Source organism: Pseudomonas sp. LBUM1660 (assembly GCF_059695935.1).
This window is the reverse complement of sequence record NZ_CP166795.1, coordinates 5421056-5534717: the sequence shown is the minus strand read 5'-3', so window position 1 is coordinate 5534717 and position 113662 is coordinate 5421056. Positions and strand designations below refer to the sequence as shown.

107 protein-coding genes and 1 pseudogene (2 of these 108 cut by a window edge) are annotated in these 113662 nt (G+C 59.5%); 65 read left to right on the top strand and 43 right to left on the bottom strand.

What is annotated here, in order from left to right; all coding sequences use genetic code 11:
* Both amn and ACA068_RS25685 read left to right on the top strand, forming a co-directional pair.
* A protein-coding gene (gene amn / locus ACA068_RS25690; RefSeq protein ID WP_169858286.1) for an AMP nucleosidase crosses the window boundary here: on the top strand, positions 1–1446 show its 3' portion. 54 nt of this gene lie to the left of the window's left edge; only the last 1446 of its 1500 coding nucleotides appear in the window; its start codon lies beyond the left edge, outside the window; it ends in the stop codon at positions 1444–1446.
* A gap of 70 nt (positions 1447–1516) precedes the next feature.
* The gene (locus ACA068_RS25685) at positions 1517–2158 is read left to right on the top strand and encodes a pseudouridine synthase (RefSeq protein ID WP_497305680.1); all 642 of its coding nucleotides are present in this window, start codon (positions 1517–1519) and stop codon (positions 2156–2158) included.
* On the opposite strand, the gene ACA068_RS25680 is transcribed toward ACA068_RS25685, so the two are convergent.
* Both ACA068_RS25680 and ACA068_RS25675 read right to left on the bottom strand, forming a co-directional pair.
* Entirely contained in the window at positions 2153–2362 is a 210-nt protein-coding gene (locus ACA068_RS25680) for a DUF2788 domain-containing protein (protein WP_109635094.1), read from the bottom strand. The two genes, ACA068_RS25685 and ACA068_RS25680, sit on opposite strands and share 6 nt — an antisense overlap.
* A 225-nt stretch (positions 2363–2587) precedes the next feature.
* The gene (locus ACA068_RS25675) at positions 2588–3067 is read right to left on the bottom strand and encodes an Lrp/AsnC family transcriptional regulator (RefSeq protein WP_007894448.1); all 480 of its coding nucleotides are present in this window, start codon (positions 3065–3067) and stop codon (positions 2588–2590) included.
* Positions 3068–3502: 435 nt separating this feature from the next.
* Here ACA068_RS25675 and ACA068_RS25670 point away from each other — a divergent pair, with 435 nt between their 5' ends.
* Complete coding sequence (locus tag ACA068_RS25670; protein ID WP_497305678.1) at positions 3503–4519, top strand: DUF6515 family protein; 1017 nt, start codon at positions 3503–3505, stop codon at positions 4517–4519.
* On the opposite strand, the gene ACA068_RS25665 is transcribed toward ACA068_RS25670, so the two are convergent.
* Both ACA068_RS25665 and pmcY read right to left on the bottom strand, forming a co-directional pair.
* Positions 4513–5409 carry a cation diffusion facilitator family transporter gene (locus ACA068_RS25665; RefSeq protein WP_497305677.1) on the bottom strand — a complete coding sequence of 299 codons (897 nt, stop codon included), beginning with the start codon at positions 5407–5409 and terminating at the stop codon, positions 4513–4515. The genes ACA068_RS25670 and ACA068_RS25665 overlap by 7 nt on opposite strands.
* A gap of 29 nt (positions 5410–5438) precedes the next feature.
* Positions 5439–5858, bottom strand: a complete 420-nt coding sequence (gene pmcY / locus ACA068_RS25660; RefSeq protein WP_259156072.1) for a periplasmic Zn2+ metallochaperone PmcY — start codon at positions 5856–5858, stop codon at positions 5439–5441.
* 363 nt (positions 5859–6221) lie between these two features.
* Between pmcY and hrpB the strand changes: the two genes are divergently transcribed.
* Entirely contained in the window at positions 6222–8738 is a 2517-nt protein-coding gene (gene hrpB / locus ACA068_RS25655; protein WP_497305675.1) for an ATP-dependent helicase HrpB, read from the top strand.
* A 168-nt stretch (positions 8739–8906) separates the two neighbouring features.
* Here the strand turns inward: hrpB and ACA068_RS25650 are convergent, their stop codons facing one another.
* Positions 8907–9827: a LysR substrate-binding domain-containing protein gene (locus ACA068_RS25650; RefSeq protein ID WP_497305673.1), complete on the bottom strand. Its 921-nt coding sequence runs from the start codon at positions 9825–9827 to the stop codon at positions 8907–8909.
* 224 nt (positions 9828–10051) lie between these two features.
* Here ACA068_RS25650 and ACA068_RS25645 point away from each other — a divergent pair, with 224 nt between their 5' ends.
* Together ACA068_RS25645 and ACA068_RS25640 are read left to right on the top strand one after the other, a co-directional pair.
* Positions 10052–11545, top strand: coding sequence for an aldehyde dehydrogenase (locus ACA068_RS25645; RefSeq protein WP_497305671.1), 1494 nt, complete (start codon positions 10052–10054; stop codon positions 11543–11545).
* Positions 11546–11576: 31 nt separating this feature from the next.
* Positions 11577–12947: an aspartate aminotransferase family protein gene (locus ACA068_RS25640; RefSeq protein ID WP_497305669.1), complete on the top strand. Its 1371-nt coding sequence runs from the start codon at positions 11577–11579 to the stop codon at positions 12945–12947.
* A gap of 136 nt (positions 12948–13083) precedes the next feature.
* On the opposite strand, the gene ACA068_RS25635 is transcribed toward ACA068_RS25640, so the two are convergent.
* The gene (locus ACA068_RS25635; RefSeq protein WP_497303007.1) at positions 13084–14079 is read right to left on the bottom strand and encodes an IS110 family RNA-guided transposase; all 996 of its coding nucleotides are present in this window, start codon (positions 14077–14079) and stop codon (positions 13084–13086) included.
* A 567-nt stretch (positions 14080–14646) separates the two neighbouring features.
* On the opposite strand from ACA068_RS25635, the gene ACA068_RS25630 reads away from it, so the two are divergent.
* From ACA068_RS25630 to ACA068_RS25620, 3 genes are read left to right on the top strand one after another with little or no spacing between them, the layout of a single operon-like run.
* The gene (locus ACA068_RS25630) at positions 14647–15633 is read left to right on the top strand and encodes an ABC transporter substrate-binding protein (protein WP_497305667.1); all 987 of its coding nucleotides are present in this window, start codon (positions 14647–14649) and stop codon (positions 15631–15633) included.
* Between the two features lie 9 nt (positions 15634–15642).
* Positions 15643–16446 (top strand): ABC transporter permease, encoded by an 804-nt coding sequence (locus ACA068_RS25625; protein ID WP_497305665.1) that lies wholly within the window; start codon positions 15643–15645, stop codon positions 16444–16446.
* Positions 16434–17270: an ABC transporter ATP-binding protein gene (locus ACA068_RS25620; protein ID WP_497305663.1), complete on the top strand. Its 837-nt coding sequence runs from the start codon at positions 16434–16436 to the stop codon at positions 17268–17270. The genes ACA068_RS25625 and ACA068_RS25620 overlap by 13 nt, the downstream gene beginning before the upstream one ends.
* Positions 17271–17390: 120 nt before the next feature.
* On the opposite strand, the gene ACA068_RS25615 is transcribed toward ACA068_RS25620, so the two are convergent.
* Positions 17391–18467 (bottom strand): endonuclease/exonuclease/phosphatase family protein, encoded by a 1077-nt coding sequence (locus ACA068_RS25615; RefSeq protein WP_497305662.1) that lies wholly within the window; start codon positions 18465–18467, stop codon positions 17391–17393.
* 67 nt (positions 18468–18534) lie between these two features.
* Positions 18535–19209, bottom strand: coding sequence for a YciC family protein (locus ACA068_RS25610; protein ID WP_497310667.1), 675 nt, complete (start codon positions 19207–19209; stop codon positions 18535–18537).
* Between the two features lie 177 nt (positions 19210–19386).
* Between ACA068_RS25610 and ACA068_RS25605 the strand changes: the two genes are divergently transcribed.
* The 5 genes and pseudogenes from ACA068_RS25605 to ACA068_RS25585 form a co-directional block, all read left to right on the top strand.
* Positions 19387–20148, top strand: coding sequence for a DUF2076 domain-containing protein (locus tag ACA068_RS25605; RefSeq protein ID WP_497305660.1), 762 nt, complete (start codon positions 19387–19389; stop codon positions 20146–20148).
* 257 nt (positions 20149–20405) lie between these two features.
* A complete protein-coding gene (locus tag ACA068_RS25600; RefSeq protein WP_010467410.1) occupies positions 20406–20885 on the top strand; it encodes a LabA-like NYN domain-containing protein in 480 nt (159 codons plus the stop codon).
* 22 nt (positions 20886–20907) lie between these two features.
* Positions 20908–21519 (top strand): 3'-5' exonuclease, encoded by a 612-nt coding sequence (locus ACA068_RS25595; RefSeq protein WP_497305658.1) that lies wholly within the window; start codon positions 20908–20910, stop codon positions 21517–21519.
* A 370-nt stretch (positions 21520–21889) separates the two neighbouring features.
* Positions 21890–22375, top strand: coding sequence for a BRO-N domain-containing protein (locus tag ACA068_RS25590; protein ID WP_497305656.1), 486 nt, complete (start codon positions 21890–21892; stop codon positions 22373–22375).
* 80 nt (positions 22376–22455) lie between these two features.
* Positions 22456–22635 (top strand): annotated as a pseudogene (locus ACA068_RS25585) (3'-5' exonuclease); the annotation flags it as partial.
* 125 nt (positions 22636–22760) lie between these two features.
* Here the strand turns inward: ACA068_RS25585 and ACA068_RS25580 are convergent.
* Positions 22761–23213 carry an Lrp/AsnC family transcriptional regulator gene (locus tag ACA068_RS25580; RefSeq protein ID WP_497305654.1) on the bottom strand — a complete coding sequence of 151 codons (453 nt, stop codon included), beginning with the start codon at positions 23211–23213 and terminating at the stop codon, positions 22761–22763.
* 163 nt (positions 23214–23376) lie between these two features.
* Between ACA068_RS25580 and yedA the strand changes: the two genes are divergently transcribed.
* Both yedA and rhlE1 read left to right on the top strand, forming a co-directional pair.
* Entirely contained in the window at positions 23377–24303 is a 927-nt protein-coding gene (gene yedA, locus ACA068_RS25575; protein WP_497305652.1) for a drug/metabolite exporter YedA, read from the top strand.
* A 78-nt stretch (positions 24304–24381) separates the two neighbouring features.
* Positions 24382–25716: an RNA helicase RhlE1 gene (gene rhlE1 / locus ACA068_RS25570; protein ID WP_497305651.1), complete on the top strand. Its 1335-nt coding sequence runs from the start codon at positions 24382–24384 to the stop codon at positions 25714–25716.
* Between the two features lie 122 nt (positions 25717–25838).
* Here rhlE1 and ACA068_RS25565 read toward each other — a convergent pair whose 3' ends face one another.
* Both ACA068_RS25565 and ACA068_RS25560 read right to left on the bottom strand, forming a co-directional pair.
* Positions 25839–27080, bottom strand: a complete 1242-nt coding sequence (locus tag ACA068_RS25565; protein WP_497310666.1) for a TIGR03862 family flavoprotein — start codon at positions 27078–27080, stop codon at positions 25839–25841.
* A gap of 285 nt (positions 27081–27365) precedes the next feature.
* Positions 27366–28286 carry a histone deacetylase family protein gene (locus ACA068_RS25560; RefSeq protein WP_497305649.1) on the bottom strand — a complete coding sequence of 307 codons (921 nt, stop codon included), beginning with the start codon at positions 28284–28286 and terminating at the stop codon, positions 27366–27368.
* A 75-nt stretch (positions 28287–28361) separates the two neighbouring features.
* On the opposite strand from ACA068_RS25560, the gene ACA068_RS25555 reads away from it, so the two are divergent.
* The 3 genes from ACA068_RS25555 (at position 28362) to ACA068_RS25545 (ending at position 30496) form a co-directional block, all read left to right on the top strand.
* The gene (locus ACA068_RS25555) at positions 28362–28931 is read left to right on the top strand and encodes a GNAT family N-acetyltransferase (protein WP_497305647.1); all 570 of its coding nucleotides are present in this window, start codon (positions 28362–28364) and stop codon (positions 28929–28931) included.
* Between the two features lie 105 nt (positions 28932–29036).
* Positions 29037–29906: an acyl-CoA thioesterase II gene (gene tesB / locus ACA068_RS25550; protein ID WP_219096059.1), complete on the top strand. Its 870-nt coding sequence runs from the start codon at positions 29037–29039 to the stop codon at positions 29904–29906.
* Positions 29903–30496, top strand: coding sequence for an HAD family hydrolase (locus tag ACA068_RS25545; RefSeq protein WP_497305645.1), 594 nt, complete (start codon positions 29903–29905; stop codon positions 30494–30496). The genes tesB and ACA068_RS25545 overlap by 4 nt, the downstream gene beginning before the upstream one ends.
* 142 nt (positions 30497–30638) lie before the next feature.
* Here ACA068_RS25545 and ACA068_RS25540 read toward each other — a convergent pair whose 3' ends face one another.
* Positions 30639–31598 carry an alpha/beta fold hydrolase gene (locus ACA068_RS25540; protein WP_497305643.1) on the bottom strand — a complete coding sequence of 320 codons (960 nt, stop codon included), beginning with the start codon at positions 31596–31598 and terminating at the stop codon, positions 30639–30641.
* Complete coding sequence (gene ypfJ, locus ACA068_RS25535) at positions 31599–32492, bottom strand: KPN_02809 family neutral zinc metallopeptidase (protein WP_497305642.1); 894 nt, start codon at positions 32490–32492, stop codon at positions 31599–31601.
* Between the two features lie 256 nt (positions 32493–32748).
* Between ypfJ and ACA068_RS25530 the strand changes: the two genes are divergently transcribed.
* Together ACA068_RS25530 and ACA068_RS25525 are read left to right on the top strand one after the other, a co-directional pair.
* Entirely contained in the window at positions 32749–33525 is a 777-nt protein-coding gene (locus ACA068_RS25530; protein WP_497305640.1) for an IclR family transcriptional regulator, read from the top strand.
* Between the two features lie 244 nt (positions 33526–33769).
* Positions 33770–34648: a DMT family transporter gene (locus tag ACA068_RS25525; RefSeq protein ID WP_497305638.1), complete on the top strand. Its 879-nt coding sequence runs from the start codon at positions 33770–33772 to the stop codon at positions 34646–34648.
* A 49-nt stretch (positions 34649–34697) separates the two neighbouring features.
* On the opposite strand, the gene ACA068_RS25520 is transcribed toward ACA068_RS25525, so the two are convergent.
* Positions 34698–35999: an MFS transporter gene (locus ACA068_RS25520; protein WP_497305636.1), complete on the bottom strand. Its 1302-nt coding sequence runs from the start codon at positions 35997–35999 to the stop codon at positions 34698–34700.
* A 387-nt stretch (positions 36000–36386) separates the two neighbouring features.
* Here ACA068_RS25520 and quiC point away from each other — a divergent pair, with 387 nt between their 5' ends.
* The gene (quiC, locus tag ACA068_RS25515) at positions 36387–38288 is read left to right on the top strand and encodes a 3-dehydroshikimate dehydratase QuiC (RefSeq protein ID WP_497305634.1); all 1902 of its coding nucleotides are present in this window, start codon (positions 36387–36389) and stop codon (positions 38286–38288) included.
* Positions 38289–38390: 102 nt separating this feature from the next.
* Positions 38391–39068, top strand: coding sequence for a TetR/AcrR family transcriptional regulator (locus tag ACA068_RS25510; protein WP_497305632.1), 678 nt, complete (start codon positions 38391–38393; stop codon positions 39066–39068).
* A 71-nt stretch (positions 39069–39139) separates the two neighbouring features.
* On the opposite strand, the gene ACA068_RS25505 is transcribed toward ACA068_RS25510, so the two are convergent.
* From ACA068_RS25505 to ACA068_RS25495, 3 genes are all read right to left on the bottom strand, one after another.
* On the bottom strand, positions 39140–39994 hold the full coding sequence (locus ACA068_RS25505) for a shikimate dehydrogenase (protein ID WP_497305630.1): 855 nt from the start codon (positions 39992–39994) through the stop codon (positions 39140–39142).
* Positions 39995–39999: 5 nt separating this feature from the next.
* Positions 40000–40440, bottom strand: a complete 441-nt coding sequence (aroQ, locus tag ACA068_RS25500; protein WP_497305629.1) for a type II 3-dehydroquinate dehydratase — start codon at positions 40438–40440, stop codon at positions 40000–40002.
* Positions 40441–40581: 141 nt separating this feature from the next.
* Positions 40582–41493: a LysR family transcriptional regulator gene (locus tag ACA068_RS25495; protein WP_497305627.1), complete on the bottom strand. Its 912-nt coding sequence runs from the start codon at positions 41491–41493 to the stop codon at positions 40582–40584.
* Between the two features lie 111 nt (positions 41494–41604).
* Here ACA068_RS25495 and ACA068_RS25490 point away from each other — a divergent pair, with 111 nt between their 5' ends.
* The 3 genes from ACA068_RS25490 to ACA068_RS25480 all read left to right on the top strand — a co-directional run bounded on the left by ACA068_RS25490 (position 41605) and on the right by ACA068_RS25480 (position 42893).
* Positions 41605–41811, top strand: a complete 207-nt coding sequence (locus ACA068_RS25490; RefSeq protein ID WP_094470523.1) for a tautomerase family protein — start codon at positions 41605–41607, stop codon at positions 41809–41811.
* A gap of 210 nt (positions 41812–42021) precedes the next feature.
* Positions 42022–42450 (top strand): DUF4160 domain-containing protein, encoded by a 429-nt coding sequence (locus ACA068_RS25485; RefSeq protein WP_497305625.1) that lies wholly within the window; start codon positions 42022–42024, stop codon positions 42448–42450.
* A complete protein-coding gene (locus ACA068_RS25480) occupies positions 42447–42893 on the top strand; it encodes a DUF2442 domain-containing protein (RefSeq protein WP_497305623.1) in 447 nt (148 codons plus the stop codon). The genes ACA068_RS25485 and ACA068_RS25480 overlap by 4 nt, the downstream gene beginning before the upstream one ends.
* Positions 42894–42947: 54 nt before the next feature.
* Here the strand turns inward: ACA068_RS25480 and trmA are convergent, their stop codons facing one another.
* Positions 42948–44027, bottom strand: coding sequence for a tRNA (uridine(54)-C5)-methyltransferase TrmA (gene trmA / locus ACA068_RS25475; RefSeq protein ID WP_497305621.1), 1080 nt, complete (start codon positions 44025–44027; stop codon positions 42948–42950).
* Positions 44024–45319, bottom strand: coding sequence for an NCS2 family permease (locus ACA068_RS25470; RefSeq protein WP_403102479.1), 1296 nt, complete (start codon positions 45317–45319; stop codon positions 44024–44026). The genes trmA and ACA068_RS25470 overlap by 4 nt, the downstream gene beginning before the upstream one ends.
* A gap of 214 nt (positions 45320–45533) precedes the next feature.
* Between ACA068_RS25470 and ACA068_RS25465 the strand changes: the two genes are divergently transcribed.
* From ACA068_RS25465 to ACA068_RS25445, 5 genes are all read left to right on the top strand, one after another.
* The gene (locus ACA068_RS25465) at positions 45534–45989 is read left to right on the top strand and encodes a DUF4879 domain-containing protein (protein ID WP_497305619.1); all 456 of its coding nucleotides are present in this window, start codon (positions 45534–45536) and stop codon (positions 45987–45989) included.
* Between the two features lie 67 nt (positions 45990–46056).
* Positions 46057–46608, top strand: coding sequence for a DJ-1 family glyoxalase III (locus ACA068_RS25460; RefSeq protein ID WP_497305617.1), 552 nt, complete (start codon positions 46057–46059; stop codon positions 46606–46608).
* 281 nt (positions 46609–46889) lie between these two features.
* Complete coding sequence (locus tag ACA068_RS25455) at positions 46890–47420, top strand: (2Fe-2S)-binding protein (protein WP_497305615.1); 531 nt, start codon at positions 46890–46892, stop codon at positions 47418–47420.
* On the top strand, positions 47417–48403 hold the full coding sequence (locus tag ACA068_RS25450) for an FAD binding domain-containing protein (protein ID WP_497305613.1): 987 nt from the start codon (positions 47417–47419) through the stop codon (positions 48401–48403). The genes ACA068_RS25455 and ACA068_RS25450 overlap by 4 nt, the downstream gene beginning before the upstream one ends.
* Positions 48403–50604: a xanthine dehydrogenase family protein molybdopterin-binding subunit gene (locus ACA068_RS25445; protein ID WP_497305611.1), complete on the top strand. Its 2202-nt coding sequence runs from the start codon at positions 48403–48405 to the stop codon at positions 50602–50604. The genes ACA068_RS25450 and ACA068_RS25445 overlap by 1 nt, the downstream gene beginning before the upstream one ends.
* Here the strand turns inward: ACA068_RS25445 and ACA068_RS25440 are convergent.
* Positions 50601–51839, bottom strand: a complete 1239-nt coding sequence (locus ACA068_RS25440; protein ID WP_497305609.1) for an MFS transporter — start codon at positions 51837–51839, stop codon at positions 50601–50603. The genes ACA068_RS25445 and ACA068_RS25440 overlap by 4 nt on opposite strands.
* Before the next feature lie 486 nt (positions 51840–52325).
* Between ACA068_RS25440 and ACA068_RS25435 the strand changes: the two genes are divergently transcribed.
* From ACA068_RS25435 to ACA068_RS25425, 3 genes are read left to right on the top strand one after another with little or no spacing between them, the layout of a single operon-like run.
* The gene (locus ACA068_RS25435; protein ID WP_497305607.1) at positions 52326–53768 is read left to right on the top strand and encodes a cytochrome ubiquinol oxidase subunit I; all 1443 of its coding nucleotides are present in this window, start codon (positions 52326–52328) and stop codon (positions 53766–53768) included.
* 3 nt (positions 53769–53771) lie between these two features.
* The gene (gene cydB / locus ACA068_RS25430; RefSeq protein WP_219096073.1) at positions 53772–54779 is read left to right on the top strand and encodes a cytochrome d ubiquinol oxidase subunit II; all 1008 of its coding nucleotides are present in this window, start codon (positions 53772–53774) and stop codon (positions 54777–54779) included.
* A 57-nt stretch (positions 54780–54836) separates the two neighbouring features.
* Positions 54837–55004 (top strand): DUF2474 domain-containing protein, encoded by a 168-nt coding sequence (locus tag ACA068_RS25425; protein ID WP_010467474.1) that lies wholly within the window; start codon positions 54837–54839, stop codon positions 55002–55004.
* A gap of 81 nt (positions 55005–55085) precedes the next feature.
* On the opposite strand, the gene ACA068_RS25420 is transcribed toward ACA068_RS25425, so the two are convergent.
* On the bottom strand, positions 55086–56210 hold the full coding sequence (locus ACA068_RS25420) for a methyltransferase (RefSeq protein ID WP_497305605.1): 1125 nt from the start codon (positions 56208–56210) through the stop codon (positions 55086–55088).
* Positions 56211–56398: 188 nt separating this feature from the next.
* The gene (locus ACA068_RS25415; protein ID WP_497305603.1) at positions 56399–57109 is read right to left on the bottom strand and encodes an autoinducer binding domain-containing protein; all 711 of its coding nucleotides are present in this window, start codon (positions 57107–57109) and stop codon (positions 56399–56401) included.
* A 344-nt stretch (positions 57110–57453) separates the two neighbouring features.
* Between ACA068_RS25415 and ACA068_RS25410 the strand changes: the two genes are divergently transcribed.
* A complete protein-coding gene (locus ACA068_RS25410; RefSeq protein WP_497305602.1) occupies positions 57454–58230 on the top strand; it encodes a ferredoxin--NADP reductase in 777 nt (258 codons plus the stop codon).
* Positions 58231–58271: 41 nt separating this feature from the next.
* Here ACA068_RS25410 and mscL read toward each other — a convergent pair whose 3' ends face one another.
* Positions 58272–58691 (bottom strand): large-conductance mechanosensitive channel protein MscL, encoded by a 420-nt coding sequence (gene mscL, locus ACA068_RS25405; RefSeq protein WP_497305600.1) that lies wholly within the window; start codon positions 58689–58691, stop codon positions 58272–58274.
* Between the two features lie 286 nt (positions 58692–58977).
* On the opposite strand from mscL, the gene katB reads away from it, so the two are divergent.
* Genes katB through radA form a run of 3 tightly spaced genes read left to right on the top strand, consistent with a single transcriptional unit; the run spans position 58978 to position 62534 of the window.
* Positions 58978–60519, top strand: a complete 1542-nt coding sequence (gene katB / locus ACA068_RS25400) for a catalase KatB (RefSeq protein WP_497305598.1) — start codon at positions 58978–58980, stop codon at positions 60517–60519.
* Between the two features lie 59 nt (positions 60520–60578).
* Positions 60579–61121, top strand: a complete 543-nt coding sequence (locus tag ACA068_RS25395) for an ankyrin repeat domain-containing protein (RefSeq protein WP_497305596.1) — start codon at positions 60579–60581, stop codon at positions 61119–61121.
* 45 nt (positions 61122–61166) lie between these two features.
* Positions 61167–62534, top strand: coding sequence for a DNA repair protein RadA (radA, locus tag ACA068_RS25390; protein WP_010467488.1), 1368 nt, complete (start codon positions 61167–61169; stop codon positions 62532–62534).
* A 70-nt stretch (positions 62535–62604) separates the two neighbouring features.
* Here the strand turns inward: radA and ACA068_RS25385 are convergent, their stop codons facing one another.
* Positions 62605–62973 carry a PilZ domain-containing protein gene (locus ACA068_RS25385; protein WP_497305594.1) on the bottom strand — a complete coding sequence of 123 codons (369 nt, stop codon included), beginning with the start codon at positions 62971–62973 and terminating at the stop codon, positions 62605–62607.
* Between the two features lie 159 nt (positions 62974–63132).
* On the opposite strand from ACA068_RS25385, the gene ACA068_RS25380 reads away from it, so the two are divergent.
* The 3 genes from ACA068_RS25380 to yjiA all read left to right on the top strand — a co-directional run bounded on the left by ACA068_RS25380 (position 63133) and on the right by yjiA (position 66543).
* Positions 63133–65199, top strand: coding sequence for a carbon starvation CstA family protein (locus tag ACA068_RS25380; protein WP_497305592.1), 2067 nt, complete (start codon positions 63133–63135; stop codon positions 65197–65199).
* A gap of 14 nt (positions 65200–65213) precedes the next feature.
* Complete coding sequence (locus ACA068_RS25375) at positions 65214–65411, top strand: YbdD/YjiX family protein (protein WP_007895266.1); 198 nt, start codon at positions 65214–65216, stop codon at positions 65409–65411.
* A gap of 163 nt (positions 65412–65574) precedes the next feature.
* Positions 65575–66543 (top strand): GTPase, encoded by a 969-nt coding sequence (yjiA, locus tag ACA068_RS25370; RefSeq protein ID WP_497305590.1) that lies wholly within the window; start codon positions 65575–65577, stop codon positions 66541–66543.
* Between the two features lie 112 nt (positions 66544–66655).
* Here the strand turns inward: yjiA and ACA068_RS25365 are convergent, their stop codons facing one another.
* The 5 genes from ACA068_RS25365 to ACA068_RS25345 form a co-directional block, all read right to left on the bottom strand.
* Positions 66656–67339 carry a GntR family transcriptional regulator gene (locus ACA068_RS25365; protein ID WP_497305588.1) on the bottom strand — a complete coding sequence of 228 codons (684 nt, stop codon included), beginning with the start codon at positions 67337–67339 and terminating at the stop codon, positions 66656–66658.
* Between the two features lie 25 nt (positions 67340–67364).
* Complete coding sequence (locus tag ACA068_RS25360; RefSeq protein WP_109634999.1) at positions 67365–68069, bottom strand: FadR/GntR family transcriptional regulator; 705 nt, start codon at positions 68067–68069, stop codon at positions 67365–67367.
* Between the two features lie 67 nt (positions 68070–68136).
* On the bottom strand, positions 68137–69450 hold the full coding sequence (locus ACA068_RS25355; protein WP_010467502.1) for a C4-dicarboxylate transporter DctA: 1314 nt from the start codon (positions 69448–69450) through the stop codon (positions 68137–68139).
* A gap of 327 nt (positions 69451–69777) precedes the next feature.
* Positions 69778–71031 (bottom strand): serine hydroxymethyltransferase, encoded by a 1254-nt coding sequence (gene glyA / locus ACA068_RS25350; RefSeq protein WP_054051411.1) that lies wholly within the window; start codon positions 71029–71031, stop codon positions 69778–69780.
* Between the two features lie 246 nt (positions 71032–71277).
* A complete protein-coding gene (locus ACA068_RS25345; protein ID WP_497305586.1) occupies positions 71278–75126 on the bottom strand; it encodes a sensor domain-containing protein in 3849 nt (1282 codons plus the stop codon).
* Between the two features lie 286 nt (positions 75127–75412).
* Between ACA068_RS25345 and ettA the strand changes: the two genes are divergently transcribed.
* Positions 75413–77077 (top strand): energy-dependent translational throttle protein EttA, encoded by a 1665-nt coding sequence (gene ettA, locus ACA068_RS25340; protein WP_010467508.1) that lies wholly within the window; start codon positions 75413–75415, stop codon positions 77075–77077.
* A 166-nt stretch (positions 77078–77243) separates the two neighbouring features.
* Here ettA and ACA068_RS25335 read toward each other — a convergent pair whose 3' ends face one another.
* The 4 genes from ACA068_RS25335 to ACA068_RS25320 form a co-directional block, all read right to left on the bottom strand.
* Positions 77244–77738 carry a GreA/GreB family elongation factor gene (locus tag ACA068_RS25335; RefSeq protein WP_497305584.1) on the bottom strand — a complete coding sequence of 165 codons (495 nt, stop codon included), beginning with the start codon at positions 77736–77738 and terminating at the stop codon, positions 77244–77246.
* A 70-nt stretch (positions 77739–77808) separates the two neighbouring features.
* Positions 77809–78165 (bottom strand): hypothetical protein, encoded by a 357-nt coding sequence (locus ACA068_RS25330; protein ID WP_497305583.1) that lies wholly within the window; start codon positions 78163–78165, stop codon positions 77809–77811.
* Positions 78166–78381: 216 nt separating this feature from the next.
* Positions 78382–80235: an Lnb N-terminal periplasmic domain-containing protein gene (locus ACA068_RS25325; protein WP_497305581.1), complete on the bottom strand. Its 1854-nt coding sequence runs from the start codon at positions 80233–80235 to the stop codon at positions 78382–78384.
* A gap of 92 nt (positions 80236–80327) precedes the next feature.
* On the bottom strand, positions 80328–80816 hold the full coding sequence (locus ACA068_RS25320) for a DUF3015 domain-containing protein (RefSeq protein WP_497305579.1): 489 nt from the start codon (positions 80814–80816) through the stop codon (positions 80328–80330).
* A gap of 276 nt (positions 80817–81092) precedes the next feature.
* On the opposite strand from ACA068_RS25320, the gene ACA068_RS25315 reads away from it, so the two are divergent.
* Both ACA068_RS25315 and ACA068_RS25310 read left to right on the top strand, forming a co-directional pair.
* The gene (locus ACA068_RS25315; protein ID WP_497305578.1) at positions 81093–83531 is read left to right on the top strand and encodes a Lon protease family protein; all 2439 of its coding nucleotides are present in this window, start codon (positions 81093–81095) and stop codon (positions 83529–83531) included.
* 317 nt (positions 83532–83848) lie between these two features.
* On the top strand, positions 83849–84169 hold the full coding sequence (locus ACA068_RS25310; RefSeq protein ID WP_010467520.1) for a PA4575 family protein: 321 nt from the start codon (positions 83849–83851) through the stop codon (positions 84167–84169).
* A 22-nt stretch (positions 84170–84191) separates the two neighbouring features.
* Here the strand turns inward: ACA068_RS25310 and ACA068_RS25305 are convergent, their stop codons facing one another.
* Positions 84192–86021, bottom strand: coding sequence for a hypothetical protein (locus ACA068_RS25305; RefSeq protein WP_497305576.1), 1830 nt, complete (start codon positions 86019–86021; stop codon positions 84192–84194).
* A 159-nt stretch (positions 86022–86180) separates the two neighbouring features.
* On the opposite strand from ACA068_RS25305, the gene ACA068_RS25300 reads away from it, so the two are divergent.
* From ACA068_RS25300 to bamJ, 3 genes are all read left to right on the top strand, one after another.
* Positions 86181–86669 carry a TIGR00645 family protein gene (locus ACA068_RS25300; protein WP_403102403.1) on the top strand — a complete coding sequence of 163 codons (489 nt, stop codon included), beginning with the start codon at positions 86181–86183 and terminating at the stop codon, positions 86667–86669.
* A gap of 209 nt (positions 86670–86878) precedes the next feature.
* A complete protein-coding gene (locus tag ACA068_RS25295; protein ID WP_497305575.1) occupies positions 86879–87190 on the top strand; it encodes a DUF6482 family protein in 312 nt (103 codons plus the stop codon).
* A 121-nt stretch (positions 87191–87311) separates the two neighbouring features.
* Positions 87312–87929: a BamJ family beta-barrel-assembly machinery protein gene (gene bamJ, locus ACA068_RS25290; protein WP_046048787.1), complete on the top strand. Its 618-nt coding sequence runs from the start codon at positions 87312–87314 to the stop codon at positions 87927–87929.
* 131 nt (positions 87930–88060) lie between these two features.
* Here bamJ and ACA068_RS25285 read toward each other — a convergent pair whose 3' ends face one another.
* From ACA068_RS25285 to ACA068_RS25275, 3 genes are all read right to left on the bottom strand, one after another.
* Positions 88061–88318 carry a PA4570 family protein gene (locus tag ACA068_RS25285; RefSeq protein WP_497305573.1) on the bottom strand — a complete coding sequence of 86 codons (258 nt, stop codon included), beginning with the start codon at positions 88316–88318 and terminating at the stop codon, positions 88061–88063.
* Between the two features lie 206 nt (positions 88319–88524).
* Positions 88525–88866: a zinc ribbon domain-containing protein YjdM gene (locus ACA068_RS25280; RefSeq protein WP_010467527.1), complete on the bottom strand. Its 342-nt coding sequence runs from the start codon at positions 88864–88866 to the stop codon at positions 88525–88527.
* 184 nt (positions 88867–89050) lie between these two features.
* Positions 89051–90019, bottom strand: a complete 969-nt coding sequence (locus ACA068_RS25275) for a polyprenyl synthetase family protein (protein ID WP_033054288.1) — start codon at positions 90017–90019, stop codon at positions 89051–89053.
* 240 nt (positions 90020–90259) lie between these two features.
* Between ACA068_RS25275 and rplU the strand changes: the two genes are divergently transcribed.
* The 5 genes from rplU to ACA068_RS25250 all read left to right on the top strand — a co-directional run bounded on the left by rplU (position 90260) and on the right by ACA068_RS25250 (position 94085).
* Complete coding sequence (gene rplU / locus ACA068_RS25270; RefSeq protein ID WP_003176051.1) at positions 90260–90574, top strand: 50S ribosomal protein L21; 315 nt, start codon at positions 90260–90262, stop codon at positions 90572–90574.
* 34 nt (positions 90575–90608) lie between these two features.
* Positions 90609–90884 carry a 50S ribosomal protein L27 gene (gene rpmA / locus ACA068_RS25265; RefSeq protein ID WP_003215862.1) on the top strand — a complete coding sequence of 92 codons (276 nt, stop codon included), beginning with the start codon at positions 90609–90611 and terminating at the stop codon, positions 90882–90884.
* Positions 90885–91077: 193 nt separating this feature from the next.
* Positions 91078–92301 (top strand): Obg family GTPase CgtA, encoded by a 1224-nt coding sequence (gene cgtA / locus ACA068_RS25260; RefSeq protein WP_497305572.1) that lies wholly within the window; start codon positions 91078–91080, stop codon positions 92299–92301.
* A 188-nt stretch (positions 92302–92489) separates the two neighbouring features.
* The gene (gene proB / locus ACA068_RS25255; RefSeq protein WP_497310665.1) at positions 92490–93608 is read left to right on the top strand and encodes a glutamate 5-kinase; all 1119 of its coding nucleotides are present in this window, start codon (positions 92490–92492) and stop codon (positions 93606–93608) included.
* A 12-nt stretch (positions 93609–93620) separates the two neighbouring features.
* Positions 93621–94085, top strand: a complete 465-nt coding sequence (locus ACA068_RS25250; RefSeq protein ID WP_403107892.1) for a CreA family protein — start codon at positions 93621–93623, stop codon at positions 94083–94085.
* Positions 94086–94208: 123 nt separating this feature from the next.
* Here ACA068_RS25250 and rpsT read toward each other — a convergent pair whose 3' ends face one another.
* Complete coding sequence (gene rpsT, locus ACA068_RS25245; protein ID WP_008154937.1) at positions 94209–94487, bottom strand: 30S ribosomal protein S20; 279 nt, start codon at positions 94485–94487, stop codon at positions 94209–94211.
* Positions 94488–94739: 252 nt separating this feature from the next.
* On the opposite strand from rpsT, the gene murJ reads away from it, so the two are divergent.
* The 6 genes from murJ to ispH all read left to right on the top strand — a co-directional run bounded on the left by murJ (position 94740) and on the right by ispH (position 102245).
* Complete coding sequence (gene murJ / locus ACA068_RS25240; protein WP_497305570.1) at positions 94740–96278, top strand: murein biosynthesis integral membrane protein MurJ; 1539 nt, start codon at positions 94740–94742, stop codon at positions 96276–96278.
* Positions 96279–96407: 129 nt separating this feature from the next.
* Positions 96408–97358, top strand: a complete 951-nt coding sequence (ribF, locus tag ACA068_RS25235; RefSeq protein WP_497305568.1) for a bifunctional riboflavin kinase/FAD synthetase — start codon at positions 96408–96410, stop codon at positions 97356–97358.
* Positions 97359–100190 (top strand): isoleucine--tRNA ligase, encoded by a 2832-nt coding sequence (ileS, locus tag ACA068_RS25230; protein WP_497305567.1) that lies wholly within the window; start codon positions 97359–97361, stop codon positions 100188–100190.
* On the top strand, positions 100183–100695 hold the full coding sequence (gene lspA / locus ACA068_RS25225; RefSeq protein ID WP_497305565.1) for a signal peptidase II: 513 nt from the start codon (positions 100183–100185) through the stop codon (positions 100693–100695). Before ileS ends, lspA begins: the two co-directional genes overlap by 8 nt.
* Positions 100696–100702: 7 nt before the next feature.
* The gene (gene fkpB / locus ACA068_RS25220; RefSeq protein WP_497310664.1) at positions 100703–101140 is read left to right on the top strand and encodes an FKBP-type peptidyl-prolyl cis-trans isomerase; all 438 of its coding nucleotides are present in this window, start codon (positions 100703–100705) and stop codon (positions 101138–101140) included.
* A 157-nt stretch (positions 101141–101297) separates the two neighbouring features.
* Complete coding sequence (gene ispH, locus ACA068_RS25215; protein WP_497305563.1) at positions 101298–102245, top strand: 4-hydroxy-3-methylbut-2-enyl diphosphate reductase; 948 nt, start codon at positions 101298–101300, stop codon at positions 102243–102245.
* On the opposite strand, the gene ACA068_RS25210 is transcribed toward ispH, so the two are convergent.
* Positions 102214–102771, bottom strand: a complete 558-nt coding sequence (locus tag ACA068_RS25210; RefSeq protein ID WP_497310663.1) for a GspH/FimT family pseudopilin — start codon at positions 102769–102771, stop codon at positions 102214–102216. The two genes, ispH and ACA068_RS25210, sit on opposite strands and share 32 nt — an antisense overlap.
* A gap of 131 nt (positions 102772–102902) precedes the next feature.
* On the opposite strand from ACA068_RS25210, the gene ACA068_RS25205 reads away from it, so the two are divergent.
* The 7 genes from ACA068_RS25205 to thiO are packed head-to-tail and all read left to right on the top strand — an operon-like array spanning position 102903 to position 109667.
* Entirely contained in the window at positions 102903–103376 is a 474-nt protein-coding gene (locus tag ACA068_RS25205; RefSeq protein ID WP_497305561.1) for a GspH/FimT family pseudopilin, read from the top strand.
* Positions 103373–103822 carry a type IV pilus modification protein PilV gene (gene pilV / locus ACA068_RS25200; protein WP_497305559.1) on the top strand — a complete coding sequence of 150 codons (450 nt, stop codon included), beginning with the start codon at positions 103373–103375 and terminating at the stop codon, positions 103820–103822. The genes ACA068_RS25205 and pilV overlap by 4 nt, the downstream gene beginning before the upstream one ends.
* A complete protein-coding gene (locus tag ACA068_RS25195) occupies positions 103819–104532 on the top strand; it encodes a PilW family protein (RefSeq protein WP_497305557.1) in 714 nt (237 codons plus the stop codon). Before pilV ends, ACA068_RS25195 begins: the two co-directional genes overlap by 4 nt.
* Entirely contained in the window at positions 104529–104999 is a 471-nt protein-coding gene (locus ACA068_RS25190; protein WP_497305555.1) for a pilus assembly PilX family protein, read from the top strand. The genes ACA068_RS25195 and ACA068_RS25190 overlap by 4 nt, the downstream gene beginning before the upstream one ends.
* Entirely contained in the window at positions 104986–108093 is a 3108-nt protein-coding gene (locus ACA068_RS25185; protein ID WP_497305553.1) for a pilus assembly protein, read from the top strand. Before ACA068_RS25190 ends, ACA068_RS25185 begins: the two co-directional genes overlap by 14 nt.
* 14 nt (positions 108094–108107) lie before the next feature.
* The gene (locus ACA068_RS25180; protein WP_497305551.1) at positions 108108–108509 is read left to right on the top strand and encodes a type IV pilin protein; all 402 of its coding nucleotides are present in this window, start codon (positions 108108–108110) and stop codon (positions 108507–108509) included.
* Positions 108510–108566: 57 nt separating this feature from the next.
* Complete coding sequence (thiO, locus tag ACA068_RS25175) at positions 108567–109667, top strand: glycine oxidase ThiO (RefSeq protein ID WP_497305550.1); 1101 nt, start codon at positions 108567–108569, stop codon at positions 109665–109667.
* 130 nt (positions 109668–109797) lie between these two features.
* Here the strand turns inward: thiO and ACA068_RS25170 are convergent, their stop codons facing one another.
* The 4 genes from ACA068_RS25170 to ACA068_RS25155 form a co-directional block, all read right to left on the bottom strand.
* Positions 109798–111138, bottom strand: a complete 1341-nt coding sequence (locus ACA068_RS25170; RefSeq protein WP_497305548.1) for a sigma-54-dependent transcriptional regulator — start codon at positions 111136–111138, stop codon at positions 109798–109800.
* A 2-nt stretch (positions 111139–111140) separates the two neighbouring features.
* A complete protein-coding gene (locus ACA068_RS25165) occupies positions 111141–112727 on the bottom strand; it encodes a sensor histidine kinase (protein ID WP_497310662.1) in 1587 nt (528 codons plus the stop codon).
* Positions 112717–112950, bottom strand: coding sequence for a PP0621 family protein (locus ACA068_RS25160; RefSeq protein WP_497305546.1), 234 nt, complete (start codon positions 112948–112950; stop codon positions 112717–112719). Before ACA068_RS25160 ends, ACA068_RS25165 begins: the two co-directional genes overlap by 11 nt.
* A 113-nt stretch (positions 112951–113063) precedes the next feature.
* Positions 113064–113662: the 3' portion of an outer membrane protein assembly factor BamD gene (locus tag ACA068_RS25155; protein ID WP_497305544.1), read on the bottom strand. Its footprint extends 424 nt past the window's final position; the window shows 599 of its 1023 coding nt (coding positions 425–1023); its start codon lies beyond the right edge, outside the window; its stop codon occupies positions 113064–113066.

Genomic DNA, 113662 nt, shown 5'->3' with positions numbered 1-113662 from the left:
GTCGTTCAAACCGCCGAGCAAGCCGTGGACCGGCTTGCGCTCTTGCACAATCGTGCAACCACCGCGCTGAACCAGGCGCTCAAGCGTTATCTCAAGGACCGAGTCGAGCCGGACGCTGAACAGCGTGCGATGTTTCGTTATCCCGAGCTGCGTCTGACCTACCACTGCCAGGGCGAAGTCCCACAGACCACGCGCGCTTATGCCAAGGTTCAGTTACCCGGAACCTACAGCGTCACCGTCACCCACCCGGCGGCCTTCCGTAAATACCTGCTGGAACAACTCGTGCCGTTGATGCACGACTTCACCGTGACCGTGGAAGTCGGCATCAGCCAGCAAAACATTCCTTATCCCTACGTGGTCGAGCAGGGCGATGAACTGGCCGGCTCCGGCGTCACCGCGGCCGTGCTGGCGCGGGTGTTCCCGAGTACCGACCTGTCGGCCGCGACCGACGGCATTGCCGATGGTCTGTACGACTGGGAAAACACCGATCCGCTGCCACTGGCCCTGTTCGATGCCGCGCGGGTCGATTTCTCGTTGCGCCGACTGGTGCATTACACCGGCAGCGACTGGCGTCATGTGCAACCGTGGATTCTGCTGACCAACTACCACCGTTACGTCGATCAGTTCATCGTCCATGGCCTGGAGCAGTTGCGCAGCGATCCGCGTTTCGTGCGCATGGTATTGCCGGGCAACGTGATCATCGAAAAGAGCATGGACCACGGCGAAGCCTCGGCGATTGCTGCGGGCGTGGTTTGGCACCGCTATCAGATGCCGGCTTATCACCTGATCGCCAGCGATGGCCATGGCGTGACCTTGGTGAACATTGGCGTCGGCCCGTCCAACGCCAAGAACATCACCGACCATTTGGCGGTGCTGCGTCCACATTGCTGGTTGATGATCGGTCACTGCGGCGGCTTGCGTCAGTCGCAGACCATTGGCGACTACGTGCTGGCTCACGCTTATATGCGTCGTGACGGGATTCTCGACCGGGTGGTGCCGCCGAACATTCCGATTCCGGCCCTGGCCGAAGTGCAGATGGCCTTGCAGCAGGCGGCCGCCAATATCACCGGCGAGAAGGGCGACGAGCTGAAGAAACGCCTGCGCACCGGCACCGTACTGACTTACGACGACCGTAACTGGGAATTGCGCTGGGCGCAGGAACGTCCGTTGATCAACCTGTCCCGCGCCGTGGCGGTGGACATGGAAAGCGGCACCATCGCGGCCCAAGGCTATCGCCTGCGGGTGCCCTATGGCACGTTGCTCTGCGTGTCGGACAAACCGCTGCACAGCGAAATCAAGCTGCCGGGTTCGGCCAACGCCTTCTATGAGCGCGCGGTCAGCCAGCACTTGAAGATCGGCATCGAAGCGGTGGATCTGTTGCGCACCGAACTCAACTCGTTGCATTCGCGCAAACTGCGCAGCTTCGACGAGCCGCCGTTCCGCTGATTCGTGATGGTCATTTGACGGTCAGGGCACTAGCATTGGCAGCCCTGACCGTTAGATGTTCCTCTTTCCCATGCCCCGTCCTCAACGTCCCGTTTCTCGCCGCCCTGGCGCGAAGCCTGCGCCATCCTCCTCAGCCCCGCGCCGTGTCGCCAAAGCGCCACCGGCCGAGCCGAAGTTGATCCTGTTCAACAAACCCTTCGATGTGCTGACCCAGTTCAGCGACGAAGGAGGGAGGGCGACACTCAAGGATTACATCGAGATTCCGGGGATTTACCCGGCAGGCCGACTGGACCGCGACAGCGAGGGATTATTGCTGCTGACCAACGATGGCCAGCTGCAAGCGCGAATCGCCGACCCGAAACACAAATTGGCGAAGACTTATTGGGTGCAAGTGGAGGGCGAGCCGAGCGCTGAGCAGTTGCAGCGTTTGCGTGACGGCGTCGAACTCAACGACGGCATGACCTTGCCGGCCGAGGCGCGGCAACTGGATGAGCCCGAGCTGTGGCCACGCAACCCGCCGGTGCGCTTTCGCAAAAGCGTGCCGACCAGTTGGCTGGAGTTGGTGATTCGCGAGGGGCGCAATCGTCAGGTACGGCGCATGACGGCGGCGGTCGGCTTGCCGACGTTGCGCCTGGTGCGGGTCAGGATTGGCGACTGGACGATCGAAGGGCTCGATCAGGGCCAGTGGAAAGAAGTACCGGCGCGTTTATAACGCGCCGGATTCGATCAGGCCGATCACCACGCTTTTGATCACGAACGCGGCCACGCCCAGACCCAGTACGGAGAACAGGATAACCGAGCCAAAGCGTCCGGCCTTGGATTTCTTCGCCAGATCCCAGACGATGAAACCCATGAAAATGATCAGGATGCTGACCAGTCCAGTCATCATCCACTCTTCGAAAACTGCAGGATCCATTAAATATCTCCAGCGCGGGCGGGGCTAAAAGGCGCTGGAGTATACGGCATGGAGGAGTGGTGGAGGATTGACCTGCGGCAGTGTGTCGCACTGTGGCGAGGGAGCTTGCTCCCGCTGGGTCGCGAAGCGGCCCTCCAAAAACGCGATTGAGTTCAGCAAGGCACACCGCGTCCACCGGTTTGCGCCTGCTTCGCAGCCGAGCGGGAGCAAGCTCCCTCGCCACAATCAGCTACGCAGATGAGTCAACGGCAGCTCGGTGCTGTTCAACACCTGATTCAGCACAAAACTCGACCGCACACTCGTCACCCCTTCAATCCGGGTCAAATGCCCCAGCAGCAGTTTCTGATAGTGATCCATGTCCGGCACGACGACTTTAAGCTGATAGTCCGCATCCATCCCCGTGACCAGACTGCATTCCAGCACCTGCGGCAAGGTGCGAATCGCGGCTTCAAAGTTCTCGAAACGCTCCGGCGTATGTCGGTCCATGCCGATCAGCACATAAGCCGTGAGGCTCAAGCCGAGCATCTTGCGGTCCAGCAGCGCCACCTGGCGGGTGATGTAGCCATCGTCTTCCAGTTGCTTGACCCGGCGCGAGCAAGGCGAAGGCGACAGGCCGATGCGTTCGGCCAGCTCCTGGTTGGAGATGCGCGCGTCGCGCTGCAATTCCGCCAAAATGCTCAAGTCGTATCGGTCGAGTTTGCTCATCAATCAGGCCTTTGTCATAACTATTGCGGCAGATTATCTATCCAGGGTTAAAAATTGCGCAAGTGATGTTTAATTGAGCAATCTTCGCAATCCTCTGCCGGCGCCTGCGGCCTATTCTTATCACCAGAATCACTGCTCGGACAAACAGTCCATAGCCGCTCGCCGAATCAGGCCAGCGGCGGCCGCCACCCCCACCGGGGATGTGCCGGCCCCCGAGCTACACACTGTCCAGAAGACGGCGTGAGGTGAGCCGACGTCATAAGCGTCGAGCACGGACGAAGTTCTCAAAGGGAGGCCGACGGGTCTCCCTTTTCTTTTGCCTGCAATTTACCCGCTGCCCTCAATAAATAAGTTGCGCGACTGATAACCTGTTGCAGAACCGCCCTGTACTTTCCCAGTCCTACGTACAGGCCCTAACCCGCAGTGAGGAAAAGCATGAAGTCGCGCATCTGGCGTTTGGCCGGTGTTGGTTTGCTGTGTGTCAGTGTCACTGCGCAATCGCTGGCCGATGATCAGCAAAACCGTGGCCCCGATGGCGGGCAAGGTGGATCGGACGGCCATCAGGGCAACAATCAGGGGCATGGCGGCAATAATCAGCCGCGCCCGCAGAACAACGACATCATTCGTGGCGACAACAGCCGCCAGTTTGAGCACAACGGCCAGAATCAGAACAACGGCCAGTGGCAGAACCGTCAGCCGCCCAACTACAACAATCCTGTTCGATCACCGCCACCGCCACCTCAGCTGCCGGCCAATGACCTGCCGATTCAGGGGCGGCCGGACACTGTGCGCCAGACCCAGCAGCCTCAGCGTGGTTACTATCAGGACAATCCACAGCGCAACAATTACAACCAGCATTGGCAGAACAACGGTCCGCGTCCCGATGATCGCCGTTGGGCGGGTCGTCCGGATGGGCACGGTAATGGCTGGGGCCCCGGCCCGCAATATCGCCCGGGTCATGTGATCGACCGCTTCCCGGACCGTGACTACCGCGTGCCTTATGGTGGTCGGGATTATTTCTATTCCGGCGGCTATTGGTATCGCCCACAAGGCCCGCGGTATGTGGTGGTCCAACCACCACGCGGGATTCGAGTCAGCTACTTGCCCGATTACGCGCGTGAGGTGTGGATAGGTGGGGCGCTGCTGTTCCTGGCGGCCGGTTCGTACTACGCCTATCAGGAAAACACCCAGGACTACTTGGTGGTCGAGCCGCCGGTGCAAGCGCAGCCGCAGCCGGTCAGTAATAGCTACGACGTGGAGGCGTATCCGGCCAACGGTCAGTCGCCGGAACAGGTCAACCAGGACGGTTACGAGTGTTATCAATACGCGGTGCAGCAAAGTGGCTTCAATCCGCGGACAGCCACCTACCAACCAGACCCGTCGGTGGTACAAGCCTATCGCCAGGCCCAGGGCAATTGCCTGGGCAGTCGGGGTTATCAGGTGTCTTACTGAGCCTTGGCGGCCAGCACCACTTCCTGCGGGTCGGCGTGCACCAGCACTTCGGCTCGCGGGTAAGCGGCGTGAATCGCATCGGCGGCCTGATCGCTGATGCCGTGGGCGACTGACAGGGTCAGGTCCCCCGGCAATTCCAGGTGTAACTGCACGAACCACTGGTTGCCGGAAATCCGCGTGCGCAGGTCATGCGCGCCCAAAACCCCCGGAACGCCGCAGGCGAGCTCAAGCATGTGCTGGCTCACATCCGGCGGCAGTTCTTCATCCATCAGCACCGTAAAACTTTCTCGGGCGATCTGAATGGCGCTCCAGAAAATGTACGCCGCAATCCCCAGGCCGAACCAGGCATCGAGCTGATGCCAGCCAAACCCGGCGAGCACCAGCGCCAGCAGAATGCTGCCATTGAGCAGCATGTCCGAGCGGTAGTGCAGGGAGTCGGCGCGCACCGCATTGGAGCCGGTGGCCTTGACCACCCGATGTTGCAACATCAGCAACGCCAGGGTCAGCGCCAGGGAAAATATAATCACCCCGATGCTGATCCACGGCGCGCCCACCGGTTCCGGATGTTTCAGCCGCTCGAACGCCTGCAAGGCAATCAGTACCGCACTGCCACCAATGAACAGCGCTTGAGCCATGCCTGCCAGCGACTCGGCTTTGCCATGCCCGTAACGGTGATCGTCATCGGCGGGGCGCAAGGCGTAATGCACCGCCAGCAGGTTGAGCAAGGAGGTGACGCCGTCGAGCGCCGAGTCGGTCAACCCGGCGAGCATGCTCACCGAACCGCTCAACCACCACGCGATGGCTTTGGCGACGATCAGCGTACACGCCACCGCCACCGAGGCACGAGTCGCCAGCCGCAGCAGGCGGGCGTGTTCGGAGCTGGAGATCATAAGTGCGGCTATTCCTTCACGTGCACGGATTACGCGGCGGGTTGCAGGCCGAACATGGCCAGTTGCTGGGCGCTGCCTTTGTGTTGAATCAGGCGTGGGTCATCCAGAGGGAAGCTGCGACCCAACTCGGTTTCGAGAATAGTCTGCAACTTATGGTTATCAACTTTGCCGTCAGCGCCTATCGCTTCCTTGAGCTTTTCCGGAGCCACTTGGGCGGTGTGGCCAGGCTCGAAGTAAATCGCCCCGGTGGCGAAGTCAACGGCAAACGCGATCAGGCCGGGGATGATGTAGAACAGCAGACCCACGGCATCCAGCGCCGCAATGGCCGGGTCGATCTTGCCGTCAATCTGTCCCCGACGGTCCGGGTAGAAAATCGATCCGCAAGCGGTCACCTGGGTCAGCAACGTCGCGACCAATACACCGCCAATCAAGCGAAAGGGAACACGCATATGAAATCTCCTGAGTCATCTGGAAAACGAAGGGGCGTCTATATGAATTAGGACCGTGATTAACGCCGAGCAGTTCGCCGTTATACTCGGCGCGGCAGGGCGTGCCCACAGTAAATTGCGGCCGCGTCTCACCCCTTCCTGGAATAGTTGAGTACTGAAGTTGTTTTTTCCAGATCAACCACGTGTAACGGCTGATAAATTTTATCGGGGTTCGGCCCTGTGGGCTGAAGCTGTGGACGCGCCATGCTGCGTTGCGAGACTTGGTAAGGAAACGACCCTTACCAGCGTCTCGCGCCTTGCCTGGCACGCCCACAACTTCAACGCGACTCGCAATTTACTGTGGGCACGCCCTGTGGAGCCAGCATGATTCCTTTGCCGATTGATGAAGTTTTACCCGCCCTGCGTGAAGCCTTGGCTACACGCCACGAAGCCGTGCTCGAAGCACCGCCCGGCGCCGGTAAGACCACCCGTGTTCCGCTGGCCTTGCTCAACGAGCCGTGGCTGGCCGGACAGACCATTCTGATGCTTGAACCGCGCCGTTTGGCGGCGCGGGCGGCGGCGGAGCGTCTGGCCAGTGAGCTGGGGGAGAAGGTTGGTGAAACTGTCGGATATCGCATTCGTCTCGACAGCAAAGTCGGCCCCAAGACCCGTATCGAAGTGGTCACCGAAGGCATCCTCACCCGACGCTTGCAGGATGACCCGGCGCTCGACGGCGTTGGCCTGCTGATCTTCGACGAATTCCACGAGCGCAGTCTCGACGCGGATCTGGCATTGGCCCTGAGCCTGAATGGCCGCGAGCTGTTCCGCGACGATCAGCCGCTGAAAATCCTTTTGATGTCTGCAACGCTCGAGGGCGAACGCCTGGCCGGGTTGCTCGATGACGCGCCGATCCTGCGCAGTGAAGGCCGCATGTACCCGGTGGCGATGCGCTGGGGGCGCCCGTTTCAGACCGGCGAATTCATTGAGCCCCGTCTGGTGCAGACGATTCTCGACGCCTTGAATGATGAGACCGGCAGCGTGCTGGTTTTTCTGCCGGGGCAGGCGGAAATCCGTCGCGTGCATCAACAATTGGCGGATGCGCTGGGTGAGAGTCCACAGGTTTTGCTCTGCCCGTTGCACGGTGAACTGGACCTCGCCGCCCAACGCGCGGCGATCGATCCGGCACCGGCGGGCAAGCGCAAAGTGGTGCTGGCGACCAACATCGCCGAGACCAGCCTGACCATCGATGGCGTGCGCGTGGTGATCGATGCCGGGCTGGCGCGGGTGCCGCGTTTCGATCCCGGCAGCGGCATGACCCGGCTCGACACCCAACGAATTTCCAAAGCCAGCGCCACTCAACGCGCCGGGCGGGCAGGGCGTCTGGAGCCGGGCGTGTGTTATCGATTGTGGTCTCAGGATCAGCACGAGCAATTGGCGGCCTACGCCAGTGCGGAAATTCTCTCGGCCGACCTCGCCGGCCTGGCCTTGCAGCTCGGACGTTGGGGCGTGACACCCGGGCAATTGGTGTGGCTCGACGTACCGCCCGCGGCCGCTTATGCACAGGCTCAGGATCTGCTTGATCGGCTGGGTGCCTTGGACGGCGAAGCGCTGACGCGTCACGGTCAGGCCATGGCCGAACTGCCGGCCCATCCGCGCATCGCCCATTTGTTGTTGCGCGGGCAGGCGCTCGGTTTGGCCAGCATGGCCTGCGATGTCGCGGCATTGCTCGGCGAGCGGGACATCTTGCGTGGCGCCGGAGCGGATCTGCACAGCCGATTGGTGCTGTTGTCTGGCGAAGAGCGCGCTGCTCGCGGCGCTCAGGGCGGGGTGCAACGTGCCCGGCAACTGGCGCGGCAGTATCGCGGTTACCTGCGCGGCAAAGCGTCGGAGCCGGTCAGCGATCCTGATCATCCGCGCTGGCTCGGCGCCCTGTTGGCGTTGGCCTATCCCGACCGCGTCGCCCAGCAGCGTCGCGCCGGTGGCGCTGAATATCGCCTGGCCAACGGCCGTGCGGCGTTGTTCGCCGAAGCAGACAGCTTGATGAAGCAAGCATGGTTGGTGATTGCGGATCTGGGCAGTCGACAGGGGCAACGCGAGGAACGGATTTATCTGGCGGCGGATTTTGATCCGGCGTTGTTCGATTCGGTGCTAGCCGAGCAAGTGCGCGTGGTCGATCAACTGGATTGGGACGAGCGCGAAGGCGTGTTGCGCGCCGAGCGTCAGCGCAAGGTCGGTGAATTGATCCTCAGCCGTGAACCGCTGACGGGCCTCGACGAAACCGCGCGCAGCCAGGCGCTGGTCAATCTGGTACGCCGTAAAGGGCTGGAACTGTTGCCGTGGACGCCGGAACTGCGTCAGTGGCAGGCGAGGGTGGCGTTGTTGCGCCAGCTGGACATCGGCAGTAAGGGTGAAAGTGAATGGCCGGATGTCAGCGACGTCGCGCTGCTCAAAAGCCTCGAACATTGGTTGATGCCGTACCTGGGCAAAGTCTCGCGGCTCAGTCATTTCGCCAATCTGGACCTGTCGAGCATCGTCCACAACTTGCTGCCCTGGCCGCTGCCGCAACGGCTGGATGAACAGGCGCCGCATCATTTGAGCGTGCCGTCGGGTTCTTCGATTCGTCTGGACTACAGCGAGCAGCCGCCGATTCTGGCGGTGCGTTTACAGGAGCTGTTCGGCCTGGCCGAAACCCCGCGCATTGCCGGGGGACGGCAAGTGGTGAAGTTGCATCTTCTATCCCCGGCGCGGCGACCGGTGCAAGTGACCCAGGACTTGGCGAACTTCTGGCGCAGCACCTACGCCGAGGTGAAGAAGGATTTGAAGGGACGGTATCCGAAGCATTATTGGCCGGATGATCCGTTGGTGGCTGAGGCCACTGCTCGGATCAAACCCCGTAAATAATCCTTCAGGTCGAACACAAAACCTGTGGCGAGGGGGCTTGCCCCCGTTGGGTGGCGAAGCCGCCCCAAAATCTGCAACCGAGGTGTGTCAGTTGCACCACATGCAGTGGTTTTGCGACTGCTGCGCAGCCGAACGGGGGTAAACCCCCTCGCCACAGTTTCACCTGACTCAGGTTCTTGTTGTGGCCTTCGCGGTGAGCTGCTCCCGACAATAATCAGCAAACAACTGCGCCGGTTTGGTCAACTGCCCGCGCTTCAACCACGCTGCCACCAGCCCTGAACCAGTGACCTCTTCGACAATATCCACGCACACCACTTTCTTCCCGTCGTAGGTGCATTCCGAATGCGGCCGCGTCACCAGGATCGAGAAGCCGAACCCTTGCCCGACCATCCCGCGCACCATCTCGATCGACGGTGAGCTGAAGGCAATGTTCGGCGACAGGTTCAGTTCTTCGAACAGGCTGACGAAGTAAGTCCGGCTCGGTTGCACGTCCAGCAGAATCATTGGCTCCAGGCACAGATCGCGCAGCGACACTTGCTTGAGCTGGGCGAAGCGATGATCCGCCGGCAGCAACGCATAAGGCCGTTGCGCCGGCATCAGCGGTTCGGTCTGAATCGTGGCGTCGAGTTCGTGCTCATAGAGGATCGCCAGGTCAAAGGTGCCCGAGGTCAGGCCTTGCACCAGCTCTTGCTGCTCGCCGTCGCGGATGCGGATTTTCACCCCCGGGTACAGCGCCGAGAACCCGGCAATCAGTTGCGGCAGGTACAACGGCGCGACCGTTTCGAAACAGCCGATATCGATTTGTCCGGCCACCACGTCGTTGTCGGCGAGGGCGTTCTGTTCGAACTCCTTGGCCATGCGCAGCAATTCCTGGGCCTTGCGATAGAAGCGCGCGCCGCTCGGTGTCAGGGACACGCCTTGGGCGTGATGGCGGATCAGCAGTTGCACGCCGAAGCTGTCTTCCAGACCTTTGATCGCCGTGGAAATCGCCGGCTGGGCGATGTACAGCTTGCGCGAGGCCTCGGCGACGCTGCCGCATTCGACGGTGGTGATGAAGTACTTCAATTGACGCAGGTTGTAGGCAGCCACGGCAAACCTCGGGGTGGATGGACTCGACATCCAGGCAATTTTGCGCCGACTGCATCCGTTCTGACGACGGTGTTGTTGTGTTTGAACAATAACCACATACCGCGTCACCGGGGAGATCGGCTGCCCAGTTTTTTCATGGTCTGCGAAGACATTTTTACTATTTTTCCTCGACACAGGCCTGGGCCACCATCCAATCCACAAGAAAGCCCATGGAGCATCTGAACGTGTTCGAGCTTGCATATTGGCAAAACAAAGCCGCTGCGCTGCGGTTTCCCGATCAGGCCCTGATCGACGGCAAACCCCGTTCGGCGCAGTCGGGGCAGACCTTCACGGCGATCAACCCCGCCACCGGCCAGCGTCTGGCGAACGTGACCGCTTGCGGTGATGAAGAGGTGGACGCTGCGGTAAGCAATGCGCGGCACGTGTTCGAGGCCGGAACCTGGTCGGCGCGGTCGCCGAGTGAGCGCAAGCAAGTGCTGTTGCGCCTGGCCGATCTGATCATGACCCATCGCGAGGAACTGGCGCTGCTCGACTCGCTGAACATGGGCAAGCCCGTCATGGATGCCTACAACATCGATGTGCCGGGCGCCGCCGGGGTGTTTCGCTGGTACGCCGAAAGCCTCGACAAACTCTACGACCAGATCGCCCCAAGTGCGCAGAACGTATTGGCGACTATCACCCGCGAAGCGCTGGGTGTGGTCGCTGCCGTGGTTCCATGGAATTTCCCGCTGGACATGGCTGCGTGGAAACTCGCACCCGCGTTGGCGGCGGGCAACTCGGTGATCCTCAAACCCGCCGAGCAATCACCGTTTTCCGCGTTGCGTCTGGCCGAGCTGGCGCTGGAGGCCGGCCTGCCACCGGGCGTGCTGAACGTGCTGCCGGGCCTCGGTGAACAGACCGGCAAAGCCCTCGGTTTGCACCCGGACGTCGATTGCCTGGTGTTCACCGGCTCCACCGAAGTCGGTAAATATTTCATGAAGTACTCGGCGCAATCGAACCTGAAACAGGTGTGGCTGGAGTGCGGCGGCAAGAGCGCCAATCTGGTATTCGCCGATTGTCAGGACCTGGATCTGGCTGCACAGAAAGCCGCGTTCGGGATCTTCTTCAATCAGGGCGAAGTGTGCTCGGCCAACTCACGGTTACTGGTGCAGCGTTCGATTCATGACGAATTCATCGAGCGCCTGAAAGTACAGGCCGAGCGCTGGCAACCGGGTGATCCGCTGGACCCGTCGAGCAGCGCCGGGGCGATTGTCGACAGCCGACAGACCGCGCGCATCATGAAGTTCATCCAGCAGGCCGAACGCCTGGGCGCGACCAGGGTGTGTGGGGGGCGGCAGTCGATCTTCAACGGGTCCGACAACTTCATTCAGCCGACGATTTTCACCGGTGTGAGCCCGGACATGCCGCTGTTTCGCGATGAAGTGTTCGGCCCGGTGCTGGCGGTCACGGCGTTCGATGACGAGGCCCACGCCTTGCAACTGGCCAACGACAGCGTCTACGGATTGGCCGCCTCGCTGTGGACCGACGACCTCAACCGCGCCCACCGTGTGGCGCGGCAATTGCGAGCGGGCACGGTGTCGGTCAACAGTGTCGATGCCCTGGACGTGACCGTGCCTTTCGGCGGTGGCAAGCAGTCGGGTTTTGGCCGCGACCTGTCGCTGCACTCATTCGATAAATACACCCAGTTGAAGACCACCTGGTTTCAGCTGCGCTCATAACAGCCGCTCATAACAAAACGGAGAACTGGCGATGACCACACCACGTGAAACCCGCGACTACCAGGCCGCCGACGCTGCGCACCACATCCACGCGTTCGTCGACCAAAAAGCGCTCAACGACGAAGGGCCGCGGGTGATGGTCCGTGGCGAGCGTCTGCACCTGTGGGACAACGATGGTCGGCGTTACCTCGACGGCATGTCCGGGTTGTGGTGCACCAACCTCGGTTACGGGCGCAAGGACCTGGCGGCGGCGGCGACCCGACAGCTTGAGCAACTGCCGTACTACAACATGTTTTTCCACACCACCCACCCGCAGGTGATCGAACTCTCTGAGCTGCTGTTCAGCCTGCTGCCGGGGCACTACAGCCACGCGATCTACACCAACTCCGGCTCTGAGGCCAACGAGGTGCTGATCCGCACCGTGCGTCGTTACTGGACGATTCTCGGCAAGCCCGAGAAGAAAATCATGATTGGTCGCTGGAACGGTTACCACGGTTCGACTCTGGCAGCGACGGCGCTCGGCGGCATGAAGTTCATGCACGAAATGGGCGGCATGATCCCCGACATCGAACACATCGACGAGCCGTACTTTTTCGCCCACGAGGGCAACCTGACCCCGGCCGAATTCGGCCTTCGGGCGGCGCAGCAGCTGGAAGCGAAGATTCTCGAACTGGGCGCTGACAAGGTCGCCGGGTTTATCGCCGAACCGTTCCAGGGCGCGGGCGGGATGATCTTTCCGCCAGAAAGTTACTGGCCGGAAATTCAGCGGATCTGCCGCAAGTACGACGTGTTGTTGTGCGCTGACGAAGTGATCGGCGGCTTCGGTCGCACCGGCGAATGGTTCGCCCACGAGCACTTCGGTTTCGAGCCGGACACGCTGTCGATCGCCAAGGGTTTGACCTCCGGTTACATCCCCATGGGCGGGTTGATTCTGTCGAAGAAAATGGCTCAGGTACTGGTGGAGCAGGGCGGGGTGTTTGCCCATGGCCTGACCTACTCCGGACACCCGGTGGCGGCAGCGGTCGCGATTGCCAACCTCAAGGCGTTGCGTGATGAGGGCGTGGTGACGCGGGTCAAGGATGACATCGGGCCGTACCTGCAACAGTGCCTGCGTGAGGTGTTCGGCAATCACCCGTTGGTGGGTGATATTCAGGGTGTCGGCATGGTGGCGGCGTTGCAATTGGCGGAGGACAAAAGCAGCCGCAAGCGCTTTGCCAACGAGAACGACATCGCCTGGCGTTGCCGCACGATCGGCTTTGAAGAGGGTGTGATTATTCGTTCGACGCTGGGGCGGATGATCATGGCGCCGGCGTTGATTGCCCGTCGTGAGGAAATCGATGAGCTGGTTGGCAAGACCTTGAAAGCGGTTGATCGGACGGCTCAGGAATACGGCCGACTTTAATCTTGTAGCGTTCTTGCGGGCCTCTTCGCGGGCAAGCCTCGCTCCAGGTTATGTATCGTTCCCAATTCCGCGGCCGACATATGTGTCGTGCCCGATTCCGAGGACGACATAAACCTTGTAGATACTCTGTTCACGGTCAAGCTTTCGCGAGATGTTTTTCGCTAAAAAGCTTGGCCGTATTAAATTCTTCTCCGGAACGCATGCATGCCCATAACCCGGTTAGGTATTTGCGCATGACCGCACCGATGGCCTGCATTTTCTTCTTGCCGCGCGCTACCAGAGCCTCGTAGAAGGCCTTCACATTCTCATCACAACGGATTGCCGTCATCGCCGGCATGAACATCGCTGCGCGCAAGTAAGCATTACCGCATTTGGACATTCGCCCTGGCCGGTTCACGCTGGTGCCTGACTGGGTCAACCTGACATCCAGGCCTGCATAGCGGCTTACCTGCGCCGATTTAAGCGTTACCGGAAGGGTCGTCAGCTCAGCCAGTGCGGCGATGGCTGAGGCCTCTCCAACGCCGGGGGCCGCCAGCATGCAGCGAAACTGCAAACTCAGATCCGGGCATTTGGCGATGGCATCACGTGCGGCTTTCTTCAAGCGATCAATCCGTGTGTCCAGCCCTGCAATCGCCTCTTTCTCATCCTCGATCAGCAGCTCCACACTCGTTTCTGTCGCTTGTAGCGCGTGTAATTCGTTTTTGGCTCGTGTTCGATGACCAATCAGCCGATTGATATGGCGGCCAATCGCACGCAACGTCATTTGATCGGTAGTAGGCGGAACCCAAAGCCTGGGAGTCATGCGCTCGCCATATTCAGCCAGCAATTGAGCGTCTATCTGGTCAGTTTTGCTGTTTTGCAGCATCACTTTTGCAAAATTGTGGAAGCTTTTGGGGTTGATCACCGAGACCGGCAGGCCGGCAGCGTGCAACTCCAATGCAAGATCCAGGTAGTAAATGCCAGTGGCCTCCATGACCACGCTCAGCGGTTTGAGACCTAACATCTTTGTCACGGCAGCCTTACGTCCTTTGGGCGTGTGCTGAATGTCCCACTGGCCTGATGTTTTACCGCTCTGCCGCCATCCCATGACAGACGTGCGCGCACCAATGTCTATGCCGATATGAATATTCATGCTTTTCACTTCCCTGACTTTCGGTAAGATTGCCCCTGGTTCCCCCGACCTCGAACTTCATGCCACTGCAACCTTGTAATGCGAAGTCCGACTTGTCGGCTTCTCGATACTCTTCGTGGTGGGCAATGAGGCGGGGGGGCCTCTCTACAGACAAGGTCAGGAGCAAATCCTGCCTTCAGGAGCGATCGGCCTCCCCCAGAAACGCACTTGCTTTTGTATGAATCCTTGAGCGTAACCTCTTTCGTTGGAATCAAGGTCAACATACAAGGAGCGAGGCTTGCCCGCGAATGCTATGGCCGATTCAATACATATTTCATGTTTTGCACCCACCCCGTGCACGCCCGCCTACCCCGCCCTTTAACGGCGCACGCTACCCAGTTTTTTCATCGCTCGCCTCGACATATTTCCTAATTTTCCTATTCCCGCCCCTGGTCCAACATCGACTTCGCCAGTCAGCCCGATGCTGCCCACCGAAAGGTCCGCCAGAGACCGCAGGTGACAGCTGATTTCCAGGGTCGCTGGCCGTACTGCCCATCAAAACTAAATCAACAGCTTTGGGAGTGCTCCATGATCAAGTCCTTGCTTACCCGCTTCGCTCATCCACTAGCGATCACCGCCATCGCCGCCACGGTCGCCACCAGCGCCCAGGCCGGCACCCTGTCCATCGGCCACACCACGTGGGTCGGCTACGGAACCCTCTATCTCGCCCAGGACCTGGGCTACTTCAAGGAAGGCGGCTTGACCGTCGAATTGCCTGTCGTCGAAGAAGCTTCGATGTACATGGCCGCGCAAGCCTCGGGCGAATTGTCGGGCTCGGCGTCGACCATCGATGAAGTGCTGAAATACCGTCCGCAATTCTGTTTCAAGGCAGTGGCTGCACTGGATGACAGCCATGGTGGCGACGGTGTTTTGGTCGGCAAGGACGTCAAGAGCCTGCAAGAACTGAAGGGCAAGGCGGTGGCGGTGAACGAAGGGTCGACCTCGCAGTTCTGGCTGTCGTACCTGCTGAAAAAACACGGCATGAGCATGAGCGACATCACCGTGCAGAACATGACGGCTGATGACGCCGCCACCGCGTTCATCGCCGGTCGTGTGCCGGCCGCCGTGACCTGGGAACCGCACCTGTCGATGGTCCGCAATAAGCAACAAGGCAAAGTGCTGATCGACAGCAGCAGCACGCCGGGAGTGATTGTCGACGTGGTCGCGCTCAACTGCACGGTCATCGAAAAGCAACCGGAAGACGTCAAGGCCTTGGTCGCCGGTCTCTACAAAGCGGTGCAGTACACCAAGGATCATCCGCAAGAAGCCTACAAAATCATGGCCAAGGGCGTTGGCGGTTACCTCGCCGATCCGAAGGAGCTGGCCGCCGCCGCGCAAGGCGTGCGCTTCTACGATCAAGCCATGAGCGAAAAACTCCTGGGCTCGCCGGGCAAACCGGGCGATAGCGCACAGCTGATCAAACTGGCCAACGAAACCGCCAGCGAATTGCAGGGCAAACCCTACAACGTCAGCAATGACGACCTGATCGACAACCGCTTCGTCAGCCCGCTGTAGGAGGTTCGCATGTTCAAGCGCAATTCATGGCTGAGCCGCTGCATCACGCCCAAGACCGCTCTGCCGGTGCAGGTGATCTGGAGCGCGAGCGGCCTGGCCTGGGTGTTGTTGATCGGCCTGTGGGCCGGGTTGTCTTATGGCGGCGTGGTGCCGGGCATGTTCTTGCCGACACCGGGGGCGGTGGCCGAAGCCGCCGTGCGCCTGAGCCGCGACGGCACCCTCGGCCTGCACGTGTGGGCCAGTCTCGAAGTGGTGATGGTCGGTTTCATTGTTTCGTCGCTGGTGGCGGTGCCGCTGGGGTTGCTGATGGGCAGCTTCCGTATCGTCCAGGCGTTCCTTGAGCCGATGGTCAATTTCATCCGCTATCTGCCGGTGACCTCGTTCGTGCCGCTGTTCATTCTGTGGATCGGCATCGGTCTGGAACAGCGGGTGTCGGTGATCATACTCGGTGTGTTTTTTCAGCAACTGGTGATGATCGCGGACGTGTCCAAGGGCATCTCCAAGGACCTGATCAACGCGTCCTACACCTTGGGCTCGACCCGCCGCGATGCGGTGCTGCATGTGATCGCCCCGGCGTCGTTGCCGGGTGTGCTCGATACCTTGCGTGTGACCATGGGCTGGGCCTGGACTTACCTGGTGGTCGCCGAGCTGGTCGCCGCGTCCAGTGGCCTGGGTTACTTGAGCCTCAAAGCCATGCGCGGCTTTCAAGTGGATGTGATTTTCCTGGCCATCGCGATCATCGGCCTGCTGGGCCTGGTCACCGATCAACTGTTCCGTTTTCTCCGACTGAGGATTGCCGCATGGGCTCAGTAAGCGCCGTCAACCCGCGTTTCATCACGCCCACGACCGCCCCGGTGCAGGCCGCGCCACGGCTGCAAGTGGACAAGGTCAGCCTGCGCTATCAGAAACCTGACGGCGGTATGTTCACCGCGCTGGAGCAGGTGTCGTTCGAAGTGCCGGATCAACAATTCGCCGTGCTGGTCGGGCCGTCGGGCTGCGGCAAGTCGAGTTTGCTGTACCTCACGGCCGGCCTGAACGAGCCCACGGAAGGCGAGATTTACGTCGGCGGCCAGCAAGTGCAAGGGCCGGGCGCAGATCGCGGCATGGTGTTCCAAAGCTATACGCTGTTCCCGTGGCTGACCGTGCGGCAGAACGTCGAGTTTGGCCTCAAACGGCGCGGCATGGCGGCCGCTCAGCGCAAGGAGATCGTCGATTACTACGTCAATGAAGTGGGGCTGACGGGGTTCGCCGACAACTACGCCAAGCAGCTGTCCGGCGGCATGATGCAGCGTGTGGCGATTGCCCGGGCGTTGGCCAATGACCCGCAAATCCTCTTGATGGACGAACCCTTCGGCGCGCTCGACAGCCAGACCCGCCTGCAAATGCAGCAGTTGTTATTGCGGGTCTGGGGCAACAGCAAGAAGACCGTGCTGTTCGTGACCCATGACATTGACGAGGCGATTCTGTTGGGGGATCGGGTTTACGTGATGGGCGCCAAACCTGGGCGGATCAAGCAGATTCTGGACGTGCCGATCGAACGCCCGCGCAATCTGGACATGGTCATGGAGCGCTCGTTTATCGACATGAAGCGCAAGATCTTCGGGTTATTGCACGACGAACTGAAGGAAGAGCATTGAGGCTGATGTGCGATCCCCTGTGGGAGCGGGCTTGCTCGCGAAAGCGGTGGGTCAGTCGACATTAATGTTGAATGATAAATCGCCTTCGCGAGCAAGCCCGCTCCCACAGGTTGTGCATCATCAGTTGGCGGGCAGCAGGAACCGCGCTATCACCGGCAAATGATCGGAGATCCGCAAGGTATCGTCCTGCCTCACCATGGCCTCGACCCGTTTGATCCGCGGGCTGTAGAAGAGGTAATCAACCGTCCGGTCCGGGCCGTTCAAGCCTGGATCATTCGGGTAGTGGGTCAGCCACCGCGCCCGGTCGATCCCGCTGGCTTCGTTGTTGGTCGGGATCATCGGGTATTTGTCCCACAGCACGTGCAAGGCACTGTCGACGGAGTAGGGCGTGCGTTGTTCGTCGGGCAGGCGTCGATACTGGCCTAGCGGCAACAAGTTGAAGTCGCCACCGATCAACCACGGCGTGCTGCGGCTTTCAAATTTGTCGAGCACCTTGGCCACGGCGGTCACTTGTGCCAGTAGGGTTTCATCTGGTTGGATGACGCGGTCCAGATGGGTATTGAGCACCGCGATCTGCCCGCCGCCGCTCAACGGCAGGTAAGTCGCCAACAAGGCGTTTTTGGGTTTGAACTGACGGCTGATGATGTTGGCCGACGCGACCGGCAATTGCAGGCGTTCGGCGTGTTCGATCTGGTATCGGCTGAGGGTTGCCAGTTGCCGGCCGACGCTGCCGAAGATGTGCGGTAGCGGCACAAAATCGGCTTTCCAGTCGAAGGCGTGAGCGCTGCATGGATAAAGGTCGGCGACCCGCTCCTGGAGCAACTTCAACTGGTTCTGGTAATCGCTGGCCTTGGCGCCGTCATCCAGTTCCTGCAACAGCACGATGTCTGGTTGCTCGTCGCGAATCACCCGCGCCACTTCATCGAGGCTGAAAGCCATGTCTTCGGGCGTGGGTTTTTCGTCATTGCCGGCCGCCAGGTCATTCCAGAACACGTAGCGTTTTCCCGCCAGGTACTGGACGTTCCAGGTCATCACCTTCAGCGCCTGACCAGGCACCAGCGTCGGTGCCTGGGCGTTGCAACTGACCGGTAGGGCTTCCTTGGCTTCGGGGCGCCAGGTCAGGTTGTAGATCAGCAAGGCAATCAGGCCGGTCACGATCAACAGGCCCAGCAGGGTGTAGCGCAGTAGACGGGTCATGGCTCGGCTTATAGCGTTACAAAAGTTGAGCCCGAGCATAACCGAGCGCCGGGGTTAAGCCCATGGGTCATAGCGCCCCGTCAATTTTCTCGGGCGCATCGGCAATCAGCATGAACAACCGGAACAGCACCACGCTGGTGAACAGTTGCAGGAAGCTGTGCGCGCTGTCGATCAGCAGCGAAATCACCGGGTTCTGCGGCTCCGGGTAAATCGCAAAGGTCGCGCCCTTGAGCACCCACAACGGGCCCATCACACACAGGATGCACACCAGGATGCGCAGGAAATGGCCACGGGTCAGGCGCAGGCTTTCTTTCATCGCCGCCAACGGGGCCAGGCCGCGCAGCACCAGCAGGTACTCACCGAATGCCAGGGTCACCATCAGCCAGATGCCCGGCAGGAAATACAGCGACAGGCCGATCAGGATAAGCAAGGTGTTGAGGGCGGTGAGCAGTGCGAAGCGCGGCCACAGGTAGGCCGACCTCGACAGCAACTCGCGGGTGCTTGGCGATTCGCCACGGCTGCGGGCATCGAGAAACAGGATCAGTGCGGCGGTGTACAGCGGATAGACCAACAAGCCGACCATCACGCTGATGCCGGGGAAACTGTCCGGCTCGGTGGACCGATCGACCACCTGTTGCAGCAGCGCTTCGAAGATCACCAGCGGCAGGCACAGACGCACGATCTGGCCCAGATTGCGCTTGAAGAAATACAGAGAGTCACGCAGTACATCGAACGAATTCATCAGTCGGTATCGCAGGTTGAAAGCGGTGGCCCACTTTAACCGATGAAGCCCTTTGGGGCGCAAACGTAAACGTTCGGTAAAGGTCATTGAAACATCCTGTATCAGCCCCATTACTGGAGAGCACCTTATCCGCAGTGGATGAGGGCGACGATATTCCCGGCAATCTACGAGGTCGCCATGAACAGCGAAGAACAAACCCTGATCGATGGACTGTTTTCCCGGCTGCAACAGGCCGAAACGGACTCAGCCCCGCGCGACGCCCAGGCTGAGGCGCGGATCAAGGAGCACCTGACTCGCCAACCGGCGGCAGGCTATTTCATGACCCAGGCGATTCTGGTTCAAGAGGCGGCCATCAAAAGCCTCGACGCGCAGAACAAGCAACTCGCTCAGCAGGTGCAGCAATTGCAGGCCGAACTGCAATCGGCCAAGGCACAGCCGTCGGCGCCTGCCAGCGGTGGTTTCCTGTCGAGCATCTTTGGCGGCGGTTCCCGTGATCCGCAGCCTGCAGCGACGCAAAGCGCGCCGTCCTCCAATGGTGGATGGCGTGAGCCGGGGCGGCCGTCGTTCAATTCGCAGCCGCCACAGCAACAGAACTTCGGTGCCGCACCGCCGCAGCAGAATTACGCGCCGCAACAGCAAGCCCCTGGGATTGGCAGTGGTTTCCTTGGTGGTGCACTGAAAACCGCCGCCGGTGTGGCCGGTGGCGTGATGCTGGCGCAAGGCATCAGCAGCCTGTTCCATAGCAATCAGCAACCGCAGGAAGTCGTCGAAGTCATCAAGGAAGAGCCGGCTCAGGTCAACGATCAGAGCGGTGACAACGGCTCGGGCGACGATCAGCGCGTGGCTGACAACTCCAGTGATCAGGGCGGCTTTACCGACGCCGACTACAGCGATGACAACTCATCGTTCTTCGGCGGCGACGACGACTCCTTCGTCTGATTCAACGTTACAGGTGTAACACTGAACCCGTGGCGAGGGAGCTTGCTCCCGCTGGGCTGCGCAGCAGTCCTTCTTTGGGGCCGCTGCGCGACCCAGCGGGAGCAAGCTCCCTCGCCACAGGTCGCCATTCGTCCGAGGCTCCAAGATGCTTCGGGCCGATTATTCGCGGAACAATCCTTCAGGCTGGCATACTGGGCCACTTTTCGGGCCTGGTGCCTGACCCAGCCTGCGCGCGACTGCGCCAAAGAGGATGCACGGTGAAAAAAATCGCAGTGTTCGCCGACGTTCAAAACCTCTATTACACCGTGCGTCAGGCCTATGGTTGCCACTTCAACTACGCCGCGTTGTGGGCTGATATCAGCAAACAGGGCGAGATCGTTGAGGCTTATGCCTATGCGATCGATCGCGGCGACAGCAAACAGCAGCAATTCCAGCAGATCCTGCGCAACCTCGGCTTCATCGTGAAGCTCAAACCCTACATCCAGCGCAGCGACGGCTCGGCCAAGGGCGACTGGGACGTGGGCATCACCCTCGACATCATGGACGCCGCCGATCATGTCGACGAAGTGGTGCTGGCCTCCGGCGACGGCGATTTCGACATGCTGCTGGAACGCATCATCACCAAGCACGGCGTGCAAGCGGTGGCCTACGGCGTGCCGGGCCTGACGGCCAACTCGCTGATCCGCGCCGCCAGCCGCTACGTGCCGATCGAAGGCGCGTTGCTGCTCAAGAATTGATTTTTACGGAGTTGAAACAGGTTTGGAACGCATAGCAGTCATCGACTTTGAAACCACCGGGATCTCCCCGAGCAGCAGCTGCCGGGCCACGGAAATTGCCGTGGTGATCCTTGAACAGGGGCGCATCGTCGAGCGTTACCAGAGCCTGATGAACGCCGGCGTGCGCGTCCCGGCCTTCATCGAGCAGCTCACCGGCATCAGCAACGCCATGCTGCGCACCGCGCCCTCGGCCGAGCAGGTGATGAACGAGGTCAACGAATTCGTCGGCATCACACCGCTGCTGGCCCACAACGCCGCGTTCGACCAGAAGTTCTGGGACTTCGAACTCGGCCGCATCAAGCGCACCCGCCTGCAAAACTTCGCCTGCTCGCTGCTACTCGCCCGCCGCCTGATGCCCGCCGCGCCGAACCACAAACTCGGCACCCTCACCACCTTCGCCAGCCTGCCCAACACCGGCAAGGCTCACCGGGCCATGGCCGATGCCGAAATGGCGGCCAACCTGACGGAGCATCTGGTCCAGGAACTGCAGCACAAGCATGGGTTGCGCGAGTTGTCCCATGATCTGCTGGTCAGCTTGCAGAAAGTACCGGCGGCGAAGATCAACGAGCACCTCAAGCGCCATCGCGGGTTCTAACTGACACACCACATCGGATCTCCTGTGACGTTAGATTCGTGTTTAACGGCGCCTCCGGCTTGATGATCGGTCCTACCGAATTTTAGGGAATGTCTGTCTTGCCCCTTATCCGGGGCATCGATAACCTTTTGACCGTCGCTGAAAATTCAGTGATCGGGACTGCAAGCCCGCCGAGAGTTTGTTACGAGACCACATGCGCACCTATAATCGCGCCGCTTTAATTAGCGAACGTCGATTTATGGTAGCTGTGTGCGGGAGACCTTCGGGTCTGCCGGGATTGGTCTCAACTCGGTCTTGCAGACCCGCGCACAGCTGCCACCCATCATCTGCAAGTGATGCTGGCAGCTCTAACTTTCTATATGAGACTGCCATGAATAAAGTTATCCCTGATCCCCCTGTTCCTTTCATCCCCCAAACATTCATCCGTCATCACATCCAGCTGCGCGCACTTTTACTGCATGCAGAACCTTGGTTCTGCGCCCGCGATATCGGCCGTTTGATGGGTGTGGATATCAACGGCAGACAAGCGCTCAAGCTGGATGCGGATCAGCGGCAAGTGATGAGATTGTCTGGAAGCGATGACTCGCAGGAGACCTTGATGCTGAGTGAGTCGGGCGTATACGCGATGTTGGTGTATCACTATTGCCCGGAAAACCGCCATTTGCGGCGTTGGCTGACACACGATGTGGTGCCGATGCTGCGGGAAGATGCGGGGTCCATTTCGAATCAAGTGCCGCGGATGCGGGCGATGGAATGGGCGGGTGGAACGCTGCGGCTGCTGCATTGGCGCAAGGAGCCTTGGGTGCGCCTGCGGGATATGCCGGGTTTGTTGTCTGCAAGTTACTGCATCGTCTGACAGATCGCTTCGCGGGCAAGTCGAATCGTCGCACCGCCGCTCCCACAGGAATCAGGTGACACCCTTGGGGGCGGGGTGTTGGACAGGCTCACCGGGCCATGGCCGATGCTGAAATGGTGGCCAACCTGACGTCGCACCTGGCCCAGGAACTGCAGCACAAGCATGGGTTGCGCGAGTTGTCGCATGATTTGCTGGTCAGCTTGCAGAAGGTGCCGGCGGCTAAGATCAACGAACACCTCAAGCGCCATCGCGGGTTTTAGGATTTGTGGTGTTCTGGCGGGCCTCTTCGCGGGCAAGCCTCACTCCTACAGGTTTTGCAGTGTTCATTCGGCCGGCATAAATCCTGTAGGAGCGAGGCTTGCCCGCGAAGGCGTCATCCGCATCGCTACTTACCATTGCTTTCCAACTGCCCCAACGGCACGCGCTTCTCTATCGCGCTCGACAGCACAATCGACGTCTTGCTGAACCCGAACTTGGCGATTCGGTTGATCAACTCTTCCAGCTCCGGCATCGAACCTACCGCCGCTTGCATGATCACGCACGGATCACCCGTCACCCGGTGGCACTCCGTCAGTTGTGGGATTTTGATCAGGTCGTCGTAGGCCTTCTGGTTGCCATGCTGGTTCAGGCGCAGTTCGATCACGCACTGGATCGGCAATCCAAGCTTGGCCATGTCGACTTTGGCCTGGTAACCGGTGATGACCCCACTGCCTTCGAGTTTGGCCACGCGCTCGGCCACGGCCGGCGCGGACAGGTTCACCTTGCGCGCCAGGTCGGCGTAGGACGCACGACCGTTTTCCAGCAGGGCGCTGAGGAGCATGCGGTCGTATTTATCCATCGTCGTATTCCTGAAAATTGGCTGACTTTCGAAAACATGGCTTATAGCGCCAATCTCCGTGTTTTGAAAAGTGTACCGGCGCTATAAACAGGTTTTGTAACTTATTTTTCGCCGTTGGCCTTTCTAAAATAGCGGTTCACATTGTCCTGTCATCGAGCTGCCCATGCCTGGCTTACGTCGTTTTCCCTTGCCGTTGATCGCCGCCTTTTTTGCGTTGTACGTGATTTGGGGCTCGACTTACCTGGTGATCCGTATCGGCGTGGAGTACTGGCCGCCCTTGCTGCTCGCCGGTATTCGCTTTGTCATCGCAGGGAGTTTGATGTACGCCTTCCTGCGCTGGCGCGGGGCACCGGCACCGACCTGGACGCAGTGGAAAGCCGCGGGGATCATTGGGATCTTGCTGCTGACGTGCGGTAACGGCGCGGTCAGCGTGGCTGAACACACGGGGGTCGCCTCCGGGGTTGCTGCGCTCGCGGTGGCGACGGTGCCGCTGTTTACCTTGCTCTGCGGATATTTTTGGGGCGCGCGTAATACCCGTCTCGAATGGGCCGGGATTGTGCTCGGGCTGATCGGCATTGCCATGCTCAACCTCGGTTCCAACTTGCAATCGAGCCCGCTGGGTGCCGTGTTGCTGATATTCGCGGCAGCGTCCTGGGCCTTCGGTTCGGTCTGGAGCAAACACTTGCCGTTGCCCCAGGGCGCCATGGCCAGTGCCGTGGAAATGTTGGTGGGCGGTGTAGCGCTGCTGATCGGCAGTGCGCTGAGCGGCGAGCATCTGCAAGCCATGCCGCCGATCGAAGGCTGGGCGGCCCTGGCCTACCTGACCTTCTTCGGCTCGATCATCGCTTTCAACGCTTATATGTATTTGTTGAAAAACGTGCGGCCGGCGGCGGCCACCAGTTATGCCTACGTCAACCCGGCCGTGGCGGTGTTGCTGGGGATCGTGTTTGTCGGCGAGACCATCGGGATCGAAGAAGCACTGGCCATGTTGGTGATCATCAGCGCCGTGGTGTTGATCGGTTTGCCGCAGTGGCGCCGGGCTCCGGAACGACCTGCTGCCGTGGTGCAGACAGAGTCGAGCGTGAATTAGGGTAAACTGCGCGCCATTGCATCTTGTTTTGCACACTTGTTTTGAAAAACCCGCGCTGAATTTTCCTACGGTAATCCCATGACTTTCGCCACCCTTGGCCTGATCGAACCCTTGCTGCGCTCTCTCGAGACGCTCGGCTACCAGACCCCGACGCCGGTTCAGGCGCAAGCCATTCCGGCGGTGCTGGCCGGTCGCGACCTGATGGCCGCCGCCCAGACCGGGACTGGCAAGACCGCCGGCTTCGCGCTGCCGCTGCTGCAATTGCTGGCCATGGAAGGGCCGAAAGTGGCGTCTAACTCGGTGCGCGCACTGATCCTGGTGCCGACCCGCGAATTGGCCGAGCAGGTTCACGAAGCTGTGCGTCAGTACGCCGAGAACCTGCCGTTGAGCACTTACGCGGTGTACGGCGGTGTCAGCATCAACCCGCAAATGATGAAGCTGCGCAAGGGTGTTGACGTGCTGGTAGCGACGCCGGGTCGTTTGCTCGACCTGTATCGCCAGAAGGCCCTCAAGTTCAATCAGCTGCAAACCCTGATTCTGGACGAAGCCGATCGCATGCTTGATCTGGGTTTCTCCGAGGAGCTGGGGAATATCTACCGCGTGCTGCCCAAGCAACGTCAGACGCTGTTGTTCTCCGCGACGTTCTCCGACGCGATCCGCTTGCTGGCCGGACAAATGCTCAACGATCCACTGAGCATCGAAGTCAGCCCGCGCAACGTCGCTGCCAGTACCGTCAAGCAATGGGTCGTGGTGGTGGACAAGAAGCGCAAGCCGGAGCTGTTCATTCACCTGCTGCGCAAGGGCAAGTGGAAGCAGGTGCTGGTGTTCGCCAAAACCCGCAATGGGGTGGACGCGCTGGTGGAAAAACTCCAGGGCCTGGGCATCAATGCCGACGGCATCCACGGCGACAAACCGCAGGCAACCCGTCAGCGTGCGCTGGACCGTTTCAAGGCCAGTGAAGTGCAGATTCTTGTGGCCACCGACGTTGCGGCCCGTGGTCTGGATATCGAGGATCTGCCATTGGTGGTCAACTTCGATCTGCCGATCGTGGCAGAGGACTACATCCACCGGATCGGTCGTACCGGACGTGCGGGTGCCTCCGGGCAGGCTATTTCGCTGGTGTGCGCCGATGAAGTGAATCTGCTGTCGGCCATCGAGACGTTGACCCGTCAGACGTTGCCTCGCCAGATGGAGCATGACTTCGAGCCTGAGCACCGGGTGCCGGATACCGATGCCAGCGGCCAAGTGGTGAAGAAGCCGAAAAAACCGAAGAAGCCGAAGACCTCCGGTGGCGGTAAACGCAATCTGGGTAAGTGGGTTGAGAGTGGGGATGCTTCGGCGCCGGAGCCTTCGATCAAGCCTGTGCGAAAAGTGCCGGTGTTCAATACCGGGCCGCGTAAGCGTAAGCCTTAAAAAGCTTCGGCGTCTGAAAGGACGCCTTCGCGGGCAAGTCGGATCGCCGCACCGCTCGCTCCTACAAGAGCACCACCAATCCGTAGGAGCGAGGCTTGCCCGCGAAGGGCGCGCTTCGGTCTTCAGCCCTTGCGGTTGAGCCACTCCACCATCCCCAATCCCGCCGCACGCCCACTGGCGAAACACGCGGTCAGCAGATAGCCGCCCGTCGGCGCCTCCCAATCGAGCATTTCCCCCGCGCAAAACACCCCTGGCATTTGCTTGAGCATCAGCCGTTCATCCATCGACTCAAACATCACGCCTCCGGCGCTGCTGATGGCTTCATCCAGCGGACGGGTTTTCACTAAAGTCAGCGGCAACGCCTTGATCGCTTTGGCCAGCAACGCCGGATCGGCGAAGCATTCGGCTGGCGTGAGTTCGCGCAACAACGCTGCTTTCACCCCATCAATCCCGAGCTGGCTGTGCAGGTGTTTGGACATGGAACGCGACCCGCGCGGTTTGCTCAGCGCCGCCTGAACTTTATCCACAGGCCGGCCCGGGAGCAGGTCGAGGTGAATGGTGGCGGAGCCGTGCTGATTGATGGCCTCGCGGATCGGCGCCGAGAGGGCGTAGATCAAACTGCCTTCGATCCCGGTCGCCGTAATCACGCATTCGCCCAAGCGCGGCACGTCGTCATTGAGGCCGATGGCGATGTTTTTCAGCGGCGTGCCGGCGAACTTGCTGACCATCAAGTCGCTCCAGGCCTGCACCTCGAAGCCGCAATTGCTCGGTTGCAACGGCATCAGTCCTACACCGCGCTGTTCCAGTGGCAGCATCCACGCGCCGTCCGAACCGAGGCGTGACCAGCTGCCACCGCCGAGGGCCAGCAAGGTGGCGTCGGGCTTGATGATGGTTTCGCCGTCGGGGCTGTCGATGCGTAATCCACCTTGGTCATCCCAGCCTAGCCAGCGGTGGCGGGTGTGGATAACAACGCCGCTGTCTCGCAGGCGTTTAAGCCAGGCACGCAACAGGGGCGCGGCTTTCATGTCGGTGGGAAACACCCGGCCGGAGCTGCCGACAAAGGTTTCGATGCCCAGGTCATGAATCCATTGGCACAACGCATCAGCGCCGAATGAACGAAGCAGCGGGGCAATCTGCGGCGCGCGTTCGGCATAGCGCGACAGAAACGCCGGGTAGGCTTCGGAATGGGTGATGTTCATGCCGCCAACACCGGCCAGCAGGAATTTTCGCCCCACCGATGGCATGCCGTCGTACAGGTCAACCTTGATTCCGGCCTGGCTCAACACTTCTGCCGCCATCAGACCCGCGGGGCCGCCGCCGATGATGGCGATGTGGGAAGGGGAGGAGGTCGAGGGCTGGGTCATGGAATGCGCTGCGGTATGGCGGAATAAGCCGGGCATTCTACCAGCACAGTTCCTTGTGGGAGCGAGCCTGCTCGCGGTGGCGTCGGGTCAGTCGACATCGATGTTGGCTGTGAAGGCCTCATCGCCGGCAACCCGGTCTCACTCCCACAGGGGATTGTTGGTGTTTTCTAAGGTGGTTAAAAAACAACCACCGAGTTGTAGGCTAAGTACCGCATGGCCTGTAGACCCTTTCACTCAGGTTATCCACAGGCAGTTCCACAGGCATTGTGGGTAAAGACCCACACCTCAATGACAACCTGATGACTGCCAGACCCGTTGCGCACTGTGATGCAGGATTCCATGACGGCGCGCCAGGGCCTTGCGGTCCTTGCTGTAGCCGCCGCCAATCACCCCCACCACCGGAATATCCCGCCCCAGGCAATGACGCATCACGCTTTCATCACGAGCGGCAACGCCTTCGTCGGTCAGCTTCAGGTAACCGAGGGCGTCGTCCTTGTGCACGTCGACGCCGGCGTCATACAACACCAGATCCGGTTGGTAGAGCGGCAGCAAATAATTCAGCGCGTCGTCCACCACCTTCAGGTAATCGGCATCGCCCATACCTTTGGGCAATGGGATGTCCCAGTCGCTTTCGGCTTTGCGTGCGGGAAAATTCTTCTCGCAGTGCAGGGAAACGGTCACCGCCTCCGGGGTGTTGTGCAGAATGCGTGCAGTCCCGTCGCCCTGGTGCACGTCGCAATCGAAGATCAGCACCCGATTCACACGACCACTTTCCAGCAGGAAATGGCTGATCACCGCCAGGTCATTGAAGATGCAGAAACCCGCCGGATAGTCGTAATGCGCGTGATGGGTACCACCGGCCAAATGACAGGCCAGCCCATGTTCCAGCGCCTGCTCTGCCGCGAGCAACGATCCGCCGACCGCCCGCACCGTGCGCCGGGCCAGCGCTTCGCTCCAGGGCAGGCCGAGGCGCCGCTGGTCTTCGCGGGACAACTCGCCGCTCATGTAGCGTTCGATATAGGCAGCGTCATGGGCGAGGGCGAGAATCTCCGGGGGGCAGAGCTCCGGGCGCAGCAGGTCGGCGTCCCGGGTCAGTCCGCTGTCCACCAGGTGATCGCGCAGCAGGCGAAACTTGTCCATGGGGAAGCGGTGATCCGCCGGGAACTCGGGACTGTAGTCTTCGTGATAGATCAGCGGCAGTGACATGAGTGATTTCATGGGTGAATGAAGGAAGGATCCTACCAGCGATGTAGACTTGCGGCATGGAAAGGGGAGGACACGATGGAGCCGATACTGGAACTCGAGAGCGCGCGACTGGTGTTGCGGCAGTGGCGCGATGAGGATTTGCCGGAGTTTGCGGCGATGTGTGCCGATCCGCAGGTCATGCGCTATTTTCCGGCCCCTTTGGGTCGACTGGAGAGTGCTTCGCTGATCGGGCGGATTCGCGGGCATTTTGCCGAACACGGCTTTGGGCTCTGGGCGCTGGAGCGCAAGGACACCGGGGCATTCATCGGTTTCACCGGCCTCGGTGTTGTTGGTTTCGATGCGCCGTTCACCCCGGCTACCGAAATCGGCTGGCGCCTGGCGCGTGAGCATTGGGGCCTGGGTTATGCCAGTGAAGCGGCGTGGACCGCTCTGCGCTGCGGGTTTGACCGGTTGGCGCTGAAAGAGGTGGTGTCGTTCACCACCGACACCAACACGCCGTCGCAGAAAGTCATGCAGGCGATCGGCATGCACCATGATTCAGCCGATGATTTTGAACATCCCAAGCTCGCGGCCGATCATCCCCTGCGTCACCATGTGCTGTATCGCATCTCCCGTGAACAATGGCTGCAAACCTTGCATGGATAAGCAGGCACGGACGTTTACAATGGCTGCCATGTTGGCCTGGGCCATAAACTGAATCGACCGCCGCAGCCAAGACTGCGCGGCAAGCTTTGTGTGAGGAGAGTCTGAATGAGCCAAGTGTTGGATGATCTGGTCGATTTGCTGACCCTGGAACCGATCGAAGAAAACCTGTTCCGTGGCCGCAGTCAGGACCTGGGCTTTCGTCAGTTGTTCGGTGGTCAAGTGATCGGTCAGTCGTTGTCGGCGGCCAGTCAGACAGTCGAAGAAACGCGCCATGTGCATTCGATGCACGGTTATTTCCTGCGCCCGGGCGATTCCGCGTTGCCAGTCGTGTATCAGGTTGACCGGGTGCGTGATGGCGGTAGTTTCAGCACGCGTCGGGTGACGGCGATCCAGAAGGGCAACCCGATCTTTACCTGCAGCGCCTCGTTCCAGTACGACGAAAAAGGCTTCGAGCACCAGGCCGAGATGCCAACCGTGGTCGGCCCGGAAAACCTGCCCTCGGAACTGGAGCTCACTCAGCAGCGTGCGCACCTGATTCCCGAGCACATGCGCGAAAAATTTCTGTGCCCCAAGCCGATCGAATTCCGACCGATCACCGAGAAAGATCCCTACAACCCGCAACCCTCCGATCCGGTCAAGTACGTCTGGTTTCGCGCCGACGGTGCTTTGGCCGACTCTCCGGCGCTGCACAAGTACCTGCTGGCCTACGCCTCGGATTTCGGTTTGCTGACCACCTCGATGCAGCCCCACGGCAAATCGGTCTGGCAGAAAGACATGCAGGTCGCCAGCCTCGATCATTCGCTGTGGTTCCATGCGGATCTGCGCGCCGATGACTGGTTGCTTTACGCGATGGACAGCCCTTGGGCCGGCAATTCCCGTGGTTTCTCCCGCGGCAGCGTATTCAACCGCGCCGGGCAACTGGTGGCTTCGGTCACGCAGGAAGGCCTGATTCGCCACCGCAAGGATTGGGCATGAGCCTGGCCGAGGTGCGGCACTGGGTGTTCGACATGGACGGCACCTTGACGGTGGCCGTGCATGACTTCGCGGCGATTCGCGTGGCCTTGGCAATCCCCGCCGAAGACGACATCCTGACCCACCTCGCGGCGCTGCCGGCCGATGAAGCAGCCGCCAAACATGCGTGGTTGCTGGAGCATGAACGGGACTTGGCGCTAGGCTCGAAAGCCGCGCCGGGCGCGGTGGAACTGGTGCGTGAGTTGGCCGGGCGCGGGTATCGCTTGGGCATTCTCACGCGCAATGCCCGGGAGCTTGCACACGTGACCCTGGAGGCGATCGGCCTGGCTGACTGCTTTGCCGTTGAGGATGTGCTGGGGCGTGATGAAGCGCCGCCTAAACCGCATCCCGGTGGTTTATTGAAACTGGCCGAGGCCTGGAACGTGCCGGCGAGCGAGATGGTGATGGTCGGTGATTATCGCTTTGATCTGGATTGCGGTCGGGCGGCGGGGGCGCGGACAGTGTTGGTGAATTTGCCGGATAACCCTTGGCCGGAACTGACGGATTGGCATGCGGCGGATTGTGCGGTGTTGCGGGAAATGCTTTCGGCTTGAGGTAATTGTTGCCTGATTAACCGCTTTCGCGAGCAAGCCCGCTCCCACAGGGGATCTCCATCGAATACAAATCCAGAGTTCACTGAAGACCCAATGTGGGAGCGGGCTTGCTCGCGAAGACGTCAGACAAGACACCGCAAACTCACTGACCAAACAACACCCTCTGCCCCTCAGGCGACGTCAACATCCCATCCCCGTTGTGCCCGACCCCCGGCACTTCAACCAGCCGCTGATTCACCCCTTTTGGATTGCGACGCAGCAGGTAATTGAAAAAATTCTTTCCGCGAACCAGACGATAAGCACCTTGCGCTTCGGCCTCGCAACCTTTGTCCATCGCCGGATGCTGCGGGTCGGTGTCTTGCTGCCCGAGCAGATAAGTCACGTCCCGTTTGGCGTAGTTTCCTTCAATCTGCGGTGCCGATTGCCCACTGGCATAAACCGGTAAATCCGTCAGCCCATATTTCCACCGATTGAAACCGGGACACGCCGCATGGTTGAACGCCACCGGTCGCTGCTCGTTGAAGTACGCATAGGACGAAGGGTTGGCGACCACGTAGCGAAGCTTCACGCCGGCGGACGCCAGGGCCGGTTGCTCACGGGCCAGCAACGCATAACGCTGCACCACCTGAGCGCCACCAGAGTGGCCGGCGATGATGATTTGCTTCACGTCCGGAAACTGTCGACGATCGCTGACTCTCTCGATGATTTGATCGAGGGCTGCAAATGAACTCAGCGCAAAAGGAGCCGTGGATAAACCTCCTGCCATCCAGTCATTGCCCTGCCAGCGCAACACTGTGTCAGCCACCGGATGAAGCGCGATGTCGGTTTCGTTGAGGAATTGCGGAGCGATCACCAGGGTGCTTGCACTTTGCCCGGCCAGTTCGGCCGAGCGCTCGGCGCTCTGGCGATAGGTTTCAGCGTTGCGCAGACGACCATGGATGATGATCAGCACGCGTTCGATTTTCTCTGGCGCCGGGCCAAGGCTCACCGCCATCTCACCTTCTTTCAACAACAACCGCCCGGGGCTGAGCTCTTTGACACCATGCTCCGCAGCCTGGGTGCTCGCGCAGGTGAACAACAACATCAACAACCACTTATTCATTTAAAGGTTTTTCGCCGCAAAGGTATCGCACTGGCCCACCTGGCCTTGCGCAAATCCGGTTTTGAACCAGCGCACCCTTTGCGCCGATGTGCCATGGGTAAACGAGTCCGGTACCACCCGACCCTGCCCCTGTTGTTGCAAACGGTCATCGCCGATGGCGTTGGCCGCATTCAAGGCTTCTTCGATGTCACCCGGTTCCAGCCAGTTCAGACGCTGCTGCGCATTGTTGGCCCAGACACCGGCCAGGCAATCGGCTTGCAATTCCTGGCGCACCAACAAGCCGCCATCACCTTCCATCTGCCGGCCTTGCTGGCGGGCTGCCTGCATTTTCGCGGAAACGCCGAGCAACGTCTGAACATGGTGTCCGACTTCGTGCGCAATCACGTAGGCCTGAGCGAAGTCGCCGGCCGCGGAAAAGCGTTGCGACATTTCCTGGAAAAAAGCCATGTCCAGGTAGACCTTCTGGTCGGCCGGGCAATAGAACGGCCCGGTCGCCGATGTCGCCAGGCCGCATGCCGAATTCACCCGGTTGCTGAACAGCACCAGCGTCGGGTTTTTGTACTGCCGACCGGACTGCTGGAAAATCTGGCCCCAGGTGTCTTCGGTGTCGCCGAGAATCGAGCGCACGAACTCGGCACCTTCATCGTTTGCCGGCGGCGCCTTGCGGCTCTGGTTGGTGGCCGGGGCCGATTGCTCGGTCATTTGTCCGGTCAGTTGCCCGAGGATTTGCATCGGGTCCTGGCCGGTGAGCCAGCCAATCCCCACAATCAGGATGATCGCGGTCAGGCTCAAGCCTTTGCCGCCGCCAAAACGCATCCCACCGCCACCGCTGCCGACATCATCACCACGGGCGTCGACCACGTTGTCGCTGCGTCGGCCTTTTTTCCATAACATGTGGGAATCCTCTGATTGTCCGTGTTGAAGAGTGTTGCTGGTGTGTGGGGGCGGCGCCAGTCCGGCTGTCCGGCTTTTTTGTTCACTGGCCGGTCGCCTTGCTGACAGTAGGAACATGGATAACCCATCGAATTCCGTCAGGGACACGGGTTTTTATCGAGCAGGCGATCAACTGCATCTATCGAGCATTGGGTTCCAGATTTCGCATTACACGGTTCATCTTCTAGAATCAGGCAAATTGTAGGTGGAACCTCCCATGGCCGGCAGTCAGATCGAACGTGTCTTCAACGTGCTCGAAAGCCTCACCAGTGACCCTCGCGGTCTGCCGATGCAGGTGCTCGCGGAGCAACTGGACATCCCTAAAAGTGCAACCCACCGTCTGCTCGCGGAGCTGATCCGGCTGGGTTATGTGCGGCAGAATCCAGAGAACTTGCGATATCACTTGTCCACCAAACTGGTGGCGATGGGGTTTCGTTACCTGTCGGGCAGTGGCGCCGATATCGTACAGCCGGTGCTGGATCGCCTGGCACAGGACACTGGGGAACTGGTGCGTCTTGGGGTGATTGAAGGTGATCGGCAGATCTGGATTGCCAAGTCCCAGGGGGCCCGTTCCGGCCTGCGCTACGACCCGGAAATGGGCCGTGATGCGCCGTTGTTCTATACCGCGTCGGGCCATGCGTGGCTGGCGTGCATGAGCGATGCCGAGGCGTTATCGCTGGTGGAACGCCAAGGGGGCGAGCGGCCAAAAGACCTCGGGCCGAATGCTCCGCGTTCCAACATTGAACTGCTGGAACGCCTGCGTCTGGCGCGGGAGCAGGGTTACGCCTGGGTCGAGGAAAGCTCGGCGGTGGGCACCTCGGCGATTGCGGCGGTGGTGCGGCACCCGAGGGAAGGGCGGGTGATGGGCGTGCTGAGCATCGCCGGGCCGAGTGCGCGGATGCCGGGGGCGCGGTTGCATGAATTGGCGCCGCTGTTGTTGAGGTATACCGAAGAATTGGAGGCGGCGAGTCTGGCGTCGGAGTTGTTCAGTTAATTCAGCCAGCACAACTCAATTGTGGGAGCGAGCCTGCTCGCGATAGCGGACTTTCAAACAAAGGAGATGTCGAAGCTGAGTCCGCCATCGCGAGCAGGCTCGCTCCCACAGTTGATCTTTATTGACCGTAAAATCGTGCGGTATTCGAACGCTTTCGGCCTATGCTTGTGTTGGAATCTGGAACCAGGTTCTAAATTATTGGGACTCACCGCCCGCGACACGTTGCACTTCGCAAGGGATACCCATGACCGCCAGCACACCGCTCTCCGGCGTCAACCAACCCTTCAAAGGGATTTTGCTGATTGTCGTCGCCACTTTCCTGTTTTCCAGCCATGACGCCTTTTCGAAATACCTCTCGGGCTTCTATCCGATCGTGGTGGTGGTCTGGGCTCGTTATGTGGTGCACACCTTGTTGATGGCCGGGATTTTTCTGCCTCAGTCCGGGTTGCGCGTCCTACGGACCAAACGACCGATGCTGCAGTTGGTGAGGGCGTTGTGCCTGTTGGGCACCAGTTTGTTTTTTACCACCGGCCTGCAGTACATCCCGTTGGCTGAAGCGACGGCGGTCAACTTTCTTGCGCCGGTTCTGGTGACTGCGCTCTCGGTGCCGCTGCTGGGGGAGCGCGTGACACGTGGCCAATGGATCGCGGTGATTTGCGGATTTATCGGCGTGTTGATCATCGTCCACCCCGGTGGCGATCTGTTCACGCCGGCGGTGCTGCTGCCGCTCTGTTCGGCGCTGTTTTTCTGCTTTTATCAGTTGCTCACCCGCAAGCTCAGCAATATCGACAGCCCGACCACCAGCAACTTCTTCGCCGGCTTGTGCAACACCCTGGTGATGAGCGCGCTTGTGCCGTTCTTCTGGCAAGTGCCGACCCTGGGGCATGGTTTCATGATGGTGGCGTTGGGGACCTGCGGGATGACCGCGCACCTGTTTCTGACTCAGGCCTTCCGTCACGCCGCGCCCGCGTTGTTGGCGCCGTTCGGCTATTGCCAGATTGTATTTGCCGGTCTGCTGGGCTGGCTGCTGTTTTCCCACACACCGACCCTGACCACGGTGATAGGGATCGCGGTGATTTGCTGCAGCGGATTGGCGGCGGCGTGGCAGCAGAGTCGTCGGTAGGAGAAGCAAAAAGACAGGCCTGGAATCAGGCCTGCCTGAGGAGGGGATTTTACTCGGTGACGGTAGGAATCTTGCGCGGTGCCATGAAGTACATCCAGGTCAGGGCAATGAAGTACATCGCCGGAATCAGGGTGAACAGCACGGTGTAGTTGTTGTTGGTGACCGTAAGGATGTGGCCGACCAACTGGGTCATGAACATCCCGCCGATGGCCGCGCACATGCCGCCGAAGCCGAACACCGTACTCATCATGTGTTTAGGCGTGTAGTCCATCACCAGGCTCCAGATGTTGGCGGTCCAGGCCTGGTGCGCACCGATGGCCAGGGAGATGGCGAACACCGCGACCCACAGACTGTCCGAGCCCGCCGCCATGATCACACCGACGATGCAGCAGGCAAACAGCAACATGGACATCAGTCGTGCCTTGATCGGGTTCATGCCGCGGCCGATCAGGAACGAGGACAGGATCCCGCCGCCGACGCTGCCGAAGTCGGCGGTCAGGTAGATGATGATCAGCGGGATACCCATCTGGGTCACGTTGATCCCCAGGTTGTATTGCTGATTGAGAAAGGGCGGCAGCCAGTACAGGTAGAACCAGAACACCGGCGCGGTCATGGAGTAGGCGAGGGCGAAGGCCCAGGTGCCACGCATGCGCAGGATTTTCGAGAACGGGACGCGGGCCTGTTCCGGTTCGACTTCCTTCTGGATGTAGTCCAGTTCCGATTGTTTGACGCTCGGATGCTCTTCCGGGTTGAAGTACTTCAAACCCCAGAACAGCAACCAGATCCCGCCCAGTGACGCCATGCACAGGAACGCGGCCTGCCAGCCCCACACGTGCAGGATCAGCGGCAGCAGCATCGGCGTGAACATCGCGCCGACGTTGGTGCCGGCGTTGAAGATGCCGGTGGCCACGGCGCGTTCGCCGGCCGGAAACCACAACCGGGTGGTTTTCACGCAGGCGGGGTAGTTGGCGGCTTCGGTCAAACCGAGAATGAACCGGCAGACCATGAAGCCGACCGCCGACGTGGCCAGTCCGTGGGCGCCGGTCGCCAGGCTCCAGAGCAGCACCGCGCAGAAGAACACCCGCTTCACGCCGACCCGATCGATCAACCGGCCTTGCAGCACAAAACCGATGGCGTAGCCGACTTGAAACCAGAAGTTGATGTTGGCGTAGTCCATCGCCGTCCAGCTCATTTCCTTGGCGAGGATGGGCTGCATGACGCCCAGTGCGGCTCGGTCGATGTAGTTGAGCGTGGTGGCAAAAAACACCAGTGCCAGCATGCCCCAACGGGTCTTGCCGACCGCCATGGCGCCGCGAATCTTGTCGCCGATACCGCCGCTGGCAGGAGTCATGGAGGAACGCTCCACGGGAGAGCTTTGAGAAGGAGTCATGTAGGCCACCGATTATTTTTATGTGGTGTTCTGGTTCTTTGGTCACCGAGACCGATGTGTGTGATCGGGCTCAATGTGCAGTCGATGTTGGGCAGTGGACGAAAAATCGTCAATTCGACAACAGCCATTGTGTTCGATAATCGCACGCAAAACTAACTGGGTAGTACACTTTAAATTGCTGTGTGAGATCGCCAGGCCAATAATTCCCCCCAAGAAAAACGCGATCCCTGTAGGAGCCAGGCTTGCCGGCGATGGCGTCCTCAAGATCGCCTTCGCGAGCAAGCTTCGCTCCTACAAAAAGGGTGCGAGGCCTTTAACAAGATTGTCTCCACCACCGGGAGTCGAAATATGCAGCGTTCCATTGCCACCGTTTCCTTGAGCGGTACCCTGCCGGAAAAACTCGAAGCCATTGCCGCCGCCGGTTTCGACGGGGTAGAGATTTTCGAGAACGACCTCCTTTACTACGACGGCAGCCCGCGGGAAATCAAGCAGATGTGCGCCGATCTCGGGATCGCGATCACACTGTTTCAACCCTTTCGGGACTTTGAAGGCTGCCGCCGTGACCGTTTGCATCGCAACCTGGAACGGGCTGAGCGCAAGTTCGACCTGATGCAGGAATTGGGCACTGACCTGGTGCTGGTGTGCAGTAACGCGTCCTCCGATTCCCTCGGTGATGAACGCATTCTCATCGATGATTTGCGCCTGCTGGCCGAACACGCCGGTGCACGCGGGCTGCGGATCGGCTACGAAGCGCTGGCCTGGGGCCGGCATGTGAACACCTATCAACAGGTGTGGAACATCGTCCGTCAGGCCGATCACCCAAGCCTCGGTGTGTTGCTGGACAGCTTTCACACGCTGTCGCTCAAGGGGGATCCGAGTGCGATCGCCGATATTCCCGGTGACAAGATCTTCTTCGTGCAAATGGCCGACGCGCCGATTCTGGCGATGGACGTGCTGGAGTGGAGCCGGCATTTCCGCTGCTTCCCGGGCCAGGGCGAATTTGATTTGCCGGGCTTCCTCGCGCCAATCATCAAGAGTGGGTACACCGGGCCGCTGTCGCTGGAAATCTTCAACGACGGTTTCCGCGCCGCACCACCTCGGGCCAACGCCGCCGACGGTTTGCGTTCGTTGTTGTACCTCGAGGAGAAAACCCGTCAGCGTCTGGCGCAGGAAGCGACACTGGCGACCAGCCTCGACATTCTGTTCGAGACGCCCAAGGCCAGCGAATACAACGGCATTGAGTTTCTCGAATTCGCTGTGGACGAAAGCCTTGGCGCCAAGCTCTCCCATTGGCTGGAGCGACTGGGTTTCGTCAAGGCAGGTCAACATCGCTCCAAGAGCGTGAGCCTGCTGCGTCAGGGCGACATCAACCTGATCCTCAATTCCGAGCCTTACTCGTTCGCCCACAGTTTTTTCGAAGCGCACGGCCCATCGCTGTGCGCCACCGCCGTGCGGGTCAAGGACAGCGCCAGTGCGCTCGCTCGGGCCGTGGCCTATAAAGGCCAGCCTTATCGCGGGCTGGTTGGCCCCAATGAGCTGGAACTCGCTGCCGTGCGCGCACCGGATGGCAGTCTGATTTATCTGGTGGATCAGGACGCTGATGTCTACGGTACCGATTTCAATCTGCAACCGCCCGCCGTGACCGGTGGCGGCCTCAAGCGCATCGACCACATGGCGATGGCGTTGCCGGCTGACAGCCTCGACAGTTGGGTGCTGTTCTATAAGAGCCTGCTGGATTTTGAAGCCGATGATGAAGTGGTGTTGCCCGATCCTTACGGTTTGGTGAAGAGTCGAGCATTGCGCAGTCGTGACAGTTCGATTCGCCTGCCGCTGAACATCTCCGAAAACCGCAACACGGCAATCTCACACGCGCTGTCGAGTTATCGCGGCTCCGGCGTGCATCACATCGCGTTTGACTGTGATGACATCTTTGCCGAAGTCAGTCGTGCCAAAGAGGCGGGTGTGCCGCTGCTGGATATTCCGCTCAACTATTACGATGATCTCGCTGCGCGGTTCGATTTCGACGACGAATTCCTCAGTGAACTGGCGTATTTCAACGTTCTTTATGACCGCGATGCCCAGGGCGGCGAGCTGTTCCACGTTTATACCGAGCCGTTCGAAGGGCGGTTCTTCTTTGAAATCATCCAGCGCAAACAGGGCTACGTCGGTTACGGCGCGGCCAACGTGGCGGTGCGCCTGGCGGCCATGGCCAAATCCCGAAGTGGCGCTGTACGTCCGGCAAAGTTGTAGGAAAATCGTAAACACGGCGACAAAGCGCTGCCGCGCGGCTTCCTTCACTGTGCGGCGCGGCCCATAATCGCCAGCCTGTGCAGTGATGGCCGTGAGCCCGCAATGACGATAACTTCAGAACTCTCCGCAGTGCCCGCCGAGCCGATTGCGGGGCCGCGCAAGAGTCGCAAGAACAACCCGGAAAAGACCCGCGAGAACATCCTTCAAGAGGCGATTGTCGAGTTCGTCCAGCAAGGGCTTTCCGGTGCTCGCGTCGATGCCATCGCCGAGCGCATCCACACCTCAAAACGCATGATCTATTACTACTTCGGCAGTAAGGAACAGCTGTACGTCGAGGTGCTGGAGAAACTCTACGGCGAAATCCGCAATACGGAAAACCATCTGCACCTGGCCGAACTGGCGCCGGTGGAAGCGATTCGGCGACTGGTGGAATTCACCTTCGATCACCATGATCGCAACGTCGATTTCGTGCGCATTGTCAGCATCGAGAACATTCACAACGCTGAGTACGTGAAGCGCTCCGGCGCGATCAAGGCGATGAACAACACCATCCTCGATTCACTGGGCGTGATTTTGCGCCGTGGTGCCGAAGAGGGCGTGTTCCGCTCAGGGCTTGAGCCGTTGGATGTGCATCTGCTGATCAGCTCGTTTTGCTTTTATCGCGTGTCGAACCGCCATACCTTCGGCGAAATCTTTCAGATCGACTTGCCGGACGAAAGCATCAAGCAGCGTCATCGGGCGATGATCTGCGAGTCGGTTTTGCGGTATTTGCAGGCCTGACCTGTGGCGAGGGGGAGGGCTCGGAACGCCGCATCGCCCCGCTGGGCTGCGGAGCAGCCCCTCCCGATCTCTCAACCATTCATGCTCTGGAAATGCGCCAACATCCGCTGCGCATCCGGCACCACACCACTGAACAATTCAAACGCCTTCACTGCCTGAAACACGGCCATGTTGCCGCCATCCAGCGTCCGGCAACCCAAGGCTCGGGCGTTACGCAGCAGCTCCGTTTCCAGTGGAAAATATACAATCTCCGCCACCCACAATTCACGTCGCAGCAACTCCACCGGCACCGGCATGCCCGGGAGTTTTTTCATGCCCATGGGCGTGGTGTTCACTAACCCATCCGCTTGGTCCAACGTGCTCGGCAAATCATGCCCCGCCACGGCCCGACCAGCGCCGAAGTGTTGATTGAGATTGTCCGCCAGCGCCTGTGCACGACTGATCTCCACATCGAAAATACTCAGCAGCTGTACGCCTTCGCTCAACAGCGCGTGGGCCACTGCCGCACCGGCGCCGCCAGCGCCCATCTGGACCACACGCGCACGGGCAACGTCCTTCAAGCCCCGGCGAAAACCCTCGGCAAAACCCAGGCAATCGGTGTTGTGGCCGATACGTTTACCGTCCTTCAGCACGACGGTGTTCACCGCCCCTATACCACGAGCTTCCGGCGACAATTCGTCGAGCAGCGGGATGATCGCTTGCTTGCACGGGAAGGTGATATTCAGGCCGGTGAAGTTCATGCGTTCGGCGGCCATCAACAGATCGGGCAGGGCGCTGCTGTCGAGTTTCAACTGATCGAGGTCGATCAGGCGATAGAGATAACGCAAGCCCTGGGCATCACCTTCATGCTCGTGCAGTGCCGGGGTACGGGAAGCCTGGATGCCGGCGCCGATCAGCCCGGCCAGTACCGCGTTGTTCTGAGTCACGGCGTTCACCCCTTCAAACGTTGGCTGAAATAATCCAGCGCCAGGCGATAACCGTGGCTGCCGAAACCGGCCATCACCGCAGTGGCAATGGCGGAAACGAAGGAGTGATGCCGGAAGGGTTCGCGGGCGTGAACGTTGGACAGGTGGACTTCGACAACCGGTAATTCGCTGGCGATCAAGGCATCGCGGATCGCGACTGACGTGTGCGTCCAGGCTGCCGGGTTGATGACGATCCCGGCGCAACGGCCACGGGCCGCGTGAATCCAGTCAAGCATTTCGCCTTCATGGTTGGTCTGGCGAAATTCCACCGCCAGACCGAATTCTTCGGCGGCGCGTCCGCACAGTGCAGAGATATCGGCCAGGGTTTCGTGACCGTAAGTCGCCGGTTCACGGGCGCCGAGCAGGTTCAGATTCGGGCCGTTGAGCACCAGAACGATAGGGGTCATCAAAGTCTCTCCACATATTATTTTTGGAATGGGCTGGGGGTGTTCAGCCTGTGGAGATAAATTGTACTAGCTGGTTAGTTCGGTCAATTGAAGAGCGGTTTCATTGAGGTTTTGTGTGCGGTGATCGGACAGTCGCACTACTTATCGCGGCAGATGTTCGACCAGAAAATCGATAAATGCCCGCAGTCTCAGCGGCATATGACGGCTCTGCGGATAGAGCAGGGTGAAGGGCCGCGAACGTCCGCCATAAGGCTTGAGCACTTCCACCAACGAACCAGCGGCCAGTTCGTTTTCGACGATGAAGCGGTAGGTTTGAAAAAGCCCCGCCCCGTGTTTGGCCAGGGTCACGCCGCCGAGTACGTCGTCAGAACAACTGAGCCTGCCCTCGGCAAGAATCTCCCGCAGGGCACCGTTGTCGTTGAACAGCCAGGCAATGCGCCGACCGCTGCTGGGCAATTCGTATTGAATGCATTCGTGCTGCGCGAGGTCGTCCAGACTCTGTGGGACACCCGCGCGCTTCAGGTAATCGGGGCTGGCAATCATCACCAGCGCGGCGTCCTCAAGGTGCCGGGCGATGAGGCCGGAATCCGGAATCGCCCGCACGCGGATCGCCATGTCATAGCCTTCGCCGACGAAATCGATGTTGCGATTGCTGATGTGCGATTCGACTTTTACGTCTGGAAAGCGCGCCCGGAATGCCGGCAACAACGGCAAGATCCGATGGTGCGCATACGTCGTGGGAATACTGATGCGCAGAGTGCCGGACGGTTGCTGTTGTTGGCCCATGACCTCGCGCTGAGCCTCGACCAACTGCGCCAGGGCCTGACGACATTCCTCGTAATAGCGGCGACCACTGTCGGTCAGCTTGACGCTGCGGGTGGTGCGCGCAAACAGCCGCACACCCAGGCGTTCTTCCATGCGCGACACCGAACGACTCACGGCTGCCGGGGTGACGCCGGCCACCAACGCGGCCGCCGTAAAGCTGCCGGCCTCGGCCGCGAGGCAAAACAGTTCGATGCTGCCCAGCTGAAGATCGTCGAATACTCGCTGCATGATGGATGACACCGCGGATCAAATGAGGGACTGCGCCACTGTAGATGAAATCGACCCGGCGGTGCTTTACTTGACCTGCGTCCTCTTTGATTACCGGCCAGGAGTAGCATCATGCCTTTCGTCAGCGTGCGCATTACCCGTGACGGCGTCACCCGGGAGCAGAAAGCCCAGGTCATTGCCGAGATTACCGACACCTTGGAGCGAGTCCTCGGCAAGGATCCGAAACTGACCCACATCGTGATCGAGGAAGTCGACACTGATAATTGGGGTTACGCCGGCATGACCACCACCGAGTATCGAAAAAACCAGCCGGGATGATGGTGTGAAAAGCCCGCAGAGCCGTCCTCGCGACGGCTTTTTTGTGGGCGTGGCGAAAGGATTGCTTACTATTTTGCGCAGTTATCCACCGCCCAAGGCGAGGCTTGGCGCTAGTCTCTGAGGCGTAAAGGCAATTTGGCGCAGAGCCAATCGTCGGATTTCCAGGGAGTGTCGGGTCTTTGGATTTGTTAACCTAACGGATGGGTTAGTATGCGGTTATTCAGCTACAAAGGATTTTCAATGGTGATCATGTTGCGTGATGAGCACTGTCCGCCGCACGCACATGTGGACGCCGGAAGCTGGAGCGCACGCTTCAAATTCTGCTTTTGGCACAACAGTGTCGAGCTGTGGGATGTGGTTCCTCATTCAAATCGACCGCCTGTGGCAGTGCTGGAAGGATTGCGTCAGGCACTCGGTCAACCCGCCCACTTGCGCCGCGCCCGAGCCATCTGGTGGGGCAAGCTGCACACGGTGTGTCTTGATCATCAGATGTGGGACTGGCAGACCAGCGAAGTCGTGGTGGTAAAAAGGATTGCGAGTACGGCCTGGATGATTGGCTCGGCTTGCTATGAACCCGAGACGAACAAGACCCTGCTGGCGCTGATCGGCGTTCCTGAGGGTGTGGAGATCCAACTATGAAAACGATACAGGCAGGCATGCTGGCGGATCGGCCCGTCACCGAGGCAGTGCTGGATGAAGCCATCCAGCGTGGGCAAGTGCGCCAAAAAAGCGGATTGCAGGCTACTTCGGTGACGTTTGTGGAACCTTGTCTGGCGGTCAGTTTCATTGATGGCAGTGGCGTGCTACTGCCCGTGCAGCACTATCCGGAATTTGATGATTTCGACGTCGAGGATTTCGCAGATCTGAAAGTCGGCTTTTCCGGAACCGCCCTGTGCCATGACGGCAAGGATCTGCACGTGTCCATCGCCGGGATGATTTCGGCGAGCAAGCCTTTGATGGACATGGCTGCCTCGGTCATCGCCTCGCGCAATGGTCGCCAAAGCAGCGCCGCCAAAGCAGAGGCTGCGCGGGCTAATGGCCGTAAAGGCGGGCGTCCGCGCAAGGCAGATGTCACCGATTGAGCACCCACAAAAAAGCCGTCGTGATGACGGCTGATTTGTCTAAGCGACTTACCTTCAGCGACGCGTCAGCAACACCCCGGATTCCATGTGATGTGTCCACGGAAACTGGTCGAACATCGCGCACTGGGTGATGCGATGGGTGTCGTGCAACTGGGCGATGTTGGCCGCCAGGGTTTCCGGGTTGCAGGAGATGTAGAGGATGTTGTCGAAGCGCCGGGTCAGCTCGCAGGTGTCCGGGTCCATGCCGGCGCGAGGCGGGTCGACGAAGACGCTACCGAATTCGTAGCTCTTCAGGTCGATGCCGTGCAGGCGTCGGAACGGGCGGACTTCGTTCAGGGCTTCGGTCAGCTCTTCTGCGGACAACCGCACCAGGGTGACGTTATCCACAGCGTTTTCGCTGAGGTTGCTCAGCGCCGCGTTCACCGAAGTCTTGCTGATTTCGGTGGCCAGCACTTTGCGTACGCGGGTCGCCAGCGGCAGGGTGAAGTTGCCGTTGCCGCAATACAGCTCCAGCAAATCGTCCGGGCGATCGCCGAGGGCGTCGTAAGCCCAGTTGAGCATCTTCTGGTTCACCGTGCCGTTGGGCTGGGTGAATGCACCTTCGGGCTGGCGGTAGCTGAACGTGCGGTCACCGACGTCCAGTTTCTCGACCACGTAATCCTGGCCGATCACTTCGCGTTTGCCTTTCGAACGACCGATAACGCTGACGTTCAGGTCAGCGGCCAGTTTCGACGCCGCCGCGTGCCAGTGTTCGTCCAGCGGGCGGTGATAGCACAGGGTGATCATCGCATCGCCGGCCAGGGTGGTCAGAAACTCCACCTGGAACAGCTTGTGGCTCAGCGCCGCACTTGCCTTCCAGGCCGCCTTGAGCTGCGGCATCAGTTCATTGATGCGCAGGCTGGCGATCGGGAACTCTTCGATCAGGATCGGCGTGCGTTTGTCTTCCTGGGAAAACATCGCGTAGTGACGATCGCCGGCTTCACGCCACAGGCGGAATTCGGCACGCAGGCGGAAATTTTTCAGTGGCGAGTCAAACACCGCAGGTTCTGGTGCATCGAACGGCGCCAGCAGGTCGCGCAGGCGCGTGACCTTTTCTTCGAGCTGAACAGCGTAGGCCTGGGAATCAAAAGTCATGCGTTGAACCAACCCAACTTGATCACGAACAGAATCGAAAGAATCACCAGCGCCGGGTTCAGCTCACGGCCGCGGCCGGACAGCAACTTGATCGCGGTCCAGGAGATGAAACCGAAGGCGATGCCGTTGGCGATGGAATACGTGAACGGCATGGCCAGGGCGGTGATTACGACCGGTGCGGCGACGGTGATGTCGTCCCAGTCTATTTCGGCCAGGCCGGATGTCATCAACACCGCGACGAACAGCAGCGCCGGGGCGGTGGCGAACGCCGGAACGCTGGCGGCCAATGGCGAGAAGAACAGCGCCAGCAGGAACAGAATCGCCACCACAACGGCCGTCAGGCCGGTGCGGCCACCGGCACTCACGCCAGCGGCGGATTCGATGTAGCTGGTGGTGGTCGATGTACCGAGCAGCGAACCGGCCATGGCTGCGGTGCTGTCGGCGATCAGGGCGCGGCCCATTTTCGGCATGTGGCCGTCCTTGCCCATCAGGCCGGCGCGCTTGGCGACGCCGATCAGGGTGCCGGAGTTGTCGAACAGGTCGACGAACAGGAAAGCGAAAATCACGCTGACCAGGCCGATGTCCAGCGCACCTTTGATGTCCAGTTGCAGGAAGGTCGGCGCCAGGGACGGTGGCATCGACATCACGCCGCCGAACGGCGTGAAGCCCAATGCGATGGACGCGATGGTCACGACCAGAATGCCGATCAGCACCGCGCCGCGTATGGCGAGCGCTTCAAGCGCCACGATCAGGGCAAAGCCGAGGGTCGCGAGGATCGGTGCCGGTTGTTTCAAGTCACCGAGGCCGACCATGGTCGCTGGGTTGCTGACCACGATGCCGGCGTTATGCAGGGCAATCAGCGCCAGGAACAGACCGATACCGGCGGCAATCGCCGAACGCAGCGGCAGAGGGATGCTGTTGATGATCCATTCGCGGATGCGGAAGATCGACAACAGGAAGAACAGCACCGCCGAGATGAACACCGCCCCCAGCGCCACTTGCCAGGTGTGGCCCATGTGCAGGACCACGGTGTAGGTGAAGAAGGCGTTCAGGCCCATGCCCGGCGCAAGCGCGATCGGGTAGTTGGCGATCAGGCCCATCACCGTGGAGCCGATGGCTGCCGCCAGACAGGTCGCGACAAACACCGCGCCCTTGTCCATGCCGGTCTCGCCGAGGATGCTCGGGTTGACGAACAGAATGTAGGCCATGGCCAAAAAGGTCGTGACGCCCGCCAGAATCTCGGTCCGCACGTTGGTGTTGTGTGCCTTGAGTTGAAACAGCCTTTCCAGCATGTCTGCCCCCCGTGGCGCGCCCGGCGCCGTGAATGTATTGACCTCAACAGCAAAGCACAGACCGCTGATAGCGCCTGGTCATTTTCTGTGGGCCGGAAAAAGCCGCGCATCATACCAGCAGCGTGGGGCTATGGCTGCTTATGGCTGCGATCGTCGTCGATGTTTTGCGCTAAAGCGAAGTGAGCCATACTGCGCGCTGGTTTTGGGGGGCGTTATGAATTGCATTAGGAAGCGTGGGGTTGCGGTGATTGGCGTCGCGATGGCGGTGTGGCTGGGGGCGCAAACTGCCTCGGCGGCGATGGCGCCGCCGTTGAGTCAGGTGAAAGTGGTCAAAGTGGAATCGCCCGGCTGTGGTTATGAAAACATTGTCGAGAAACAGGAGCAGACGAGCTGCGACCACAGTGGTCCGAGCATCAAAGTCTACGTTCTGGAGATTGGCTATGGTCGTGACCCGCATGTCGCGCTGGATGGTTTTGAGGTAGACGGCACCCGGACGCCCGTGTGTGCCTATCAAACCGGCAATCTGAAGGAGTGCACGCCCGGAGAAAAAACCATCGGCTATCTGTATATCTTCAATCTTGCGGGCAAGCAGGACGGGATCTTCACGTTCAGCAACACCTCAATCAATGCCCCGGGCAACACGATGTCGACGCAGCTTTACATCAAGTAACGGCTGCGCTCGGACAAGGGTCAGGAAAGCTGACTACGCTTTAAAGATCATTCTGTGGACCGCGCCCATGACCTTTAGAGCTTTGATTACCCTCGCCGAGGGCATCGACGACCTGCAAACCGTGACCCTGATCGATGTACTGCGACGCGCCAAGGTTGAAGTGGTGGTGGCGAGCATCGAGGGCCGGCGCATGCTTACTTGTGCCCGTGGTACCCGCGTGACTGCCGATGCGATGTTGGTGGATTTACTGGCTCAGCCATTCGACCTGATCGCTCTGCCCGGCGGAGAAGTTGGCTCGCAACATCTCGCCGCCCATCAGCCTCTATTGCAACTCATCAAGGATCAGGCGGCTGCCGGACGCTTGTTTGCCGGCATCGCCGAATCTCCGGCGCTGGCGCTGCAAACCTTCGGCGTTCTGCGTCAGCGGCGCATGACCTGCCTGCCATCAGCCAGCCATCAACTCTCGGGTTGCAACTTTGTCGACCAACCCGTAGTGGTCGACGGCAATTGCATCACCGCTCAAGGTGCGGGTGCGGCGCTCGAATTTGCCCTGACGCTGGTGGAACAACTCTGCGGTAAAGCCACGCGGGCGGCAGTGGCGGGGGAGTTGGTGGTATAGCCGTTCATATTCTTTTGCCGTTGCGCGATCCTTGTAGCAGCTGGCGAAGCCTGCGTTCGGCTGCGAAGCAGTCGTGAGATTAGCCACCGTGTTGTATCAGGTAGACCAAGTTGGCAGATCTTACGGCCGCTTCGCAGCCGAACGCAGGCTTCGCCAGCTGCTACATACCCTTTTTCCACGCCCATCAATTCCCTTGAACGCTCATCCCACCCCGAAGTCGTACCCCTTATGACGGCGGTTTGCCAAAACGCCGCGAATGTACGACCAACCGTGAGGTGTTTATGAGCGCGACCACTCCCGAGGCGGCGCAGCCGTCTTTCGCACGTCATCCGTTACGCCTGTCCCTCAACGGCCAGGATCGTCATCTTGAGATCCTGCCCTGGATCACGTTGCTGGACCTACTGCGTGAGCAACTGGACCTGATCGGCACGAAAAAAGGCTGTGATCACGGCCAGTGCGGTGCCTGCACGGTATTGCTCAACGGCAAACGGGTTAACGCTTGTCTGACGTTGGCGGTGATGTGCGACGGTGCCGAGTTGACCACCATTGAAGGATTGGCCAATGGCGACGAACTGCATCCGATGCAGCAAGCCTTCATCAAACACGATGCCTTTCAATGCGGCTATTGCACGCCAGGGCAGATCTGCTCGGCGGTGGGTTTGGTCAACGAAGGTCGGGCGCAAACCACTGAACAAATTCAAGAGCTGATGAGCGGCAACCTCTGTCGTTGTGGCGCCTACAACAACATCCGCGACGCCATCGAGGAGGCGCTCCCAGTCTGCCGTCAACTTGGGCAAGGCGGTGGCCAATGAACCCTTTCCATTACAGCAAGCCGGATTCGGTGCAGGACGCGGTTCATCTCGCCGGCCCGGCATCGCGCTTCATCGCTGGCGGTACGAATCTGCTGGATTTGATGAAGGAAAACCTCACCCGCCCCGAGCACTTGATCGACATCACCGGTTTGCCATTACGCGAAGTCACCGAAACGACCAAAGGCGGATTGATGATCGGCGCCCTGGTCAGCAACGCTGATCTGGCCTGGCACCCGTTGATTGAACAGCGTTACCCGCTGTTGTCCCAAGCCATTTTGGCTGGCGCTTCACCGCAGTTGCGCAACATGGCCAGCACCGGCGGCAATCTGCTGCAACGCACGCGCTGCTATTACTTCTACGATGCCAGCGTGCCGTGCAACAAACGCGAACCCGGCAGCGGCTGTCCGGCGCGGGAGGGGCTGAACCGAATTCACGCGATCCTTGGCGCCAGTGCGCAGTGCGTCGCCACTCATCCGTCCGACATGTGCGTTGCTTTGGCCGCGCTGGAAGCCGTGGTCCACGTGCAAGGTCGCGGCGGTGCGCGGACCATCGAGTTCGCCGACTTCCATCGTTTGCCCGGCGATACGCCGGAGCGCGACAACCAACTGGCCGACGATGAACTGATCATTGCCATCGAGTTACCCTCCGCCGGTTTTGCCGAGTACAGCCATTACTTGAAGATTCGAGATCGTGCGTCGTATGCCTTTGCACTGGTCTCGGTGGCTGCTGCGCTGGAAATGACCGGGCCGATCATTCGTGAAGCTCGGCTGGTCCTCGGCGGTGTAGCGCACAAACCCTGGCGCGACAAAACCGTCGAAAACTGGCTGGTGGGCAAAGCGGTCAGCCGCGAAACTTTCGGCGCCGCCGCCGACGCTTTGCTGCAAAACGCCGAACCGCTCGAACATAACGCCTTTAAAGTCAAACTGGCGCGCCGAGCCATTGTCCGCGCCCTGAGTGATGCCGCGCTGGGAGGACACGCCTGATGAACACCTTCACCAAACCCATGGGCCAATCGCTGGATCGGGTCGACGGCCAGCTCAAAGTCACCGGCCAGGCCCGCTACGCCGGTGAGTTTCCCGAGGAAGGCTTGCTGCACGGCAGCGTCGTTTCGAGCAACATTGCCAGCGGTCGCGTGGTCAGCATCGACGCATCCGAGGCGCTGGCGCTGCCTGGCGTGGTAGCGGTGATTGATCACAACAATCGCCCGAGAATCGCCAATTACGACAAAGATTACGAAGACGCTGACTCGGCCGAAGGTTCGCCGTTTCGCCCGTTGTACAACGATCGGGTCCTGTACAGCGGCCAGCCACTGGCACTCGTCGTCGCGGATAACCTTGAGCTGGCGCGCCATGCAGGTTCGTTGATAAAGATTGAATACGAAGCCGCGTCTCATCAGACCGATCTGCTATCGCTGCAAGGCGAAGCCCATACCGCACCGGCCGAATTGCCCAAGCCACGTGGGAATTTTCAGGCTGAGTTTGCCGGCGCGGCCATGAGTCTGGATCTGAACTACAGCACCCCGATCGAACACCACAACCCGATGGAAGCCCACGCCAGCACGGTGCTGTATCAGGCCGATGGCAGTCTGCATATCCACGACAAGACCCAAGGCCCGCAGAACTGTCAGTCCTATGTGCAAAAGGTCTTCGGGCTTGAGAAGGAGCAGGTCAGAGTTTTCGCTGCCTATGTGGGCGGTGCATTCGGTTCGGGCTTGCGTCCGCAGTATCAATTGCCCTTGGCTGTGATGGCGGCGCTGGAGCTCAAACGTTCGGTGCGCGTGACGTTGACGCGCCAGCAGATGTTCACTTTCGGCTATCGCCCACGCACCTTGCAGCGCTTGCAATTGGGCGCGGCGGCCAATGGTCGGTTGCTCGCGGTCGCGCACACTGCCATCGGCCAGACTTCGCGCTTCGAGGATTTCACCGAGCACGTAGTGGAGTGGAGCGGCATGCTCTATCACTGCGACAACGTGCAGCTGACCTACAAACTGCTGCCGCTGGACGTTTTCACACCGCTGGACATGCGTGCCCCAGGCGCGGCACTGGGATTGATCGGACTTGAATGTGCAATGGACGAACTGGCGTGCGCATTAGCGATCGATCCGGTTCAGTTGCGCTTGATCAACTACTCCGAACGCAATCAGAACGAAGACAAACCGTACTCCAGCAAAGAACTGCGTGAGTGCTACGCCCAAGGCGCCAAACGTTTTGGCTGGGATAAGCGCAATGCCGAACCCCGAAGCATGCGTCACGGTCGGCAATTGGTCGGTTGGGGCATGGCCGGAGGCGTCTGGGAGGCTATGCAGCAGAAGGCCAGTGCCAAGGCATCGCTCGATCACAACGGCAAACTAACGGTTAGCAGCGCGACCACAGACATCGGCACCGGAACCTACACGGTAATGACGCAAATCGCCGCGCAGTCGTCGGGCGTTTCGCTGAAAGACGTCACTTTTGTCCTTGGTGACTCTTCATTACCGACCGCGCCATTGCAGGGCGGATCGTTCACGGTTTCGTCGGTCGGCACTGCCGTGCAGCAAGCCTGTGAAGCGCTGAAGGAAAAACTGCTCGCTGTGGCGCGGCAAACGTGTCCTGCATTCAGTGGCGTGACCTCTGAGCAGTCGGTTTTCGAAGAAGGACAGCTGTCATTCGGTGACGCGCGGATAAAGCTGTCTGATTTAGCCCGGAACAGCGGCGAAGATGTGATTGAGGTTCAAGTAGACGCCGAGCCCGACAAAAAACGCGAAGCCTACGCCACCGCGACCCACTCGGCCGTGTTCGTCGAGGTGCTGGTGGATGAGGATTTGGGCACGGTGAAGGTGAGCCGGGTGGTCAGCGCCATTGCCGCAGGCCGGGTGGTCAACCCGAAAATGGCCCGCAGCCAGATTCTCGGTGGCGTGGTGTGGGGTATCGGCATGGCGCTGCACGAGGAGACGCAAACCGACCATGCGCTGGGTCGTCACATGAACCACAGCCTGGCCGAGTACCACATCCCGGTAAACGCCGACATCGGCGACATTGATGTGCTGTTTGTCGAAGAACGCGACGAGATCGTCAACGCCCTCGGCTCCAAGGGGGTAGGCGAAATCGGCATCGTCGGGGTTGCGGCGGCGGTGGCGAATGCCATTTATCACGCCACCGGCAAGCGGGTGCGGGACTTCCCCATCACCCTCGACAAACTGCTTTAGACCTTGGCTTCTTCCACCGGCACATGCATGCGGTCGCGGTTGGCCAGGGTCGGGAACAGTTTGATCCACGCCCCGGTCACCACCAGCGTACCGATACCGCCCATGACCACCGCTGGCACGGTGCCGAACCAATGGGCGGTGAGGCCAGATTCGAATTCGCCCAACTGGTTCGATGCGCCGATGAACAAACCATTTACGGCGCTGACTCGGCCGCGCATTTCGTCCGGGGTTTCCAATTGCACGAAGGAGGCGCGGATCACCATGCTGATCATGTCCGCTGCGCCCAACACCACCAGAACGGCCAGGGAAAACCAGAAGGAAGTCGAGAGGCCGAACGCGATGGTCGCGACGCCGAACACACCGACGGCCGTGAACATCACCCGCCCGACTTTGCGCTCCACGGCAAATCGCGCCAGGTACAGCGACATCAGCAGCGCGCCGACGGCCGGGGCTGAGCGCAACAGGCCCAGGCCCCAGGGTCCGGTCAACAGGATGTCCTTGGCAAACACGGGCAGCAGCGCCGTCGCACCGCCGAGCAATACTGCAAACAGATCCAGGGATATCGCCCCGAGAATGTCCGGGCGACTGCGAATGAAGCGGATACCCGCGAGCAACGAATCGAGGGTTGCCTTGCCCTTGTTCAGCGGCGTTTGCCGGGCCGGCAGGTTGAGCATCAACAAGCAGGCAATGAGGTAGAGGATCACAGTCGGGCCATACACCCAGACGCTGCCGAAGGCATAGAGCAAACCACCCAGGGCCGGGGCGACGATGGTGGCGGATTGTTGAGCCGACTGCGCGGCGGCGACGGCGCGGGGGAACAGCGCGCTGGGCACGATGCTTGGCAGCAAGGCCTGGGTGGTCGGCATCTCGAAGGAGCGCGCAGCACCCAGCAGGAATGCGAGGATGAAGATCATCTCTCGGGTGACATGGTCGGTCGCGCTGCCGATGGCCAGGGACAGGGCAATCAACGCTTGCAGAGACTGGCAGATCGCCGCGACCTTGCGCCGGTCATAGCGGTCCGCGACATGCCCTGTGTGCAGCATGAACAGCACCCGCGGGGCAAATTCCACCAAGCCCACCAGACCCAGGTCGAGCACATTGCCGGTCAATTGATACAGATTCCAGCCGATGGCCACGGTGAGCATCTGAAAACCGCTGGCGGTAAACACCCGAGCCAGCCAGAACGCGATAAAAGGGCGGTGATGGCGTAACAGCAAGGGCGCTTGGCTGGGCATCTGAGGGCAGGTCTTGAGCGAGGGGAGGGTCGAGATTATCACCAACCTGTAACCAGAAGTTGCAGGCTGGGCAAATTTAGTTAGCTAGACACCGATCTCCAAAAACACCGACATTCCCCTGTGGGAGCGAGCCTGCTCGCGATGACGGAGTATCAGTCGACATCTCTGCTGCCTGACACACCGCTTCGCGCGCAGGCTCGCTTCCACAGGTAATGTGTTTCAGTTCATGAGCAGAGCTATGAGGCAACCTGTCACGCGGCAAAAGACCACACCGTCCATCGTCAAAAATGGGACTACTCTTTTAACCATTGCTTGATCCAGATCAAGACCCTTGGTGGAAATGATCCGGCGGCCAGATGGCCAGACTCCCTACGTTGTGATGGTTGTAAAAAAGAACGAATTCAAATTCGCCACACTCCATATCCGTGGGGGCCGTGGGTGCAGGCCGCAAGCCTTCAGCCAGTATTACCTGACAGAGGAAGACTTATGTTCGGTTTGGAGGCGCTTGATCTCGCCCGAATTCAGTTCGCGTTCACCATCTCGTTCCACATCCTGTTCCCGGCCATCACCATTGGCTTGGCGAGTTACCTGGCGGTGCTCGAGGGGCTGTGGCTGAAGACGAACAACGACACTTACCGCGATCTGTACCATTTCTGGTCGAAGATCTTTGCCGTCAACTTCGGCATGGGTGTGGTATCCGGGTTGGTCATGGCCTATCAGTTCGGTACCAACTGGAGCCGATTCTCGGACTTCGCCGGCTCCGTGACCGGGCCATTGCTGACATACGAAGTCCTGACAGCGTTCTTCCTGGAGGCCGGTTTCCTCGGCGTCATGCTGTTCGGCTGGAACAAGGTCGGGCGCAACCTGCACTTCTTCGCCACGGTCATGGTCGCCATCGGCACACTGATCTCGACCTTCTGGATTCTCGCCTCCAACAGCTGGATGCAAACCCCGCAGGGTTTCGAAATCGTCAATGGCCAGGTCATTCCCACCGACTGGTTCGCCGTGATCTTCAACCCGTCATTCCCCTACCGTCTGATGCACATGGCAACGGCCGCGTTCGTCGCGACCGCCTTCTTCGTCGGCTCTTCGGCGGCCTGGCACCTGCTGCGCGGCAAGGACAACCCGGCCATCCGCACCATGCTCTCGATGGCCATGTGGATGGCATTGATCGTGGCGCCGATTCAGGCGGTCATCGGTGACTTTCACGGGCTCAATACGCTCAAGCACCAGCCGGCGAAAATCGCCGCGATCGAAGGTCACTGGGAAAACCACGGCGATGAGCCAACTCCGCTGATCCTGTTTGGCTGGCCGGACATGAAGGAAGAACGGACCAAATACGCGGTGGAAATTCCGTACCTGGGCAGCCTGATCCTGACGCATTCTTTGGACAAACAAGTGCCGGCGCTCAAGGACTTTCCGCCTGAAGACCGGCCGAATTCGACCATCGTGTTCTGGTCATTTCGGATCATGGTGGGTCTGGGCATGCTGATGATCTTCACCGGACTGTGGAGCCTGTGGCTGCGCAAGAGCGACAAGTTGTACACCTCGCGTCCGTTCCTTTATCTGGCGTTATGGATGGGCCCGTCCGGCCTGATTGCGATCCTTGCGGGCTGGTTTACCACTGAAATCGGCCGTCAGCCGTGGGTGATCTATGGCCTGATGCGCACGGCGGACGCTTCCTCCAATCACAGCTTCATGCAGATGAGCATCACGCTGATCCTGTTCGTGGTGGTGTATTTCGCGCTGTTCGGTGCCGGTCTGGGCTACATGATGCGCCTTGTGCGCAAAGGGCCGAAGATAGACGAAGGCAAGGAAACCAATGACGGTGGCCCTGGCCAGAAACGCACGCCGGCCCGTCCGCTTTCTGCAGCCGACGACGATGGTGCAGACGCTGACCACCGCCCCAGCCTGACCAAGGAGATTTGAGTCATGGGTATTGATCTTCCGCTGATCTGGGCCGTGATCATCATCTTCGGCATCATGATGTACGTGGTCATGGACGGGTTCGACCTGGGGATCGGGATTCTCTTCCCGTTCATCCCGGGCAAGACTGACCGTGACGTGATGATGAACACCGTCGCCCCGGTCTGGGACGGCAACGAAACCTGGCTGGTGCTGGGCGGCGCGGCGTTGTTCGGCGCGTTCCCGCTGGCCTATTCGGTGGTGCTCTCGGCGCTGTACCTGCCACTGATTTTCATGCTGATCGGGCTGATTTTCCGCGGCGTGGCGTTCGAGTTCCGCTTCAAGGCCAAGGACGACAAGCGTCATCTGTGGGACAAGGCGTTTATCGGTGGTTCGATTGCTGCAACGTTCTTCCAGGGTGTGGCGCTGGGTGCATTCATCGACGGGTTGCCAGTGGTCAACCGCCAGTTTGCGGGCGGTTCACTGGACTGGCTGACACCGTTCACCCTGTTCTGCGGCCTCGCGTTGGTGGTGGCTTATGCGCTGCTCGGCTGCACCTGGCTGATCATGAAGACCGAAGGCAAGTTGCAGGAACAGATGCATGATCTGGCGCGGCCGTTGGCGTTCGTGGTGTTGGCGGTGATCGGTATCGTCAGTATCTGGACCCCGCTGGCCCACGCCGAGATCGCGGCTCGCTGGTTCACTCTGCCGAACCTGTTCTGGTTCCTGCCCGTACCGATTCTGGTGTTGGTGACCATGTACGGTCTGATTCGCGCCGTGGCCCGCAATGCGCACTACACGCCATTCCTGCTGACGTTGGTGCTGATCTTCCTGGGCTACAGCGGTCTGGGCATCAGCCTGTGGCCCAACATCGTGCCGCCTTCGATTTCGATCTGGGACGCCGCTGCACCGCCGCAAAGCCAGGGTTTCATGCTGGTCGGTACGCTGTTCATCATCCCGTTCATCCTGGGTTATACCTTCTGGAGCTATTACGTGTTCCGCGGCAAGGTGACCCACGAAGACGGTTATCACTAGCGCACACGACAATGGCGCAGGGCTTGAACCTGCGCCGTTTCAGAGGAGATCAAGATGATGGCTGGCAAACATTCCCTGGAGGAAATCAAGGCGGCAGAGAAGAAACCGCTTTGGCAGCGACTCGGTTGGTTGGCCTTGATTTGGGTCGGTAGCGTGGGGGCCCTGTTTATCGTGGCCAGCCTGATGCGCATGTTCATGAACGCCGCGGGTCTGTCCACGCACTGAAACGCCCGATATTCCCCATCCCGTTGCCTTGCGCCACGAACTCAAAACCCTCCTGTCCCGGAGGGTTTTTTTTACCTGCGGTTATTTGCGGGCTTTGAGAATGACGAATTTCGGCGTGGCTGCCACTTGTTCAACGCCACGGAACAACCGTGCGAGCTTGCTGTGGTAGCCCAGGTGACGGTTGCCGACGATGTACAACGCACCGCCAGTCACCAGGGATTCGCGCGCCTGCTGGAACATCCGCCAGGCCAGAAAGTCGCCGACGACTTGTTGCTGGTGAAACGGTGGATTGCACAACACCACGTCCAGCGATTGTGGCTCTTGCCCGGCCAGGCCATCGCCGGCGCGCACGATCACGTCACGACCACCCAGTGCAGCGCGCCAGTTTTCGGCGGCCGATTGCACCGCCATGAATGACTCGTCCACCAGCGTGTAATGGGCTTCAGGGTTTTGTAGAGCGCTGGCGATTGCCAGTACGCCGTTACCACAACCGAGATCGGCAACCCGGGCTGTACCGAGGTTCTGTGGCAAGTGTGGAAGAAATGCTCGAGTGCCGATGTCCAGCCCTTCGCGGCAGAACACATTGGCGTGGTTCAGCAGTTCGATCGCCGGCGTGTCGAGTTGATAGCGGGAAGGGTAGGGGGACACGGCTGGGCTTTTGGCTTCGGGCGTTGCGATCAGCAGTCGGGCTTTTTTCACCGCCAACGAGGCTTGCACCGGGCCGATGTAACGTTCCAGCAGATCACCCGCGGCACGAGGCAGATGCTTGACCATCGCCGCAGCGATGACCTGGGCGCCCGGAGCCAGTTGGTTTTGCAGGCGAATCAGTTGCTCTTCCAGCAAGGCCAGGGTTTTCGGCACCCGTATCAACACACGGTCAAACGGCCCCGCAAAAGCTTCGTTGGCCGGTACGCTCGGCACGGCATCGAAGGCCTGGCCGTTGCGGATCAGATTCTTTTCCAGACCCTGGAAGGCCAGGAACGAGTCGCCGCTGGTGGTCACCACCACTTTTCCCGCCAGGCTCGCGGCCAATGCGCCGAAACTGTCGTTGAGCACCAGTACTCGAGTGTCGGCGGCCGGTTGTTGCTCGGCCAGATGGTTGAGCAGGTATTCGTCTGCTGCGTCGAAAGCTTGCAGCGGTTCGTTTTGCTGTTCTGGCTGACGGATCAGATCGAGTTGGGCGAAGGGCGTTTCGAGCAGGGGCATGAGGCGGGGCTCTGGGTAGTCAACGGGTGTGGTGTCCCGCTGCCTGAAGCGTTGTAGCGGGCGGGACCGTCCGAGTGGACTGCGACGTAATGGTTCACTCGTCATCACTCTGGAGGAGCCGCAAATGGTACGTTTTTTTCTTTTGGAATACTCGCAGGTTTTTCCTCCTGGGTACTCGGGCGTTCTGCTCAGATCATGCACGCCCTGGTTGCCGCGACCACTGCTGCGAGCTTGTTGTTGACGCCCAGTTTCTGGATTGCCCTGTGAATATGAAAATTTTCGGTGCGTTCAGTGATGAAGAGGATCCTGCCTATTTCATAGGCGGTTTTGCCATCGGCTGACAGTTTCAATACCTCTATCTCGCGTGCTGATAAATGAGGTTTGCAGCAATCCTTCACGCGATCGGGGAGTTTTTTAGCGACGAGCCCATGCAGATGGTTGCCGATGAAAATCATGAAACCCATTTTTTCATAAAATTCATAGGGGGTGATCGGGCTGTCGCTTCTTGCCAGGCTAAGCATGCTGCGCAGCCCGCTGTCGCCATGGAGCGATTGCGACCAGCCATACTGCAAACCGAGTTGTTTCTGTACTTGCCACAGCGTTGGTGTTTTCGAGTAGACCTTCTCTTCCCATAGAATGGGCAGTGTTGATTTATTGCAATGAGCTACTACTGGATCTATTTCCCTGAAGTGATTTTGTTCATATTCCGTGTTCCAGTCACTTGGGTAGTTATTGAAATTCACTCTGTCGAAGTGTGGGCCTCGTAAGTGAGAAGTGATTGAAAATGCACAAAAATTAAAGCCAAGGCTTTTGACGAAATCCAGTGACATCTCATAGGCAGGTTCAACGTCTCTTGCCTCAGATATCTGTCTTAAACGTGATTCGTTCCACACTTCCATTGGTGTAACTCCATGCGGGTATCTAGGGGGTGCACATTGGATCCGAAATCCAGCACGCCACGAGTGTAGGAGTATTCCTACGAGCAGGCTGCAATTTTTTTGCTCTTGAAAAGGTTGAAAAGTAAATAACTGGTTCTTAGTCGGGAACTGACAAGTTTATATGTTGCACCCAATGCAATTGTTGAGCCTTGTTTAGTACCCTTTGGTTAGTGTGAAAATTGAGTCATTTTCAACCGCATTAATGACGGCAGGACATGGAGTCTTGTCCAAAGCCACTACAAATCACCGGTGTTTACATCACCCGCTTTGCGGGACACTGGGGCATCTGTTGAATGGAGCACCCCATGACCGCCAGCACAGAAAAATTCACTCGCCAGACCCTGACCGACGTTCAGCCGTTGACCCCCAACCTGTTCACGTTGCGAGCCAGCAGAGACCCCGGTTTTCGTTTTCGGGCGGGACAATTTGCCCGGCTCGGCGTGACCCGGACCGATGGCAGCACGGTGTGGCGCGCCTATTCAATGGTCTCCTCGCCGCATGACGAGTTTCTCGAGTTCTTTTCCATCGTTGTGCCAGGCGGTGAGTTCACCAGTGAACTGAGCCGGCTGCAGATTGGCGATACGCTGTTGGTCGACCATCAGGCCTTTGGTTACCTGACGCTGGATCGTTTCGTCGACGGTCGTGATCTCTGGCTGTTATCCACAGGCACCGGCGTTGCGCCGTTTTTGTCGATCCTGCAGGACTTCGAGGTGTGGGAGAAATTCGAGCGGATCATCCTGGTCTACAGCGTAAGGGAAGCCCGCGAACTGGCTTATCAGGAGCTGATCGCGGGGCTGGCGCAGCGCGACTATCTAGCCGAATACGCGCACAAATTGCAGTTCATCGCGACTGTCACGCGCGAGGAGCACCCCGGCGCCCTGAACGGGCGAATCACGACGCTGATAGAAAATGGCGAACTGGAGCGGGAGGCGGGGGTGGCACTGACGGCGGAGCACTCGCGGGTCATGCTCTGCGGTAACCCTCAGATGATCGATGACACACGCAAGTTGCTCAAACAGCGGGACATGCACTTGAGTCTCAGTCGACGACCCGGCCAGGTGGCGGTGGAGAACTTCTGGTAAAAAAAAAACGGCGCCCCGAAGGCGCCGTTTCTGTTTCGCAATCAGCTTTCAGGCCGATTGTTCTGGGCTTTGAGCAGGTCACGGATCTCGCTCAACAGCTCTTCTTCCTTGGTTGGGACCGGCGGCAGGGTTGGCGCAACGGCCTCTTCGCGTTTCAGACGGTTGATGGCTTTGACGCCCATGAAGATCGCGAAGGCGACGATGATGAAGTCGATCAGGCTCTGGATGAACTTGCCGTAGGCCAGCACCACGGCCGGAATATCCCCGTTGGCTGCCTTGAGCGTAACGGCCAGGTCACTGAAGTCCACCCCACCGATCAACAGGCCGATTGGCGGCATCACCACGTCGCCGACAAACGATGAAACGATCTTGCCGAAGGCGGCGCCGATGATGATACCGACGGCCATGTCGACCACATTACCTTTGACCGCGAAGGCCTTGAACTCACTTATCACGCCCATAGGTTATTTCCTTGTTACAGATGAGGTTGGTGGAGCGCAGTGTAAAGCAGCATTACGGCTCTTGCTCGAAACAGCTTCTTACAATGCTCGTGTTTATCGACACATTTGCCGCCAATTAGTTTGCAAAATGCCATCAATCGCGCGCGAAATACGTGCTAACAAGCTGATTAGCCACATAAATTTATGAATCATCGCATTACGTTCTTTCTATTTATGTTCTGCGGTCCGGGCCTCTAGCCTCTGGGTAGCGCACTTGGAGTGCGCCTTGAAAACAGAGGAACTTGATATGACTTCGACCATTGGCCTTGGGGCTTTCCCCTCTCGGTGCACCCTCGGCGTATTAACCGCCAGCCTGCTGTCCTTCTCCGTCCACGCTTCGACCCTGACCCGCGACAACGGTGCTGCCGTGGGCGACAACCAGAACTCGCAAACCGCCGGCGCCAACGGCCCGGTGCTGCTACAGGATGTGCAACTGATCCAGAAACTCCAACGCTTTGATCGTGAGCGCATTCCCGAGCGCGTCGTGCATGCCCGCGGCACCGGTGCCCACGGCACCTTCACCGTGACGGATGACCTGAGTGACCTGACCAAGGCCAAGGTGTTTGCGGGTGGTCAGAGCACTCCGGTGTTTGTGCGTTTCTCGGCGGTCGTCCACGGGAACCATTCGCCAGAAACCCTGCGTGATCCCCGCGGCTTTGCCACCAAGTTCTATACCGCGGACGGCAACTGGGACCTGGTCGGCAACAATTTTCCGACCTTCTTCATTCGTGATGCGATCAAATTCCCGGACATGGTCCACGCCTTCAAGCCAGACCCGCGTACCAACCTGGACGATGATGCCCGCCGCTTTGATTTCTTCTCACATGTCCCGGAAGCCACTCGCACCTTGACGGAGTTGTATTCCAATTCCGGTACACCCGCCAGTTATCGGGAAATGGACGGCAACGGTGTTCATGCTTACAAGTTAGTTAATGCAAAAGGTGAAATTCACTACGTGAAGTTTCACTGGAAAAGTTTGCAGGGGATTAATAACCTCGATCCAAAAGCGGTGACCAAAGTACAAGGCCAAGACTACAGTCATATGACTAATGATTTGGTGTCTCATATTAACAAGGGTGAGTTTCCGAAATGGGACTTGTACGTCCAGGTATTAAATCCTCAAGATCTGTACAAGTTTGATTTCGATCCATTGGACGCAACCAAAATCTGGCCCGGAGTTCCTGAACGAAAAGTTGGACAAATGGTGTTGAACCGTAATCCGGCAAATGTCTTCCAGGAAACAGAACAAGTTGCCATGGCGCCGGCCAATCTTGTTCCAGGCATCGAGCCTTCCGAAGATCGCTTATTACAGGGGCGGGTGTTCTCTTATGCCGATACTCAACTGTATCGCCTGGGCGCCAATGCACTGCAATTGCCGATCAATGCACCCAAGGTCGCCGTGAACAACGGTAATCAGGATGGCGCGATGAACATCGGCCACAGCAGCAGCGGCGTGAATTATCAGCCGAGCCGTTTGCTGCCGCGTGACGAGCCGCAAACCGCACGTTACAGCCAGTCGGCCCTGTCGGGCAGCACGCAGCAGGCGAAGATCCAGCGTGAGCAGAACTTCAAGCAAGCCGGGGATCTGTATCGCTCGTTCAGCAAGAAAGAGCGCAAGGACTTGATCGAGAGCTTCGGCGGTTCACTGGCCACCACCGATGACGAGAGCAAGCACATCATCCTGTCCTTCCTTTATAAGGCCGACCCTGAATACGGGACTGGCGTTGCCAGGGTGGCCAAGGGTGATCTGGGCCGGGTCAAGGCGCTGGCGGCCAAGCTGGCTGACTGATCGCGTTTGCCTGAAAAGCGGGGCCTCTGACGAGGCTCCGTCAGACCAAGGAGCTTGCCATGCGTTTTTGTCTATCGCTGTTTCTGGCGTGCCTGTCGTTCAGCGTAATCGGCGCGCCGGCCGAAGATCCCGCAGCGCTGAAGGTTCAACTGCAAAACTATTACTTCGACGCCGCCCGCCGTGGCGATGTGCCGATGCTCGATACCTTCATTGAGGCCGATTATTCCCTCGATACCCGCGACAGCAAGGGTTATACCGCGCTGATTCTTGCGGCCTATCACGGCCAGACAGCCGCCGTGGACCGTTTGCTCGCAGCCGGGGCCGATGCCTGCGCTCAGGATCAGCGCGGCAACACCGCCCTGATGGGCGCCATTTTCAAGGGCGAAATCCAGATCGCCAAAACCCTGTTGGCCGCCCATTGCAGCCCTGACCAGCGTAACGGCGCTGGCCAGACGGCCGCGATGTACGCGGGACTGTTCAAGCGAGTCGAATTGCTGGATGAGCTCAAGGCCAAGGGCGCCGACTTGAATGCCGAAGATCCGTTAGGCAATAGCGCCGCGCGTCTGGCCAAGGGTGAAATCCGCACAGCGGCGCCGCGCTGATCCGCGTCAGCTGAGCTATCATCGCGGTTTTTGTCGGGAGTTCAGATGGCCAAGGCCAAGCGCATGTACGGCTGCACCGAGTGCGGCTCAACCTTCCCCAAGTGGGCCGGCCAGTGCGGCGAGTGCGGGGCCTGGAACACGCTGACCGAAACCATGGTCGAGAGCGGCGGCGCCGCAGCACCCAGCGGTCGCACCGGTTGGACCGGCCAACAGGCACAGATCAAGACCCTGGCCGAAGTCAGCGTCGAAGAGATTCCGCGCTTCTCCACTGCGTCCAGCGAACTCGATCGGGTGTTGGGCGGTGGCCTGGTGGATGGTTCGGTGGTCCTGATCGGCGGTGATCCGGGCATCGGAAAATCGACCATTCTCCTGCAAACCTTGTGCAACCTCGCCAAAGTCATGCCGGCGCTGTACGTCACCGGCGAAGAATCCCAGCAGCAGGTTGCTATGCGCGCGCGTCGTCTGGGCCTGCCTCAGGATCAGCTGCGGGTAATGACCGAAACCTGCATCGAAACCATCATTGCCACCGCCCGGGTCGAAAAACCCAAGGTCATGGTGATCGACTCCATTCAGACCATCTTCACCGAGCAACTGCAATCGGCACCGGGTGGCGTGTCGCAGGTTCGGGAAAGCGCGGCATTGCTGGTGCGGTATGCCAAGCAGAGCGGCACGGCGATTTTCCTGGTCGGCCACGTGACAAAAGAAGGCGCCTTGGCCGGGCCGCGCGTGCTGGAGCATATGGTCGATACGGTGCTGTATTTCGAAGGCGAATCCGATGGACGGCTGCGTCTGTTGCGAGCGGTGAAAAACCGTTTCGGCGCCGTCAACGAATTGGGCGTGTTCGGCATGACCGACAAGGGCCTGAAAGAAGTCTCCAACCCGTCAGCGATTTTTCTGACCCGTGCGCAGGAAGAAGTACCGGGCAGCGTAGTCATGGCGACGTGGGAAGGAACGCGGCCGATGCTGGTGGAAGTCCAGGCGCTGGTGGATGACAGCCATTTGGCGAACCCCCGTCGGGTCACCTTGGGGCTGGATCAGAATCGTCTGGCGATGTTGCTGGCGGTGCTGCATCGTCACGGCGGGATTCCGACTCACGATCAGGACGTCTTCCTCAACGTGGTCGGCGGGGTGAAGGTGCTGGAAACGGCCTCCGACCTGGCGTTGATGGCCGCGGTCATGTCCAGTTTGCGCAACCGCCCGCTGCCCCATGATTTGCTGGTGTTCGGTGAAGTCGGGCTGTCGGGCGAAGTACGCCCGGTGCCGAGTGGCCAGGAACGCTTGAAGGAAGCCGCCAAGCACGGCTTCAAACGCGCCATCGTGCCCAAGGGCAATGCGCCCAAGGAAGCGCCGCCGGGGTTGCAGATTATTGCCGTGACCCGGCTGGAGCAGGCCCTCGACGCATTGTTCGAATAACCTTCCAGGAGGAACACAAACCTTGTGGGAGCGAGCAAGCTCGCTCCCACATTGGATTGGTTTTGAGTCTTTAGATTTCGATCAAAGCGCCCAATTCGCGCTCCAGTTCCTCAGGATCGCCCAGGTTGAATTCGATCAACCTCCGCAGGCGTTCAATCGATTCCAGGCTGATGTGTTTGCAAACGAACCCGAGTTGACGATGGTCATCGTGGGTCAACATCACATCCATCTTGATCCCGACGTCTTCGGTTAGATGAATATCGACCAGGAAATGCCACTCTGGATTACCCAGCCACGGCTCTGGCTTCTCGATCAGCAGCCCCTTGAGTGACAGGTCGATCAGCTTCACCGGCCAGATGAATTCCCCCTGGCTCAGTTCGGTTTTGGCATCGAACGCAATACGTTTGAAGCGGCGGCGATCGGCAGGGTGCTCGCTCATGGCGCAATCCTCTAGATGTTCGCTGACTATAGACCCGCATTGTCGGAGCCTGCCAGTCAGGACAGTCTGCTAGACCAATATCGGGGTATGGTCTTTGCCGTCAGGCGAGCTAAACTCGGGGTGGCTGTCTTTCTTGTCCACCCTGGCTGGAATCATAAAATGAAAAATAATAATAGCCTGCTACGCCATCTACCCTGGCTGCTGCTGGCAATCGTGGGAGCGTGCGCCCTTGGTGTCGTGGCATTGCGCCGAGGCGAGGCGATCAACGCCTTGTGGATTGTGGTCGCGGCCGTGGCCATTTATCTGGTTGCCTACCGCTATTACAGTCTGTTCATCGCCAACAATGTGATGCAACTCGACCCTCGACGGGCCACCCCCGCCGTGCTCAACAATGATGGTCTGGACTACGTCCCCACCAACAAACACATCCTTTTTGGTCACCACTTCGCCGCCATCGCCGGCGCGGGGCCGCTGGTCGGTCCGGTATTGGCTGCACAGATGGGTTATCTGCCCGGTACGCTTTGGCTGATTGCCGGCGTGGTGCTGGCCGGTGCGGTTCAGGATTTCATGGTCCTGTTCATGTCCACCCGCCGTAACGGCCGCTCGTTGGGCGACATGGTCCGTGAGGAAATGGGCCGTATTCCCGGGACTATCGCGCTGTTTGGCTGCTTCCTGATCATGATCATCATCCTCGCGGTGCTGGCATTGATCGTCGTGAAAGCCCTGGCCGAAAGTCCTTGGGGCATTTTCACGGTGATGGCGACCATCCCGATCGCGATGTTCATGGGCATCTACATGCGCTACATCCGCCCGGGCCGCATCGGCGAAATCTCCGTGGTCGGTGTGCTGTTGCTGCTGGGCTCGATCTGGCTCGGTGGGCAGATTGCCGCTGATCCAGTCTGGGCCAAAGCCTTTACATTCACTGGCGTACAGATTACGTGGATGCTGGTCGGTTACGGTTTTGTAGCCGCATCGCTGCCGGTATGGCTGATTCTGGCGCCGCGCGACTACCTCTCGACCTTCCTCAAAATCGGCACCATCGTGGCCTTGGCGATCGGCATCCTGATCACCATGCCTGAGCTGAAAATGCCGGCGCTGACCCAGTTTATCGATGGCACCGGTCCGGTCTGGAAGGGCGGCCTGTTCCCGTTCCTGTTCATCACGATTGCCTGTGGTGCGGTCTCCGGTTTCCACGCGCTGATCTCCTCCGGCACCACGCCGAAACTGCTGGATAACGAAGTCAACGCCCGTTACATCGGTTACGGCGGCATGCTGATGGAATCCTTCGTCGCCATCATGGCGATGGTGGCGGCTTCGGTGATCGAGCCTGGTGTGTATTTCGCCATGAACAGCCCGGCAGCAGTCGTCGGCGGTGATGTGGTGGCCGTGGCCCAAACTGTCAGCAGCTGGGGCTTTGCAATTACCCCGGAAGCGCTGCAAGCGGTGGCCAAGGACATCGGTGAAACCACCATCCTGGCCCGTGCCGGCGGTGCGCCGACCCTGGCGGTTGGTATCGCGCAGATCCTGCACAGTGTCCTGCCGGGTGAAAACACCATGGCGTTCTGGTACCACTTTGCGATTCTGTTTGAAGCGCTGTTCATCCTGACTGCCGTCGACGCCGGCACCCGTGCCGGACGGTTCATGCTGCAGGATTTGCTCGGTTCCTTCGTCCCAGCGCTCAAGCGCACTGAATCCTGGACCGCCAACCTGATCGCAACCGCCGGTTGCGTGGCGATGTGGGGCTGGTTGCTGTACCAGGGCGTGATCGATCCACTGGGCGGCATCAACACCTTGTGGCCTCTGTTCGGTATCTCCAACCAGATGCTGGCCGGTATCGCGCTGATGCTCGGCACCGTTGTGCTGATCAAAATGAAACGCCAACGCTACGTCTGGGTAACCATGCTGCCAGCGGTCTGGCTGCTGATCTGCACCACCACGGCCGGTTTCATCAAGCTGTTCGACGCCAACCCGGCGATCGGCTTCCTGTCGCTGGCGAAAAAATACAGCGACGCGCTGGCCAATGGTCAGATCCTCGCCCCGGCCAAGGACATCACTCAGATGCAGCATGTGATCTTCAACGCTTACACCAACGCAACGCTGACGGCGCTGTTCCTGTTCGTGGTCTTCAGTATCCTGTTCTATGCGCTCAAGGTCGGTATCTCCGCCTGGGGCAGCAAAGAACGCACGGATAAAGAAGCACCGTTCCAGGCGCTGCCGGATGCGTAATCGAGGATTGCAGCATGTTCAATGACCTGAGTCGCCTCGGTAAATACCTCGGTCAGGCCGCGCGTCTGATGGTCGGCATGCCCGACTACGACAACTACGTCGAGCATATGCAAACCAAACACCCGGACAAACCGGTGATGAGCTACGAGATGTTCTTCCGGGAACGCCAAGAGGCTCGTTACGGTGGCAAGGGTGGGCCGAAGTGCTGTTGACCCGGTTGTCGGGTTAACAGCAATCCTTGTGGGAGCTAGCCTGCTAGCGATGGCGGCTGAACATTCAACATCACTGTTGATTGTCAGTCCGCCATCGCTAGCAGGCTAGCTCCCACATTTGTTTTGTGTTGATACTTTAATTTTGTGAAACAGGAGACTCCAGTTGTCCTCTCCCATCCCCGTCACGATCCTCAGCGGCTTCCTCGGCGCCGGCAAGACCACGCTGCTGCGTCACCTGCTCAAAGCCGAACACGGCCTGAAAATCGCCGTGATCGAGAACGAATTCAGTGACGCCGGTATCGATACCCAGCTGTTGGGCGACGATCCCGTGCAAGTGATGACGCTGTCCAACGGCTGCGTCTGCTGCACCATCCACACCGACCTGACCAAAGCTTTGTATCTGCTGCTTGAACGCCTGGACAGCGGCGAAATCGCCTTTGACCGTCTGGTGATCGAATGCACCGGCCTGGCCGACCCGGCACCGGTGGCGCAAACCTTTTTCATCGATGAAGAACTGCGCGAGCGTTATATCCTCGACGGCATCATCACCCTTGTAGACGCGGCGCACGCCGACACTCACCTGACGCAAACCATCGCCCAGGCGCAAATCGGTTTTGCCGACCGCTTGCTGGTGAGCAAACGTGATCTGGTGGACGAAGCGACGTTTACCGCGTTGAGCGAGCGCCTGACCCGCATCAACCGCCGCGCGCCGATTCGTGTGGTCGAACACGGCAAGATCGACCTGGCCGAATTGCTCGACGTGCGCGGTTTCAATCTGAATGCCGACCTCGGCGGCGTCAGCCTGCGCCCGGTGGCCAAGGCACCTTCTATCGACCGGATCTCCAGCCTGGTGCTGCGCACCGACAAGCCGCTGGATATCGACAAGCTCAGCGAGTTCATGAACGAGTTGCTGGAAGACCATGGCAAGCAATTGCTGCGTTACAAAGGTGTATTGAGCATTGTGGGCGAGCCGCGGCGCATGGTGTTTCAGGGCGTGCTGAAGTTGTACGGATTCGATTGGGACACCGAATGGGCGGACGACGAGGCGCGGGAAAGCGTGATCGTGTTTATTGCCGATGATTTGCCGGAAGAGAAGATTCGGGAGGGGTTTGCGCGGGTGGCGGCGGACTGAAGACATAAATCTTCAGTGAGTATCAGGGCCCCTTCGCGAGCAAGCCCGCTCCCACAGTGATTTTCGGTGCACCCAAAAAACCTGTGGGAGCGGGCTTGCTCGCGAAGGCGATCTAACCGGCAACACGATTCTGGCGCGATATCGGTTGTGAGTTCAGCAATACCGCCTCCAAATGATCCAGATGCCTGCTCAGCAATGCCTCGGCAGCCACGGCATCCCCACATTCCACCGCATTGACAATGTCCTCATGCCGCCCGCAATAACTCTCCAGCGGCGCATCAAACTGCGCAATCGCCAGCGAAGTCAGTGGCACCAGACTGCCGAGAAAATGCGCCAACGGGGCATTCCCCGCCATTTGCGCCAACTGCAAATGAAATTCCCCTGACAACCGGATCGCCGGGCCGCGCGCTGTGCAGTGGCGCTCGCTCTCGATCAGGGCATGCAGGCGGTTCAAGTCTTGCGCACGAGGTTGTCGGCAGGCCAGTCGCACCAAGGTGATCTCGGTCAGCCGCCGGGCATGCAGCGCCTGCCGGGTCTGCTCGGCATCGAGCGCGGCGATGCGGGGCCGATGGTTCGCCCGAAGGACGATGATTTGCTGATGAGACAGGCGCGTCAGCACGCCACGAATGTCACTGCGTCGAACGCTGAACATCTGCGCCAGGCTTTCTTCGGTAAAGCGGCTGGACGCATTGAGGCGCTGTTCGAGAATGGCGTCGAAGATCCGCGAATAGAGATCGTCCTCCCGCGCGGGAAAGGGCAGGGCAGTGAGTGTTTGCGGTGAGGCGAAGCTGTTCATGGCCTGTCTCCAGTTCGAAGCAGTTTTAACTGCCGAGGTTGTCGTCCGGGATATTCAGTTCGATGCCCATCCGCTGACCTTCCCGAAGGATGTGCCGACGCATCTCGGCACTGGCCTGGGCGCTGTTTTTGCTGCGGATCGCCCGCACCACGGCTTCGTTCTCCTCAAGGCGCTCAGCCAGATGCTCGGGGGAGTTGCGCAGCACCTCGGCGCTTTGCTTGAGGGCATTGCTGGTCTGCTGCACCACGCTCTGGAAGATCGGGTTCGACGTCAGCGTGAACAGCTCTTCGTGGAAGGCGATGTAGGCGTTCACCCCGGCTTCGCTGTCGTTGGCTTCCAGCGCTTCGCGCATGTCCATCAGGGTCAGGCGCAGTTGCCCGACTTCCTTGCTGCTGATTGACTGCGCGACCAGGCCGACGATAAACGGTTCGAGGGTGTAGCGCAGTTGCAGCACGTCTTCCAGGCTGGCGCCGGCCACCGCGCTGTCGTGGCTTTGGCTGTCGCTGAGATGGGCGTCCAGCACCACCACGCCTTTGCCGGGCATCGAGCGCACCAGGCCAAGGGTTTCCAGCACGATCACCGCTTCACGCAGGCTCGGGCGGCTGATGCCCAGTTGTTCGGCCAACTCACGTTGCCCCGGCAGCATTTCGCCGGAGCGCCATTGACCACGGGCCAAAGCGGCCCGGAGTTTTTCTACGACTGAGTTCACAACGGTCGACGAGGTAATCACTGTTCGCTCCATGAGCATCCAAAACGGTTGTTGACCGTGCCTGCCCGCGGGCAGGCACGGCGATTATTCAGAATTCCTGCTGATGCGCCGGGGCGACAGGTTTTCTCGGCTGGAAGGTATAACCCACCTGGCCGGAAAGCACTTTGTTCGCCCGTTGAATATCGATGTCCTTCTCCCAGCGGGCGATGGCCACGGTGGCGACGCAGTTGCCGATCAGGTTGGTCAGCGCGCGGCCAATGCCCATGAACCAGTCCACCGCCAGCACCAACACCAGGCCGACCACCGGAATCGCAGGGATCGCCGTGAGTGTTGCCGCCAGAATCACCAGCGCCGAACCGGGAATCCCGTGGGCACCTTTTGAGGTGATCAGCGACACCAGCAGAATGGTCAGCAGATCGGTCATGGCCAGCGGCGTGCCGGTGGCATTGGCGATGAAGACGATGGCTAGGGTCAGGTAGATCGAGAACCCGTCGAGGTTGAACGAGTAACCCGTAGGAATCACCAACCCGACCGTCGAACTGCCGATGCCCAGATGCTCAAGTTTGCGCATGATTTGTGGCAGCACTGCGTCGGAAGAAGCGGTGCCCATGACGATCAACAACTCTTCGCGCAGGTACTTGAGCAACGGCCACATCTTCAGGCCAGACAGGCGCATCACCAGCCCGAGAATCAATGTCACAAACGCCACACAGGTCAGATAAAACAGGCCGACCAGACTGCCCAGGTGCTGCAGCGAATCCAGGCCATATTTGCTGGTGGTGAAAGCGATGGCGCCGAACACGCCGATCGGCGCCAGGCGCACGATCATGCCCATGATGCGGAAGATCACGTGGCTCAGCTCATTGATCAGCCGGGAAATACCCGACGCTGCTTCGCCCACCAGGTTCAGCGCACTGCCGAACAGCACTGAAAACAGCAGGACTTGCAGAATGTTGTTCTCCGCGAAGGCGCCGATGACCGAGGTCGGGATCAGGTTCATCAAGAACTGGGAGGTGGTTTGCATGTGCTGACCGCGCTGGGCGATGTCGCCCATGTCGGCAGCGGAAAGCTGATCCAGATGAATGTTCGCGCCGCTGCCGATGCCGGTGGTGAAAGCGAACACCAGACCAATCACCAGGGCGATGGTGGTCAGGATTTCGAAGTAGATCACCGACTTCAGGCCGATGCGCCCGACCTTCTTCAGGTCTCCGGCACCGCTGATGCCGCTGACCACTACGCAGAACACGATCAGACCGATGAGCATCTTGATCAGTTTGATGAAACCGTCGCCGAGCGGTTTGAGCTGGGCCGAGTATTCAGGAAGGGTCAGCCCGCAGACGATGCCGAGCACCAGTCCGAGAACTACTTGGAGGAAGATTGAACGCGAGCACCATCTGAGCATGGGAGGAATCCTGGTCGGTGTCCTGGCTGCCGTGCGCTAAGCGCATCAGATTCAGGACTTAATTATTGTGGTCTTACCGGTATGTCCAGTGCAGGCGCAGTCTAGGCGCTGTTTTTGGGTGATCGCAAGCGGAAATTGCGTAATTGGCTTGACCGGTCTGACCAGTGGTGCTGGTCCTGTAGGAGCCGGCTTGCTGGCGAGGGCGGCCGAAAGATCATTGCGAGGCTCAAGGACGTATCGCCAGCAAGCCGGCTCCTACAAATCCAAGGCGAAAAAAAACCGGCCATCACCTGGCCGGTTTTTCAGTACTGCGGTTTAGCGACGCAATTAAGCGCCGTACACCGGCAGCTTCTTGCAGATGGCCTTGACCTTCTCACGAACGGCATCAATCACCGCTTCGTTGTTCAGGTCAGCCAGGATGTCGCAGATCCAGCCAGCCAGCTCTTTGCACTCTGCTTCCTTGAAGCCGCGAGTGGTCACTGCCGGCGTACCGAAGCGCAGGCCGGAGGTGACGAACGGGGAGCGTGGATCGTTTGGCACGGAGTTCTTGTTCACGGTGATGAACGCTTTGCCCAGAGCGGCGTCGGCGTCTTTACCGGAGATTTCCTGCTTGATCAGCGACAGCAGGAACAGGTGGTTTTCAGTACCGCCCGAGACCACGTCAAAACCGCGCTCGATGAACACGCCGGCCATGGCCTTGGCGTTCTTCACCACTTGTTGCTGGTAAGTCTTGAACTCAGGCTGCAGCGCTTCCTTGAAGCAGATCGCTTTGGCGGCGATCACGTGCTCCAGCGGGCCACCCTGGGCGCCCGGGAATACGGCGGAGTTCAGTTTCTTCTCGATGTCGGCGTTGGCGCGAGCCAGGATCAGACCGCCACGGGGACCGCGCAGGGTCTTGTGCGTGGTGGTGGTCACGACGTCAGCGAATGGAACCGGGTTCGGGTAGACGCCAGCGGCGACCAGACCGGCCACGTGAGCCATGTCGACGAACAGGTACGCGCCAACTTTGTCGGCGATTTCGCGGAAACGTGGGAAGTCGAGGATCTGCGAGTAGGCAGAGAAACCGGCCACGATCATTTTCGGCTTGTGCTCAACGGCCAGGCGCTCGACTTCGTCGTAGTCGATCAGGCCATTGGCGTCGATGCCGTATTGAACGGCGTTGTACAGCTTGCCGGAGGAGGAAACGCTGGCGCCGTGGGTCAGGTGACCGCCGTGGGCCAGGCTCATGCCCAGGATGGTGTCGCCCGCTTGCAGCAGAGCCAGGTAAACGGCGCTGTTGGCTTGCGAACCGGCGTGCGGCTGAACGTTGGCGTAATCGGCGCCGAACAGTTCTTTGGCGCGGTCGATGGCCAGTTGCTCAACCACGTCGACGAACTCGCAACCACCGTAGTAGCGCTTGCCCGGGTAGCCTTCGGCGTACTTGTTGGTCAGTACCGAGCCTTGAGCTTCCATCACCGCTGGGCTGGTGTAGTTTTCCGAAGCGATCAGCTCGATGTGTTCTTCCTGGCGCTGAGCTTCTTGCTCCATGGCGGCAAAAAGATCGGCGTCGTACTTGGCAATAGTCAAATCACGGCTGAACATGGCGGTCCTCAAGGATCGGGGCAGAAAAGGGGGGCATTCTAACCCAATGGGTTTTAGATGGCATATGAAAGGACATCATGTCGCAGACAAGTGGGCTTCATGACCGGATGTGTGGTGTCTGGGCGAGCCTCTTCGCGGGCAAGCCTCGCTCCTACAGGAGGCGCGGTGTTCACAAATGTTGTGTTCCCCCCAAAACCCGTAGGAGCGAGGCTTGCCCGCGAAGGCGTCATCCGCAGCGCTGTGATTTCAGTCGAACATGAACAGCGCTTCATTACTGAACTGCGCCTCAAACCGGCTCGCCGGCATCGGCCGCCCGAACAGATACCCCTGAACCTCATCGCACCCATGCTCACGCAGGAAGTCGAGTTGCTCATGGGTTTCCACACCTTCGGCGATTACCGCCAGGTTCAGGCTGTGCGCCATGGCGATGATCGCCCGGGCAATCTGCGCGTCCTGTTCGCCTGACGGCAGGCCATCAACGAAGGTGCGGTCGATTTTCAGCACGTCGATCGGGAATTGCTTGAGGTAGTTGAGCGATGAATAACCGGTGCCGAAGTCATCGACCGCAATACTGAGGCCGAGGTTTTTCAACCCGGCGAGGATCTGCATCGCTTCGCTGACTTCACGCATCAGGATACTTTCGGTCAGCTCCAGCTCCAGGCATGCCGGCGGCAGGCCGGTTTCCTTGAGGATGGTGGCGATCCGCGTGCCGAGCTGGCCGTCGGAGAATTGCCGGGCGGAAATGTTCACCGACACCTTCGGCACCCGCACCTTGGCCTGATGCCAGGTCTTGAGCTGACGGCAGGCTTCGCTGATCACCCAGTCACCGACATCCACCACCAGCCCAAGCTCTTCGAGCACCGGAATGAAATCCCCCGGCGGCACCAGGCCGCGACGTGGATGACGCCAGCGCAGCAGCGCTTCGGCGCCGGTCAGGCGTTTGCCATCGCCGCTGAACTGCGGCTGGTAGTACAGAACGAATTCGTCTTGCTCCAGGGCGTGGCGCAAGTCGCTTTCCAGTTCCAGGCGCTCCAGGGCGCTGGCGTTCATGTCTGCCTGATAGAACTGGAAGTTGTTCTTGCCGCGCTCCTTGGCGTGGTACATCGCGGTGTCGGCGTTCTTCATCAGCTGACTGAGTTCGTTGCCATCCTGCGGGCTCAGGGCGATACCGATGCTGGCGGTGACGAAGAACTCGCGGCCTTCCAGCACGAACGGTTTCACCAGGCTGGCGAGGATCTGCTCGGCCACATGGATCGCCCGGTTCAAGGCGACGTCACGGCTGGCCCGAGGTTGCAGCAACAAGGTGAATTCATCGCCGCCCATGCGCGCCACGGTGTCGTCATCGTCGACGCAACCGAGCAAGCGCGTGGCCATTTCCTTGAGCATGCGGTCGCCGGCGGCGTGGCCGAGGGAGTCGTTGATCGGCTTGAAACGGTCGAGGTCGAGGAACATCAACACGACCCAGGACTTCTGCCGCTCGGCTGATTGCAGCGCGGTGTGCAGACGATCCTGGAACAGCGTGCGGTTGGGCAGGTGAGTCAGGGCGTCGTAGTAGGCGAGGCGGTGAATCCGCTGCTCACTGGCCTTGCGCTCGCTGATGTCGCTGAAGAAACACACGTAACTGGCCAGGTCACCTTCATCGTCGAGCACCGCCGTGATGCCGACCCAGGCCGGGTAATGCTCGCCGTTGCGCCGCTTGAGCCAGACTTCGCCCTCCCAGGTGTTGTTCTGATGCAGTTGCTTGAGCACATAATGCAGGTGGGCTTCCTGCTGCTCGTCGACGGTCAGCATGTTCGGCAATTGGTCCAGCACCTGCTCCACGGCATAACCGCTGACGCGACTGAACGCTTCGTTGGCCTGGACGATGTAGCCGGCCGGGTCGGTGATCAGGATCGCCGAAGTCGAATGTTCGAAGACCGTGGCCGCCATGCGCAGGTCTTTCTCGGCCCGGCGTTGCTGGCTGATGTCGCGGCCGACGCCCAGCACGCCTTCGAAGGCCCCGTGTTCGTCCCAGACCAGTACCAACCGTAGCTCGATCGGAATTTTGCGCCCGTCGGCCCGCAGGCAATCGAACAGGAACAGTTGGGTCTGCACCTGAGTGCGCAGCAGCGCCAGTTGTTCGGGTTTATCCAGCGCTTTGCTGACCCGATCCATCAGGCCGTAAATGCCGGTCAGTTGCTGCGGGTTGGCGATGGTCGATTGCCAGCCGTTCTGGAAGATCCACTCGGCGTCGTAGCCCAGCACGGCTTGCACCGACGGGCTGACGTAGTTGAGCTTCATTTTGCTGTCGGTGGAGAAAATGACGTCGCTGATGCTTTCGGCGAGCATCCGGTAGCGCTGTTCGCTGTCACGCAGGGATTCACTGGCTTCGATCTGATCGGTGATGTCCTTGGCCACGCCGATGATCCGCGTGACTTGATCGTGTTTGTCCCGCGCCAGTGCCTGTTCGCGAATGTCGAAACGCCGCCACTTGCCGTCGCGATGACGGAACCGCAACTGGCATTGCAGCAATTGGGTGTAACCCGCGCGGCGCTGGGTCTGGCGCGAGCGGTGGTAGTAATCGGCATCTTCGGGGTGCAGGAGGATTTCCCAGAAATACTCGCCCATCTGGTGCAGCTCGGTGGCGTCATAACCGAGGGTCTGGCCCAGGTGGTGGTTGCTGAAGATCATCCGCTGGCTGATCACGTCTTGCACGTACAGGTGATCCGGCACGGTGCGCACCACATCGGACCAGAAGCCTTCGCGTTCCAGCAGCGACAGCTCGATGAGTTTGCGGCTGGTGATGTCGGTGATGCTCAGGATTACCGCTTTATAGTCGGCGTGATCTTCCGGCAAGCGCAGCACCAGCCACAGGTGCTGGTCGCGGTCATTGGCATCCTGGAGTTTGATTTCCAGCTCGAGCTGTCTCTGCTGGTTGAACACCGTTTCGAGCACTTGATGGCCGATGGCGGTGCCGTCGAGCGGGCAGCCGTCAATCAACAGTTTCCAGGCCTGAGCACAGGAGTTGACGTTGAGCAGTTGCAGGGCGACCTGGTTGACCTCAGTGATGCGCAGCTCCTGGAGCAGTTGCTGGCGTTGCTCCGGTATGTCGAGCCAGGCCTTGAGTTGCTCGCTGCTGTGCAACTGGGCCTTGTCGAAGAAGGTCTTGAGCCCGGAGACGTCCAGTACGCACAGGGCAACGCCAGTGCCTTCGAAAATATCGTGATAGCGGCGGCGGCCTTCATGCAGCTGGCGCTGACGGCGGCGAATGTTCAGCAGTGCGATGAACGGCAGTAGGGAGAAGGCTAGGCCCAACAGGCATTTGCCGATGAACGCCGGCAACAGTTGTTCGAGCACTTGCTGGCGATCGAACAGTCCGCGCAGTTGCCAGTCGCTGCTGCTCAGGGGCACTGTCAGCACACTGTTGGCCAGATCGTTCGGGGACAACGCGCTCGGTTTGACCGAAAGCGACGCTTCATCGCGGCTGATGATCTGGTGATTGACCCGATTTTCCACCAGCCACAGCGGACGGATGCCCGCTTCATTTTGTTTGGTCAGTGACGAGAAAAATGTCGACGTCAGGCGCAGGGCCCAGTAACCACGGCTGCTGCCACTGGCCTGATGCAGCAGCAGGTGCACCACTGAACCGTCGTCGGCATTGCTGAAATAGTGGGCCTGGGCGCGGCTGCGCCGGACCAGCTCACCCAGGTAATTGGCATCCTGGCTGTCGGCGGCGCTGTCGCCAAGGATTTTGCCGGAAGGACTGAGCAATGCCAGGCTGCGCAGTTCAGGCAGCGATTGTTGCAACTTGCGCAGCAGCGCCTGCAGTTCGTCGGCACTTTGCGGTTGTTCGACGATCGGTAGCAGATTCAGCGCGATCTGGGCGTTAAGCGCCATGTTCAGGCTGACTTGCGCGGCCAGGTCGGCGGTGTAGTCGATGGTGTACTGGCGCTGGTATTTCTGTGTTTCGCGAAGCTGATCCAGCAGTTGCCAGAACAGCAATCCGAGCAGCAACAGCACGAGGGTCGCCAGCGCACCCTTCAAGGATCCGCGCAGGGGCGAGCCGGTCGCAGGATGGGCTGCGCTCACGGACGATGGCGGAGAGACATTAGACAAACTGTAATCCTGCGGTTTGGCTGGACTGGCGCGACGTGCACTATAAGCCGGACGCCCGAAGGGCGGCTAGCATGCCTTGTGTTGTGGCGAAGTGCCAGCCCCTCGCGGCTGGACTGCCATCTGTCATTCAGGTAGCTTTGCCGGTTACACGGGAGCGTTCCAGCTCCTAGACTCAGACTTTTTCAGCGCTCATGTATTGATACATTATCAATCTGACGACGCGCACAGTCTGGCCGGGCATCGCCTGCGCTCCAATCATTCATCTGTCACTGACCCAAGGTTCTCCATGGCTCAATACGTCTTCACCATGCATCGGCTGGGCAAAGTTGTTCCGCCGAAGCGGGAAATCCTGAAAAACATTTCACTGTCCTTCTTCCCGGGCGCCAAGATCGGCGTGCTCGGCCTCAACGGTTCGGGTAAGTCCACGCTGTTGAAAATCATGGCGGGCGTCGACACCGAGTTCGAGGGCGAAGCCCGTCCGATGCCGGAGCTGAACATCGGCTACCTGCCACAAGAGCCGATCCTGGACCCGACCAAGACCGTGCGTGAAGTGGTCGAGGAAGCGGTCAGCGTGATCAAGAACGCCCAGGCTCGCCTGGACGAGGTCTACGCCGCTTACGCTGATGAAGATGCCGACTTCGACAAACTGGCCGCCGAACAGGCCAAGCTCGAAGCCATCCTGCAAGCCAGCGACGGTCACAACCTGGATCGCCAACTGGAAGTCGCCGCCGATGCGCTGCGTCTGCCGGCCTGGGATGCCAAGATCGAATTCCTCTCCGGTGGTGAGAAGCGTCGCGTAGCCCTTTGCCGCCTGCTGCTGTCCGCACCGGATATGCTGCTGCTCGACGAACCGACCAACCACCTGGACGCCGATTCCGTCGCCTGGCTGGAGCACTTCCTGCACGACTTCCCGGGCACCGTGGTCGCGATCACGCACGACCGGTACTTCCTGGACAACGTTGCCGGCTGGATCCTCGAACTCGACCGCGGCGCCGGTATCCCTTACGAGGGCAACTATTCGGGTTGGCTCGAAGCCAAGTCCGATCGTCTGGCTGCCGAATCCAAGCAGCAGTCGGCCCACGAAAAAGCCATGAAGGAAGAACTGGAGTGGGTGCGCAAAGGCGCCAAGGCCCGCCAGTCCAAATCCAAGGCTCGTCTGCAACGCTTCGAAGAAATGCAGTCGCAGGAATTCCAGAAACGCAGCGAAACCAACGAAATCTACATTCCGGCCGGTCCGCGCCTGGGTGACAAGGTCATCGAGTTCAAGAACGTTTCCAAGGGTTATGGCGATCGCGTGTTGATCGACAACCTGTCGTTCTCCATGCCTAAAGGCGCCATCGTTGGCGTGATCGGCGGTAACGGTGCCGGTAAATCGACCCTGTTCCGCATGCTGATGGGCAAGGAAACACCGGATTCGGGCAGCATCGAAGTCGGCGAAACCGTGCAACTGGCTTGCGTGGACCAGAGCCGCGAAGACCTGGACGGCAGCAAGACGGTGTTCCAGCAAATCTCCGACGGTTCCGATCAGATCCGCATTGGCAACTACGAGATCCCGTCGCGTACCTACGTCGGTCGCTTCAACTTCAAGGGCGGCGACCAACAGAAGTTCGTCAAGGACCTGTCCGGTGGTGAGCGCGGTCGCTTGCACTTGGCCCTGACCCTGAAAGAGGGCGGCAACGTCCTGCTGCTCGACGAACCGTCTAACGACCTCGACGTTGAAACCTTGCGTTCCCTGGAAGAAGCCCTGCTGGACTTCCCGGGCGCCGCCATTGTGATCTCTCACGATCGGTGGTTCCTTGACCGCGTCGCGACGCACATCCTGGCGTACGAAGACGATTCGCAAGCGGTGTTCTTCGAAGGTAACTACACCGAATACGAAGCCGATCGCAAGAAACGCCTCGGCGAAGCGGCTTCACAGCCGCATCGTGTACGGCACAAGAAACTGGCCTGATATCGGGTTGGATGGATGAAAAAACGGAGCCTTCGGGGCTCCGTTTTTTTATGGGCTTCAGTTACACCGCGGCGCGGCCATCGCTAGCAGGCTAGCCCCACAGGGATTATGGAATCGACACAAATCCACTGTGGGAGCTAGCCTGCTAGCGATGACGGCCTCAAGATCACCCGATCTCTATGCCCAGAACCTCAATCACCAAATCCCCCGCAGGCCGCTTCCACACCACCTCATCCCCGACCTGCGCGCCCAGCAACGCTCGCCCCAGCGGCGAGCCCCAATTGATCAGCCCGCTCGCGGCATCCGCCTGATCCTCACCCACCAGTTGCACGCGTTGTTCGTGGCCGTGCTCATCGGCAAAGGTTACCCACGCTCCAATCTGCACTTTGTCGGTCGAGGAGGCCGGTACGACCAACTGGGCGCTTTGCAGTCGCTGATTGAAATACCGCCAGTCACGCTCCAGGTCGGCCTGGCGCTGTTTGTCGGCCAGTTCACCTTTTGCACTTTGTTCATTGAGCAGGTTTTGCACCTCGGCGAGTTTCGCTTGAAGCTGGGCGAGACCGGCCGGCGTGACGTAATTGGGCTGCGCGCTGACCTGCCGTTCGACTGGCTGATCGGCTTGCGCGGCGGCGTTATCTTCATTGACGAAAGCGCGACTCATGGTTTTCTCCCGTTATAGGGTTTGGGCCATGGTTGCAGGCTTTTAGTTTCGATGGATGTCTGTCTGCGACTCATTGCGAGCGATAGGCACGGGCGGCGTCCTGGTCCTTTTGTTGCTGCCAGGCTTTGTCCCGGTCGTCCCAATGGTGACTGCGATAGTCCTCGCGATCCTCGCTTTCGCGCATGGCCTGGCACTGGCGAAAACCGTCGCTCCAGCCTTCGGCGTATTGCTTGTCCTTGAGATATCGCGGGACGTTCTTGCGAAATTCACCGGTGATTGCCCCGGCGGCTTGTCGGCCACTGCTGCAACCGTCATCGAAACCATCGGCAAAAGCCGGCGGATAACCCTTGGCGACAAGATCTTCGTGGGTCGACTGGCAACCCGCGCACAACAGCAGCAACCCCAACACACCCGCACAACGCCACATCCCAGACTCCCGACCGTTCGACGGCCTATACACAGAAGTCTAGAAGTTGATTCGTCAGGCGCTTGTGAAAGGGCTGTGATTAATCTGTTGGGTAACGATGATCCAATGTGGGAGCGGGCTTGCTCGCGAAAGCGGTGTGTCAGTCAACATTGATGTCGGCTGACACTCCCTCTTCGCGAGCAAGCCCGCTCCCACAAGGGATTGTGGTGTTTCGGGTCAGTAGTGATACCACTTCACCTCAAGCATCACTTCGTTCTCGGGTGAGGCCAGGTGGCTGAATTCACGCTGGGCACTCAGGCGCAAACCCAGATTGCGCGACAATTCCCACTGCTGGTTCAGGCTGATGCTGCGCCGTACTTCGCCGTTGGTGAAGAAATCGCCCTTGGTTTCAAGGCTGAAGTTGCCCATCGGGTTTTTCCACAGCAAACCGCTATTGAAACCTGCTGCCGGTGCGATGAAACCCGCGAAGTCGTTGTTGTGCTCGACACGCACGGTGCCCAGTGCGAAGCCGAGCATGTCTTCACCCAGCTGCCAGGTGCCGCCGCCGCCACCGTTGACGTGGCTGACCAACGTTTCATCGTCATGCTTGCCCGGCACGCGCTCCAGACCGCCTGTGACTTGCCACGACAATGGCTGCAACAGCTCATTGCGCGGCGTCATGGAACGGATGGTCGCCAGGTCGAGTTGCTGGAACTGCCAGTGATTGCCTTCGTACTGGCGCAGTTTCATCTGCAGGATTTCGATCTGCGCACCGAGCGGGAAGCTCTCGGCGTTATCGTTGAGGTCGTGATACGCCATTCGCAGGCCATATTCGCCAAAGGCCTTGTCGCCCCGGGTGCCGATGCCGGCCTGCCAGGTGCGGGATTCATGACCGTCCTCGGGCAAGCCGGGCCTTGGGATGTCCAGCTCAGGGGCGGGGTTCTGATTGATCGCCCGCAGCAGTTCGAAACTGCGTTGCGCCTGCTCAGGGTCGCGCTCCTGACCGTTGGCGCGGTAACGCTCCAATCGATAAGCCGCATCGATGATCAGCGCCTGACGGTCGCGCGGTTGAGCCTTGAACGCGGGTGTCTGCAATTGTTTTTGGTCGGCGCTGACTTTCAGCACCCACTCCTGTTCTTCGTCAGTCAACGGCACGGCACGGCTCAGCAGTTCCCGTTCACGAGACGGACGATACTGAATGGATTCCACCAGCCCGGCTTCTTTCACCGCTTTGACCGTGTCGGTGGGAATCGCGGTCAGCGGGAATTGTTCGGTCAGACGCAGACTCGGCCGTGCCACTTGCAGTAACTCAAGCAGGCGATAGGAGCAGTTTTCGTCGAAAAAGAAATAGTCGAACTGGATCTGCTTCAACTCCCAGACGTGCTCGACCATGCGTTCGGTTTCTGCCTGCGTCAGGTTCAGCCGGTATTCCCACAGATCGCGGTTCTCGAGGCTGCGGTATTCCGAGAGTTTTTCCTGATAAGGCACCAGCGCGAACAGGCCCGGATAGCCGCCCATCAAGCCTTTCCAGGCATACAGGATGCTGTTGTCCGAGCCTTCGATGTACGCGCCGAAGTTGATCGCATAACTGAGCAGGGCGGTTTGATCGCTCTGTACATTGGCCTGGTCGATGCGCAGCAAGGTATGGCCGAACATCGATGACGGACTGTTCAGATACGCTGCCGGGAAAATCATCACCGCGCTGTGGGGCGAGACATCCTTAAACCATTGCTTGAATTCGCTGCAGTTCAGCGTTGGCAGATCGGTCAGCTTGAGCTGTGCTTTTAGCCAACGGGTGCGGGCCGGATAGACGCATTGGGCGTGCTTTTCGCCCGCACTGGCCGGGGCGTACAGCGCCTGCACGGTCGCCGCCAGTTCACGGTCAGGGTGTTCATTGCCGTCAGGTGCGAGAAAGAACTTTTTGTCGCTGACATAGCTGCGCCAGCCGCCGAGCTTGGCGGTTTCGTAATGGCCCAGGGAGATCCAGAAAGGGTCATTGGCCAGTTGCTGCAAACGTTGATTGTCGATAGGTGGCGCGGCGGACAGCGGGGCGCAGACACAGAGCGCCAGCCAGGCAAGGCGTTTGAGCATAGTGGGCAACTTAAGTCGAAAAAAATAAAGACCCAAAGAGGGCAGGTCCAAAAAATAAAGCCCGCTCCCCGAAAGGAGCGGGCGGGTCGAGCTTAAGCTTGAGTAGCGTACTTGGCCAGACGCGGATCGTTCTTCAGAATGGCCAGGGTGTTGGTATGCACGTCGTCAGCGGTCACGTCAGCCTTGCTGAAGATCTGCTGGAAGTGCTCATGAGTCACAGCGGCGAAGTGCGCACGGTCTTCCGGCGCCACGCCCAGTACCACGGCATAAGTGGTCAGCGCTTCGCCCTGACCTTTAGCCATGTCTTCGGACAGCTCGTTCATCATGCCATTCATGGCAATCCAGGATTTGCCGCCATAAGTCAGCGACGCATTAGTCGAGCAACCGTTGGTACCGGACGTCATACCGAACGTTGCGTTGCCGGAAGTGCCGTTGGTGGTGGATGCCAGGAAGTGAGCCGGGGTGCCACGCTGACCTTCGAACAGCATGTTGCCCCAACCGCAATCCGGGCCGCCTGGCGCCTGCGCCATGGCGTTGATGGATACAGCGGTGAAGAGAGTACCGAGAAGAATCCGTTTCATAGCTATGTTCTCTTTAAGTGCATACCAATGGACAAGGGGTCTGGCCCAATCCGGCGCCAGTGGGCCAGTTATTAATCCAGCCGCGCAGTTTGGAGTTTAGGCACGTTCCCGGGGTTCCGTGATTTTTTGCAAAACATTCGTTGAAATCATTGATTTGCGCCCGGCCAGCCTGGGGATGACGGTTTGTCTATGCTTTGACTGGAGGCGCGCCTTGCAAGTGAGGTATGGGCAGCGCCAGAATGCCGCTATCTGCCCCGCCTGATGTAAGGAAGCCCGATGCCTGATCCTGTTGCTGCCAGCTTGCGTCTAGCGCCTGAAGCGCTGACCCGTCCGTTTTCCGCTGAACAGTTCAGCTTCTCTACCACCAATGATCTGGAGCCCTTTCGCGGTGTGCTTGGCCAGGAACGTGCGGTCGAAGCCTTGCAGTTCGGCGTGGCCATGCCACGCCCCGGTTACAACGTATTCGTCATGGGTGAGCCCGGCACCGGCCGGTTTTCGTTCGTCAAACGCTACCTGAAGGCCGAAGGCAAACGCCTGCAGACCCCGGCAGACTGGGTCTACGTCAATAATTTCGATGAGCCTCGCGAACCTCGCGCACTGGAATTGCCATCGGGCACCGCTGGCGCCTTCATCGGTGACATCAACGGCTTGATCGACAACCTGCTGGCGACCTTTCCGGCAGTGTTCGAGCACCCGTCCTACCAGCAGAAAAAAAGCGCCATCGACCGCGCCTTCAACCAGCGCTACGACAAGGCACTGGACGTGATCGAGCGCCTGGCGCTGGAGAAGGAGGTTGCGCTTTACCGCGACGCCAGCAACATCGCATTCACCCCGATGAGTGAAGGCAAGGCGTTGGACGAAGCGGAATTCGCCCAGTTGCCGGAAGCCGATCGTGAGCGTTTCCACGACGATATTGCCGGTCTGGAGGAGCGACTGAACGAAGAGCTCGCCAGCCTGCCGCAATGGAAGCGCGAGTCGAGCAATCAGCTGCGCCACCTCAACGAAGAAACCATCACTTTGGCCTTGCAGCCGTTGCTGTCGCCGTTGTCGGAGAAATACGCCGAGAACGCGGCTGTTTGCGGTTACCTGCAAGCCATGCAGGTCTATCTGCTCAAGACCGTGGTCGAGCAACTGGTGGACGACAGTAAGACCGACGCCGTCGCCCGCAAACTGCTGGAAGAGCAATACGCCCCGAGCCTGGTGGTCGGTCATTCGTCCAGCGGTGGTGCGCCGGTGGTCTTTGAGCCGCACCCGACTTACGAAAACCTGTTTGGCCGCATTGAATACAGCACCGATCAGGGCGCGCTCTACACCACGTATCGGCAGCTGCGGCCGGGTGCGCTGCACCGCGCCAACGGCGGTTTCCTGATCCTTGAAGCGGAAAAAATGCTCAGCGAGCCGTTCGTGTGGGATGCGCTCAAGCGCGCCCTGCAATCGCGCAAGCTGAAAATGGAATCGCCGCTCGGTGAACTGGGCCGCCTGGCCACGGTGACCCTCACGCCGCAACACATTCCGTTGCAGGTCAAAGTCGTCATCATCGGTGCGCGTCAGCTGTACTACACGCTGCAAGACCTCGATCCGGACTTTCAGGAGATGTTCCGTGTCCTGGTGGATTTTGACGAAGACATCCCGATGGTCGACGAGAGCCTGGAGCAGTTCGCCCAGTTGCTCAAAACCCGCACCTCGGAAGAAGGCATGGCGCCGCTGACGGCTGATGCCGTGGCGCGCCTGGCGACCTACAGCGCGCGTCTGGCCGAACACCAGGGGCGTTTGTCGGCGCGCATCGGCGATCTGTTCCAGCTGGTCAGCGAGGCGGATTTCATTCGTCACCTGGCGGGGGACGAGATGACCGATGCCGGGCATATCGAACGGGCGCTCAAGGCCAAGGCCACCCGTACCGGGCGGGTCTCGGCGCGGATTCTCGATGACATGCTGGCCGGGATCATCCTGATCGACACGCACGGCGCCGCAGTCGGCAAGTGCAACGGGCTAACCGTGCTGGAAGTCGGCGACTCGGCGTTCGGTGTGCCGGCGCGGATTTCCGCCACGGTCTACCCGGGCGGCAGCGGCATCGTCGACATCGAACGCGAGGTCAACCTTGGCCAGCCGATTCACTCCAAGGGGGTGATGATCCTCACTGGGTATCTGGGCAGCCGTTACGCCCAGGAATTCCCGCTGGCGATTTCCGCGAGTATCGCTCTGGAACAGTCCTACGGTTACGTCGATGGCGACAGTGCGTCGCTGGGCGAGGCTTGCACGCTGATTTCGGCCCTGTCGAAAACGCCGCTCAAGCAATGCTTTGCGATCACCGGCTCGATCAACCAGTTCGGTGAAGTGCAGGCGGTGGGCGGGGTCAACGAGAAGATCGAAGGCTTCTTCCGGCTCTGTGAAGCTCGCGGGCTGACTGGTGAGCAGGGGGCGATCATTCCACACGCCAACGTCGCCACGCTGATGCTCGATGAAAAGGTTTTGTCGGCAGTGCGTGCGGGGCAGTTCCATGTCTACGCGGTGCGGCAGGCCGACGAGGCGCTGAGCCTGTTGGTCGGCGAGCCGGCCGGTGCGCCGGATGCCGATGGCCAGTTTCCTGAAGGCAGCGTTAACGCGCGGGTGGTGGAACGCTTGCGGGTGATCGCGGAAATGATCAGCGAAGAAGACCTCAAGGAAGCCGAGAAAGAAGCGGCGCTGGAAGCCCTGGTCGAAGCCAAGCCGGCCTGACCGATCTGAGGATCACCCCGATCCACTGTGGGAGCGAGCCTGCTCGCGATGAGGCACTGTCATCCAACACATGTGTTGGCTGGAAGTCCGCTATCGCGAGCAGGCTCACTGCTACATTTGTGATGTGTCCACCTCAAGAAAGTGCCATCACTCTGGCGTCAAAATTCACACAATGACCATTCGGCGCCTTCTGGTCTCACTTGACGTGCTAGTCAAACTTTTCTTCTATTCTCAGCTCAAGGATATCGACAGTAATCACTGGATCGAGACAGCCCCCCCGTGAGGGCTGAATACCGGATCTATCGAGGGTCGCCGCCATGTCGCGCAACCTCTGCCTCACCCGTCAATGCCTGGGCCTTGTGACCCGTATCGAGTGTGCCATCCGCCCGTTGGCGGGGGATACGGGCATGTGGACCTTGCTCTTCGCCGCCGGAATGGCCGGCGAACAACCTTCCGCCATCAAGGCGCAGGGCCCGTTTCATGGCCCTTTCGTGGCTGAATCCATCCTCGACACGATTGTTGAAAGCCTGACGCTGCATGGCTACGAGCTGGCCGATGACCCACAAATCTGGTGCCTGCACCTGCAAGCCCAACTGCGGGAAATCAACGGTGGTCGTTGCCGCAACCTCAATGGCTGAGTTAAGCGGCTACTGATACCGGCTATTGATCAAGGTGGGTCAGGTCCGCCTTGGCCAGTTTTACCTCGAAACCGTATTGCACCGTGGTGAGGTCGGTTCGCTGATAGGTTTCCAGACGTGTTGGCTGGCCATAGAAGTAATGCACGGCAAAGAGCGCCGGGCCTTCTGCACTTGTGTCGTGTGTGACCGAAAGTATCTCTTTCAGGTAGTTTCCAGAATCGTCTTTGGCGAAAAATCGCCAGTCCTGAGCAGGAAACAACTTCAAATCAACCACCAGCGCATTGCCTTTGAGTTCCAGACCCTTGGGCAATGGATGGGCGTCGAGCGTCTGTTTGGCCACCGTCGCCAGAAACAGCGGCATGGAGCCCACGGCATAGGCTGGTGTTTCAGGAAACAGGTTCAAGTCATAGGTGATGGCGCCACGTAGTGGATCGACCTCGTAAGCCTCAGTCGGCAGCTCGATCGGCTCATCGCGTTTGCCGCTGCCATCCTCCGTAAAGAACGTGACCGGGCTATCGCCAGGGCTGAACGATGTGCCGAGCAGTTCGTCATTGAAGCTTCTGAGGTGGTCGAACTCAATGCGTGCGGCGCTGGGGTCATCCACCGACTGACTGACGATGACGCCCTTCTTCAGCTGCTCCTCACTCAATGTCGCGCCCTTGAGCCAGGTCGGAGCCTGATCGTCATACACCACCACCGGCAAGGTCAGTGGCTGGATGGTTTTTTCCGTGGTGTGTGAGTCGAAGCGGCGCACCGGCAGGTTCAGATCCTTGCGGGTCACCGTGGCGGCCGAGAAATCCAGCACGCTCACTTCAACGGTTTCGACCGGGCCGTTGAAATACACTTTGGTGTAATGATTTTTTTGCTGGTCCTCGAAGGTGCGCTGTTCTTCATCGATCTGCTTTTCGAAGGCCTCGCTCCAGGCCTTCTGCTGCTGAATGTTCGCCAGTTGTTTTTGATAGAAGGCGATTTGCGCGGCGGTTTCATTGATCGAACCTGAACGCGAGAGGAATTGCCCTGTGGTGTCCTTGGCCTGGACGATCAGCGGGTTCAACGGTGTTTCGCTGACTTCGGGGGCCAGTGGCGCGCTGTTGTTGAATTCGATTTCGGCGTAGTTGTTGCCAAGTTTCAGCAAGGTGACGCTGAGGTTGTCGTTGGTTCGGGTCTGGCCAACGTCTTTTTTCGTCAGGTCGAAGGTGTAGAGCCGGCGCGGGGCGATGACCTCGACCTTGCCTTGCAAGCTCACCGGTTGGGGCTGGTTCTTGTTGTCCATGTCCAGGCCGTCGATGAACGGATAGGTCACCGTCAGATCATCCGGGTTGGTCAGGTTGGAACTCGACGGGCTCAGCTGAATGCCGGGATCGGTTTCCGACCATTCCGGCTGGAACGCGATGACGCGCTTGTTGCTCAGGGTCACCGATTGCCATTCCAGTCCATGGGGAAAGAGAAACGCAGCCGGAATGTTGAAATTGAAGGGGAACACCGGTTGCAGGTCGGTCAGGTAGTCGGAGCTGGAATCCTTGTGCAGCACGAACAGACCGTTGATGTAGGTGTCGACCAAAGCTTGAGGCGTGGGGTAGTGCTTGAGCACGGCAAGGGCGTCTTCGCCGTATTCGGTTACCACGGGTTTGCTGTCGAGCTTGAGTTGCGCACGCTCGAGCAACAGCAGCGAACCGCCGAGTTCGGCCACGGCATCCTTGAGCTTCGGATCCTCAATCGCATCCAGAGACTTCTCGAACTGCGCGGTCTTTTCCTCGAGGCTGGTCTGGCGCTTCTCATCGCTGGGTGAGCAGCCGCCCAGCAGCAGAGCCAGGCAAATGCCGGCACTCGTTATTGGCAATCGCACATCCATTTCCAGTCTTCCTGTCCGATGTCGCTGAGCGGTCAATAGTCTGGACACTAGCAGAAAAACTTTGTGACACCCGCGCAGGTTGCGGATTTCCCGACGGTTTCTGGCTGTCACGGGGGGCTGTTATACTCGCGGCCATTTCCAGCCCACGTGTGAGATTCAATGGAACGCTTTATCGAAAATGCAATGTACGCCTCTCGCTGGCTGCTGGCACCAATCTACTTCGGTCTGTCCCTTGGGCTACTGGCGCTGGCGCTGAAATTCTTCCAGGAAGTTTTCCACGTCATCCCTAACGTGTTCTCGATGGCCGAGTCGGACTTGATCCTGGTACTGCTGTCGCTGATCGACATGGCGCTGGTGGGTGGTTTGCTGGTGATGGTGATGATTTCCGGTTACGAGAACTTCGTTTCCCAACTGGACATCGACGACGATAAGGAAAAGCTCAACTGGCTGGGCACCATGGATTCGTCTTCGCTGAAGATGAAAGTGGCGGCCTCCATCGTGGCGATTTCGTCGATCCACCTGCTGCGGGTTTTCATGGACGCCAAGAACGTCGATCCGGAGCATCTGAAGTGGTACGTGATCATTCACATGACGTTCGTCGTGTCGGCGTTTGCCATGGGTTACCTGGACAAACTCACCAAGCACTGATTCGCACAGAACCCTGTAGGCGCGAGGCTTGCCCGCGAAGGGGCCGTGTCAGTCGATATAGATGTTGCCCGTCACACCGCCTTCGCGGGCAAGCCTCGCTCCTACAGTCAGGCGCAAACAGACGGGCGGTGTCGTTTGTGGCTTGTACTTTGAGGTGGCGAGGCCTATGCATGTATTGATATTGGCTTGACACTGTATGAGGTGCCTTCATGAACTTCGTTGAGTTGCGCGCTTATGCCATCGCCGGGAAAATCGATGAGCTGAACCTGATCTCCATGGAAGGCGGGATCTATCTGCTGGAGGCGCGCATGCACGGCGCGGCGTATCCCTTGAGTGATGCCCGCGGCGAAATGTTTCACCTGCGTTCGGTCGAGCATGCGCGCGAAGTGCTTCACGACTTTCCCTCCTTGGCATTCAACCTCGTACACACTTCTGTTCATGACGAGATGTGCGGGCTTGGTTCCGGTGCAGAGGAAAGCCTGAAAGTTCCGATTGCCTTCCGTTCTGCCTGGCACCACTGACAGCGCTCATCAACGCAACGGCATCTGTGCTAGTCTGCTGGCCCTTTTGGTTCCGGGCGCTCCGGGACGCGCTGTGCACGCACGGCAAGTTCCCAGGCCGTCCGCACAGCGGAGCAGTGTTATGTCCGAAGTAAATCTGTCCACCGACGAAACCCGCGTCAGCTACGGTATTGGCCGTCAGCTGGGCGACCAACTGCGCGACAACCCGCCACCGGGCGTCAGCCTGGACGCGATCCTGGCTGGCCTGACTGACGCATTCGCCGGTAAGGAAAGCCGTGTAGGTCAGGAAGAAATGTCCGCGAGCTTCAAGGTTATTCGCGAAATCATGCAAGCCGAAGCCGCTGCAAAAGCTGAAGCGGCCGCAGGCGAAGGCCTGGCTTTCCTGGCTGAAAACGCCAAGCGTGACGGCATCACTACCTTGGCTTCCGGCCTGCAATTTGAAGTGCTGACTCAAGGTGAAGGCGCCAAGCCAACCCGTGAAGATCAAGTGCGCACTCACTACCACGGCACCCTGATCGACGGCACTGTGTTCGACAGTTCCTACGATCGTGGTCAGCCTGCAGAATTCCCGGTCGGCGGCGTGATCGCTGGCTGGACCGAAGCCCTGCAACTGATGAACGCCGGCAGCAAATGGCGTCTGTACGTGCCGAGCGAACTGGCTTACGGCGCTCAAGGCGTTGGCAGCATTCCGCCGCACAGCGTTCTGGTATTCGACGTCGAACTGCTCGACGTTCTGTAAGCTCTTGATCCTGTAGGAGCGAACGGTGCGGCGATCCGACTTGCTCGCGAATGCATCACCTCGGTTTCAAGTCGGAACCGAGTTGTCAGGTTCGCGGGCAAGCCTCGCTCCTACGGGGTTTGTAGTGTTACTCATACTTCAATCTTGTGGTGCAGCTCACTCGACGGGCGCAACGCCCGGGCGTAGCAGAACAGAAACAGATTGCGCACCAGTTCCTTGAGCACCACCGGCTCGCTGGAACTCAAGCCGTTGACGTCCAGATCACCCTGATCCTGCAGCTCGTTCAAGGCTTCTTCTTCAAGCACCGCACAGACTTCCCCGGTTTCCCGATGCAGGATCCTGAGGTACGGGTGTGGGCGGTCCAGCCAGGCATCGATCAAATAAGTCATGGGTCTCATCTCCATTGATGGGTTTCAATGAGAATAATTCTTATTCATCAAATAGCAAGGACCTATTGGCAGTTTGTGATTTTTTCCGGGTGAAGATTGCGTAAGGTCAATACGGCTGGCGTTTGGCTACTGCGAGGAATGGCTGGGTGCAGCGGGGGAGGGTGAAGCACCATCCCACGCAGGGCGCGGGATGGAAGGCAACAGAATCAGACTTTTCTGACGAACTCGGATTTGAGCTTCATCGGGCCGATGCCGTCGATCTTGCAGTCGATGTCGTGATCACCATCGCACAGGCGGATGTTCTTGACCTTGGTGCCGACCTTGACCACCAGCGACGTGCCTTTGACCTTCAGGTCCTTGATCACGGTGATGGTATCGCCGTCCTGCAGGACGTTGCCCACCGAATCCTTTTTCACGGTGTCATCGGACGCCGCTTCGGCTTCGCCGCTGGCGGACCACTCGTGGGCGCACTCGGGGCAGATCAGCTGAGCGCCGTCTTCATAGGTGTATTCGGAATTGCATTTTGGGCAGGGTGGCAACGTGCTCACTAAAGCTCCTTGGGTTCAGGATCGCTAAAAGCGCACATTGTATAGGGTTTTAGGCGGGAGAGGGGCGGGGCGCTAAATGACCTGTGGGAGCGGGCTTGCCCGCGAAGGCGGAGTAACAGTCGACATCAATGTTGAATGTTAGTCAGCCTTCGCGAGCAAGCCCGCTCCCACATGGGATTTGCTTTTAGTGCGTGCGGGCGACCGCAAACTCACTCAACTCAACCAATGCATCGCGGTATTCGCTGGCTGGCAGCGCATCGAGGCATTTGATCGCTCGGGCCACGTAATCACGGGCCAGTTGCGCGGTGTAATCCAGCGAGCCGGAAGCTTCTACCGCTTCGCGGATGCTTTCCAGGTCTTCGATACCGCCTTTCTGGATCGCCTTGCGCACCAGTGCAGCTTGCTCCGGCGTACCTTCGCGCATGGTGTAGATCAGCGGCAGGGTCGGTTTGCCTTCAGCCAGATCGTCACCGACGTTCTTGCCCAGGGTTTCGGCGTCGCCTTTGTAGTCCAGCAAGTCGTCGACCAATTGGAACGCCACGCCCAGATGATCGCCGAATGTACGCAGGGCTTCTGACTGTTCCGATGTAGCTTCGCAGAGTGCTGCAGCACTGTGGGTCGACGCTTCGAAGAGCATCGCGGTCTTGCCGCGGATGACTTCCATGTAGGTTTCTTCGGTGGTGCTGGCGTCGCGGACCTTCGACAGCTGCAGCACTTCGCCTTCGGCAATGATTCGCGTGGCTTGCGAAAGGATTTTCATCACCGGCATGGAGCCCAGTTCGACCATCATTTCGAAGGAACGCGAATACAGGAAGTCGCCCACCAGCACGCTTGGCGCGTTGCCCCACATAGCGTTGGCGGTCGAGCGGCCACGGCGCATGCCGGACATGTCGACCACGTCGTCGTGCAGCAGGGTGGCGGTGTGCAGGAACTCGATGGTCGCGGCCAGCAGGCGCAGGTCATCGCCTTCGCGGCCCAGGGCCTTGCCACACAGCAACACTAATAGAGGACGCAGGCGTTTACCGCCAGCCGAGGTAATGTAATCGCCGATTTTCGATACCAGCGGCACTCGGGAAGTCAGCTGCTTCTTGATGATGCCGTCGACGGCGCTAAAATCGTCCGCCACCGCGCGGTAGAAAGCTTGGGGTTGCATCAGCGACAGTTGCTCCAGAAGGGTTGCGCGGCATGCTAGGACCCACGTCGGCGGGTGTCAAGGTACGATGGACGGCCCCTTGCATCGCCCCGGCAGCTTGCGTACAATCGCGCACCCTGAACTTCCTGGGCAGCACCTGCCTTACGCAATTGCAAACAGGCCTTCCAGCCTTATGCAGCCATGCCAGCCAATACCTCTTCTTATAAAGAGCTGGGTGAGCAGGATTATCGGAGAAATACCATGTCGTACGCAGTAATTGTTACTGGTGGCAAGCAATACAAGGTCGCCCCAGGTGAATACCTGAAGATCGAAAAACTGGAAATCGCTACCGGCGAATCCGTTACTTTTGATCGCGTTCTGTTGGTCGCCAATGGCGATGACGTGAACATCGGCGCTCCAGTTGTTGCTGGCGCTACCGTTGTGGCTGAAGTGATCTCCCAAGGTCGTCACGATAAAGTCCGCATCATCAAGTTCCGTCGTCGTAAGCACCACATGAAGCGTATGGGCCACCGCCAGTGGTACACCGAGATCAAAATCACCGGTATTCAGGCTTAATTTCAGCCTAATTCCTCACTAGGAGAATTGACTCATGGCACACAAAAAAGCTGGTGGTAGTACCCGTAACGGTCGCGACTCAGAAGCCAAACGCCTTGGCGTGAAGATGTATGGCGGCCAGGTTATCATTCCGGGCAACATCATCGTGCGTCAGCGCGGCACCCAATTCCACGCCGGTTACGGTGTTGGCATGGGTAAAGATCACACTCTGTTCGCTAAAATCGACGGCGTGATCAAGTTCGAAGTAAAAGGCGCTTTCAACCGCCGTTACGTGAGCATTGTCCCGAAGACTGAAGTCGTCGCGGCATAATTGCGTAGTTGCTGGAAAAGCCCTGTCTCGCGACGGGGCTTTTTCGTTTGTGGGGTGAGTCTCTTGCAAAGCTGTCTGTGATGGGCTCCAGCGCTGGATTTGCGGTCGTTGATTGAGGTCGCTGCGCTCATTTTTGCAAGAGTCTTATGTCTAGATTTTTTCGGCTCGTCCGTATGACGAGAGGCGTTTTGTTATGAAGTTTGTTGACGAAGTATCGATTCGAGTAAAGGCCGGTGACGGCGGCAACGGTTGCATGAGCTTCCGTCGCGAGAAATTCATTGAAAACGGTGGCCCGAACGGCGGTGATGGTGGTGATGGCGGCTCGGTCTACATGATCGCCGACGAAAACCTCAACACCCTGGTGGACTACCGTTACACCCGGCACTTCGATGCCGAGCGCGGCTCCAACGGCGGCAGCACAGACTGCACCGGCAAGAAAGGTGAAGAACTGGTGCTGCGTGTTCCGGTCGGCACCACCGTCATCGATTCCGCGACTCAGGAAGTGATCGGCGACCTGACCAAGGCTGGCCAGAAACTCCTGGTGGCTCACGGCGGCTGGCACGGTCTGGGCAACACCCGTTTCAAATCCAGTACCAACCGTGCTCCGCGCCAGACCACACCGGGTAAACCGGGTGAGGCGCGTGATCTCAAGCTGGAAATGAAAGTATTGGCTGACGTCGGCCTGCTGGGCTTGCCGAACGCCGGTAAAAGTACCTTCATTCGCTCCGTATCGGCCGCCAAGCCGAAAGTTGCCGACTACCCGTTCACCACGCTGGTGCCGAACCTGGGTGTGGTCAGCGTCGATCGCTGGAAGAGCTTCGTGGTCGCGGACATTCCGGGTCTGATCGAGGGTGCTTCCGATGGCGCGGGCCTGGGGATTCGCTTCCTCAAGCACTTGTCGCGTACCCGTTTGCTGCTGCACCTCGTGGACATGGCGCCGCTGGATGACGCCAGCGCCCCGGATGCTGCTGAAGTGATTGTCAGTGAGCTGACCAAATTCAGCCCGTCCCTGGCTGAGCGTGATCGCTGGTTGGTGCTGAACAAGTGCGACCAGATCCTTGAAGAAGAGCATGACGCTCGCGTCAAGGAAATCGTTGATCGCCTGGAATGGACCGGTCCGGTCTACGTGATCTCCGCCATCTCCAAGCTGGGCACCGAGCGTCTGTGTCACGACATCATGCGTTACATGGAAGACCGTGCTGACCGTCTGGCTAACGACCCGGCTTACAAGGAAGAGCTGACCGAACTCGATCAGCGCATCGAAGACGAAGCCCGTGCCCAGTTGCAGGCGCTGGATGATCAGCGTGCCCTGCGTCGCAGCGGCGTGAAGTCGGTCCATGACATCGGCGACGATGATTGGGACGAAGAAGATGTGGATGACGAAGACGGTCCGGAAATCATTTACGTGCGTGACTGATTCGGTAGGAGCGAGGCTTGCCCGCGATGGCGGTTTATCTGTCTGATCGCGGTGTTATCATCGCTGGCACGCCAGCTCTCTAAGGCGCCGCTCAATCGAGCGGCGTTTTAGTATCTGGAAATCGGTAGTCACGAATAACGTTACGGGCGGCGCTGGGTCGCGCTGCCCTCAAGCTAAGGTTGAAGATGATGCGGAGCAAGGTGACAGGTGCGCAGCGTTGGGTCGTGAAGATCGGCAGCGCTTTGCTGACGGCTGACGGCAAGGGCCTGGATCGCGCGGCAATGAGTGTCTGGGTCGAGCAGATGGTGGCTTTGCATGAGGCTGGCGTCGAACTGGTGCTGGTGTCCTCCGGGGCGGTAGCGGCGGGGATGAGTCGTCTGGGCTGGAGCGTGCGACCCAGTGCAATGCACGAGCTGCAGGCCGCTGCCGCCATCGGTCAGATGGGTCTGGTGCAGGCCTGGGAGTCGAGCTTTGCCGAGCATGGCCGGCATACTGCGCAGATTCTCCTGACTCACGATGACTTGTCTGACCGCAAGCGCTACCTGAACGCCCGCAGCACCCTGCGTGCGTTGGTCGAGCTGAAAGTGATCCCGGTGATCAACGAAAACGACACCGTGGTCACCGACGAGATCCGGTTCGGCGACAACGACACCCTGGCGGCGCTGGTGGCTAACCTGGTGGAGGCTGACTTGCTGGTGATCCTTACCGATCGCGACGGCATGTTCGACGCCGATCCGCGCAGCAACCCCGACGCAAACCTGATTTACGAAGCGCGCGCTGATGATCCGGCGCTTGATGCCGTCGCTGGCGGTACCGGTGGTGCATTGGGTCGTGGCGGCATGCAGACCAAGTTGCGTGCCGCACGTCTGGCGGCGCGTTCCGGTGCGCACACCATCATCGTCGGCGGGCGCATTGAGCGCGTGCTGGATCGTCTGAAGGCTGGCGAGCGCATCGGCACCCTGTTGTCACCTGAGCGCGGAATGCTGGCGGCGCGCAAGCAATGGCTGGCGGGTCACCTGCAAACCCGTGGCACGCTGGTGCTGGATGCGGGTGCGGTGACGGCGCTGTCCCAGGGCAACAAAAGTTTGCTGCCGGTTGGCGTCAAACTGGTCCAGGGCAGTTTTCGGCGCGGTGAAATGGTGGTGTGCGTGGCGCCGGACGGTCGTGAAATTGCCCGTGGCCTGGCCAACTACAGCGCGCTGGAAGCACAAAAAATCATCGGTCAGTCGTCTGAGGCGATTGTCGGTCTGTTGGGTTACATGGCGGAGCCGGAACTGGTTCACCGCGATAACTTGATTCTGGTCTGAAGGAATATTTGAATGCGTGTGGCAAAAGGATTGTTGGGTCTGCTGTTGGCAATGCCGCTGCTGGCCTCGGCCGAGGAGATTGGCCAGGTGTCGACGGTGTTCAAGTTCGTCGGCCCGAACGACCGTATCGTCGTCGAGGCGTTTGATGATCCGAAGGTTGAGGGTGTGACTTGCTATCTTTCGCGAGCCAAGACTGGCGGCGTGAAGGGCGGCTTGGGTCTGGCTGAAGATCGCGCTGAAGCCTCTCTTGCTTGTCGCCAGGTTGGGCCGATCAACTTCAAGGGCGAGCTGAAGGATGGCGAAGAGGTGTTCAAGGAGCGCACATCGCTGGTATTCAAGACGATGCAGGTGGTGCGCTTTCTCGACAAGAAGCGCAATACGCTGGTGTACCTGGTCTACAGCGATCGCTTGATCGAAGGCAGTCCGCAGAATGCGGTGACGGCGATCCCGATCCTGCCGTGGACGCACGCCCAGTAAACTGACGCAAATCGAAATGTGGGAGTGAGCCTGCTCGTTCCCACATTTTTTTTGCGTTGTTTTTGCCAAATCGCAGGCAATAAAAAACCGACCCTAGGGTCGGTTTTTCAACAAGCTTATCGCTTATGCGGCAACAGCAAGGTTCAGAGCCTTGACGTGACCGTTCAGGCGGCTCTTATGACGAGCTGCCTTGTTCTTGTGGATGATGCCTTTATCGGCCATGCGGTCGATAACTGGCACAGCCAGAACGTAAGCTGCTTGAGCTTTTTCAGCGTCTTTTGCGTCGATGGCCTTAACTACATTCTTGATGTAGGTACGAACCATGGAACGCAGGCTGGCGTTGTGGCTGCGACGCTTCTCAGCCTGTTTTGCACGTTTTTTGGCGGAAGGTGTGTTGGCCACCGTCGAGCTCCTCGAAAGACTTTTTAGGAAATAGCAAACAAAATAGGCCGCGAATCATGCCGATGAGTTGATGTCTTGTCAAGGGCGGTTGAGACGTTCCGCTAAGTGGTAGGTATAAAGAGGCGGGATATTTATTTCCGGCGCTTGACCTGTAAACTCGCGAGCTTTGGCTCTGTGCTGCTGCGGCGCGGAGTATCGCATAAGTAGGCGCTTTGTTCGCCTGCTGTTTATCGACAGGCACAAACTCTTTCAATGAATCTGCTCAAATCGTTGGCCGCCGTCAGCTCTATCACGATGCTTTCCCGGATTCTGGGGTTCGTTCGTGACACCCTCATCGCACGTACATTTGGTGCTGGGATGGCGACGGACGCCTTCTTTATCGCCTTCAAACTGCCCAATCTGCTGCGGCGGATCTTCGCCGAAGGGGCTTTCTCTCAAGCTTTCGTGCCGATTCTTGCCGAATATAAAAACCAGCAAGGCGAGGAAGCGACGCGAACATTTGTAGCCTACGTATCGGGCCTGCTGACATTGGTGCTGGCATTGGTGACGGCGCTGGGGATGATCGCCGCGCCTTGGGTGATCTGGGCCACGGCGCCGGGTTTCACCGATACGCCGGAGAAGTTCGAGCTGACTACCAGCCTGCTGAGAGTGACCTTTCCCTACATATTATTGATTTCCCTGTCTTCCCTGGCCGGGGCGATCCTCAATACGTACAACCGTTTTTCGGTGCCGGCCTTCGTGCCGACCCTGCTTAACGTCAGCATGATTGTCTTTTCGGTGTTCCTGACGCCGTACTTCGACCCGCCGGTTATGGCACTGGGCTGGGCGGTACTGGTCGGTGGCCTGGCGCAATTGCTCTATCAACTACCGCACCTGAAAAAGATCGGCATGCTGGTACTCCCTCGCCTGAACCTGCGCGATAGCGGCGTCTGGCGGGTGTTGAAGCAAATGTTGCCGGCAATCCTCGGGGTTTCGGTCAGCCAGATTTCCCTGATCATCAACACGATTTTCGCTTCCTTTCTGGTGGCTGGTTCGGTGTCATGGATGTATTACGCCGACCGCCTGATGGAATTGCCGTCCGGCGTGCTGGGTGTGGCGTTGGGCACCATTCTGTTGCCGACGCTGGCCAAGACCTACGCCAGCAAGGATCGTCACGAATACTCGCGAATCCTCGATTGGGGGCTGCGCCTGTGCTTCATGCTGGTGTTGCCGTGCTCCCTGGCCTTGGGGATTCTGGCCGAGCCGCTGACGGTTTCGCTGTTCCAGTACGGTCAGTTCAGCGCGTTTGATGCGTCCATGACTCAACGGGCGCTGATCGCTTATTCGGTCGGTTTGCTCGGGATTATCGTGATCAAAGTACTGGCGCCCGGCTTTTATGCGCAACAAAACATCCGCACCCCGGTAAAAATCGCGATTTTCACCCTGATCGTCACGCAATTGTTCAACCTGGTGTTGATTGGTCCGTTTGCGCATGCCGGCCTGGCGCTGGCCATCAGCATCGGTGCCTGCATCAACGCCGGGCTGCTGTTCTATCAGTTGCGCAAACAGCAGATGTATCAACCGCAACCGGGCTGGGGCAAGTTTGGGCTCAAGCTGGTGATTGCCGTGCTGGTCATGTCCGGCGTGTTGCTCGCCGGCATGCACTTTATGCCGGCCTGGGATCAGGGGCATATGCTGGAGCGTTTTCTGCGTCTGGGCGCATTGGTGGTGGCCGGTGTGGTCGCTTATTTCGGCATGTTGCTGTTGATGGGCTTTCGTTTGCGTGACTTCAATCGCAAGGCGTTGAGCTGAGGCGCTTGCCTCGATAAACACGGGCGGGCCGGCGGTTTTGTCGGCTCGATCACTTTGGGTTACGGTGTTGCCTGTCGTCGGCCGCCGGGTGTGGTTATAATCGACCACTTTATGAGCAAGAAGCGCGTTATGCAGCTGGTCCGAGGCCTCCACAATCTGCGCCCCCAGCATCGGGGCTGTGTCGCCACTATTGGCAACTTTGACGGTGTTCACCGTGGTCACCAGGCTATCCTGGTCAGGCTGCGTGAACGTGCGCTCGAGTTGGGCGTGCCCAGCTGCGTGGTGATTTTCGAGCCACAGCCGCGGGAGTTCTTTGCCCCCGACACGGCCCCGGCCCGCCTGGCCCGGCTGCGGGACAAACTGCAGCTGCTGGCCGACGAGGGTGTCGACCGGGTCCTGTGCCTGCCTTTCAACCAGCGTCTGAGCAAACTGAGTGCCGCCGAATTCGTCGATACGATTCTGGTCGATGGCCTGGGCGTGCAGCATCTGGAGGTCGGCGACGACTTCCGTTTCGGCTGCGACCGGGTCGGGGATTTCAATTTCCTGCAACAGGCCGGCATCCTCCAGGGCTTTACCGTCGAAGCGGCGCAAACCGTTGAACTGGACGGTATCCGCGTCAGCAGCACCCAGGTGCGAAATGCATTGGCCGCTGCTGATTTTGCCTTGGCTGAACGCTTGCTCGGTCGGCCGTTCCAAATTACCGGGCGCGTCCTGCATGGCCAGAAGCTGGCGCGCCAGCTCGGCACGCCAACTGCCAATATTCAACTCAAGCGTCGTCGCGTGCCGTTGTCCGGGGTTTACCTGGTCAATGTCGACATCGACGGCAAGACCTGGCCAGGCGTCGCCAATATCGGCGTGCGGCCAACCGTTCAAGGTGATGGCAAAGCCCACCTCGAAGTGCACCTTTTAGATTTTGCCGGCGATCTGTATGACCGGCGTTTGACGGTGGTTTTCCACCACAAGCTGCGTGAAGAGCAGCGTTTTGCCTCTCTGGAGGCGCTTAAGACGGCGATCAATGCGGATGTCGCCGCCGCCCGTGCCCTGTCGCACCTAGCGCCAATCGCTAATGAAGAGCCTTAAATGACCGACTATAAAGCCACGCTAAACCTTCCGGACACCGCCTTCCCAATGAAGGCCGGCCTGCCTCAGCGCGAACCGCAGATTCTGCAGCGCTGGGACAGCATTGGCCTGTACGGTAAGTTGCGCGAGATTGGCAAGGATCGTCCGAAGTTCGTCCTGCACGACGGTCCTCCTTACGCCAACGGCACGATTCACATCGGTCATGCGCTGAACAAGATTCTCAAGGACATGATCATCCGCTCGAAAACCCTGTCGGGTTTCGACGCGCCTTATGTTCCAGGCTGGGATTGCCACGGCCTGCCGATCGAACACAAAGTCGAAGTGACCCACGGCAAGAACCTGGGCGCAGACAAGACCCGCGAACTGTGCCGTGCCTACGCCACCGAGCAGATCGAAGGTCAGAAATCCGAATTCATCCGTCTGGGCGTGTTGGGCGACTTCGCCAACCCTTACAAGACCATGGACTTCAAGAACGAGGCCGGTGAAATCCGTGCACTCGCCGAAATCGTCAAGGGCGGTTTCGTGTTCAAGGGCCTGAAGCCTGTGAACTGGTGCTTTGACTGCGGTTCGGCCCTGGCTGAAGCGGAAGTCGAGTACGAAAACAAAAAGTCCTCGACCATCGACGTGGCCTTCCCGATTGCCGACGAAGCCAAACTGGCTGCCGCTTTCGGTCTGGCGTCCCTGGCCAAGCCTGCCTCGATCGTGATCTGGACCACCACCCCGTGGACCATCCCGGCCAACCAGGCGCTGAACGTTCACCCGGAATTCAACTACGCCCTGGTCGACGTCGGTGACAAACTGCTGGTGCTGGCTGAAGAGCTGGTCGAGTCGTGTCTGGCCCGTTACAGCCTGGAAGGCTCGGTCATCGCGACCACCACCGGTAAAGAGCTGGAGCTGATCAACTTCCGTCACCCGTTCTACGATCGCCTGTCGCCGGTTTACCTGGCCGACTACGTTGAACTGGGCGCTGGCACCGGCGTGGTTCACTCTGCCCCGGCCTACGGCGTGGACGACTTCGTGACCTGCAAGAAATACGGCATGGTCAACGACGACATCCTCAACCCGGTACAGAGCAACGGCGTTTACGTGACATCGCTGGAGTTTTTTGGCGGCCAGTTCATCTGGAAAGCCAACCCGGCCATCGTCGACAAACTTACAGAAGTCGGTGCGCTGCTGCACACCACCATCATCGAACACAGCTACATGCACTGCTGGCGCCACAAGACCCCGCTGATCTACCGCGCCACCGCGCAGTGGTTCATCGGCATGGACAAAGAGCCTGTCAGCGGCGACACCCTGCGCAAGCGCGCACTTAAAGCCATCGAAGAAACTCAGTTCGTCCCGGCCTGGGGTCAGGCGCGCCTTCACTCGATGATCGCCAACCGTCCGGACTGGTGCATCTCGCGTCAGCGCAACTGGGGCGTGCCGATCCCGTTCTTCCTGAACAAGGAAAGCGGCGAGCTGCACCCGCGTACCGCCGAGCTGATGGAAGAAGTCGCCAAGCGCGTCGAAGTCGAAGGCATCGAAGCCTGGTTCAAGATGGACGCTGCCGAACTGCTGGGTGACGAGGCGCCGCTGTACGACAAGATCAGCGATACCCTGGACGTCTGGTTCGATTCGGGCACCACGCACTGGCACGTCCTGCGTGGTTCGCACCCAATGGGCCACGAGACCGGCCCGCGTGCCGACCTGTACCTGGAAGGCTCGGACCAACACCGCGGCTGGTTCCACTCGTCGTTGCTGACCGGTTGCGCCATCGACAACCACGCGCCGTACCGCGAGCTGCTGACCCACGGTTTCACCGTAGATGAGTCGGGCCGCAAGATGTCCAAGTCGCTGGGCAACGTGATCGCGCCGCAAAAGGTCAACGACACCCTTGGCGCCGACATCATGCGTCTGTGGGTGGCTTCTACCGATTACTCGGGTGAAATGGCGGTTTCCGACCAGATCCTGCAACGCAGTGCGGACGCCTACCGGCGCATCCGTAACACCGCGCGTTTCCTGCTCTCCAACCTGACCGGTTTCAACCCGGCCACCGACATCCTGCCGGCCGAGGAAATGCTCGCCCTGGACCGTTGGGCCGTGGACCGCACCCTGCTGCTGCAACGCGAGCTGCAAGAGCATTACGGTGAATACCGCTTCTGGAACGTCTACTCCAAGATCCACAACTTCTGCGTGCAGGAGCTGGGCGGTTTCTACCTCGACATCATCAAGGACCGCCAGTACACCACTGGCGCCAATAGCAAGGCCCGCCGTTCGGCGCAAACCGCGCTGTACCACATCTCCGAAGCGCTGGTGCGCTGGATCGCGCCGATCCTGGCGTTCACCGCTGACGAACTGTGGGAATACCTGCCGGGCGAGCGTAACGAATCGGTGATGCTCAACACCTGGTACGAAGGCCTGACCGAACTGCCGGACAACGTCGAACTGGGTCGCGCCTATTGGGAGCGGATCATGGCGGTGAAGGTCGCGGTCAACAAGGAAATGGAAATCCAGCGCGCGGCCAAGGCCGTCGGTGGCAACCTGCAAGCCGAAGTGACGCTGTTCGCCGAAGACGCGCTGAGCGCCGACCTGGCCAAGCTGAGCAACGAATTGCGCTTCGTGCTGATCACCTCGACCGCCAGCGTGGCGCCTTTTGTTCAGGCACCGGCGGACGCGGTAGTCACCGAAGTCAGCGGCCTGAAGCTGAAAATCGTCAAGTCGGCCTTCGCCAAGTGCGCCCGTTGCTGGCACTGCCGTGAAGACGTCGGCGTGAACCCGGAGCATCCGGAAATCTGCGGTCGTTGCGTCGACAACATCAGCGGCGCGGGCGAGGTTCGTCACTATGCTTAACGCCATTGGCCGCTTTGGGCGGCTGAGCTGGCTCTGGTTGAGTTTGCTGGTCTTGGTCATCGACCAGGCCAGCAAGTTTTACTTCGAAGGCTCGTTGAAGATGTACCAGCAAATTGTGGTGATCCCCGATTATTTCAGCTGGACCCTGGCCTACAACACCGGCGCGGCGTTCAGCTTCCTGGCCGACAGCTCGGGCTGGCAGCGCTGGTTGTTTGCCCTGATCGCGGTGGTAGTGAGTGCGGTGCTGGTGGTGTGGCTCAAGCGTCTGGGGCGCAACGAAACCTGGTTGGCCGTCGCTTTGGCGCTGGTACTGGGTGGGGCGCTGGGCAATCTGTATGACCGCATCGCCCTGGGCCATGTGATCGATTTCATTCTGGTGCATTGGCAGAACCGCTGGTATTTCCCGGCGTTCAACTTTGCCGACAGCGCGATTACTGTCGGTGCCGTGATGCTTGCGCTGGATATGTTCAAAAGCAAAAAGACCGGAGAAACCGTTCATGACTGAACAGGTATTGGCTGAGCAACGCATCCGCCAGAACACGGAAGTCACCTTGCACTTTGCATTGCGCCTGGAGAACGGCGACACCGTCGACAGCACCTTCGACAAAGCCCCGGCGACCTTCCAGGTCGGCGATGGCAACCTGTTGCCAGGCTTCGAAGCAGCGCTGTTCGGCTTCAAGGCCGGCGACAAGCGCACGCTGATGATTCAGCCGGAGAACGCGTTCGGCCAGCCGAACCCGCAAAACGTGCAGATCATCCCGCGTTCGCAGTTCAAGGACATGGACCTTTCCCCGGGTTTGCTGGTGATCTTCAACGATGCGGCCAATACTGAGCTGCCAGGCGTGGTGAAGGAATTCGATGACGAGCAAGTGACCATCGACTTCAACCACCCGCTGGCCGGTAAGACATTGACCTTTGACGTCGAGATCATCAGCGTCAAATCGCTGTAACTGACCGAGTGCGGTCCAATGTAGGAACAGAGCTTGCTCGCGAAGGCGTCATCACATTCAACATCAATGTCGACTGACACACCGCTTTCGAGAGCAAGCTTCGCTCCTACAGGGATGTAATGTTCTAATTTCTTGCGCGCAAGACACGAGGCACAGTATGCAAATCAAACTCGCCAACCCCCGTGGCTTCTGCGCCGGTGTGGACCGGGCGATCGAAATCGTCAACCGCGCCCTGGAAGTCTTCGGGCCGCCGATCTATGTGCGCCACGAAGTGGTCCACAACAAATTCGTCGTCGAGGACCTGCGTGCTCGCGGGGCGATCTTCGTTGAAGAACTGGAGCAGGTGCCGGACGACGTCATCGTGATCTTCAGTGCCCACGGCGTTTCCCAGGCTGTGCGTACTGAGGCCGCCGGCCGTGGCCTCAAGGTGTTCGACGCGACCTGCCCGCTGGTGACCAAGGTGCACATCGAAGTCGCGCGTTACAGCCGCGACGGCCGTGAGTGCATTCTCATTGGCCACGCCGGCCACCCGGAAGTCGAAGGCACCATGGGCCAGTACGATGGCAGCAATGGTGGCGCGATCTATCTGGTCGAAGACGAGAAAGACGTCGCCTCGTTGCAGGTGGTCAATCCCGACAAACTGGCGTTCGTGACCCAGACCACGCTGTCCATGGACGACACCAGCCGTGTGATCGACGCCCTGCGTGCACGCTTCCCGGCGATCGGTGGTCCGCGTAAGGACGACATCTGCTACGCCACGCAAAACCGTCAGGACGCCGTCAAGCAACTGGCCGACGAATGCGACGTGGTATTGGTGGTTGGCAGCCCGAACAGCTCCAACTCCAACCGCTTGCGTGAACTCGCCGAGCGCATGGCCACCCCGGCCTACCTGATCGACGGCGCCGAAGACCTGCAAAAGAGCTGGTTCGACGGTGTCGAGCGTATCGGCATCACCGCTGGCGCCTCCGCGCCGGAGGTGCTGGTGCGTGGCGTGATCCAGCAGTTGCAGGCCTGGGGTGCTACCGGGGCCGATGAATTGGCGGGTCGCGAGGAGAACATCACGTTCTCCATGCCTAAAGAGTTGCGCGTGCGCTCCCTGCTTTAATTTTTTTCCCTCCTGGACACAGCGCCTGCTCAGCCTTATCGCTGCGCAGGCTGACGCGCCCGGTCGCGGCCAGCACTACCTGGAGCTGGCTGATCGGTTCGCGGGCAGTGCAAAAGTGCAGCGTCCCCGCTTGAAACGCCCGGCCAGGCATCTGTGGTTCGCCGATACGGCTGAAACGGATGTATCGCCTGACCGGCCAATTGCCAACAATCGGCACCCGAGCACCACTCACGCGTTCAATCAGCAGCGGGTTGCTGCTGTCCTCTGGCCCTTTGCCGCTGATATCCAGAATGATGCGCCAGCCCTGACCCCAGTCGTCGTTGATGCCATGAATGACGATGGTTTGATTGCGCGCGAGTGCTTCGCTCCTGGCGCTGCGAATACCACTGGCAAGAGACTTCGCCGCCTCCTCACGATGATTCGATTCTGTAAGGGCCGCGAACGCCGGACTGACCAACAGCAGAACAATCCCGGCAATTGTCAGTCCCATGAGCAGTTCGATCAGGCTGAAACCTCGCTGATGCATGTCATCTCCCTCCGTGGAGTGCTGCGGCCCGCGCAATCCATGCGCGAGTAATGGCAAATCAACCGCACGCCGGTCGGTCGAATGTTCTAGCGTGTAGAAGCAGGTATAGCCGACGGCAACGGAGGGCACCGATGGATCATCGTACAAAAGGTTTCACGCTGATCGAGCTGCTGGTCTCGCTCTCGGTATTTTTGATCCTGATCACCCTGGCCGTGCCGGCGTTTACCCGATCGGTGCAAGGCACCAAGGCAGACACCGAAATTGGTGACTTACAACGCGGACTCAATTTCGCACGACTTGAGGCCATCGACCGCGGCGTCTCCATCCGGGTTCGTCCGACCGCAGTTGGTGGCGTCTGGACCGGTGACTTGGCGGTTTATGACAGTACTGGCACACCGGCCAATGTATTGCGGGTTGTTCCAGCGCTGAGCAGCGGCGCGAGTCTGACGCTACCCTCAGGAGTGACCGCCATCGATTTCAACAATTTGGGTGGTTTGTCGGCTCCGTCCACGCCTGTGGTGATCAGCTACGTGCTTGGGACGCAAAGCAGGACGCTGAATGTGTGCCTGAACGGACGAATTCTATTGGGTGGAAGTTGCGGATGAGGGAACGGAGCAAACATGCACAGGAGGGCATGACGCTGATCGAGGTACTGGTCGCGTTGGTGATTCTGACCGTGGGGCTGTTGGGCGCGGCGGCGATTCAGCTCAATGCGCTGAAATACACTGACAGTTCGCGGATGACCAGCCAGGCGAGTTTTATCGCCTACGACATGATGGACCGTATCCGCGCCAATTCCGGCGCCGACTACACCGTGACGCCTCCGACGTCGGGCAACCTGAACGTCGCCCGCGATCAGGACCTCTACGATTTCACCACCAATATCGTGAATTTCGGCGGTGCGACGGCCACCGGCACCGTCACGCTGAACCAGCGGGTGTACACCATCACCATCACCTGGGATGACTCGCGCGCCGCCAATGTCACCAACTCGCGCCGCAGCTTTGTCTTGACCAGTCGCGCCACGGTCGACCCGGTGGCAACACCATGAGGCGGTTCAGCAGAGGTTTCGGGCTGATCGAGTTGTTGATCGCCCTCGCGTTGAGCCTGATTGTGGTGCTGGGTGTGGTGCAGATTTTCATCGCTGCCAAGAATACCTACCTCAGCCAGAACGCCGCCGCCGCCATGCAGGAGGATGCGCGTTTTGTGCTGAGCAAGATGATTCAGGAAGTCCGTATGGTCGGCATGTTTGGCTGCCTGGGGACGATCGCCGATTCAAGTACGGGGGGGAGCTTCGCTGTCAGTCAGATAACACCGATCAGCTGGGATAATGCCAACCTCAAATTGACCCTGGTGACCGCCGATGTGGGAGCGGGTGGCGGGGCGCCCGCCTGGACAGTGGTTTCCGATTGTCGAAACACGGCGACGGCTTATACAAATCCACCGGCTCTGACATCGGGGCAGTTGGCGTTTCCGATCCGGCGGCTGATCTACAGCTTCAGCAATAACAAAATCATGATGGGCTCCGGTCCCGGCACGCCGGCGCAGTTCGTGCTGGTCGATAACGTCAGTGCCTTCAGCGTGCTCTTCGGCCTCGCCAATTCCGCCACTGATGTAGCCGCTTCCAGCTACAGCGCTAACCCGTCCGACCCCGCGCGAATTCGCAGCGTGCGCCTGACGATGACGCTCTTTGATCCGAGCAGTCGGGTTAAAAATCAAACCTTCACCGTGGTTGCCGCCTTGCGCAACAGGTTGCCATGAGGGAGGCCTCCATGACTTTTCATGCCCAGCGAGGTATGGCACTGCTGGTCAGCCTGGTGTTTCTGCTGTTGCTGACGCTGATTGGTCTTTCGTCGATGCAGAACGCCACGCTGCAGGAAAAAATGGCCGGCAGCGTGAGCTTGCGCAACCAGTCGTTCCAGGGCGCCGAAGCGGCGTTACGCGTAGGTGAAAGCGCGGTACAGCTGGACAGCTATTCATTGCCGGTCTGCAGCCAGTGCGCACCACCGTCGGACGCGTTGACGGTCACCGCCGCCGGCCCCGGTTCCACCCCCGGCGTGACCTGGATCGCCTCGGGCAAGGGCTTTTACGGGGTGCAGAATATCGGCACCGCGGTCAACGCCGTGAATGTGCCGAGCAACACCTCGGCGACGCTTTACCGGGTGACCGCCGTCGGCATCGCGGGCAACTCGCGCAGCGTCGTGGAGAGTATTTATGCGAAGTATTGAAAGGCGCGGCGGCGTGTGGCGGCTGTTTAGCGGCGTTGTTCTGGGGCTTTACCTGTCCGCACCGGCGTATGCCTTCACACCGTCGGACTCTCCGCTGTTGAGCGCCGCAGCCGTCGCACCGAACGTCATGCTGCTGATCGACGACTCGGGGAGCATGAACAACATCATTTGGGCGCCTGGTTTCGATCCAACGGTCAACCGTGCGCAGATTGCGATTTGCAATTCCAACGGGTCATGTTTGAACGGCCAGAATCTGGACATGAGTGATAACAATATTTTGTTGTCGAGTCTGAATCGCGGCGGTTGTTCGACGAACGGCAACTGGTACGGTTTCTATCGTGGTTTTTTGGGACTGTCATCGATCTGTTTGAAGCTGCCCGACCCGGTGGGCAATGAAAACACTCGTTATACGGCTGACTATCTGTCTTATCTGGTGGGCTTGGCCAATGGTTCGAGCAGGGATTTCACCAGTGGTACCGGGGCGATCCCCAATGAATTCCGAATGAACGTTGCGAAGGACGTTTCCACAGATCTTGTAACCAGTAATCGCGCGCTGCGTATCGGGCTGGCGACGTTCAATCCTCCCACGAGCAGCAACTCCGGCCCCGGCGGATTAATTGTCCGTGCTGTCAGTGATCTGTCTCCTGTCGGCAGCGTCACCCAAGGCCAGGCGCAAACCAACTTCGACAACCTGATTTCATCGATTGGTGGTTTGAATGCAATAGCCAATACCCCATTGGCGGAAACCTACTATGAAATAAATCGTTATTTTCGGGGGTTGGCGCCGTTCTATAACTCGACGCCTGCGACTTACACCAGCCCGATTCAATACCGCTGTCAGAAAAACTACGGTGTGGTAATTACCGATGGCTTGCCGACCTATGACCGGACTTTTTCGACTACCGATCCGCTCGGTGGCTCTCGTCTGCCCAACTGGGATGGTGTGAATAACGATGGTGACAACCTGAGCGGTGACGGAGAGGGCGACACGCTGTATCTGGATGACATCGCCAAGTTTGCCTTTGACATCGACATGCGCTCCACAGGAACCGATCTGGCAGGCAAAAGCTGGAATGCGGCGGATTTTCCCAAGCAGAACTTGAACACCTACACCGTGGGCTTTACCGCCGCGAACCAGATGTTGTCGGACGCGGCCAATTACGGGCAGGGCAAGTACTATCAGGCGACCGACAGCGTAGGGCTCAACAGTGCATTGTCCTCGGCGCTGAGCGACATCACCTCCAAGGCCGGTTCCGGTGGTAGCGGCGTCACCAGCGGCACCACTCTGGCCAGCAATTCAAGTTACTTCCAGACCAGTTATGACCCGAAAGACTGGCGCGGCACCATCAAGTCCTTCGGTTTCACCTCGGCGGGCATCGTCAACACTGCGGCGACACTCTGGACGACCGATACCACCGTCGTTCCCGGTGCCACAGCGCCTACTTACCAGTCCTGGAACACCCTGACCAACGCCGCCGTCACCTTGGCCTATGCCAGTTTCTCCCCGGCGCAGCAGACCTCCCTCAGCCGAAGCCTGCCCACCGGCATCAACGGCAGTGATCTGGTGGAGTGGAGCAAGGGCACCAACAAAACCGGGCTCAAGGTGCGCAGCGTGCTGCTCGGGGACATTATCAATTCCCCCCTCGTACTGGCTTCACCCGCGGACAAAACCGCCTCCGATCTGGTGGGCGACACCACCTACAGCACCTACCTGACCACCAAAGCCGCCACCATGAGTCCCAGCCTGGTGGTGAATGCCAACGACGGGTTTGTGAATGTCATCAACTCGGCCAATGGCACCCGGCGTTATGGCTATATGCCGTCCAGCGTGTTGCCATCGCTGCGCTACATCGCCGACCCGACCTACATCAACGGTGTGAGCCACAAGTTTCTGGTCGACGGTCAGGTCGGGGTGTTCGATGCCCAGTTCAGCAGCGCCTGGAAAACCCTGGCCATTGGCGGAACCGGGGCCGGCGGCAGGACTTTTTATGCGTTGCAGCTGTTCGATGCGTCAGCGGGTAACGTGACCAAGGCGCTGTGGGAAATCAGTGCGCCGGCCACCGCCAGCACGGCGAACGTTTTCAATGACCTGGGTTATGCCTATGCACGGCCGGAAGTGGCACGCTTGGCCGACGGTCGCTGGGCCGCGTTCATTTCCAACGGTTATGGCAGCAACACCGGGGTGGCGGCGTTGTACGTGGTGGACATTCGTGACGGCTCGTTGATCAAGAAAATCGTGGTCGACAGCACCGACACCAGCAATGGCCTGTCGTCGGTGAAGCTCAGGGTCAACTCGCAGAATGTGGTGCAGGCAGCCTATGGTGGCGACTTGAAAGGGCGATTATGGAAGTTCGATTTGAGCGCTACCGCCCCCGACACCTGGGGTGTGGCATTCTCCGGCAAGCCGCTGTTTACCACGGCGGGTGGCGCCACCCAGCCCATTACTGTGCAGCCGTTGCTGGCGGACAATTCATTGGGCGGCAAGGAAGTGTTTTTCGGCACCGGCAAATTCAACGAGACTGCCGACAAAACCAACAAGGATTTGCAGGCGTTCTACGCGGTGTGGGATGCGGAGGGCGGCGCGGGTCAGATCACCGTGTCCAGTTTGCAGGCTCAAGCGGTGACCGGTGTGTTCTCGGGCAGCACCGGGCAATTCATCACCACCAGCCAGAATGACGTGACCTATCCGGGGGAGAAGGGCTGGTACCTGCCGCTGGTGTACAACAGCGTGCTGACGGGTGAGAGGGTGATCAATCAGGCCAGTCTGGTGCTGGGGCGGATCGTCTTTACCACGGCGAGTGTGGACACCACCGACCCATGTGCCAGTTTCGGTACCGGCAAACTGGTCGAGCTGGATGCGTTCAGCGGTAAGATGCTCAACTACGCGGTGCTTGACACCAACAACGACGGGACGGTCGACAGCACGGATACGGTGTCCAGCGGAGTGATTTTCACCGGTGGCATCCCGACCCTGAACGCCATCGTCAACGGCGCGACCCGCAAGATCGTGAACGATTCCAGTGGCGGCATCAGCACCCTGGTGGAAAAATCCGGTGGCGGCAGCCGTCGCATCATGTGGCGACAAATACAGTAAGTGAGAGTTTAGGAATGCGCAGATCCAACCGAGGTTTCACCCTGATCGAAATCATGATCGTGATTGCGATCATCGGGATCGTCATTACCATTGGCGCCCCGAGCCTCAGCGAGTACGTGAAAAAGGGCCGCCGTACCGAAGTGGCCGGGCTGCTTTCAGAACAGGCGCAGATTCTTGAGCGGTTCTACTCGAAGAACAATGTCTATACCGCTGCCACCGGACTGAGCGCCGGCAACGACTTCTACACCATCACCCCGACGCTGAACGATCAGACCTTCCTGCTGACGGCAACGCGTAAGACCGGCGCTGCGATGGCGACCGACAAGTGCGGGGATTTCACCCTCACCAACACCGGTGTCAGAAGCATGGTCAATGCGACGTCCGGGCTGGTAACCAAAGATTGCTGGGGTCGCTGAGTTCCTTTTTCGGGCGCCTTTTAGCGCCCTCTGTCTATTTATCGGTTGGATCAGAACATGAGCAGGCAACAGCAAGTGGTGATTGTCGGCGGCGGCGTGATTGGGCTGTTGACGGCGTTCAATCTCGCGTCCGAAGTGCAAAGTGTTGTGTTGCTGGATCGTTCGAGTGTGGGGCAGGAGTCGTCATGGGCCGGTGGCGGCATCGTTTCGCCGCTCTATCCATGGCGCTACAGCCCGGCAGTCACCGCGCTGGCGCATTGGTCCCAGGATTTTTATCCGCAACTTGGTGAGCGACTGTTCGCCGCGACCGGGGTTGATCCTGAAGTGCATACCACCGGCCTGTACTGGCTGGATCTGGATGACGAGGCCGAGGCGTTGGCCTGGGCTGCGCGGGAAAACCGTCCGTTGCGGGCTGTGGATATCTCGGCGGCACACGATGCCGTCCCGGTGCTGGGCCCCGGTTTTTCCCGGGCGATCTATATGGCTGATGTGGCCAACGTGCGTAATCCGCGGCTGGTAAAGTCCCTCAAGGCAGCGTTGCTGGCGCTGCCGAACGTGACGATTCGTGAGCAGTGCGAAGTCAGCGGGTTTATTCGTGAAGGCGACAGGGTTGTCGGCGTACAGACTTCGGAGGGCCTCGTCCACGGTGATCAGGTGGTCCTGACGGCTGGCGCCTGGAGTGGCGACTTGCTCAAGAGTCTGGACCTTGAATTGCCAGTCGAACCGGTCAAAGGGCAGATGATTCTGTACAAGTGCGCGGCAGACTTCCTGCCGAGTATGGTGCTGGCCAAGGGACGTTATGCGATTCCCCGGCGCGACGGGCACATTCTGATTGGTAGCACGCTGGAGCATGAAGGCTACGACAAGACGCCGACCGGCTCGGCGCTGGAGAGTCTGAAAGCATCAGCGGTAGAGTTGATTCCTGCGCTGGCGGATGCCGAAGTGGTGGGGCATTGGGCCGGATTGCGTCCGGGGTCGCCGGAGGGAATTCCCTATATTGGCCGGGTGCCGGGGTTCGACGGACTTTGGCTCAATTGCGGGCATTACCGTAATGGGCTGGTGCTGGCGCCGGCGTCGTGTCAGTTGTTTGTGGATGTGATGTTGGGCAGGGCGCCGATTATTGATCCGGCGCCGTATGCGCCGACCGGGCGGATCTGACGGCAAGATTTTTATTGCCTGCCAGATCGCTTTCGCGGGCAAGCCTCGCTCCTACAGGGGATTTGCGTCGTTCACAAATGTATTGATCGACTCAAACTTGTAGGAGCGAGGCTTGCCCGCGAAGGGGCCTTCAATCCAGACCCAATTTCTTGAGCCGATAGCGCATCGACCTGAATGAAAGATTCAACCGCTGAGCCGCCGCCGTGCGGTTCCAGCGGGTTTCCTCCAGAGCCTGGAGGATGAGTTTGCGTTCGACGTTTTCCAGATAATCTTCCAGGTTGTCGATCTGCGTCAGGTCCGGCACGCCGCTCTCTGCTGTGCAGTTACCTTCGGCCAATCGCAGGTCACTGGCTTCGATCTGTTTGTTCTCGCACAGGGTATAAGCTCGTTCCAGCACGTTCTCCAATTCCCGCACGTTACCTGGGAAACGGTAGCTCTTCAGCGCGTCGAGGGCGAGCGGGTGGAGTTTTGCGGCGGGTTGACCGCTGCCGGCCGCCAGGCGCTTGAGCACATGGCTGGCCAGCGGCTCGATGTCGTCGCGGCGCTCGCGCAAAGAGGGAACGCGTAGTTCGATCACGTTCAGCCGATAGTACAAATCCTGGCGAAAGCGTTCGGCGGTGACTTCGGCGTCGAGGTCTTTGTGGGTGGCGCAAAGGATGCGGACATCGACCACCATTTCTTGCTGACCGCCGACACTGCGAATGGCTTTCTCCTGAATGGCCCGGAGCAGTTTGACCTGCATCGCCAAGGGTAAATCGGCCACTTCGTCGAGAAACAGTGTGCCGCCGTGGGCGGCCTGGAACAGCCCGGGTTTGTCTTCGATGGCGCCGCTGAAACTGCCTTTGCGATGACCGAAGAATTCGCTTTCCATCAACTCCGATGGAATCGCCCCGCAGTTGACCGGGACGAACGGTTGATTAGCCCGCGGGCCCTGCTCGTGGATCAGTCGGGCGACCAGTTCCTTGCCGCTGCCGGATTCGCCGCTGATGTACACCGGGGCCTGACTGCGGGCAAGTTTGTCGATTTGTTTGCGCAGGTTGCGCATGGGCTGTGAATCGCCCAACAACCGGCGATCGATGGCCGTACTGGCACCACCCGGTGCCGGCAAGCTAAGGGCGCTGGTGACCAGTTCGCGCAGGCGCGTCAGGTCAACCGGCTTGGTCAGGAAGTCGAAAGCCCCCGCCTTGAGGGCGTTGATCGCTGTTTCGAGGCTGCCGTAAGCGGTGATCATCGCCACCGGCACGTGTGGGTAACGCTGCTGGATGTACTGCACCAACTCAAGGCCGGTGCCGTCAGGCAGTCGCATGTCGGTCAGGCACAGGTCGAATGTTTCCCGCATCAACAAGGCCTGGGCTTCGCCAAGGTTGCGGGCACTGTAGGTATCGAGTTTCATCCGTCCCAGGGTGATTTCCAGGAGTTCGCGGATATCCGGTTCGTCGTCAACTATCAGGACTTTTGGCCGTGGGCTCATGTTCAACTTTGTTTCCGTCCGTGAGCAAAAGTGATGCGAAAGCAGCCGCCTTGGCGTGGTTTGAAGTCTAGGCGGGCCTGGTTGCTTTCGCACAGCTCACGGGACAGATAAAGCCCCAGGCCTGTGCCCTGGCTACTGGTGGTGAAGAATGGTTCGAACAAATGCGTCTGTTGGTCCGGCGCCACGCCGGGGCCGTTGTCCCGGACTTCGAGTGTCGGCAACTGGCTGTCGGGCTCGACAAACAACTCGAGCCAGACCTGCGCCAGGTCGTGACTCATGGCGCTATGGCGCCAGGCGTTGCGCAACAGATTGTCGAGAATCTGGGTCAGCTGATTCGGGTCCATCAGGGTTTTGAAGTCGCCCGGGCCGATGTGCAGGTGAATCAACTGGCGATCGGTCGCGCCTTCACGGGTTTCGGCGACGAAATGCTCCAGCCACGGCTTCAGATCAAGCCGTTGCGACACGGTTTGCTGGCGGCGGGACAGTTGCAGGACGTTTTCGATAACCCGATTCATTCGCTGAGAGTGGTCTTGAATAATCTGTGTCAGACGCCGATCCGCGCCGTTCAGTTCCTCGGATTCCTGTAATAGCTGCGCGGCATGACTAACGGCGCCCAGTGGATTGCGGATTTCATGGGCGATACCGGCTGTCAGGCGACCGAGTGCGGCGAGCTTCAGTTGCTGCGCCTGTTGAGCGATCTGGGCGAGGTCCTCGAGAAACACCAGGGTCTGGTGGTTCGGGCCTTGGTCCAGGGCAATGAAGCTGGGTTGCAGTTCCACACCACTGCTGGCGATTTTCAGGCTTTGCGGTCGCAGCGATGGATTGTTGAACCACAGCTGAAGGCGTTCGACCAGTGTCGGCGAATAATCGTCGACCAACTGACCATCGAGGTCGTTTTGCCCCAGCAGGATCAAGGCGCTGTGATTGGCCAGTTGTACCCGTCGCTGGTCGTCCAGCACCAGAATGCCCGTGCGCATGCGGTGCAGGATCAACGCGTTGAGCGCTTCCAGGCCAACCACTTCATTGGCTCGCTGTTCGGCGAGGTTTTCGCTGACTTCCAGTCGCCTTATCAGACCTTGCACCAGCAACGCCGCGGCAAAACACAGCGCGCCGAGAGTGCCGACTTGCAGGTACTCGCCGGGACTGATCGGGTGACTGAAGCTAAGGAGGAGGCCAAGGCCGACGATGCCAAGGGCGGCGACCGCCGCGATCAACAAGCCGATACGCCCGCGCAACAGGGTGTTGCTGATGGCCACCGAGACAATAAGCAGGTTGCCGATGGCGCTGGCCACGCCGCCCGCGGCATAGAACAGGCCGCACAGCAGCAGGACATCGACCAATGCGAGGCTGAAAAGCTGTGCCGGCCGTCGGGTGCTCTCCCAAAAGACCACCAGCAGGATGTTCAGCACCAGGTACAACCAGCTGCCACTGCGCAGCAGGTCGTCCTTGGCGAAGGCCAGCAACTGGTTGTCCATGTTGCTGGAGATCAACAGCACCAGAGTAATGCCGACGCTTAAACGGTAGAGATGATAAAGGCGCAGCAGTCGCTGGGCCTGTTTGCCGCCGGGACTGGACGTCTCAGCGATCACTTGAGCCCGGGCCTTGCTCAAGGTGAGCCTGGCTGCAATACCATTGTTGTTGAAGGTTCAGCGCGCGATCGCGGGGCAGGTGTACGCCGCAATGCGCGCAGCGGACCATTGGCGCGGCATCCAGCTCGGCGGAGGACCTGGGCGCGGAAGTCGAAGCCTTGAACTTGCGCCAGAACCATACCGCAGCGGCAATCAGGGCGATCCAGAACAGTAAACGAAGCATGGTGAGCTGCTTTATTGGCTAATGAGCAGGCAGTTTAGCCAAGGACCAGACCTGCGCACAGCGCAATAAAAAAGGGAGACTCAAGAGTCTCCCTTTTTGCATAACCCGATGTGTCAGTCGAACACGCCGAAGGTCATGTAGCTGAACCACGAGCGGTCTTCGTTGTTGCCTTGCGCTTCGTGTTCCTCTTCTTCGATCACGTCGCCATCTGCATCTTTAGGCTTGAGATCGCTTGGAATCGCGTCCTTGGCATCCTGGAACTGCTTCTGCACGTCCTGGTTGGCGCGGGTTTCGCCCGGCGGCAGCGGTGGACGGGATTCGATCAGGCCCAGAGTAGCCTTGCTCAACCACGAACGGTTGTCGGCTTCGTCGACCGAAGGCTTGAACTGACCGTCCACCAGGGTTGGATGGTTCGGGTAGTTGAGCTTCAGGGTTTCAAGGCTGGTGGCTGCCAGGTCGTCCAGGTGCAGACGCTGGTAGGCCTCTGTCATCACCGCCAGGCCGTCACCAACCGAAGGGGTTTCCTGGAAGTTTTCCACCACGTAACGGCCACGGTTCGCGGCGGCGACATAGGCCTGACGGGTCAGGTAGTAGTCGGCAACGTGAATCTCGTAGGCCGCCAGCAGGTTGCGCAGGTAAATCATGCGCTGCTTGGCGTCCGGCGAGTAGCGGCTGTTCGGGAAGCGGCTGGTCAGCTGGGCGAACTCGTTGT

Coding starts and splice junctions, on each gene's coding strand:
- ACA068_RS25685 (WP_497305680.1), top strand. CDS start 1,517: ATGCCCCGTCCTCAACGTCCCGTTTCTCGCCGCCCTGGCGCGAAGCCT.
- ACA068_RS25680 (WP_109635094.1), bottom strand. CDS start 2,362: ATGGATCCTGCAGTTTTCGAAGAGTGGATGATGACTGGACTGGTCAGC.
- ACA068_RS25675 (WP_007894448.1), bottom strand. CDS start 3,067: ATGAGCAAACTCGACCGATACGACTTGAGCATTTTGGCGGAATTGCAG.
- ACA068_RS25670 (WP_497305678.1), top strand. CDS start 3,503: ATGAAGTCGCGCATCTGGCGTTTGGCCGGTGTTGGTTTGCTGTGTGTC.
- ACA068_RS25665 (WP_497305677.1), bottom strand. CDS start 5,409: ATGATCTCCAGCTCCGAACACGCCCGCCTGCTGCGGCTGGCGACTCGT.
- pmcY (WP_259156072.1), bottom strand. CDS start 5,858: ATGCGTGTTCCCTTTCGCTTGATTGGCGGTGTATTGGTCGCGACGTTG.
- hrpB (WP_497305675.1), top strand. CDS start 6,222: ATGATTCCTTTGCCGATTGATGAAGTTTTACCCGCCCTGCGTGAAGCC.
- ACA068_RS25640 (WP_497305669.1), top strand. CDS start 11,577: ATGACCACACCACGTGAAACCCGCGACTACCAGGCCGCCGACGCTGCG.
- ACA068_RS25635 (WP_497303007.1), bottom strand. CDS start 14,079: ATGAATATTCATATCGGCATAGACATTGGTGCGCGCACGTCTGTCATG.
- ACA068_RS25630 (WP_497305667.1), top strand. CDS start 14,647: ATGATCAAGTCCTTGCTTACCCGCTTCGCTCATCCACTAGCGATCACC.
- ACA068_RS25625 (WP_497305665.1), top strand. CDS start 15,643: ATGTTCAAGCGCAATTCATGGCTGAGCCGCTGCATCACGCCCAAGACC.
- ACA068_RS25620 (WP_497305663.1), top strand. CDS start 16,434: ATGGGCTCAGTAAGCGCCGTCAACCCGCGTTTCATCACGCCCACGACC.
- ACA068_RS25615 (WP_497305662.1), bottom strand. CDS start 18,467: ATGACCCGTCTACTGCGCTACACCCTGCTGGGCCTGTTGATCGTGACC.
- ACA068_RS25610 (WP_497310667.1), bottom strand. CDS start 19,209: ATGAATTCGTTCGATGTACTGCGTGACTCTCTGTATTTCTTCAAGCGC.
- ACA068_RS25605 (WP_497305660.1), top strand. CDS start 19,387: ATGAACAGCGAAGAACAAACCCTGATCGATGGACTGTTTTCCCGGCTG.
- ACA068_RS25590 (WP_497305656.1), top strand. CDS start 21,890: ATGAATAAAGTTATCCCTGATCCCCCTGTTCCTTTCATCCCCCAAACA.
- ACA068_RS25580 (WP_497305654.1), bottom strand. CDS start 23,213: ATGGATAAATACGACCGCATGCTCCTCAGCGCCCTGCTGGAAAACGGT.
- yedA (WP_497305652.1), top strand. CDS start 23,377: ATGCCTGGCTTACGTCGTTTTCCCTTGCCGTTGATCGCCGCCTTTTTT.
- rhlE1 (WP_497305651.1), top strand. CDS start 24,382: ATGACTTTCGCCACCCTTGGCCTGATCGAACCCTTGCTGCGCTCTCTC.
- ACA068_RS25565 (WP_497310666.1), bottom strand. CDS start 27,080: ATGACCCAGCCCTCGACCTCCTCCCCTTCCCACATCGCCATCATCGGC.
- ACA068_RS25560 (WP_497305649.1), bottom strand. CDS start 28,286: ATGTCACTGCCGCTGATCTATCACGAAGACTACAGTCCCGAGTTCCCG.
- ACA068_RS25555 (WP_497305647.1), top strand. CDS start 28,362: ATGGAGCCGATACTGGAACTCGAGAGCGCGCGACTGGTGTTGCGGCAG.
- tesB (WP_219096059.1), top strand. CDS start 29,037: ATGAGCCAAGTGTTGGATGATCTGGTCGATTTGCTGACCCTGGAACCG.
- ACA068_RS25545 (WP_497305645.1), top strand. CDS start 29,903: ATGAGCCTGGCCGAGGTGCGGCACTGGGTGTTCGACATGGACGGCACC.
- ACA068_RS25540 (WP_497305643.1), bottom strand. CDS start 31,598: ATGAATAAGTGGTTGTTGATGTTGTTGTTCACCTGCGCGAGCACCCAG.
- ypfJ (WP_497305642.1), bottom strand. CDS start 32,492: ATGTTATGGAAAAAAGGCCGACGCAGCGACAACGTGGTCGACGCCCGT.
- ACA068_RS25530 (WP_497305640.1), top strand. CDS start 32,749: ATGGCCGGCAGTCAGATCGAACGTGTCTTCAACGTGCTCGAAAGCCTC.
- ACA068_RS25525 (WP_497305638.1), top strand. CDS start 33,770: ATGACCGCCAGCACACCGCTCTCCGGCGTCAACCAACCCTTCAAAGGG.
- ACA068_RS25520 (WP_497305636.1), bottom strand. CDS start 35,999: ATGACTCCTGCCAGCGGCGGTATCGGCGACAAGATTCGCGGCGCCATG.
- quiC (WP_497305634.1), top strand. CDS start 36,387: ATGCAGCGTTCCATTGCCACCGTTTCCTTGAGCGGTACCCTGCCGGAA.
- ACA068_RS25510 (WP_497305632.1), top strand. CDS start 38,391: ATGACGATAACTTCAGAACTCTCCGCAGTGCCCGCCGAGCCGATTGCG.
- aroQ (WP_497305629.1), bottom strand. CDS start 40,440: ATGACCCCTATCGTTCTGGTGCTCAACGGCCCGAATCTGAACCTGCTC.
- ACA068_RS25495 (WP_497305627.1), bottom strand. CDS start 41,493: ATGCAGCGAGTATTCGACGATCTTCAGCTGGGCAGCATCGAACTGTTT.
- ACA068_RS25490 (WP_094470523.1), top strand. CDS start 41,605: ATGCCTTTCGTCAGCGTGCGCATTACCCGTGACGGCGTCACCCGGGAG.
- ACA068_RS25485 (WP_497305625.1), top strand. CDS start 42,022: ATGCGGTTATTCAGCTACAAAGGATTTTCAATGGTGATCATGTTGCGT.
- ACA068_RS25480 (WP_497305623.1), top strand. CDS start 42,447: ATGAAAACGATACAGGCAGGCATGCTGGCGGATCGGCCCGTCACCGAG.
- trmA (WP_497305621.1), bottom strand. CDS start 44,027: ATGACTTTTGATTCCCAGGCCTACGCTGTTCAGCTCGAAGAAAAGGTC.
- ACA068_RS25470 (WP_403102479.1), bottom strand. CDS start 45,319: ATGCTGGAAAGGCTGTTTCAACTCAAGGCACACAACACCAACGTGCGG.
- ACA068_RS25465 (WP_497305619.1), top strand. CDS start 45,534: ATGAATTGCATTAGGAAGCGTGGGGTTGCGGTGATTGGCGTCGCGATG.
- ACA068_RS25460 (WP_497305617.1), top strand. CDS start 46,057: ATGACCTTTAGAGCTTTGATTACCCTCGCCGAGGGCATCGACGACCTG.
- ACA068_RS25455 (WP_497305615.1), top strand. CDS start 46,890: ATGAGCGCGACCACTCCCGAGGCGGCGCAGCCGTCTTTCGCACGTCAT.
- ACA068_RS25450 (WP_497305613.1), top strand. CDS start 47,417: ATGAACCCTTTCCATTACAGCAAGCCGGATTCGGTGCAGGACGCGGTT.
- ACA068_RS25445 (WP_497305611.1), top strand. CDS start 48,403: ATGAACACCTTCACCAAACCCATGGGCCAATCGCTGGATCGGGTCGAC.
- ACA068_RS25440 (WP_497305609.1), bottom strand. CDS start 51,839: ATGCCCAGCCAAGCGCCCTTGCTGTTACGCCATCACCGCCCTTTTATC.
- ACA068_RS25435 (WP_497305607.1), top strand. CDS start 52,326: ATGTTCGGTTTGGAGGCGCTTGATCTCGCCCGAATTCAGTTCGCGTTC.
- cydB (WP_219096073.1), top strand. CDS start 53,772: ATGGGTATTGATCTTCCGCTGATCTGGGCCGTGATCATCATCTTCGGC.
- ACA068_RS25425 (WP_010467474.1), top strand. CDS start 54,837: ATGGCTGGCAAACATTCCCTGGAGGAAATCAAGGCGGCAGAGAAGAAA.
- ACA068_RS25420 (WP_497305605.1), bottom strand. CDS start 56,210: ATGCCCCTGCTCGAAACGCCCTTCGCCCAACTCGATCTGATCCGTCAG.
- ACA068_RS25415 (WP_497305603.1), bottom strand. CDS start 57,109: ATGGAAGTGTGGAACGAATCACGTTTAAGACAGATATCTGAGGCAAGA.
- ACA068_RS25410 (WP_497305602.1), top strand. CDS start 57,454: ATGACCGCCAGCACAGAAAAATTCACTCGCCAGACCCTGACCGACGTT.
- mscL (WP_497305600.1), bottom strand. CDS start 58,691: ATGGGCGTGATAAGTGAGTTCAAGGCCTTCGCGGTCAAAGGTAATGTG.
- katB (WP_497305598.1), top strand. CDS start 58,978: ATGACTTCGACCATTGGCCTTGGGGCTTTCCCCTCTCGGTGCACCCTC.
- ACA068_RS25395 (WP_497305596.1), top strand. CDS start 60,579: ATGCGTTTTTGTCTATCGCTGTTTCTGGCGTGCCTGTCGTTCAGCGTA.
- radA (WP_010467488.1), top strand. CDS start 61,167: ATGGCCAAGGCCAAGCGCATGTACGGCTGCACCGAGTGCGGCTCAACC.
- ACA068_RS25385 (WP_497305594.1), bottom strand. CDS start 62,973: ATGAGCGAGCACCCTGCCGATCGCCGCCGCTTCAAACGTATTGCGTTC.
- ACA068_RS25380 (WP_497305592.1), top strand. CDS start 63,133: ATGAAAAATAATAATAGCCTGCTACGCCATCTACCCTGGCTGCTGCTG.
- ACA068_RS25375 (WP_007895266.1), top strand. CDS start 65,214: ATGTTCAATGACCTGAGTCGCCTCGGTAAATACCTCGGTCAGGCCGCG.
- ACA068_RS25365 (WP_497305588.1), bottom strand. CDS start 67,339: ATGAACAGCTTCGCCTCACCGCAAACACTCACTGCCCTGCCCTTTCCC.
- ACA068_RS25355 (WP_010467502.1), bottom strand. CDS start 69,450: ATGCTCAGATGGTGCTCGCGTTCAATCTTCCTCCAAGTAGTTCTCGGA.
- glyA (WP_054051411.1), bottom strand. CDS start 71,031: ATGTTCAGCCGTGATTTGACTATTGCCAAGTACGACGCCGATCTTTTT.
- ettA (WP_010467508.1), top strand. CDS start 75,413: ATGGCTCAATACGTCTTCACCATGCATCGGCTGGGCAAAGTTGTTCCG.
- ACA068_RS25335 (WP_497305584.1), bottom strand. CDS start 77,738: ATGAGTCGCGCTTTCGTCAATGAAGATAACGCCGCCGCGCAAGCCGAT.
- ACA068_RS25330 (WP_497305583.1), bottom strand. CDS start 78,165: ATGTGGCGTTGTGCGGGTGTGTTGGGGTTGCTGCTGTTGTGCGCGGGT.
- ACA068_RS25325 (WP_497305581.1), bottom strand. CDS start 80,235: ATGCTCAAACGCCTTGCCTGGCTGGCGCTCTGTGTCTGCGCCCCGCTG.
- ACA068_RS25320 (WP_497305579.1), bottom strand. CDS start 80,816: ATGAAACGGATTCTTCTCGGTACTCTCTTCACCGCTGTATCCATCAAC.
- ACA068_RS25315 (WP_497305578.1), top strand. CDS start 81,093: ATGCCTGATCCTGTTGCTGCCAGCTTGCGTCTAGCGCCTGAAGCGCTG.
- ACA068_RS25310 (WP_010467520.1), top strand. CDS start 83,849: ATGTCGCGCAACCTCTGCCTCACCCGTCAATGCCTGGGCCTTGTGACC.
- ACA068_RS25305 (WP_497305576.1), bottom strand. CDS start 86,021: ATGGATGTGCGATTGCCAATAACGAGTGCCGGCATTTGCCTGGCTCTG.
- ACA068_RS25300 (WP_403102403.1), top strand. CDS start 86,181: ATGGAACGCTTTATCGAAAATGCAATGTACGCCTCTCGCTGGCTGCTG.
- ACA068_RS25295 (WP_497305575.1), top strand. CDS start 86,879: ATGAACTTCGTTGAGTTGCGCGCTTATGCCATCGCCGGGAAAATCGAT.
- bamJ (WP_046048787.1), top strand. CDS start 87,312: ATGTCCGAAGTAAATCTGTCCACCGACGAAACCCGCGTCAGCTACGGT.
- ACA068_RS25285 (WP_497305573.1), bottom strand. CDS start 88,318: ATGACTTATTTGATCGATGCCTGGCTGGACCGCCCACACCCGTACCTC.
- ACA068_RS25275 (WP_033054288.1), bottom strand. CDS start 90,019: ATGCAACCCCAAGCTTTCTACCGCGCGGTGGCGGACGATTTTAGCGCC.
- rplU (WP_003176051.1), top strand. CDS start 90,260: ATGTCGTACGCAGTAATTGTTACTGGTGGCAAGCAATACAAGGTCGCC.
- rpmA (WP_003215862.1), top strand. CDS start 90,609: ATGGCACACAAAAAAGCTGGTGGTAGTACCCGTAACGGTCGCGACTCA.
- cgtA (WP_497305572.1), top strand. CDS start 91,078: ATGAAGTTTGTTGACGAAGTATCGATTCGAGTAAAGGCCGGTGACGGC.
- proB (WP_497310665.1), top strand. CDS start 92,490: ATGCGGAGCAAGGTGACAGGTGCGCAGCGTTGGGTCGTGAAGATCGGC.
- ACA068_RS25250 (WP_403107892.1), top strand. CDS start 93,621: ATGCGTGTGGCAAAAGGATTGTTGGGTCTGCTGTTGGCAATGCCGCTG.
- murJ (WP_497305570.1), top strand. CDS start 94,740: ATGAATCTGCTCAAATCGTTGGCCGCCGTCAGCTCTATCACGATGCTT.
- ribF (WP_497305568.1), top strand. CDS start 96,408: ATGCAGCTGGTCCGAGGCCTCCACAATCTGCGCCCCCAGCATCGGGGC.
- ileS (WP_497305567.1), top strand. CDS start 97,359: ATGACCGACTATAAAGCCACGCTAAACCTTCCGGACACCGCCTTCCCA.
- lspA (WP_497305565.1), top strand. CDS start 100,183: ATGCTTAACGCCATTGGCCGCTTTGGGCGGCTGAGCTGGCTCTGGTTG.
- ispH (WP_497305563.1), top strand. CDS start 101,298: ATGCAAATCAAACTCGCCAACCCCCGTGGCTTCTGCGCCGGTGTGGAC.
- ACA068_RS25210 (WP_497310663.1), bottom strand. CDS start 102,771: ATGCATCAGCGAGGTTTCAGCCTGATCGAACTGCTCATGGGACTGACA.
- ACA068_RS25205 (WP_497305561.1), top strand. CDS start 102,903: ATGGATCATCGTACAAAAGGTTTCACGCTGATCGAGCTGCTGGTCTCG.
- pilV (WP_497305559.1), top strand. CDS start 103,373: ATGAGGGAACGGAGCAAACATGCACAGGAGGGCATGACGCTGATCGAG.
- ACA068_RS25195 (WP_497305557.1), top strand. CDS start 103,819: ATGAGGCGGTTCAGCAGAGGTTTCGGGCTGATCGAGTTGTTGATCGCC.
- ACA068_RS25190 (WP_497305555.1), top strand. CDS start 104,529: ATGAGGGAGGCCTCCATGACTTTTCATGCCCAGCGAGGTATGGCACTG.
- ACA068_RS25185 (WP_497305553.1), top strand. CDS start 104,986: ATGCGAAGTATTGAAAGGCGCGGCGGCGTGTGGCGGCTGTTTAGCGGC.
- ACA068_RS25180 (WP_497305551.1), top strand. CDS start 108,108: ATGCGCAGATCCAACCGAGGTTTCACCCTGATCGAAATCATGATCGTG.
- thiO (WP_497305550.1), top strand. CDS start 108,567: ATGAGCAGGCAACAGCAAGTGGTGATTGTCGGCGGCGGCGTGATTGGG.
- ACA068_RS25170 (WP_497305548.1), bottom strand. CDS start 111,138: ATGAGCCCACGGCCAAAAGTCCTGATAGTTGACGACGAACCGGATATC.
- ACA068_RS25160 (WP_497305546.1), bottom strand. CDS start 112,950: ATGCTTCGTTTACTGTTCTGGATCGCCCTGATTGCCGCTGCGGTATGG.